This window comes from Pseudomonas japonica, from assembly GCF_013522925.1.
Classification (GTDB): Bacteria; Pseudomonadota; Gammaproteobacteria; order Pseudomonadales; family Pseudomonadaceae; genus Aquipseudomonas; species Aquipseudomonas japonica_A.
This window is the reverse complement of record NZ_JAAMQU010000006.1, coordinates 171,593-281,584: the sequence shown is the minus strand read 5'-3', so window position 1 is coordinate 281,584 and position 109,992 is coordinate 171,593. Positions and strand designations below refer to the sequence as shown.

The window sequence follows — 109,992 nt, the reverse complement described above, 5'->3', positions numbered from 1 at the left end:
TGGCGGTACCTGCCGGGCAGGGTGCAGAGGCCAATGTCAGCAAGCTGGCGCCTCACGCCCGGGTTCAGTGGCATGACGCCAGCCGCGGTGGCTTTGGCAAGGTCGATGCCGCGCTGATCGACTTCCTCAAGGCAACCGAAGCCCACACCGGCTTGCCGCTCGAGCCCCTTTATACCGCCAAGGCGCTGCTGGCCCTGCAGGCCTATGTACTCGCGGGCGGCGTAGCACCCGGCACCCGACTGGTCTTCGTGCACACCGGGGGCCTTCAGGGCCGCCGCGGTTTCCCTTCGCTCTGATCTGAATCCTGTTGGCTGGTAAACCCGCTCGCGCGGAGCCGATTCGTTCGTTTGGTCCCACAATATGGGATGAGCATTTACATATTGAGATAATTCTCGGAACGGCGTTATAGTCAGGCCCTCTAACCGCTCACACAACAACAACAGGTGAGGCGATGCAGGCACGACTGATCGGGCTGGACTGGGGCACTTCTTCATTGCGGGCCTACCGCCTTGGCGATAACGGCCAGGTACTGGAAACGCGCGAACTGGCGCTGGGGATCATGCAGGTAGCGGAGCAGCGCTTCGACCAGGCGCTGGATGAAGCCTGTGGCGACTGGCGGGCCGATGAGCCTGGCCTGCCGCTGATTGCCTGCGGCATGATCGGCAGCGCCCAAGGCTGGCGTGAAGCGCCTTATTGCCCCGCCCCGGCCGGGGCCGCTGAGGTTGCGCGAAGCCTGCTCAGTTTGCCACTCGATGATGGCCACACCTTGCATATCATTCCGGGCGTGCTGCAGAACGGCCGCCTGCCCAACGTGATGCGCGGCGAGGAAACCCAGGTGTTCGGCCTGCTCGATAGCCTTGATGCGCAAGCTTGGACCCAACCCTTGCTGATCGGCCTGCCCGGCACCCACAGCAAATGGGTGCGAAGCGAGGAAGGCTGTATTCGCCACTTCGACACCTTCATGACCGGCGAGATTTATGCCGCCGTGTGCGCGCACACCATCCTTGGCCGCACCCAGCAACGCCCGGAGAGCTTCCGTGCCGAGGCGTTCGACCGTGGCGTGGCGGTGGCCTTGAGCGGCGACGGTGCGCTGGGCCCTCTGGCAACGTTGTTCAGCGCCCGTACCCTAAGCCTTACCGGCGCCTTGGCGCCGACTGACCAACCCGACTACGTCTCTGGCCTGATGATCGGCCATGAAATCGCCAGCCTGACCGCCACCTTCGCCTCCGGCCAGGGCGTGCCTCGCATCGTACTGATAGGCAATGGCCAGCTGTGCCAGCGCTATGAGCGCGCGTTGAGCGCCGCTGGCCTCGCTAACGTGCACACCGCCGCCCAAGCCACCGAGCGTGGCTTGTGGTTGTTGGCCGTGGCGGCTGGCCTGGTTCACCCCTGACCTTAAGGAGCTTTCCATGTTGCTCAAAGATGCCATGGCCGCCAGCGGCCTGATTGCGATCCTGCGGGGCGTGCGCCCTGAAGAGGTGCTGGAGATTGGCCAGCAACTCTATGCCAGCGGCTTGCGGGTGATCGAGGTGCCGCTCAACTCCCCCGAGCCTCTGCGCAGCATTCGCACGCTGCGCGATGGCCTGCCGGCCGATTGCCTGATCGGCGCTGGCACGGTGCTTACCGAGCGTAACGTGCTCGAAGTACAGGACGCCGGCGGCGAGCTGATCGTGATGCCTCACAGCGATGTCAAGGTGCTGCGCGCCGCCAAGGCCGCCGGGCTGCAACTGGCGCCCGGCGTGGTCACGCCCACCGAGGCGTTTGCCGCGCTGGAGGAGGGCGCCGATGCGCTCAAGCTGTTCCCCGCCGAAGCCATCACGCCTGCGGTTGTGAAAGCGCTGCTGGCGGTGCTGCCCAAGGGCACGCCGCTGGTGCCGGTCGGCGGCATCACGCCTACCAACATGGGGCCGTTCCTGGACGCCGGGGTTGCCGGCTTCGGGCTGGGCTCGGGGCTGTTCAAGCCTGGCCTGAGCGCGGCGCAAGTGCGCAGCCGGGCCGATGCCTACATGCAGGGCTGGCAGCAGGCCCGCTGAGCCGGGCCGTATTCAACTTCCATCGACAAAAGAGACAAGCGATGAAAATTACCCGTTTGAGTACCTTTATCGTTCCGCCGCGCTGGTGCTTCCTGAAGATCGAAACCGATGAAGGCATTTGTGGCTGGGGCGAGCCGGTCGTCGAAGGCCGTGCTCATACCGTTGCCGCGGCCGTAGAGGAGCTGGCCGACTACCTGATCGGCAAGGACCCACGCAACATCGAAGACCACTGGCAGGTGCTGTACCGCGGCGGCTTCTATCGCGGTGGCGCGATTCACATGAGCGCCCTGGCCGGGATCGACCAGGCCTTGTGGGACATCAAGGGCAAGGCCCTTGGCGTGTCGGTCAGTGACCTGCTGGGTGGCCAAGTGCGCGAGCGCATTCGCGTGTATTCGTGGATCGGCGGCGATCGCCCGGCCGAAACCGCCAAGGCCGCGAAAGAAGCGGTGGAGCGGGGCTTTACCGCGGTGAAGATGAACGGCACCGAAGAAATGCAGTTCGTGGACAGTTTCGACAAGGTGGACCGCTGCCTGGCCAGCGTGGCCGCGGTGCGTGACGCGGTAGGGCCGAACGTGGGTATCGGCGTGGACTTCCACGGCCGGGTGCACAAGCCCATGGCCAAGGTACTGATGAAAGAGTTGGACCCGTACAAACTGATGTTTATCGAAGAGCCCGTGCTGAGCGAAAACTACGAAGCGCTCAAGGAGCTGGCACCGCTCACCAGCACGCCGATTGCCCTGGGCGAGCGGCTGTTCTCGCGCTGGGACTTCAAGCGTGTGCTCAGCGAGGGCTACGTGGACATCATCCAGCCGGACGCCTCCCACGCCGGCGGCATCACTGAAACCCGCAAGATCGCCGCCATGGCCGAAGCCTATGACGTGGCGCTGGCGCTGCATTGCCCCTTGGGCCCGATCGCGCTGGCGGCGTGCCTGCAACTGGATGCGGCCTGCTACAACGCCTTTATCCAGGAGCAAAGCCTGGGTATCCATTACAACGAAAGCAACGACTTGCTCGACTACATCCGCCAGCCGGAGGTATTCGATTACGACAACGGCTACGTGAAAATCCCGAACGGCCCGGGCCTGGGGATCGAGATCAACGAAGAGTACGTGCGTGAGCGCGCCGCCATCGGCCACCGCTGGCGCAACCCGATCTGGCGACACGCAGACGGCAGCTTCGCCGAGTGGTAACAGGCACGGCGCCCAGCGCGCCGTGACCGATCAGGGACATAAAGACAAGAGACCCGACCCATGCAAACCCACACCGCAACCCCGGCCGCGGCGCGCACGGCGCTGGCTACGCCAAGCCGTAAACGGTTTTTCATCATGGTGCTGCTGTTCATCACCGTGGTGATCAATTACCTGGACCGTTCCAACCTGTCCATCGCTGCCCCCGCCCTGACCACCGAGCTGGGGCTGGACCCGGCCCACGTAGGGCTGGTGTTCTCGGCGTTCGGCTGGACCTACGCCGCCATGCAAATCCCCGGCGGCTGGCTGGTCGACCGGGTGCCGCCGCGTATCCTCTACAGCGTGGCGTTGGTGCTGTGGTCGGTGGCCACGGTGGCGCTGGGGTTCGTGGGCAGCTTTGTGGCGCTGTTCGTGCTGCGCATGGCCGTGGGTGCGCTGGAAGCACCGGCGTACCCGATCAACAGCCGGGTGGTCACCACCTGGTTCCCGGAGCGCGAGCGAGCGACCGCCATCGGCTTCTATACCTCGGGGCAATTCGTGGGGCTGGCGTTTCTTACCCCGGTGCTGGCCTGGCTGCAACAGGCCTATGGCTGGCACATGGTGTTCGTGATCACCGGGCTGGTGGGCGTGGTGTGGGCCGCGGTGTGGTATGCGCTATACCGCGAGCCGCGCGCATTCCGTGGCGCCAATGAGGCCGAGATCGCGTTGATCCAGGAAGGCGGTGGGCTGGTAGACATCGCGCACAAGCCCAAAGCCAAAGGCATTGACCTTAACGACCTTAAAATCGTGCTCACCCAGCGCAAGCTGTGGGGCATCTACATCGGGCAGTTCTGCCTCAATTCCACGCTGTGGTTCTTCCTCACCTGGTTCCCTACTTACCTGGTGAAGTACCGTGGGATGGACTTTATCAAGTCGGGGCTGCTGGCATCCTTGCCGTTCCTGGCCGCCTTCGTAGGCGTACTGTGTTCCGGCCTGTTTTCTGACTGGCTGATCCGCCGCGGTGCCAGTGTGGGCCTGGCGCGCAAGCTGCCGATCATCGGTGGGCTGCTGATTTCCACCAGCATCATCGGTGCCAACTGGTTCGATTCCACGCCGTTGGTAATTGGTTGTCTGGCCCTGGCGTTCTTCGGCAACGGATTAGCCTCCATCACCTGGTCGTTGGTGTCCACGCTGGCGCCGGCGCGGCTGCTCGGGCTTACCGGCGGCACGTTCAACTTCATCGGCAACCTGTCCGCCATCGTCACCCCGATTGTCATCGGCTTCCTCGCCACGGGTGACTCCTTCGCCCCGGCCATCACCTATGTTGCCGGTACCGCGCTGGTCGGTGCGCTGTGCTATGTGGTGTTGGTGGGCAAGGTAGAGCGGATCGAGATCGCCGACAGGTGACGGCGAAAGACGAGGGCCGGATAATGCTCGCCGTTTTTCTGATAACCAGGGTGACTGACGATGCCAACTGACACGCCGAGCGCCGCCCCCGCAGGTACTCAAACACTGTTGCGCGGCCTGGCGGTGATACAGGCGGTGGCCGCCGGTGCCCGGGACCTCAAGGGCATTGCTGCGCATTTGGGCACCACCCGTAGCACCACTCACCGGCTGGTGAGCGCGCTGGTGGAAGAGCGTTACTTGCGGCTTACGGCCAACAACGGCTACCGGTTGGGGCCGCGGTTGATCGAGCTGGGCTTCCAGGCCCGGGACGAATTGCCCCTTGCGGTGCTGGCGGCGCCGTTGCTGGACGAGCTGTCCGCCAGCACCGGCGACACCGTGCACCTGGCCGTTCGCGATGGCGATCAAGTGCTGTACCTGCACAAGAACCCCGGGCGCAATGGCCCCGAAATGCGTTCCCGGGTGGGCCAGCGCATGCCGTTGACCCGCACCGGCATCGGCAAGGCGCTGTTGCTGGACAGCCTTGAAACCGAATGGCGGCGCTTGTTCGATAACCAGCCCCCGGCAGCCGCTGTTTGGGCTGACCGCGAAGAACCTGGTTGGGAAGCCTTCCAGGCGCGGATGCTGGCTTACGTCGATGGCCAGTATGCCTTCGACCTGGAAGACAACGAGCCCTCGATCCGCTGCGTGGCGGCGCCGGTGCGTGATGCCAGCCGGCAGATCGTAGCGGCGATCAGCGTGGCCAGTACGGTGCCTTACATGTCGCTGGAGCGCATGACGCTGCTCGCGCCCACGGTACAAGCCACGGCATTGGCCCTGAGCCGAGAGCTTGGCGGCTGAACCAAGCGGCGTGGCCGGCAGTCACACCAGCAAAATGCCCGAAAAGAAGGCCCCTCATGGAACGACGCTGGCTGCTTTTTCTTGTGCTGTGCGGGGTGGCCTCAGGCGCCCGGGCAGAAGACCCATTACGGTTGCAGCAGCTGGAGCGCTGCGGTGACCTGCTCGATACCCGGCGCCAGGTGTTTTGCCTCAAGGTCAGCGGCCTTGCCAGCGGGCCGATACAGGCCAGGCTGGGCGGCGTAGCGAAACCCACTGAGCGTGACGGCGACCGCTTGCGCATCACCTTCGAAACCGGCAAAGACACCAGCGGCCCGCTGCGCCTCGAGCAGGATGGGCGTAGCAGCAACGGCGTGTGGCTGAGCATGGCCGGCAATCACGTGGTGGCGGCCAAGCTCAACGAGATGGCAACCAATGCCGAGGGGCTGAGTACTTACCTCAACCTGGTCAGCGTGATCATCGAGGAGCGCTACGACGGCCTCGATCAGGTTCGGCAGCTGTCGCAAAAGTATGGCGCAACGATCGTGGGCGCCATTCCCGCACTTAATACCTGGCAGCTACGCCTTCCGGTGAAAAACCTCACGGAACGCGATGCGTTGATCCTCCGGCTCGGCCATGAGGTCAGCGTGGACGGGGTGGTGATCGAGGAGTCTTCGGCCGAGGAAGCAGAGCGGGAAGTGCCCGTGAGCAAGGAATCCCCTGACGAATGGGCCGCCAACCGCTTTGCCGACGCGGTGAACTACTACCGTCGCCGGGTGGCTGCGCGGGGTGCGCCTGTAGAAGCGGCGCCGGTGCGTATTGGAGTGATCGAACGCAATGTGGACTTCGACTCGCCGGGCTTTGCCGAATACCTCGGCCCGTGCGAACTGCCACGTACTTGCCTTTATGCCCGCGATGCGCAAAGCCCCCAGGCCCATGGCTCGACCGTGGCGGGGGTGTTGCTCGCCCATTGGCAGAAAGGTGGCAATACAGGTTTCCTCCGCGGGCTGGAGGGCGTGAGCAAAGGCTTCGAGGTGATTGTGGAGCGCGATTCGGATGCCGGCATCACTGCCAATGTCGCCGCGTCTGTGAACCTGGTGGAAGACGGTGCACGCATCCTCAACTGGAGCTGGGGGCTCCACCGGATCGGTACGCAGAAGGTGCAGGGTGGCGACATCGACACGCAGGTTCGCTCAGGCGTGGCGATGGCGGGTTACGAGGAGCTGCTCGAAGAGTTCTTCCGCTGGCTGAAAGCCAAACACCCGGATGTGGTGGTCATCAACTCGGCAGGCAACGGCGCGTCCTTCGCAGGCCAGGATGAATACCGGCTGCCGTCGTCCTTCGTGACCGACCAATTGCTGGTAGTGGGCGGGCATGAGCGTAGCGGGCAGCCAGACCTGCCAGTGAACAGCCCCGACTACGCGGTGCGCCGGGCGTCGTCCAACCTGGATCTGCGCGTGGACATCTCCGCCGCCGCCTGTACCCATGGCGTAGACCCGGGTGCGGACGGGGAGGGTAGCGTGCACTGTGGCACTTCCTTCGCCACGCCGATGGTGACAGGCATTACGGCGGCCATGCTCTCGATCAACCCGCGGCTCACCCCGGCGCAACTGCGCATCCTGCTTCGGCGCAGCTCGCTGCCAATCGGCGGGGATGATGATTTCGAGCCCGCGGACGGTGAAGACCTGACCGCGCCGATCATTCCCTCGGAGCGCAACTTCGACCTCAACCACCCCGACATCGGCCGTTCAGCGCGGCTGGACATGCAAAAAGCGCTGGACCTGACGGTGCAGAGCCTGGATCGGCGAAGGTAGCCCAATGTTCCCGGATTCCGCCCGGTCCCGGATCTTTTGCCTGTGGGACCGGGTGAAACCCGGGAAACAATGCATTTACATATTCGGGTAGGTAGGCCCGCCCGACCCTTCAGGTGCCACCCAGGTGATGTTCTGGGCGGGGTCCTTGATGTCGCAGGTTTTGCAGTGCACGCAGTTCTGCGCGTTGATCTGGAAGCGTTTTTCGCCGTCTTCCTTGGTGATCACCTCGTATACCCCTGCCGGGCAATAACGCTGGGCCGGCTCATCGTACAGCGGCAGGTTTTTCGCGATCGGAATGCTCGGGTCCTGAAGCTTGAGGTGGCACGGCTGCTCCTCCTCGTGGTTGGTGCCCGAGAGGAACACCGAACTCAGCTTGTCGAAGCTCAGCTTGCCATCCGGCTTGGGGTATTCGATCCGCGCAGAGTCCGCCGCCAGCTTGAGGGTGGCGTAGTCCGGCGTCTTGTCCCGCAGGGTGAAGGGGATCTTGCCGCCGAAGAGGTTCTGGTCGATGAAGTTGAACGCACCGCCCTTGACCGCGCCCCACTTGTGGATCGCCGCGCCGAAGTTGCGGCTGCGGAACAGCTCGTCGTACACCCAGCTGGCCTTGAAGCTTTCAGGGTAGGCCGAAAGCACATCGCCGCCTTCGCTGTCGGCCAGCAGACGCTCGACCGCCGCATCGGCCGCGAGCATGCCGGACTTCATCGCCGTGTGGCTGCCTTTGATCTTGGCGAAGTTCAACGTGCCCAGGTCGCAGCCGACCAACGCGCCGCCAGGGAAGACCATCTTGGGCAACGAGTTGAAACCGCCCTTGGCGATAGCGCGGGCACCATAGGACACGCGCTTGCCACCTTCCAGGTACTGCTTGACCACAGGGTGGTGCTTGTACCGCTGGAACTCATCGAACGGCGACAGGAAGGGGTTGCTGTAGGAGAGGTCGACGATCAGCCCCACCACCACCTGGTTGTTCTCCAGGTGATAAAGGAAGGAGCCGCCCGGGTTGGCGTCGTCCAATGGCCAGCCGGCCGTGTGCACCACCAGGCCCTGTTCATGGCGAGCAGGGTCGATGTCCCAGATTTCCTTCAGGCCGATGGCGTAGTGCTGAGGGTCGACGTCCGCGTCCAGGTTGAAGCGCTTGATCAGCTGCTTGCCGATGTGGCCACGGCAGCCCTCGGCGAACAGCGTGTACTTGCCACGCAGCTCCATGCCGGGGGTGTACATGCCGTCCTTGGGGTGGCCCTCACGGTCCACGCCCATGTCACCGGTGAGAATGCCGCGCACCACACCTTGCTCGTCGATCAGCGCTTCCTGGGCGGCGAAGCCTGGATACACCTCTACGCCGAGGTTTTCGGCCTGCTGGGCGAGCCAGCGGCACAGGTTGCCCAGAGAGATGATGTAGTTGCCTTCGTTGTGCATCGTTTTAGGCACGAAGGCATCGGGGATTTTCCGCGCGCGTTGAGCATCATTCAGCAGATAGATGTCGTCCCGCTTGACCGGAGTGTTGAGCGGTGCGCCCAGCTCCTGCCAGTTGGGGAACAGCTCGTTGAGTGCGCGAGGCTCGAACACCGCGCCGGAGAGAATGTGAGCGCCTACCTCGGAGCCTTTCTCGACCACGCAGACGCTGACCTCCTTACCGGCTTCGGCGGCCTTCTGCTTGATACGGCAGGCAGCGGACAGGCCCGCGGGGCCAGCCCCGACGATGACCACGTCGAATTCCATGTATTCGCGTTCCACAGGTTCTCTCCTAACACAGGCGGGTACGGTTTTTCTAATAAGGGCGGTTGGCACGCAGGCCACGCCTGTAGCGGTGATGCTGTTGCGCCGGCGCGGGGCGGTTCGGGCCCTTCTTCGCGGACGGCGCATTATATCTACACCATGCGACCGGTCCAAATCAAACGTTTGTTTGAATTCCCGACAGGCCAGTAAACTCGCTGCATGCAGCAGCGTGACCGGCCGGTTCCGCGTATTGACCGGGTATTCCTATACGGTCAAGATACGGGCGGTTTCAGGCCGGCTGTCGCTTGTGACAGCTGGTTTCGCGCCGTGTGGCGGCTTCCGGGCCCAAGGCTTCGGGGCGGGCGAACACGGCCTCGCAACCTGCTACGCTGCTGGTCGATACGCGCTCAGCGCCGTCGCCGCACGCGGGTTTGCGCGCCGTGCCATGAGCGATCGCAAGGCCCGCCCTGCGACATTTTATTCACCGGAGAGTAACGAGGAATCCATGAAGGTTCTTGTAGCTGTCAAACGAGTGGTCGATTACAACGTCAAGGTTCGCGTCAAGGCGGACAACTCCGGGGTCGATCTTGCCAACGTCAAGATGTCGATGAACCCCTTCTGCGAGATCGCCGTGGAAGAAGCGGTTCGCCTGAAGGAAAAAGGCGTGGCTACCGAGGTGGTCGTGGTCACGGTCGGGCCTGCCACTGCCCAGGAACAACTGCGCACCGCGCTGGCATTGGGCGCCGACCGCGCCGTGCTGGTAGACACCGCCGAGGAGCTGGGCTCCCTGGCGATCGCCAAGGCCCTCAAGGCGGTGGTCGACAAGGAACAGCCACAGCTGGTGATCCTCGGCAAGCAGGCCATCGACAGCGACAACAACCAGACCGGCCAGATGCTGGCTGCGCTCACTGGTTACGCTCAGGGTACCTTCGCCTCCAAGGTCGAACTGGCCGGTGACAAGCTGAACGTTACCCGCGAAATCGACGGCGGCTTGCAAACGGTTGCGCTGAACCTGCCCGCTATCGTCACCACCGACCTGCGCCTGAACGAACCGCGCTATGCGTCGCTGCCCAACATCATGAAGGCCAAGAAGAAGCCTCTGGAAACCTTCACGCCTGAAGCGCTCGGTGTTTCCACTGCTTCCACCAACAAGACCGTGAAGGTCGAGGCGCCTGCCACGCGCAGCGCCGGTGTGAAGGTCAAGTCGGTCGCCGAACTGGTCGAAAAACTGAAGAACGAGGCGAAGGTAATCTGATGGCTATCCTGGTTATCGCTGAACACGAAAACGGCGCACTGGCTGGCGCTACCCTGAACACCGTCGCCGCGGCTCAGAAGATCGGCGGTGATGTACACGTGCTGGTTGCCGGGCAGGGCGTGAGCGCCGTGGCCGAAGCCGCCGCGAAAGTGGCTGGCGTGGCCAAGGTGCTGGTCGCCGACAATGCCGCCTATGCGCATCAGTTGCCCGAGAACGTGGCCCCGCTGATCGTGGGCCTGGCATCGGGCTACAGCCACGTGCTGGCCCCGGCCACCACCAACGGCAAGAACTTCCTGCCGCGCGTGGCCGCCCAGCTGGACGTGGACCAGATCTCCGAGATCATCTCGGTTGAAAGCGCCGACACCTTCAAGCGCCCGATCTACGCCGGCAACGCCATTGCCACCGTGCAATCGAGCGCGGCGGTGAAGGTGATCACCGTGCGTACCACCGGCTTCGACCCGGTCGCCGCCGAGGGTGGTTCGGCAGCTGTGGAAGCGGTCAGCGACGTGAAAGACGCAGGCCTGTCCGCCTTCGTTGGGGAAGAGTTGGCCAAGTCGGATCGTCCTGAGCTCACCGCCGCCAAGATCGTGGTGTCCGGTGGCCGTGGCATGCAGAACGGTGACAACTTCAAGCACCTGTACGCCCTGGCCGACAAACTCGGCGCGGCCGTGGGCGCTTCGCGCGCTGCGGTGGACGCAGGCTTCGTGCCCAACGACATGCAAGTGGGTCAAACCGGCAAGATCGTCGCGCCGCAGCTGTACATCGCCGTCGGTATCTCCGGCGCGATCCAGCACCTGGCGGGCATGAAGGACTCCAAGGTGATCGTCGCGATCAACAAGGACGAAGAAGCCCCGATCTTCCAGGTCGCCGATTATGGCCTGGTAGGTGACCTGTTCGAGATCATCCCGGAATTCGAAAAGCTGGTGTGATCGCTGCGAGTCGCAGCAAAGGAACCCGGGCAATCGCCCGGGTTTTTTTATATGCTCCGCCCTCCAGAACAGACAAAGCCTGAACCCATCATGCGAATTGCGTCGTATTGGCTGGCCTGCGTGGCTGCGTTCCCATCCCTGTGCCTGGCCGCCGGAAGCTGCGAGCGGCTGGTGGCCACTGCCAGCCCCGACGCTCCGCCCTATGCCTGGCGCGACCCGGCGGACCCACGCAAGCTGATCGGTGCGAGCGTGGACGTGCTGGCCAGCGTTGCCGCGCAGCTGGGCGTGAAAATCGACGTGCTGTACGCAGGCCGCCGCTCACAGGCTCTGGAAGAAGTGCGCAGCGGCCGTATGGATATCCTCGCTGATGCCGTGCTGACCGAGGCCGACCTCGAGCATCTGGACTACGTTCATCCCGCATTGGCCTTCAACGATTATCTGGTGTGGAGCCGCCAGGGCTCGACCATCACTTATTCGACGCTTGCGGACCTGCCCGGCCACCGCGGGGTGATGTCCGCCAAGGCTCGGCCAACACCTGCGTTCGCTGCGTTCGCGGCTGAGCACCTCGCGCTGCAGCCTGCCGAAAACCTTACCCATACCCTTGAGTCGCTGGCGCAAGGCAAGGCGGACTATGCCATCGCCCCCCGTTATGCCGGCGCGGCGGCGGTCGCTGCGCTCGGGCTGGACGGGCGCGTCCTGGCCAGCGAGGTGGCTGTGGACCGTCCGGGAATTTACCTGGCCATTGCTCAGGACTCTGCCTGCAACGATGGCTGGCTGCGCGGACAGCTGGCGAAAAAGATGACAGAATTGGCCGCCTCCGGCGGGATCCAGCCGATCCTGCAACGTAACGCCGAGCGCTGGAAGCAACAGCAGCAGGCGATGTCCGGGGCGGTCAAACCATAGGAAACGCTGTGTGAACAAACGATTGATGATCGCCGGAGCGCTGCTGGCGCTCGCCGGCTGCGCCACCGACCCTGTACCCGATGAACAGCTGCGCCTCACCGAGCAAGCGATCGAACAGGCCCGCGCCGTGGGTGCAGCGGATAACACCACGCCGCTCGCCGATGCGCTGAGCAAGGCAGCCCAAGCCAGGGCGGATCTGGCTGACCATAACAACAAGGCGGCGCGCATGGCCCTGGAACAAGCCGAGCTCGACGCTCGCCTGGCGGAAGCCAACGAGCTCACCCGCAAGAGCCGCGAGCAATTGGCCCAGATGAACGCCCGCATCCAGCGCCTGCACAAGCAGCTGGGAGATGTGCAATGAGCCGCGTTCGTCATGCATGGCGCCCGGTGATCGGCGCCTGGCTGGCGTTGGGCCTTGCCGGTTGCGCCAACCACGCCGCTGATGAAGCGGTGTCCCAGGCGTCGGCGCGCTTCCAGGGCGTGCGGGACAATACCGAGGTGCTGCGCCACGCGCCCAAGGACGTTATTCGCGCGGGAGAATCCCTGGCCCGGGCCGAACGGTTGTCCGGTTACTGGGGCGCCGGCGATGATGTGCGCCACTATGCCTACCTCAGCATGCGCTACACGGATATCGCCCTGGCTCACAGCGAAGCCGCCGCCAACCTCGATCAACTGCAACGTCAGGGCCTGGAGCGTGAGCGCCTGCAGCTTGCCTTGCGCGAGTCCAAGTTGCTCAGCGTGCAGCGCCAAGGCCAGTGGCTGGAAGATCAACTGCTGGCATTGACCACCACAGATGCGGATCGCGGCCTGGTGCTTACTCTGGGCGATGTGCTGTTCGATACCGGCGAGGCCGACCTCAAGCCTTCAGCCAATCGCACCCTGCTCAAGCTCGTGCAGTTCCTGCAAATGAACCCTCGCCGGACCATCCGCATCGAGGGCTATACGGACAGCACCGGCGCCGCGGAAGACAACCTCAAGTTGTCGAAGGATCGGGCGCAGGCAGTGGCGGACATGCTGGTGGACCTTGGCGTGGAGGAGCGACGCATCGACGTGCAAGGGTACGGCGACCAGTACCCCGTCGAAGCCAATGCCACCGAGCGGGGCAGGGCGCTCAACCGCCGCGTGGAGATCGTGATCTCGGACCGGGCCGGCGCGCTGGGCGAGAAACGTCAGTAAGCTGCCCCAACGCCAGCGCCTCTCGTACTGAGGGGCCGCTGGCGTTATCCTTTGGCTCTCTAGCGCAACTGTCCCCGTACAGTTCGCAACTGTTCCTATACACGGTGGAAAGCCAGCGCCGATGACGAACCTGTTGCTGTATCAGCGTATTGCCCAACAGTTGGCCGAAGACATCCGCAAGGGTGTGTATCAACCCGGCGAGCGTGTGCCTTCGGTCCGCAAGATGAGCGCCCAGCTCAATGTCAGCCACGCCACAGTCTTGCAGGCTTACGCCAACCTCGAGGATCAAGGGCTGATCCGCGCCCGTCCTCAATCGGGCTATTACGTGCACCAGACGCCGGCGCTCACGGCGCCCACCCCGGACATTGCCCGGGTGGAACGGCCAGGGTTGGTTACCCGCAGCAGTATCATTCAACAGGTGCTGGATGAGTCCAGGCGCGACGGTGTGTTCGCCCTTGGTGCCGCTGTGCCCCATGTTGAATACCTGCCCGTGCGGGCGCTGCACCAGCAGATCGCCAAGGTCACCCGCTTCCAGAGCCCGCGGGCGTTCAGCTACATGTTCAGCCCTGGCTACGAACCCTTGCGCCGGCAGATCGCCATTCGCATGCGCGATGCTGGCGTGGTGGTCGACCCTTCCGAACTGGTGATTACCCATGGCTGCGTGGATGCCTTGCAAATGGCCTTGCGCACGCTCACGCGCCCGGGGGACCTGATTGCCGCAGAATCACCGACCTATTACGGCCTGCTGCAGCTGGCCGACCTGCTGGGCTTGAAAGTGATAGAGATCCCCAGCGACCCCACCGCCGGGATCAGCCTGGAGGCTTTGCAGCTGGCGGCGAATCAGTGGTCGATCAAGGCGCTGATGATGACCTCCCGGCTGAGCAACCCCTTGGGCGGCGTGGTGCCGGAAGAGCGGCAGAAACAGCTGCTGCGCCTGGCCGCCGAATTCAACATCCAGATCATCGAAGATGATATTCACGGCGAGCTGATGTTTGATCAGGGGCGACACAAGGCCTTGAAGGCCTATGATCGCCACGGCCATGTGATCTACTGTTCAAGCTTTTCCAAAACGCTTTCTCCAGGTGTTCGTATTGGCTGGATGATCGCCGGCAAGCACCAGGCCGAGATCCAGCGGTTACAGACCTTCAGCACGCACTCAGCGTGCAGCGTCACCCAGATGGCCATCGCCAGTTATCTGGAGAACGGCGGTTACGATCGGCATTTGCGCCACATCAGGCAGGAGTACCGCAAGAACCTCACCGCGTATCAGCTTGCGGTTCAGCAGCATTTTCCCGTAGGCACTCAAATGACGCGGCCAATCGGGGGCTTCATTCTGTGGGTGAGCCTGCCGGGGCGAGTGAATACGCAGGAATTGCACGTTCGTGCCCTGGATCAAGGGATCAGCATCGCGCCTGGGCTGATCTTCAGCAACACGGAACAATTCAATCACTGTATCCGCCTGAACTGCGGCATCCCCTGGGATCGTGAGGCGGAGCGGGCGCTCATGACCCTTGGCGTGCTGGCCACGCAATTGTGTGAAGAGACAGGGAACAGCGCATGGTACTGAGCGGTCGGAACTGCAAGCGGTTCGCCTCTTGCCATCGCAGCTGGCGAGGGTGAGCATAGGGGGTGTCCGACCGTGGTGGCCAGCCTGAAATGAACTGTCTCAAGCCTCTGCTCTGCCTGCTGACTGTGTTAGCCACGCCGCTGATCGCGGCGCCTGTTGGAGCGGCCGCTCCCGAGCAATTCACGTTGGGCGCGCCAGCCCCGGTGTCGTCCTCACTACCCGCCACGCCCGCTGCCAAAGCGAAGCCCTCGAAACAGGCGCTCGCCAAGTCGCAAGGCAAGGCCACGTCCAAGCCGGTAGCAGCGGCAAAGGGCAAGGCATCGAAGGCAGTGGCCAGTAAATCCAAGGCTCGCAAATCGGCGGATGTGATCGCCTCGGATATCCCGGCGGCCAAGCTGGACCTCAGCTTGCCGAAGGACATGGTCAACCAGCTCCAGCCGCCAGGCCAGGCCGAGGCGGCCAAGCCAGTGGCCGCCGCGCCCAGCGCCGACGGCAAGCCCTTGCTGCCCTCGCTGTTCACTTCGAAGGACGGGGCAGAGCCGTTCCAGCTGAACGGGCGCCTGCTTACTAATGAAATGGACCTGCAACTACGTAATGAAAGCCGCCGAGAGGTCGACGGCGCCGCGCTGGATTTCAAGTTCAAGCAGTAGCGCTACGGCCCCGGCCTTTGTGCGACACGTCGAACAGAGGTTTCAAACACCTGTTTGGGCGGTTACTATCGCGGGGCGCCATCCCATTATTCTCGTCCTGGAGTAGCTCCGTCATGCTATGCCGCGCAGGTTGCGGTGCGTGCTGTATCGCACCGTCCATTTCTTCCCCGATTCCGGGTATGCCCAACGGCAAACCTGCGGGTGAGCGCTGCGTGCAACTTGGGCCGGACAACCTGTGCCAGATTTTCGGCCGCCCGGAGCGGCCGGCGGTGTGCAGTGCTTTCCAGGCTGACGTAGCCTTTTGCGGTACGGACAATCTGGATGCGGTGCGGATACTCACTTGGCTGGAAGGGGCTACCGGGAGTGAAAGGGCGCAGACCTGCATCTCGTGAATAAAAAGGAAAACCTATGAGAGCGATGTATCGAGTGGCCGCGTTTTGCGTGCTGCCGTGGATTTCGGCGCAAGCCATTGCCGAGGATTGGCAGGTTGTAAAGGACGAGGGCGGCATTACCGTGTCCCTCAGCAGTGTCCCTGGGTCCGATTACAAAGCCTATAAAGGGGTAGCGACGATTCATGCGCCCCTGGCACGGGTGCGTGCGTTGCAGGAAGACGTAGCGGGCGCCTGCGCCTGGATTCACGAGTGCAAGGCTCAGAAGCTGCTCAAGCACGAGGGAGCCCAAAGCTGGACCTACACGCAGTTCAATACGCCGTGGCCGGTAACGCCACGCGACTCGGTGTTGCAGGTGACTACCAGCGAGGGTGCCGATGGCAGCTTAACTCGGACGCTGAAGGGCGTCCCTACCTACCTGCCGGAGGAAAAGGGCTTTGTGCGTGTTGCCCAGGTAGAGGGTTTCTGGAAGATGGAGCCCAAGGGGGCGGACACGATTGTCACTTACCAGGTACATACCGAACCGGGCGGTAGCGTCCCGTCCATGATTGCGAACAAGTTCGTGGTCGATGCTCCCTTCAATACACTCAAAGGTTTGAAAGCCAAAGCCGAGCAGCCTTGAGCGGAAGGCTCGAGCGGTAGAAGTACCAGGCCCTTCAAGGTGAAGGGCCTGGTCCGGTTCAGGCTTTGTGGATAGCGTTGGTGGCTATCCAGTGGTTCTGGCTGTAGCGCAACGTGCCCAGCGCTGTGATCACCTTTTCACGTACCTGCGCGTACCCATCGGCACCATCGCTGAAAGCGTGGGTGGAGCGAACGATACGGACCGTGACAGGCTCATCGCCCGTGGCGTCGTAGGGTCCGCACCAACCGAGGCTGCTCGACGCCGCAAACGAGATGCTGGTCCAGGCAAGTTCACCGTTGCGGCGCACCTCCATGACATTGGCCCTTACCTGTACGCCGCCCTTATTGACCCGGGCCCACAGGCCTTCAAGCCACGTTTCGGGCAGCAACAGCGGGGCCAGTGCTTCGGTCAGTTGCGTTGCCCTGATCTCCGGTACTTCCAGCCCCAGCAGCCCAGCCAAGGTAAAGGTGCCTTCCTGAGCAATCTCTGAGGCCTTGCTGGAAGTCGCTACCCACTGTAGGTGGCCCAGGGTCGCCAGGCGAGCCTTGTCCCAGCGCTCCGGGTCCGTGAACGGCTCGGCCGTTTTTCCGGCCTGCAACTGGGCGAGGAGGGCGCTGTCCAGGGCGTCGCTTATCAGCAGTGCATCCGCGTCTGAAGGCGCGAAGACAAGCGAAGTGGCGTTTCGATAAATGTCATATGGGGCGGGATCCATGCAGCCTCCTGGCAAATGCGCGACAGCCGATCAGGCGAGGTCAAGACTCTCGAAGAAGTTCTCGGAGGCCACGCCAAGCTTTTTACGAATGGTGGCTTCTACGCTTGTGTAGAAGTCGTAGTTGAGCGTCCACTCGTTAGCCACATGGGTGAGGTCCACGTGCTCGGCTTTCCAGCTCCAGAACCAGAAGCCACCGCTGGATTTTTTGCGGGTGAAGATCATGGCATGGTCATACATGACTACTTCATCATCGCTCTGCAGACACGGCAGGATGTCGAACGCGCCATTGGAGCTTTGGCTGGACGATTTTTCGAGCTTGAGGTTGGCTGCCTCGTTGCTCTTCAATGCATCTACCGCCAGCTGGGTGATCTCAAGAATCGAGGCCGCATTGGCCCCAGCCGCTGCCTGGATCAGCTGCAAGGCAACCTGTTCCATGGTGAGGTCGGTTTTTGAATGCTTGTACTCGCTGAGCTGATTGTTGCTACCGATCCAGCCCGCATGCTTGAGTACCTCAGTGTACTTGGCGTACCACTGCAAGCGCTGCGAAAGTTGGTCGTAGGCGGCATCGGCCGCGCTCTGCGCGATCTGAGTGCAGTACTTGACGGCTTCCCTGTATTTTGGCTCGAGGGCGGAAGTGAAGGCGATGAGCTTGTTGCCCTGGAGGCCGGCGCCGGGGCCGGTTTCGCTAGGCTGCAGTACGGGTGGTGTGTCCAGCGAAATGTCGTCCCCCAAAGGTGCGAGGGCTGGCATCGAGAGGGCGTTCAGATAACTGATACTTTGGTCGGGATTCATTTCAGCGTCCTTTCAGGATTTGGGCCGTGCTCAAGGCACGGCCCAATCATGACGCTGTGTATACGCCGAGCGCAGACGGAGCAATTTCCTCGCTATCCATCAGTGCCCGCCCCTGGATGGCGGGCAGGCAAACTTACTTGCGATCTTCCAGCTTTTGCAGGTCCCGCTTCGGTTCGCCAGTATACAACTGACGTGGGCGACCGATCTTGTAGGGGCTGGAGAGCATTTCCTTCCAGTGCGAAATCCAGCCGACTGTCCGCGCCAGTGCGAAGATCACAGTGAACATGCTGGTTGGAATGCCAATCGCCTTCAAGATAATACCCGAGTAGAAGTCTACGTTCGGGTAGAGATTGCGCTCCTTGAAATAAGGGTCGTTGCGCGCAATTTCATCCAGGCGCATGGCAAGTTCCAGTTGCGGGTCGTTCTTGATGCCAAGTTCGGCCAACACTTCGTCGCAGGTCTGTTTCATTACCTTGGCGCGAGGATCGAAGTTCTTGTACACCCGGTGGCCGAAGCCCATGAGTTTGAACGGGTCGTTCTTGTCCTTGGCCTTGGCAATGTACTTGTCGATGTTCGACACGTCGCCGATTTCATCGAGCATGGCCAGTACGGCTTCGTTCGCGCCGCCGTGGGCAGGGCCCCAGAGTGCGGCAATACCGGCGGCGATACAGGCAAACGGGTTGGCGCCCGAAGAGCCTGCCAGGCGCACCGTGGAGGTGGACGCATTCTGCTCATGGTCGGCGTGGAGGATGAAGATCCGGTCCATTGCGCGGGCCAGCACCGGGCTGATCGGCTTGATCTCGCACGGGGTGTTGAACATCATGTGCAGGAAGTTTTCGGCGTACGACAGGTCATTGCGCGGGTACATCATGGGCTGGCCCATGGAGTACTTGTACACCATCGCTGCCAGGGTGGGCATTTTCGCGATCAGGCGAACGGCCGAGATTTCCCGGTGCTGCGGGTTCTTGATGTCCAGGGAGTCGTGGTAGAACGCCGACAGGGCGCCTACTACGCCGCACATGATGGCCATGGGGTGGGCATCACGGCGGAAGCCGTTGAAGAACGTCTTCAACTGCTCGTGCACCATGGTGTGATTTTTCACGGTGCTGACGAACTTTGCCTTCTGCTCGGCGTTTGGCAGTTCGCCATTAAGCAGCAGGTAGCAAGTTTCGAGGTAGTCGGAGTTTTCGGCGAGTTGTTCGATAGGGTAGCCGCGGTGGAGCAATACACCCTGGTCGCCATCGATGTAGGTGATCTTCGATTCGCACGACGCGGTGGACATGAAGCCCGGGTCGAAGGTGAAGCGACCGGTAGTGGTCAGGGTCCGCACGTCAATTACTTCGGGACCAACGGTGCCGGTTAAAATCGGCAGCTCGACGGGGGCTGCGCCCTCGATGATCAACTGCGCTTTTTTGTCAGCCATGTGGCCTCCTATTAATGCTTCAAATCATCAGACAGACCCCCCACGCAGGGCCCGCACCACTATAGTGTGATAAATCCTAAAGTCAATTTGCCAAAAGCCTGCCGTACAGGCCTTCGAGCGGTATCGATTCCGCCGTTTTCCATCGCCGTTTACGCCTTTTCGAGAGGCGTCGCAACACGGTTTGCGGAACAGTCCTTTACGTTGTCATTAGTATCCTAACTGTCTATACTCGGCGTCCGACCGTCAGGGGCTTTCCGGCCCGCTCCGCTGTCGTGTCACTCCCCGGGTGGTGGGTACCTGACCAGTACACTTCCCTACAACTTTGCCCTGCTTGCTGGGGGCTCTTCAGTGTGAAAAAAGCCGTGAATAGCCAACGACCTGTAAACCTAGACCTAAGGACCATCAAACTTCCCGTCACTGCTTACACGTCCATTCTCCATCGCGTTTCCGGTGTCATCCTGTTTCTTGGCATTGCCATCGCGCTCTACGCGCTGGGCAAGTCGCTGGGTTCCGAGGAAGGCTTTGGCGAGGTGAAGGCGTATCTGACCAGTCCGCTGGCCAAGCTTGTGATGTGGGGCCTGCTCTCCGCTCTGCTTTATCATCTGGTGGCCGGTGTTCGCCACCTGATCATGGACACTGGCGTGGGTGAGACGCTCGAGGGCGGCAAGCTCGGCTCCAAGATCGTCATCGTCGTTTCTGTAGTGCTGATCGTTCTGGCGGGAGTCTGGATATGGTAACCAACGTCACTAACCTGTCCCGTTCGGGCCTTTACGACTGGATGGCGCAGCGGGTTTCGGCCGTCGTTCTCGCGGTGTACTTCATTTTCCTGATCGGCTACCTGGTGGCACACCCCGGGCTGAACTACGCCCAGTGGCATGCCCTGTTCTCCAATAACTGGATGCGCATCTTCAGCTTGCTGTCCCTCGTTGCCCTCAGCGCTCACGCCTGGGTCGGCATGTGGACCATCTCCACCGACTACCTCACGCCGATGGCGCTGGGCAAGTCGGCGACTGTCGTGCGGTTCCTGTTCCAGGCGGTGTGTGGCGTAGCAATGTTCGCCTACTTCGTCTGGGGTGTGCAGATTCTCTGGGGTATTTGATTCATGTCCAACATCCGTACGCTCAACTACGACGCCATCATCATCGGTGGCGGCGGCGCCGGCATGCGCGCCGCGCTGCAACTGGCTCAAGGCGGCCACAAGACCGCCGTGGTCACCAAGGTCTTCCCGACCCGCTCGCACACCGTATCGGCCCAGGGTGGCATCACCTGCGCAATCGCTTCGGCGGATCCGAACGATGACTGGCGCTGGCACATGTACGACACCGTAAAGGGGTCGGACTACATCGGTGACCAGGACGCGATCGAATACATGTGCCAGGAGGGCCCGGCTGCGGTCTTCGAGCTGGACCACATGGGCTTGCCGTTCTCCCGTACCGAAACCGGCCGCATCTACCAGCGCCCGTTCGGTGGCCAGTCCAAGGACTTCGGCAAGGGTGGCCAGGCTGCGCGTACCTGCGCTGCGTCCGACCGTACCGGTCACGCCCTCCTGCACACGCTTTATCAGGGCAACCTGAAAGCCGGTACCACCTTCCTCAACGAGTGGTACGCGGTCGACCTGGTCAAGAACCAGGACGGCGCCTTCGTCGGCGTCATTGCCATCTGCATCGAAACCGGCGAAACCGTCTACATCCGAGCCAAGGCCACCGTACTGGCTACGGGCGGGGCAGGGCGTATCTACGCTTCCACCACCAATGCCCTGATCAACACCGGTGACGGCGTGGGCATGGCCCTGCGGGCCGGCGTGCCGGTGCAGGACATCGAAATGTGGCAGTTCCACCCCACCGGCATCGCCGGCGCCGGTGTACTCGTCACTGAAGGTTGCCGCGGTGAAGGCGGTTACCTGATCAACAAGCACGGCGAGCGTTTCATGGAGCGCTATGCGCCCAACGCCAAGGACCTCGCCGGCCGCGACGTGGTCGCCCGTTCGATGGTCAAGGAAATCATCGCCGGCAACGGCTGTGGCCCGAACGGCGACCACGTGATGCTCAAGCTGGACCACCTGGGCGAGGAAGTGCTGCACAGCCGCCTGCCAGGCATCTGCGAGCTGTCGAAAACCTTCGCCCACGTCGACCCTGTGGTCGCGCCGGTGCCGGTTGTTCCAACCTGCCACTACATGATGGGCGGCGTTGCCACCAACATTCATGGCCAGGCGATGACGCAGGACGCCAGCGGTCAGGATGTGATCATTCCAGGCCTGTTCGCGGTCGGTGAAGTCGCGTGCGTATCGGTTCACGGTGCCAACCGCCTGGGCGGCAACTCGCTGCTCGACCTGGTGGTATTCGGTCGCGCCGCTGGCCTGCACCTCGAGAAAGCGCTCAGCGACGGTATCGAATACCGTGACGCGAGCGCCACCGATGTGGACGTTGCCCTGGCTCGCCTGAGCGGCCTGAACGAACGCACCACCGGTGAAGACGTGGCAACCCTGCGTCGCGAGCTGCAGAACTGCATGCAGAACTACTTCGGCGTATTCCGCACCGGCGAATACATGCAGAAGGGTATCGCTCAGCTGGCGACCCTGCGTGAACGAATTGCCAATGTGAAGATCAACGACAAGAGCCAGGGGTTCAACACCGCCCGCATCGAGGCGCTGGAACTGCAAAACCTGCTGGAAGTCGCCGAGGCCACCGCGATCGCGGCCGAGGAGCGCAAGGAATCGCGTGGTGCCCATGCCCGCGAAGACTACGAAGACCGTGACGACGAAAACTGGCTGTGCCACACCCTTTACTACCCGGGTGAAAAGCGCGTCGCCAAGCGTGCCGTGAACTTCGCGCCGAAAACCGTGCCGGCTTTCGAACCTAAAGTCCGGACCTACTAAGGGTGATGACCGCTATGTTGCAAGTCAGTGTTTATCGTTACAACCCGGACCAGGACGCCGCACCGAAGATGGTCGACTTCCAGGTCGATACCGGCGGCAAGGACCTGATGGTTCTGGACGTACTCGCGCTCATCAAGGAACAGGACGAGGGCTTCTCGTACCGTCGTTCCTGCCGCGAGGGTGTTTGCGGCTCCGACGGCATGAACATCAACGGCAAGAACGGCCTGGCGTGCATCACGCCGCTGTCTGCCGTGGTGAAGGGCAACAAGCTGGTATTGCGCCCGCTGCCTGGGCTGCCGGTCATTCGTGACCTGGTCGTCGATATGAGCATCTTCTACAAGCAGTACGAAAAAGTTAAGCCGTACCTGCAGAATGACACCCCGGCACCGGCCATCGAGCGGCTTCAGTCGCCCGAAGACCGCGAGAAGCTGGACGGCCTGTACGAGTGCATTCTGTGCGCTTGCTGCTCCACGTCCTGCCCGTCGTTCTGGTGGAACCCGGACAAGTTCCTGGGCCCGGCCGCGCTGCTTCAGGCTTACCGATTCCTCGCGGACAGCCGCGATACGCGCACCGAAGAGCGTCTGGCCGCAATGGACGATCCCTTCAGCGTGTTCCGCTGCCGCGGCATCATGAACTGCGTGAACGTGTGCCCGAAGGGTCTGAACCCTACGAAAGCCATCGGTCACGTGCGTAACATGTTGCTGCAAAGCGGCATCTGATCTACCCGCAGCACAGAAACACGCCGTGGTCGGGCCCGCCAGCTCGGCTACGGCGACAACTTGAGCAGACGCCTCACGGCTGACGCTTTTATTTGACGAAATGAGACCAGCAGGGGCATCCGGGCTGGTACCCGGACTATCTGCGTAACCCTTGGTGGCTGTGTTCGAGTCGCTGCACCGGACTTGTTCAGGCACACCGTGGTTCGCGCCGGTGGTGGCCCCTAACCGAGGGTGACCAAGCATGCAAGAAAGCGTGATGCAGCGCATGTGGGAAAGCGCCCACCTTTCAGGTGGTAACGCTGCCTATGTGGAAGAGCTCTACGAGCTTTACCTGCACGACCCTAACGCTGTGCCAGAAGAGTGGCGCACCTACTTCCAGAAGTTGCCCGCCGAAGGCAGCACCGCCCCCGACGTTTCGCACTCGACCGTTCGTGATCATTTCGTGCTGCTGGCGAAAAATCAGCGCCGCGCTCAACCGGTTTCCGCCGGGAGCGTAAGCACTGAGCACGAGAAGAAGCAGGTTGAAGTGCTGCGCATGATTCATGCGTACCGGATGCAGGGCCACCAGGCGGCCCAGCTGGACCCGCTGGGCTTGTGGCAACGGCCCGCTCCGGCAGACCTGTCGATCAATCATTACGGCTTGACCAATGCCGATCTTGACACGACCTTCCGTACCGGCGACCTGTTCATCGGCAAGGAAGAAGCGAGCCTACGCGAGATCCAGGAAGCGTTACAGCTGACATATTGCCGCACCATCGGCGCCGAGTTCACCCATATCGTCGATTCCGAGCAGCGCGCCTGGTTCCAGCAGCGCCTCGAAAGCGTGCGCGGGCGTCCGGTATACTCCCCGGAAGTGCAGAGCCATGTGCTGGAGCGCGTCACTGCTGCCGAGGGCCTTGAGAAGTACCTGGGCACCAAGTACCCGGGCACCAAGCGTTTCGGTCTGGAAGGGGGCGAGAGCCTGATCCCCATGCTCGACGAGATCATCCAGCGCTCCGGTTCCTACGGTGCGAAGGAAATCGTTATCGGCATGGCGCACCGTGGCCGCCTGAACGTACTGGTGAACACCTTCGGCAAGAACCCGCGCGATCTGTTCGACGAGTTCGAAGGCAAGAAGAAGGTCGAGCTGGGCTCTGGCGACGTCAAGTATCACCAGGGTTTCTCCTCCAACGTGATGACTTCCGGTGGTGAAGTTCACCTGGCGCTGGCGTTCAACCCGTCTCACCTGGAAATCGTTTCGCCGGTGGTAGAGGGTTCGGTCCGCGCTCGTCAGGATCGCCGCAACGATAGCGCCGGTGACAAGGTTGTACCCGTGTCCATCCACGGCGACGCCGCGTTCGCCGGGCAGGGCGTTGTACTCGAAACCTTCCAGATGTCGCAGACCCGCGGGTTCAAGACCGGCGGCACCGTGCACATCGTGATCAACAACCAGGTTGGCTTCACCATCAGCAACGCACGTGACGCTCGTTCGACCGAGTACTGCACCGACGTTGCCAAGATGATCCAGGCGCCGATCCTGCACGTGAACGGCGATGATCCGGAAGCCGTCCTGTTCGTGACCCAGCTCGCCATCGACTATCGCATGCAGTACAAGCGCGACGTGGTGATCGACCTGGTGTGCTACCGCCGTCGCGGCCACAACGAGGCGGACGAACCGAGCGGCACCCAGCCGCTGATGTATCAGCAGATCGCCAAGCAGCGCACTACCCGTGAGCTGTATGCCGAGCGCCTGGTGCAGGGCAACGCCATCACCGCAGATATCGCCCAGTCGCAGGTAGACGAATACCGCAGCGCACTGGACAACGGCCTGCACGTGGTGAAAAGCCTGGTCAAAGAGCCGAACAAGGAGTTGTTCGTGGACTGGCGGCCTTACCTGGGCCACGCCTGGACCGCGCGCCACGACACCCGCTTCGACCTCAAGACCCTGCAAGAACTGTCCGCCAAGCTGCTGGAAGTGCCGGAAGGTTTCGTGGTTCAGCGCCAGGTAGCGAAGATCTACGAAGATCGCCAGAAGATGCAGGCCGGTGGCTTGCCGATCAACTGGGGCTACGCCGAAACCATGGCCTACGCCACCTTGCTGTTCGAAGGCCACCCGGTTCGCATGACTGGCCAGGACATCGGCCGCGGGACGTTCTCGCACCGTCATGCCGTGCTCCACAACCAGAAGGACGCCGGGACCTATGTGCCGATGCGTCATCTGTTCGGCGGCCAGCCAAGCTTCGAGCTCTATGACTCCTTCCTGTCCGAGGAAGCGGTGCTGGCGTTCGAGTATGGCTATGCAACCACCTCGCCAAATTCGCTGGTGATCTGGGAAGCGCAGTTCGGTGACTTCGCCAACGGTGCCCAGGTGGTGATCGACCAGTTCATCACCAGTGGCGAGCACAAATGGGGCCGCCTGTGCGGGCTGACCATGTTGCTGCCGCACGGCTACGAAGGGCAGGGGCCGGAGCACTCGTCGGCGCGCCTGGAGCGTTACCTGCAACTGTGCGCCGAGCACAATATCCAGGTATGCGTACCCACCACGCCTGCGCAGATCTACCATTTGCTGCGCCGCCAGGTGATCCGCCCGCTGCGCAAGCCGCTGGTGGTACTCACGCCCAAGTCGCTGCTACGTCACAAGCTGGCGGTCTCGACCCTCGAAGACCTGGCCGAAGGCTCGTTCCAGACTGTCATCCCGGAGATCGACAACCTCGATCCGGCCAAGGTGACTCGCCTGGTGCTGTGCAGCGGCAAGGTGTACTACGACCTGCTCGAAAAACGCCGTGCCGACGGCCGCGAAGACACCGTCATCCTGCGCCTGGAGCAGCTGTATCCGTTCCCGGACAACGATCTGGCCGAGATCCTCGCGCCGTACACCAACCTGCAGACCGTAGTGTGGTGCCAGGAAGAGCCGATGAACCAGGGTGCCTGGTACAGCAGCCAGCATCACATGCGCCGTGTGATCGGTAACCATAACAGGTCGCTGACGGTGGAATACGCCGGCCGCGAGGCTTCGGCCGCACCTGCCGTCGGTTACGCTTCGATGCACGCCGAGCAGCAGGAAAAACTGCTCCATGACGCTTTCACTGTCAACGCCAACGCGCACTGAACCGAATTAAGGAACTACTGATAATGGCTATCGAGATCAAAGCCCCCACTTTCCCGGAATCGGTTGCCGACGGTACCGTTGCCACCTGGCACAAAAAGCCGGGCGAAGCCGTCAAGCGTGACGAACTGATCGTCGACATCGAAACCGACAAGGTCGTGCTGGAAGTTCTCGCCACCGCTGATGGCGTATTGGGCGCTATCGTCAAGAACGAAGGCGACACCGTGCTCTCCGACGAGCTGCTGGGCTCGATCGAAGCTGGCGGTGCTGCCGCTGCTCCTGCTGCCGCGCCTGCCGGTGCCTCGGCTGCCGCTACCGTGGCTGCCGCTGCCGCTGAACCTGCCAGCGCCGACGAGGACGCCATGGGCGGCCCGGCCGCTCGCAAGCTGGCCGAAGAGAACGGCATTGCGCTGAACAGCATCAAGGGCACCGGTAAAGACGGTCGCATCACCAAGGAAGACGTGGTAGCCGCGGTCGAAGCGAAGAAAAACGCTCCGGCTCAGGCACCTGCCGCCAAGCCTGCCGCTGCCGCCGCTCCGGTTACCGCTGCGGGCGATCGCGTCGAGAAGCGCGTGCCGATGACCCGCCTGCGTGCCAAGGTCGCCGAGCGTCTGGTCGAAGCACAGTCCAACATGGCCATGCTGACCACCTTCAACGAAGTGGACATGACCGAAGTCATGGCACTGCGCTCGAAGTACAAGGACCTGTTCGAGAAGTCCCACAATGGCGTACGCCTGGGCTTCATGTCCTTCTTCGTGAAGGCTGCCACCGAGGCGCTGAAGCGTTTCCCGGCGGTGAACGCGTCCATCGACGGTTCCGACATCGTTTACCACGGCTACGCTGACGTAGGCGTGGCTGTGTCCAGCGATCGCGGCCTGGTGGTACCTGTACTGCGTAATGCCGAGCAGATGAGCCTGGCGGAAATCGAGAACGGCATCGCCACCTTCGGCAAGAAGGCACGCGACGGCAAGTTGTCCATTGAAGAGATGACCGGTGGTACCTTCACCATCACCAACGGCGGCACCTTCGGTTCGATGATGTCCACCCCGATCGTGAACCCGCCGCAGGCGGCGATCCTGGGTATGCACAACATCATCCAGCGCCCGATGGCCATCAATGGCCAGGTAGTGATCCGCCCGATGATGTATCTGGCACTGTCGTACGATCACCGCTTGATCGATGGCAAGGAAGCGGTAACCTTCCTGGTCACCATCAAGAACCTGCTGGAAGATCCGGCTCGTCTTCTGCTCGACATCTAATCGCAGCCTCGGCTGCGGCTTCGAGCTGCAAGCTGCAAGCGGCAAGTTGGATAGTAGTGGTGCAACCGGCGTGGTCGTGCGGTCTACCTGCTTTGACTTGTGGCTTTTAGCTTGTAGCTTGTGGTTCAAGGCTTGTGGCTCTAAGGAATTCTTATGACTCAGAAATTCGACGTGGTAGTGATCGGTGCCGGCCCTGGTGGCTATGTAGCCGCTATCAAAGCCGCCCAGCTCGGCCTCAAGACTGCCTGTATCGAGAAGTACCAGGACAAGGAAGGCAAGACCGCACTGGGCGGTACCTGCCTGAACGTAGGTTGCATTCCCTCCAAGGCGCTGCTGGACAGCTCCTGGAAATTCCATGAAGCCGAAGACGGCTTCAAGGCACACGGCATCAACCATGCTGGCGTGACCATGGACGTTCCAGCGATGGTGGGCCGCAAGTCCCAGATCGTGAAGAACCTCACCTCCGGCGTCGCTACCCTGTTCAAGGCCAACGGCGTGACCCTGCTCGAAGGCCACGGCAAGCTGCTGGCCGGCAAGAAGGTCGAAGTCACCGGCAAGGACGGCAATGTCGAAGTGGTCGAGGCTGACAATGTCATCCTGGCTTCGGGCTCCCGCCCGATCGATATTCCACCGGCCCCGGTCGACCAGAACGTCATCGTGGACTCCACCGGCGCCCTGGAATTCCAGACCGTGCCCAAGCGCCTTGGCGTGATCGGCGCTGGCGTGATCGGCCTGGAGCTGGGTTCGGTGTGGTCGCGCCTGGGCGCGGAAGTCACCGTGCTCGAAGCCCTGGAGAAGTTCCTGCCGGCCGCTGACGAAGCAGTCGCCAAGGAAGCCTACAAAACCCTGACCAAGCAGGGCCTGAACATTCGCCTGGGCGCTCGGGTTACCGGCTCCAAGGTGAACGGCGACGAAGTGGAAGTCACTTTCACCGACGCCAACGGCGAACAGAAAATCGTCTTCGACAAGCTGATCGTCGCGGTTGGCCGTCGCCCGGTGACCACCGACCTGCTGGCCACCGACAGCGGCGTTGACATCGACGAGCGTGGCTTCATCTTCGTCGACGACTACTGCGCCACCAGCGTGCCGGGCGTGTACGCCATCGGCGACGTGGTGCGCGGCCTGATGCTGGCCCACAAGGCTTCCGAAGAGGGCATCATGGTTGTCGAGCGCATCAAGGGCCACAAGGCCACAATGAGCTACGACCTGATCCCGTCGGTCATCTACACTCACCCGGAAATCGCGTGGGTAGGCAAGACCGAGCAAACCCTGAAGGCCGAAGGCGTTGAAGTGAACGTCGGGACCTTCCCGTTCGCCGCCAGCGGCCGTGCCATGGCAGCCAACGACACCGGCGGCTTCGTCAAGGTGATCGCGGATGCGAAAACCGACCGCGTACTGGGCGTCCACGTGATCGGCCCAAGCGCCGCCGAGCTTGTTCAGCAAGGCGCGATCGGCATGGAATTCGGTACCAGCGCAGAAGACCTCGGCATGATGGTGTTCTCGCACCCGACCTTGTCCGAGGCGCTGCACGAAGCCGCGCTGGCCGTGAATGGCGGTGCCATTCACATTGCCAACCGCAAGAAGCGTTAACAACAAGAAACCACGGCGTGCCGCCCGTCGTTGGCCCTGAACAGGGCTTGCCGCGGAACGCATGCCGGACTCGATCCCGCTGTCGTGGCCTGGAACGGACGCAATTCCCGTCCGCTTCCACGGCCTGGCCGCGGATAGCAGTCACAGGTGGCGCGGCACTCCCCGGAGCGCAGCGCCGAGAGCGCAGTACCTAACGAAGACGGTAATAAGCATGAACCTTCACGAGTATCAGGGTAAGCAGCTGTTCGCTGAGTACGGCCTGCCGGTATCCAAGGGCTTCGCGGTAGACACGCCGGAAGCAGCAGCCGAGGCGTGCGACAAGATTGGCGGCACCGAATGGGTCGTCAAGGCACAGGTCCACGCAGGTGGCCGCGGCAAGGCTGGCGGCGTAAAGCTGGTCAAGAGCCGCGAGGACGCCAAGGCGTTCGCCGCGCAGTGGTTGGGCAAGCGCCTGGTCACCTATCAAACTGATGCCAATGGCCAGCCAGTCACCAAGATCCTGGTCGAGTCGTGCACCGACATTGCCAAGGAACTGTACCTGGGCGCCGTCGTCGACCGTTCCAGCCGTCGCATCGTGTTCATGGCGTCCACCGAAGGTGGCGTGGACATCGAGAAGATCGCTCACGACACCCCGGAAAAAATCCTCAAGGCCACCATCGACCCACTGGTCGGCGCTCAGCCGTTCCAGGGCCGTGACCTGGCCTTCCAGCTGGGCCTGGAAGGCAAGCAGGTTTCCCAGTTCGCCAAGATCTTCACCGGCCTGGCCAAGCTGTTCCAGGACCACGACCTGGCGCTGCTGGAAGTGAACCCGCTGGTAATCAAGGCCGACGGCGACCTGCACTGCCTGGACGCGAAGATCAACATCGACGCGAACGCCATGTACCGTCAGCCCAAGCTGAAAGAGTTCCATGACCCGTCGCAGGACGACCCGCGTGAAGCCCACGCTGCCAAGTTCGAACTGAACTACGTTGCCCTTGAAGGCAACATCGGCTGCATGGTCAACGGTGCCGGCCTGGCCATGGGTACCATGGACATCGTCAACCTGCACGGCGGCAAGCCAGCCAACTTCCTCGACGTGGGCGGTGGCGCTACCAAGGAACGCGTGACCGAAGCGTTCAAGATCATCCTGTCCGACACCAACGTGGCCGCCGTTCTGGTGAACATCTTCGGCGGTATCGTTCGTTGCGACATGATTGCCGAAGGCATCATCGGCGCAGTGAAGGAAGTTGGCGTGAAGGTCCCTGTGGTTGTTCGCCTCGAAGGCAACAACGCTGAACTGGGTGCCAAGGTTCTCGCAGAAAGTGGTTTGAACATCATCGCGGCTACCAGCCTGACCGACGCTGCTCAACAAGTCGTCAAAGCCGCGGAGGGCAAGTAATGAGCGTCCTGATCAATAAAGACACCAAAGTCATCTGCCAGGGCTTCACCGGCTCTCAGGGTACTTTCCACTCCGAACAAGCCATCGCCTACGGCACCAAGATGGTTGGCGGCGTGACCCCCGGCAAGGGCGGCACTACCCACCTGAACCTGCCCGTGTTCAACACGGTCAAGGAAGCGGTAGAAGCCACCGGCGCCGAAGCCTCGGTCATCTACGTACCGGCTCCGTTCTGCAAGGACTCGATCCTTGAAGCGGCCTTCGGCGGTATCAAGCTGATCGTCTGCATCACCGAAGGTATTCCTACCCTCGACATGCTGGACGCCAAGGTCAAGTGCGACGAATTGGGCGTACGCCTGATCGGCCCTAACTGCCCAGGCGTGATCACCCCCGGCGAATGCAAGATCGGCATCATGCCCGGTCACATTCACCTGCCAGGCAAGGTCGGTATCGTTTCGCGCTCCGGCACCCTGACTTACGAAGCTGTGAAGCAGACCACCGACGCCGGCTTCGGCCAGTCCACTTGCGTGGGCATCGGCGGCGACCCGATCCCGGGTTCGACCTTCATCGACATTCTGAAGCTGTTCCAGGAAGACCCGAAGACCGAAGCGATCGTGATGATCGGCGAGATCGGCGGTTCGGCTGAAGAAGAAGCCGCTGCCTACATCAAGGCAAACGTCACCAAACCAGTGGTGTCCTACATCGCTGGCGTGACCGCGCCACCCGGCAAGCGCATGGGCCACGCGGGCGCAATCATCTCTGGCGGTAAAGGCACGGCTGACGAGAAATTCGCTGCCCTGCAAGACGCTGGCGTGAAGACCGTTCGTTCCCTGGCGGACATCGGCAAGGCCCTGGCCGAGCTGACTGGCTGGGCTGTGAAGTAATTCACCCCCGCAACCGCTGCAAGCAGAGGCCACCTTCGGGTGGCCTTTGTTTTTTGGGGCCCGGCAATCGTATAAACTGGCCGCCACCTCGCCGGCCCGCTGGGCCGACGTACGAAGCAAGCGAAAAAAAGAGAATAGCCATGGGCGCACAGTGGAAAGCTAAACATAGAGAGGCAGCGGCCAACGCCAAGGGGCGGATTTTCGGCAAGCTGGCCAAGGAACTTCAAATTGCCGCGCGCTCCGGTGCCGACCCGGACATGAACCCCCGCCTGCGCCTGGCGGTGGAACAGGCCAAGAAAGCCTCCATGCCGCGGGACACCCTGGAGCGTGCAATCAACAAAGGTGCTGGCCTGAGCGGCGATGCGGTGCAGTACACCCTTGTGAAATATGAAGGCTTCGCGCCGCACCGGGTACCGGTAATCGTGGAGTGCCTGACCGACAACGTGAACCGTACCGTAGCGGAGATTCGCGTGCTGTTCCGCAAGGGCCAGCTCGGTGCCGAGGGCTCGGTGTCGTGGGATTTCAATCATTGCGGCATGATCGAAGCAGCGCCCGCCACTGCCGACGCCGACCCTGAGCTGGCTGCGATCGAAGCCGGGGCGCAGGATTTCGAGCCGGCCGAGGAGGGCGCTACGCTGTTCCTGACCGAAACCACCGACGTGGATGCGGTGCAGAAAGCCCTGCCCGAGCATGGCTTTACCGTGCTGTCAGCCAAGATCGGCTATGTGGCCAAAAACCCGGTCGCCCTCACCGACGACGCCGAGCTGGCAGAAGTGGAAGCTTTCCTCGATGCCATCGACGGGCATGACGACGTACAGAACGTGTACGTTGGGTTAGGCGGCTGAGACGGCTCCCCGCCCGGTGCAAACCTTGTGGGACCGGGGGAACCCCGGGAATTCACAGGCATAGCGTGGCAACCCGCTACAACGTCGCTTCCACGTCCCGGAAGCACGGCCGGGCGCCGGGGTCGGGTTGCTGGCAGGTATCGCTCAGGGCTTTCCAGCCTGGCGGTGCCGCCCTGCAGCGGCCCGCCACTTCCTCCAGCAAAATCCCGAATGCCCGTACCTCGATAGCCTCCAGCTTGCTCGCTAGCGCCTTGTCTTCAGGGCGATAGCGGCTGGCGGCGCCGAAGTCGCCAAGCAGCGCATGGCCGTCGTCGCGGTACAACACGTTGTGGCCATAGAGGTCGCCGTGCATCACGCCGCGCTCATGCAGATGCCGGGTGGCGCTGGCAAGCCCGCTGAGCATTCGATGGGCGGCCGCCGTTTCGAACGACAGCGTAGGCGCATAGACATCCCGGGTACAGCTCTCGAAACTCGGCGGCCCGGCAAGGATTCGATAGGCCGGGTCGATCAATTCCATGACCATCCCCGGCAGACCCTCGGGGTGGCCCTCTAGCTGGCCGCGCTGAGGCACCAGGCTCGGGTGGCTGCCCGCGTGCAGGCAGGCTGCTATTTCATCCTCCGGGGCGCCATCGCTGGTACGGTGCGCCTTGAAGCACTTGACGGCGACAGCCTCGCCGGTGGGCAGGTTCGCCTGATATACCGTGCCAGAAGCGCCTTCGCCGAGTTTGCGGCCCACGCTCAAGGCCTGCCACTGCAGTGCTTCTACAGGGGGCGATGGGCGGGCCGGGCATAGCGGGTTGCCTGCGTAGGCCAACCAGGCGAGGCGAGGCAGGTCAAGCAGCCAGGGCGGCAATCGCTCCAACCCGTTGCAGGCAATGCGCAGCAGTTCCAGCTCAGCGTTTTGAGCCAGGCTCTCGGGCAGGGCACGCAAGCGATTACCGGCGAGCATCAATTTGCGCAGGCGCGGGAAACCATCGAACGTATCAGGAAGATGGTCGATACGGTTATCCGTAAGGATCAGCCAGCGCAAGGCAGGTGGCAGCGATTGCGCCGGCACCTGGCTTATCTGGCACGCCTTGAAGCCGATCATTTGCAGCGCCGGGCATTCGCCCAATACGTCGGGCAGGGTTTCAAAGGGGTTGTTGGAGCAGAAGATCACCTTGAGGCGCTTCAGCCGCCCCAGTTCCGCCGGAAGCGTCGTCAGCCGGTTGCCGCTCAGGTTGAGCACCTCAAGGGTGTCGGCCAGATCGAAAACTTCGTCAGGGACTTCCTTCAAACCCAAGTTAAGGTCCAGCCGGGTTGCACCCGCCAGTTGCCCGTCTCGCAACCGCTCCAGCGTATTCATGCGGGTGCCTGCGAACGGCCGAGCTGGCCAAGGCGGCTCTGGCTGCGCATCAGGTCAATGGCCGAGGCCTCCAAGGCCTCAGTCAAGGGGAACTGGCTGGTGACGGTCAACTGCTTGTCGCGGTCGTACAGCACGTCGACCAGGTTGATAAAGCGCTGCTGCACTGCGATGGAACACTCCGCCAGGCAGGGTAGGTCGATCAGTACCCAATCATCGTACCGCTCGCACAGCTCCAGATAATCCATGACCGCCGTTGGCGCCTCGCAGAGGTCGGTAAAGGTGAAGGCGACCCTGCGCCCTTCGCTGAGCCGGGCACGTAACTGACGGTTACCCACCTGAAGCGTAAGGGCCGCCGGGGTGTTCTCCAGCCCCAAGCCGCGCAGCTGCGCGGCGTCTGGTTTGAGCAGATAGGCGCCGGTAACGAACCGCTGCTGGTTGCCAGACCCTGGCTGGCTGCGATAGTCCTGCTCGCCGCCCACTTCAAGCACCTCCATCTCGGCCGCGATCAGCCGGATCACCGGCAGGAAGCGCTCATGGTAGAGGGGATTGGGGAGCAGGCCTTCGGGTGCGTAGTTGGAAGTAACCACCAGCAACACACCGCGAGCGAACAGCGCCGCGAACAACCGGCGGATAAGCATCGCGTCGCCAATATCGTGCACATGGAATTCATCGAAACACAGTACGCGGCAACCGCTGAGCAGGTCATCGAGGGTGCGCTCCAGTGCGTCCTCATTGCCTTTGTGACGGAACATGCCCGCATGAAGGTCGTTGAAAAACCCATGAAAATGCAGCCGGCGTTTGCCGAGCACCTCGACGGCCTCATGAAAGCCGTCCAGCAGCCAGCTCTTTCCTCGGCCTACCTTGCCATAAAGGTAAAGGCTGCGCGGCCCGCTGAATCGCGCCTGGGGGTCGGCCAGCACGCTGGCCCTCGCCGCAAGGCGTTCGATTACCCGCAGCTGGCTTTCGCCCAGTGTGTAACCCTGGCGCTCGGCGCGGGCCTGGAAGAATGCTTTGATTGCCAGCGCCGGCGCGGAATTGTCTACGGGCGGGGTGGCAGGGGCGGAGCCAAAAGAGAACCAGGAACGTTTCGAAGGCAAGGGCAAGTCTCGTCGCAACCTGAGCGGCCCTCGATTATATACGCAGCACTGTCTAGATGCCTTCGCCGACGGCACGCTCCAATACCGCCCGAGAGGGCAGGCCTACCGCGCTGACCATGGCGTAGTTATAGGAAGGGTCGGACCAGTAATCGGCCTGCAATTCGCCGTCGCGCCGGCTGCCCCGCGGCAGCATGTGATAACCAGGGCCAGGCGGCCGGACGTAGAAACTCGCGCGCTGCCCGGTAGCGTTTTCATACACCACCATGGCGGCTGGGCCCTGATCGGTGTTCAGCAGGCGAGCACTCCGGGGCTCGAACCCTGCAGCGGACAGGTCCGGAAGGCGTTGCGCCTGGCTGAAATAGCGGTCCAGCCACGCCTGAACCCCGGTGCCGCCCTCGGCTGTGTAGTCGGCCGGCAGGATGCCCTGCACCGCGAACATACGGTACGCCTGCAAGGCATCCGTCATCGGCGCGGCGGCAACGCGAACTTCCATCGGCCCGCGCGCTTGCCAGCCACCTACCGCGCCAGCGCCCACCGCTACCACCAGCACGGCGGCTTGAGCCATGCGCCGTGCACGCTGGCCACGCACACGGCGCGCTACTGTTACTGGGTCCAGCGCCGGGTTGGCTGCGGCGTGCAAACTGCCGCTCCAGGCTGCGCGCAGTTGCTGCGCGTCCCGCTGCCATGCGCTCACAAGGGCTTGGGTTTCAGGATGTTCAGCCAACCAGGCTTCGAGCCGTTGGCGGTCTGCCGCGTTCATTTGGTGATCGACGTAGGCATTGAGGTCATTTTCGGAAGGGGGCAGGGTCATCATTTGTAGATTCGCACGGCAGGTCGGGTGATTTCGCCTTCGGTGAGCTGATGCAAGGCTTTTCGTGCCCGGGAAAGGCGGGACATTACAGTGCCGATGGGCAAGCCCAGCACATCAGCGGCCTGTTGGTAACTCAGGCCCTCCACAGTGATGGCGAACAGCAGGGCGCGCTGTTCCGGCTTGAGGCGTTCGAAGGCGCCGAGCCCCGCTTGCGCCATCACCGTACGCTCGGCCGATGGCAGCGCGTCGTCACGGCCTCCGAACAATTGCAGCATGCGGGCATAGCGCTGGGCGCTACGGTGCCCGTCGATGAACCGTCGGTAGAGAATCGAAAACAGCCAGGCGCGCAGATCCCCTTCGGCACGTTTGCCCTTCCAGCGGCTCAGTGCCCGCTCCAACGTGGCCTGAACGAGATCGTCGGCGTTATGGCTGTCGCGGGTGAGGGACAGGGCAAAGCGCCTTAGCCTGGGGAGCAACTCACGCAGTTCGTCGTTCAGGTCGGTCATGGGCGCAGGCCGGTAGGGGGGCGAATCAGCAAGACGACCCCGCAGTGGATTTATTCCGCGCCGTTCAGCGCAGGCGAGGGACCAATCCCGCTACTACCTTGAGCAGGTCCTGAGCGAGCCGTGCCGAGCGGGCCCCAGACCACTCCGCCCGAGGCTCAGGTGCATCCAGGTGATCCTTGAATGGCATTTCGAGGGTCATCGCCAGGCAGTCGAAACGCTGCCCCACAGCGTTGCACGCCAGCCGCATATTCGCCTGCCCGGGCGCGTCACGGGTGTAGCCGTGCACCTGCTGGAAGTCCGGCGTCTGCTGGCAAAGCGCGTCGCGGAAGGCCGTCTCGAGCGCGGCGAGCCGTGGTGTGTAGCCAGGGTTCCCTTCACAGGCGGCGGTGAATACGTGAGGGATTTCTTCGTCGCCGTGGGCGTCGATGAACAGGTCTACACCGTGCAGGGCCATGTGTTCCCGTACGAAATGGACTTCCGGTGTTTCCGCCGGTGTCGAGTCCTGCCAGGCCCTGTTAAGGTCCTTGCCGGCCGCGTTCGTGCGCAAATGGCCATGGAAGGCGCCATCCGGATTCATGTTCAGTACCAGGTACAGCTCGGCCTGCTGCAACAGTGCCTGCATCCACTGCTGATGCTGTTCAAGCGCTTCGATCACGCCTTCCATGAACCATTCGGCCATGTGCTCGCCAGGGTGTTGTTGGGCGATCAGCCATACCTTGCGCTTGCCTGCGGTACCGTCACCCGCCCGGAACAAGGGAATGTCCCGCCCTTCGAGGCTTTTGCCACAGGCGATTTCCTGAACCCCTGGAAGGTTGCGGGCCCGCTCGATCAAGGCGAAGTGACGTGCTTCCCGGTAGGGCTCGAAGTAGGCGAAGGAAATGCCGGTGGCCTCGGCGGTCACGTTGAAGCGAAGTGCCTGACCATCGTATTCGGTTGGCACGCGGAACCACTGGACACCGTCGTACGATGCTGCGGCGTTGTACCCCTGCCAGGCGCTGGGATAGGACGACTGGCCAGCGTTGGTAATGACGAAGCCGTGGCGGCGCCCGACCTCCAGGCCTTCTGCTCGAAAGTGAAACCATTGGAAGTGAGCACTGCAGCTGTCGGGCAGGATTGCAAGGCGGATGTTGGAAGGGTCGCTGCCATCCAGTAGCTGGATATTTCCGGTGTCGAAGTCTGCGCTGATGTCGACGAGGGGGGCGTTAACGTGCATGAGCGATTTCGCTAGAGAACAAAAACGAAAGTGTACACCCGTGCGCCGATTATGCCCCACCCCGGGTGCCGATCAGCCTCCGGCTTCGTCGGCTTTGCCCTGCTCATGGCCGGACGTGGGCTCCAGGCTGTGAACAACCATGGCGCGGGCCAGGTCGACCAGATGGACAACAGTGAGGGCAAGGTGCCGCGCCTGGCCTGTGTGCTGGTCGGCGCTCTCATAGGCGACCGCAGCGGCGCAGTGCAGCAGAGCATCGGCGTGGGCCAGGGCGTGAGGGGAATCCAGCGTGGCGCTGGGGCGAAACGGCCCGGTGAAAGTGGCATGCATCAGAGAGCTCCTTGCTCGAACGCAGTAACGATTGACAATGCGTGCAGTATAAATTACCCGCTGTATTAGGATTGCTCTTAATCCATTACGCGATATGTATGGCCCGCGCCTCACCACCCGGTAAGGTACGCGCCATGGAAACCTGGATAAAAATCGTCAAACTCAAGATGCGCGAGCGCAGGCTCACCCAAGAGCAGCTTGCCGAACGTATCGGTTGCTCCCAGGGCGCGGTCAACCATTGGCTCAGTGGCCGGCGCCGCCCAGACCTGGACACCATGAACCGTGTCCTCAAGGAGCTCGGCGAGGAGAACCTGGAAGTGGTGCAGATGCTGCGGGTCAACGAACAGCGCGGCCTTTATGATTCCGCAAACGGGGTAGCGGTCCCCCAATGGGCCATCAGCCAACCCGCTTTCCGTTACCCGGTACTGGAATGGGCGGCTGCCGGCGACGCCAAACCTTCGATTGCGTGCTATAGCACTGGCAAAAGCCATGTGAGCGATTACCACGCCAGCGGTCCGGCGTTCTGGCTACGGGTAGAGGGTGAAAGCATGAGCGCGGCCTATGGGCGCAGCGTTCCCTCAGGCTCGCTCATTCTGGTGGATCCTCTGGCCCCGGCCTCGCCGGGCAGCCTGGTGATCGTGAGCGCACCGCTGCAGCAGCAGGCTGTGTTTCGCGAGTTGCAGGAAGAGGGCGGAAGGCGTTACCTCAGGGCCCTGAACCCTGCCTGGCCGGTGCTGGCCTGGGAGAGCGACTGGCACGTCAAGGGTGTGGTAGTGCGGGCCATGCTTGCCTTGGAAGAGGGGTAGATGCAGAAAGGGGAGCCGAAGCTCCCCTCAAAGGTATGTTGCATATGCTCTTGTTATGATTGTCAGGCCGCCTGTTGTTGTTTTTGGTAGCTGCCTGTGCGTGTTTCAGAGCCCCCATCCGGGGCCAAGAGCAAACGTATTTTTTTGAGCGCTGATCCATCCTCACCTGAGGGTCCAACCGTACACCTGCTGCCTCGGGGCAGTTTTATTGTTGTGTGTCCAGTTGCGGGCAATGCCCTGGAAAACGCACCTTCCTCAAAAAAATCTGTTGGCTTCGTCTCTGCCGCGGTTGTTCTTGTTATGCCAGAGCCGTTCGTATTGTTGTTATGGGTGACGCTTGGTTTTCTTGTTGTTCTTGTACCGATTCAGATAGCAGGCGGCGTGCCAACTATTAAAATTACTTGTTAATCAATAACTTGTGAAAAATATAGCGTTGAGATGGCTGGGTTTCCAGCCATGGGTGTTTCCTGCTTACCCGCTTCGGTGGGAAACCGAAGCACCAGGTAACACTTTATTCACACAGCCACCACGTCCGGTGCCAGAGCTTCGCGCTCACGCTTCACGATGCCGGCGCACAGCTCGATCAGTTGCTCGCGCATCCACCGATTGGCCGGGTCCTGATCGGTGCTTTCGTGCCAGTAGAGGTGCGTCTCCACGGTATTCACGTCGGCTACCGGTAGCGTGCTGCAAGGCAAGTCGTGTCGCCTGGCAAAGCGCTCTGGCACGGTCATGACCATGTCCGTCTGCTGCAGTACCTGCGACGCCATCATGTAATGCTGGGAGCGAAGCGCAACCTTGCGCTGCCGGCCCAGCTTGCCCAGGGCCAGGTCCACTTCCCCCAGGCCGTTTCGGCGGCTGGAGATATGAATATGCGCCTGCGCCAGGTAGCTCTCGAGCGTCAGCGGTTTTCCTTCCAGGGGGTGGCCCTTGCGCATGGCGCACACATAACGGTCTTCCATGAGCTTCACATGGCGTACCTGTGGGTCGGTGTTCAGCGGAGCATCCACGGCAAAATCAAGCCGGCCGGCGGCTAGCTCCTTGGTGGTTTCGCGGCGCTTGCACAGGAAGCTTTCGATCACAAGCCCAGGGGCCTGACGTCGAAGGCGGCGCAACAGCGAAGGGAGCACGATGGCCTCGATAAGGTCTGTCATGCTGATCCGGAACACCTTGCTGGCCTGGGCAGGGTTGAACAGGCGGCTTTCCTGTACCGACACCCGCAACAAGGCCAGGGCGTTGCGAACCGGCCCGACAATGTTCTGAGCCATGGGCGTGGGCACCATGCCTTGGGCAGTGCGCACGAACAGGGGGTCGTTGAACGTTTCCCGCAGGCGGGCGAGGGCATTGGAAACGGCGGGCTGAGTGATGCCTACAATCTGGCCAGCGCGGGTAAGGTTCGCTTCCGTGTAGATCGCATCGAAGACAACGAAGAGGTTGAGGTCTACCTTGCTGAGGTTCATTGGCGGCGTACTCGTTCTTATTGTGGAAGCGGGGCGTATAGCGCTTATGAATGTTTATACACGAGGATAATAGCCTCGCCAAATAGCGTAGCGGTCTTCTAGCATCACCTCATCGGGCCCGCTGGGGCCTTCCTGGAGCACCGGACTTCTATGGATTTCGCCTATTCACCGCGGGTCGAAGCATTGCGTGCCCGCATCATCGCCTTCATGGATGCCGAGGTATTCCCGGCTGAGGCGCGCTTCGCCGAAGAACTGGCACAAGGCGATCGCTGGCGACCTACCGCAATCATGGAAACCCTCAAGCAGCGAGCTCGCGAAGCGGGGCTGTGGAACCTCTTTCTGCCGGAATCCGAGCTGGGCGCCGGGCTTACCAACCTGGAATACGCGCCGCTGGCCGAACTCATGGGGCGTTCACCCCTTGGCTCCGAGCCATTCAATTGCTCCGCCCCGGACACTGGCAACATGGAGGTGCTGGTGCGCTACGGCACCGAGGCGCAAAAGCAGCGCTGGCTGGCGCCCCTGCTCAGCGGCGAGATCCGTTCGGCGTTCGCGATGACCGAGCCGGACGTGGCCTCTTCGGACGCCACGAACATGCGTGCCACCGCAGTGCAGGATGGCAACCAGTGGGTAATCAATGGTCGCAAATGGTGGACCTCCGGTGCCTGCGATCCGCGCTGCCAGGTGATGATTTTCATGGGGCTGACCGACCCGCAAGCCCCGCGTCACCGGCAGCATTCGATGGTGCTGGTACCCAAGGATACCCCGGGCGTGAAGGTGCTGCGCCCACTGACGGTGTTTGGTTACGACGACGCACCGCATGGGCACGCCGAGGTTCTGTTCGAAGACGTGCGGGTGCCTCTGGAGAACGTGCTGCTGGGGCCCGGGCGGGGTTTCGAGATCGCTCAGGGCCGCCTCGGCCCGGGCAGGATTCACCACTGCATGCGCTCGCTGGGAATGGCCGAACGCGCCTTGGAGCTGGCTTGCCGCAGGGCGCTGGAACGTGAGGCCTTCGGGAAGCCGCTGGCGGCATTGGGTGGCAACGGCGACCTGATCGCCGACTCGAGGATGGAAATCGACATGGCCCGGCTGCTTACGCTACGGGCGGCGTACATGATGGACACGGTGGGTAACAAGGTAGCGCGCAGCGAGATCGCGCAGATCAAGGTGGTCGCGCCGAACGTTGCGTTGAAAGTAATCGATCGCGCCATTCAGCTTTACGGCGGCGCGGGGGTGAGTGGCGATACCCCGCTTGCCTATATGTATGCGATGCAGCGCACGCTGCGCCTGGCCGATGGCCCTGACGAAGTGCACCGTGCTGCCGTCGCCAAATATGAGCTGGAACGTCACCGCCCGGCGGGTTGAAGCCACACCTCAACGCGGCGATTGCGGCTGCGGCCGGCTTCATATGCATTGCTGGCGACAGGAAGCGCGGCACCCAGCCCTAGCACCTGGCGGGGTGCGATGCCACGCTTGGCGAGCTCGCGTCGAATGGTCATGGCCCGCAGGCGCGACAACAGCAGCGCCCGCTCCGGCTCGCTCTTGGTATCCCCGAACCCTATCAGCACCAGGCGTTGTCGCTCTTCAGGGCGAGATGCCAGGAAGGTCGCCAGCCGATCGATATCGGCCATGGCCTTGCTGTCCAGGGCGGCGCTGGCACCGGCGAACCTGAACGTCACCGTAAGCCGTTGGCCTTCTCGCGCCACCGCCAGCAGTGGCTCTGGCATGCCGGCAGTAGGTTGTACCCGCACGGCATGAACCTGTTGCGCCACGAACCCCTCCCGTGCCACGACCTGCTGCCCGGCATCGCTCTGAGCGAAGCGCACCAGCGCACCGGCCCAGGGGTTGAGCGTGTCGGCCGCCTTGTACAGGTACAGCCTTCGTGAGAGCAGGTAATCCTCTGTCGCAACGGTTTCGGTAGTTGGCAGCAATGCTCGCGTACCGACGTCGGCGATGGCCAAGGCACGTGCCTTGCGGATATAGGGCAAGCCGATGAAGCCGATGGCCTGAGGGTCGTCGCTAACGGCCTGGCTCAACCTGTCGCTGGCTTCGAAGCGGGCGGCGGTTGCCGACAGCGTGAGCCCGCGTGGCGCCAGCACCAGATCACGGAACGTCTCCCAGGTACCCGAACGCTCATTGCGCGCCAGCAGGTGGATGGGGCCCAGTGGCACGCCCAGTTGCTCCCATTGCGTTACCCGGCCGGCAAAGACTTCTGCGAGCTGGTTGGCTTCCAGGCTGCGCAAGGGGTTGCCGGGATGCACGATGACTGCCACGCCATCAACGCCGATGACCTGTTCGGCACCGCTGGAAACTGCGTCCACCGGCCCGTACAGGGCAGCCTGTTCGCTGGGGTGGATCGCTCGGGAAGCAGCAGCCAGGTCAGCCGTGCCCGCGTGCAGCGCAGCAAAGCCAGTGGTCGTACCATGGGCGTCGATTTCCACCTCCAGGGCCGGCCCCGAAGCGGGACGAGCCAGCACGCTCCATTCGTTGGTAGCCTGAGGTACAACCTCAACCTGCATGTTCTGGCTCGAGAACAGGCCCTCGACCAAGGCCGGGCCCAATGCAGCGCCGATCGTGTTCGAGCCCTGAATGCGCAATACAGGCAAGGGGTCGGCGCAGGCAGACGTGATGATGGCGAACACGCCGACGCAGGCAAACAAGCGACGGCGGGACGTGGATCGGAACATGGCGGGCCCTTGGCGGGTGGGGCCCGCAGATTAAGACAAGGGCGTTACCGTAAGGTGACAGCGGTCAGGCCAGCTCGAGCCAGATCGGCGCATGGTCGGACGGCTTTTCCATTGCGCGGAGTTCATGGTCGATACCCGCGGCTTTAACCCTCGGCAGTAGCCCGGCGGCGGCCATGATCAGGTCGATCCGCAGGCCGCGTTTGGGCGTGTCTTCAAAACCGCGGCTGCGGTAGTCGAACCAGCTGAATACGTCGTTCACCTCGGGATGAAGATGGCGCCACGTATCGACCAGGCCCCATTGCTTGAGGCGCCCCAGCCATTCACGTTCCTCCGGCAGGAAACTGCATTTTCCGGTGCGCAGCCAGCGTTTCATGTTTTCCGGACCAATGCCTATATCGCTGTCCTCGGGGGAAATGTTCATATCCCCCATTACCACCACCGGCTCCCCATGGGGGTCATAGCGTTCCAGCAGGCTTTGCAGGTCGGCGTAAAACCGCGCTTTGGCCGGGAATTTGGTGGGATGGTCGCGGCTTTCGCCCTGGGGGAAATAGCCGTTCATGATGGTCACCACCTGGCCGGTGTGATCCTCGTAGCGGCCGCGGATAAACCGGCGTTGTGCGTCTTCCTCATCGCCTTCAAACCCTTTGTCCAGGCTGATCGGGGGTTTGAGCGAGAGCAGGGCGACGCCGTAATGGCCCTTCTGCCCATGAAAATGCACGTGGTAACCCAATGCCTGAACCGCTTGGAGTGGAAACTGATCGTCTGCCACCTTGGTCTCTTGGAGCCCGATGACGTCAGGACGGTGCCTGGCAATCAGGGCCTCCAGCTGATGGGGCCGCGCGCGAAGGCCATTGATATTGAATGAAACGATTTTCATGACGCGACCACCTTGCCGGAAAAACACAAATGCTAACGGAGCAGCTGCGCGCAGGCCAGTCGAAGGCATTCGCGGCGGGCGGAAGGCGCAACCGTGGTAGGATCCCACCCCATGATGTATCCAGGACGAACATGTGGCGCGCTGTTACTGGCCTGCCTCGCAACGAATGCCGAAGCCCAGGGCCGCCTTCAGGTAGAGCTGAGCCCGCCTGACACGGCGCTTCGGGCCAACATAGAAGCCTACATTGGCAGCGTGGCCGATCACGACGAGCAGGGCCTGCACCAGCTCAGCCGAACGGCGCAAGTGCAGGCGCGCGAAGCGGCCGAGGCGCTGGGTTTCTACCATGCACAGGTGGAGGCCGAGGTGACCGGCGGCGATCAGCCCACTTTGCATGTGCGGGTTCAACCCGGGCAGCCGGTGCGTTTGCGCAACGTGGATGTGCGCATCGAAGGGCCCGCCGCGGCAATGCGAGAATTCGCGGTGCCGCGCAGCACTGCGCTGGCCCCAGGCGCACCGCTGAACCATGGCCATTACGATGACGCCAAGCGGCTGATCCTCAATCAGGCCTCTCGCTTCGGCTTTTTCAAGGGGCACTTCGAACAACAGCAACTGCGCATCGACCCGGTTGCCGGCGTGGCGGATATCGAGCTTCATTACCAGAGCGGCCCGCGTTACCGCTTTGGCGACGTAAGCTACCATGGCGACTCGATCATCGACTCGCGCCTGCTGCAACGCATGGTGCCGTTCCAGCCCGGCGACCCGTATAACGCAGACCTGGTAGCCCAGTTGAACAGGGACTTGCAAACCAGCGGCTACTTCCAGGGTGTAATCGTCGATGCGTCACCCCAGGGCGCCGATGGCCAGACCATTCCAGTGAAGGTAACGCTCGAAGCGCGAGAGCCCCGCACCCTGGTTCTTGGCGGGGGTTATTCCACCGATGTGGGGCCACGCTTGAAAGCCAACTGGACCCGCCATTGGGTCAATCCTCAGGGCCATTCCTATGGCGCGGAGGCAGAGCTTTCCGCCCCACGGCAGAACATAGGCCTGTGGTACGACGTTCCGCTTGCATCCCCGCTCACCGACAAGCTGCGCTACGCCGCCGGTTACCAGTATGAAGAGATCGCCGACACTGACAGCTTGAGCAAGCTGCTCACGGTAGGCCCTGAATGGCATAGCAAATTGCCCAGTGGCTGGCAGCGTGTGATCTCTCTGAAATGGCAGCGCGAAGAATACCGCCTGGGCGACGATGCAGGGCTGAGTAACCTGGTAATGCCCGGTATCAGCTACAGCTACCTGCACAGCGACAGCAAGGTAGACCCGAGCAACGGCTACCGGGTTGTATTCGATGCACAGGTTGCCAAGGAGGGGCTGCTGTCCGATGCCAACCTGCTGCACGGCAACGTACAGCTACGCGGGCTGACTACTGTCTTCGACAAGCACCGCTTCCTGGGCCGTATCCAGCTTGGGGGCAGCGCCACTAACGGTTACAAGTCGATTCCGCCGTCACTACGGTTCTTCGCCGGTGGCGACCAGACCGTGCGGGGCTACGACTATCAAAGCCTGTCCCCGGAAAACAGCGACGGTGACAAGATCGGCGGCCGCTATATGGTCGCCGGCACTGCGGAATACCAGTACAGCGTGGCACCCAAATGGCGAGTCGCAACGTTTATCGATCAGGGTAACGCGTTCAACAGCCTGGACCTGCCCAGCTTGAAAACCGGTGTAGGCGTGGGGCTGCGCTGGGTGTCGCCCGTGGGCCCCATCCGGGTAGATATCGCCCGTGGGCTGGATGAAGGGGGAGGGTTTCGATTGCACTTTTCCATGGGGCCTGAACTATGACCCGGCGCTGGCGTTGGCTAGTGATTACCGGTGGGGCCTTGCTGGCGCTACTTGCAATGGTCGCGGTGGTGATGTGGGCCCTGCTTGGCACAGAACGCGGAAGCCGCTGGTTGCTGGCCCATGTGCCGGGCGCAAGCGTTGAAGGCTTTGAAGGCCGCCTGGCGAACCACTGGCAAGCGCGTAAGCTGACATGGGCCGGCGCCGATGGTATGCGCGTGACGGTGCAAGCGCCACGGCTGAGCTGGTCGCCAGGTTGCCTGTTCAAGCTCACCCTCTGCCTGGATCAGGTACAGGCCGAGCGGGTGAGCATTACACCTCCGGCTGCAACGCCACCCGCCAGGGATACCGGCCCACTTCAGTTGCCGGACCTGAATCTGCCGCTCGCCCTCCAGCTCGGCCAGCTCGACATCGGCGAAGTGGCCTACGCAGATTCAACGGTAATCACCGGTGTGCACCTGGCCGCAGCCTGGAATAAAGACGGGCTGCAGATCGGTAGCCTTCAACTCACGAAAGGTGAGCTCCGCCTCGGCGTGGAAGGTACGGTACGCCCCGCCGGGCAGTGGCCAATGGACGCCCGGGTACACCTGGCATTGCCTGCAGTGGATGATCGCCCCTGGGAGATCGCGGCCACCCTTGAAGGCGAACTGGCGAACCGCCTCGCCTTTACCGGGCGCAGCTCAGGCTATCTGGACGCTAACCTGGAGGGCACGCTGCACGCGTTGGCGGACAATGTGCCCGCCACCCTCAGGATCACGGCCGACCATTTCGTGGCCCAGCAGTCCTTGCCTCGTACGCTGGCCATCGAAGGCTTGCAGCTGCGCGCCGACGGCGATCTGGAGCAGGGCTATGCCATTGAGGGCGGCGGCCGATTCCCAGCGGAACAAGGCCCGATTGACCTGCGCCTGCGCGGCAAGGTAAACGCACAGGGCGCATGGGTAGACGACCTCAGCCTGCGCGCAGATGACACTCACCGGGTAAGCGTGATCGGTAACCTCGCTTGGGGCGGTGATCTTACAGGTGAAGCCAGCCTGGACTGGCAAGATTTTCCCTGGACCCGGCTGTATCCACAGGATGCCCCACCCCCCGTGGCCGCCACCGCCTTGAAGGGCATGGTGCGTTATGGGAATGGCCATTTCATGGGTAACCTGGCGGGGGATTTTCAAGGGCCGGCCGGGCCATTCAGCGTCACTACGCCATTCAGTGGGGACGGCCAGCAACTAGTGTTGCCACAACTGCACGTGACTGCAGGCAAAGGGCAATTGGACGGGCAGTTGGCACTGGGTTTCGTAGAGGGGGTGAGCTGGGTGGCGGACCTGAACCTCTCCAACCTGGACCCGGCCTATTGGGTCGCTGCGCTGCCGGGCAAGCTGGGCGGCGCGATCACCAGCAAGGGGCGTTTTCAGGCCGGCGCGCTTGAGCTCGCGGCCAAGCTTGGGATTACCGGGCAACTGCGTGGCCAGCCCGCCAGCCTGGTAGGCCGGGTGGAGGGCAGCGGCGCCGGCTGGCAATTGGCGGATCTTGATTTCGGCCTCGGCGGCAACCACCTCAAAGGCGCCGGAAGCAGCAATGGGCGCCTCGACGGCAAGCTCACGCTCGACGCCCCGCGCCTGGACCAACTGTGGCCGGGCCTGGCGGGTGCGGTCAAAGGTAGCCTGAACCTGGCCGGCACGCCTGCCAACCCCCAGGGCCAGCTGGACCTGGACGGGCGGCGGGTTGCCTGGGAAAGCAACCGCATGGCCACCCTGACGTTGCGCGGGCGGCTCGATGCCCGGCAGCGCGGTACGTTGTCGCTCGACAGCACGGGGCTCGCCGCTGGCGATACCGAGCTGGGAACCCTGGCGGTTACCGCTAATGGCGATGCCGAGCAGCACGCCCTGACCGCGCGCCTGGACGGCCCGGCAGTGGTCCTGGCTATTGCCGCCGACGGCCGCTGGTATGAAGGCGCCTGGAAAGGCCGGTTGGCCAAGGGCACCGTGCAAAGCCATGGGCAAGCCTGGGCATTGCAAGCGCCAGCGCCGTTGCAGCGCCTGGCCGATGGTACGGTTGACCTGGGCGCCCACTGCTGGCGTTCGGGGCAGGCCAGCTTGTGTGCCGACAACCAGCGGCTGGCGCCCGATCCTCGTATCCGGGTGCGACTGCGGGACTTCCCGATGGCAAGCCTCAAGCCCTGGCTCCCGGAAACGTTGGAGTGGCAGGCAACCGCCAGCGCGGATGTGCAACTGGACCTGGGTGGCACTGGCCCGAAAGGCAGGGTTGGCTTCGATGCGAGCGGTGGCACCTTGCGCGTGCGGCAGGGTGAGCAATGGTTGAGTTTCCCCTACGGCACCTTGCGCCTGGCCAGTATCGTCGCGCCGGGTGATGTGAATACAGAGCTGACGTTCGATGGGCGCAAGCTTGGCCAACTGAATCTACAGGCCCGCCTCGATCCGTTCGGCCCCGCGAAAGCCCTGGCAGGGCAGTTCCGTTTCGATGGCCTGGACCTTTCTGCCTTGGGCCCGCTAGTGGAATCGGCAGACAAGGTAGCAGGGCGCTTGCAGGGTAACGGCACGCTCGGCGGCACCTTGCTGCAACCGCGCGTGGACGGCGCGTTCAGCCTCCGCGATGGCGCGGTTTCCGGGCCAGGTTTACCGCTGAGTGTGGAGGCACTGACGTTGCAGGCGCGGATGAACGGCAATCACATGCAGCTTGATGGCCAGTGGCGCAGTGGCGCGCAAGGGCAGGGTAGCCTCGACGGGGAGCTGGATTGGAGTGGCGCCTTGAAATTGGCCATCGCCGTGCGGGCAAGCCGTCTGCCCATTACGGTACTGCCTTACGCCGAGGTAGAAGCAGGGGCAGACCTTCGGCTGGCTTTGATAGACCAGAAGCTGGCGCTGAGTGGCAAGGTGAGTGTACCAAAAGGCGCGATCACGGTTCGCCAGTTGCCGCCGTCCACGGTGAAAGTATCGGACGACGCCATGGTGGTGGGACGGGACGTGCCCGCGCGGGCCCAGGCTGGGATCGCCATGGATGTGGACGTAGACGTTGGCCAGGAAAAGCTCACCTTCAATGGTTTTGGATTGCAGTCTGACATCGTGGGGCGCCTGCACATTGGTGATAACCTGGACACCCGCGGCTCCCTTGAGCTGCGCAACGGCCGCTATCGTGCTTATGGTCAGCGGCTCACGCTGCGGCGCGCCCGGCTGTTCTTCACCGGGCCTGTGGACCAGCCCTACCTGGACGTAGAAGCGATCCGCCAGACCGATGACGTTACCGCCGGCATCCGCCTGAGCGGAAGCGTGCAGCAGCCGACGACCGAAGTGTTTGCCGAACCTGCAATGAGCCAGGAGCAGGCCCTTTCCTGGCTGATTCTGGGCCGGCCGTTGAGCACCAATGGTGAAGACAACAACGTACTCGCGCAGGCAGCGCTGGGCCTGGGCTTGATGGGGAGTGCATCCACGGCGGGCCAACTCGCCAATAGCCTGGGCATCCAGGACTTCCAGCTGGACACCGAAGGTAGTGGTGACACCACCAGCGTGGTCGCCAGCGGGAACCTGACCGACCGGTTGACCCTGCGCTACGGTGTCGGGGTATTCGAGCCGGCCAGCACGGTTGCGTTGCGCTACGCCTTGACGCGACAGCTGTATCTGGAAGTTGCCAGTGGTGTGGCCAGCTCCCTCGATCTTTTTTACAAGAAGGATTTCTAAGCGGGAGAAAGGTCAGGTTCGACGTCTCGCCGTGCTCGTTGAGGCAAGATCAACTGGGTGTACTCCTCGATCAGCCGTTGCACGGCTTCGGGGGGGTGGCACGCCTTGAAGGTGAGGCTGATCTGCACCTCGTCCGGGCTGCGCTGGGCGGGGTCCTTGCGCACGCCCCCCAAGGTTACGTAGAACCGCTCGGAATGAAGTTCGCCGTTTTCCAGGGCATGGGTGACGCCTTCCACCTCGGTGGCGGCGATCTTGACCGAGAGGTCGACCTTCATGGTGTCTAGCGCAAGCCCTTGAGGCGCGACCAGGGTGATGAGGGGGACTTGCATGCGGTGCTGATCATCGAGGGCCACTTCCACCATCTTGGCTTTCATGGGGGTGCCCAGGTCGTCCGCGTTGTAATCGAAAAACTGGTCGAAGAGCTTGATGTACTGTTGGGCGATCAGAGAGTTTGCGCTGCAGGCGGCTTCGTGAAGGCCGCGGGTGATGTCCCGCAGGTCGCTGGGGACCATGGGTTCCTTTCGGGAAAACAATCCCACTGGGCAGTCTCCTGGGTAGTGTGCAGCGCTGGCGATACCAGCGCTGCATCTGAACGGCTATGTGAACGCGGTGTTCTCAGGGCTGGGCGCCCGAGGCGCCAGGGCCTTTGCCGGCATTGGGACTTGTAGGCGCTGCAAGCACATTTGCCTCCAGCCCTTTCGGGTCGGCAACCAGGGTGTCGGAGGCGAGGCGAACCGGCTTCGCCGCCGCCTCGGTCAACACGTCGATAACGCGCATCAGGGCCTCAGGCGGGTCGAGGCGAGCGACCTTGGTGTTGAAGGCGTACCGGGCACGGGTATCGGTTTTTCGGATTTGCGTCTTGTTGTGACTCATCTGGCCCTTGACCGCCAGCTTGAACGGCCCCCAGCCCAGCGAGGCGGCCATTTCGCCACTTGCGCTGCTCTGTCTGGTGTCCTCCGCTGCCTGGGTGATGGTCAGTTCAAACTCGACCGTGCCTTCGGTGATTGCGATGTTGGGGTGAGTGACCGCTGCCAGCAGCGGGATCTGCACGGATTTAGCCACCGTACCCTTGTAAGTACCGTTTTCGTCGGTGATCGTTTCGTCATAGTCGAATTTCACCCCAACGGCTTTGCCATCCTGGATGCACACCCCCAGGAGGAAGTCCGCGTAGGATTTGCTCGCCGAGGTTTGTGCCTGGATCATCGCCTGGATCGGACCGGCAATCATCCGGTCCAGCGGCAGTGCGTTGATCACCGAGCCAATCAATTCGTTGTCTATCGTAGCCATGTGAGGAACTCCATTCCTTGGGTATAAGCGCGACGATTACCGCGCGGCGTACTGTGCGTTCATCCGGCGGCACGGCGAACCGGGAAACCACGAACAGGGAAAACCCTTATTGATCAGCTACGCCTGGGCCGTGGCTTGAGTGCGGCGAATGTTGCCGATCTGCCGCAGGCTCAGCCCATAACGATTGGCCAGTTCGGCGCGAGAAAACCCTCGGGTAGTCTCTTCCAGGATCTGGCGATCGCGCAGTTGCCGTTCGAAATGATCAGGTTTGGGAATTTCCAGCGATGTACCGGCGAAGCGAGCGGTCAGCGCCTTCAGCGCAGCGGCCGGCAATAGCTGCGCCAGCGCCGAGCGCTCTGGGTTCTTGGGGATGTAGCGTGGTCGCCCTCCGTAGAGTCGGGTCAGGCGGTAGGCTTGCTCAACGCCAACGCATTCGATCAGCACGCGCAAGGAGAGTGGAAGGCGGGTGGTATCAACGTGGGTCAGATCAACAGCGTCCATAATGAAATCCTTTCAGTGGGAATCCGTTTTTGCCCTGTGGCGAGGGCCATTGTGCGGAGTTCCACAGCCCCCCTGCAGGGTCAGCGAATAGCCTGTAGTCGGCCGAAAAAGCTGCCCGGCTGTGGGGAAAAAGCTCATCCCGAAGTAGGATGGTTCGCGCTTGATTGGGTCAAAATTTCAGCACGGCTCGGTGACTATCAGGCTTACGAATCTCAAGGTCGCGGGGTCCGTTGGTTTCCCGCTGGCGGGTTCGCTGGCACCGCGCCAGTCGACAGTCAGGCAGATGGCGTTCAGCGGTGTGCCGTTCATTTCCCCAGCGATGCGTGGGCTGATGTTTCGGCGTAGACGCGTGCGAGTGGTTCCGAGGCGGTCGATGCGGTCCGGTTCTGCGAGGGTTTGTTGTACGAGGACCGGTATGTCGCGCATCGGGAGGGTGAACCGCGGCTGCGCGCCGGTGGGCTTGAAATGCCCGGCAGCGCGGCTGTTTTGCCACAGCAGCTGCCATTGGCTACTACCGGCATGGTCGGCGAGCGCAGCGCTGTAGCGGCGTAAGTCTGCGTCGGTGAGGGTACCAAGAGTAATGGCGCCGGCGGGGCCGGCGAGAGTGGCGGTAAGCGCCAACGCAACAAGTGGCTTGCGCATCAGACAGGTCCTTCCATGAGGTGAGCAGGCAAGCCTGCACGCCCCATGAAAGTTTTTTAAGCAGGAACAGCTTGGGTGGGTGTTCAGCGTGGCTGCATGTAGCCCGGGCCGCCGCCTCCACCAGGGCCGCCGTGGCCACCGCCACCACCGCCACCGCCATGGCCGCCGGGAGGCATGAACAACCAGCAACCGCTCAGGCTGGCAGTCAACAGAACTGGAATCAGCCAGGTGATTCGACGCAACATCGGGTACTCCTCATGGTTTAAAGCACCGCACCGCTTCAGCGGGCGCGGTAATATGACGGCGACACCAGGCAAATATTGCCGCGCGATCGTCTCCACTTGGTAAGCAAACCGATACACGAATGAGCCTCATATGACACAACTGCAACGTTTGAAATACTCCTTGCTGCTTTCAGTCCTCATTGTTGCCATCATGCTGGGCTTGTCCTGGTTGCAGGCCCAGGGGCGTCTCGATGAAAAAACCTTCCAATACCTGGCCATCGGGGTCGCCGTGGTCGCGGTAATCGTCAATGGTGTGATGCGGCGCAAAGTTCGTCGCTGAGCGTTTCAGTTCCTTGAGCGAGGCGTGCAAATGTCTTCAAACTCCGCTGATACGGTATCCCGGGAAACTATTACCTACCCCGAACTGGTAGCGTTGCTGCAGCAGGTTTTCCGGGCCCACGGCGCATCGCCATCGGTGGCCGCGGTGCTGGCTGCCAATTGTGCGGCGGCGCAGCGGGACGGGGCCGAGAGTCACGGCGTGTTTCGAATGGCCGGATACCTCTCCACTATCGCGAGCGGTTGGGTTAACCCGGCCGCCGAGCCACAGGTTGAAGACGTGGCGGCTGGGTATGTGGCGGTGGATGCGGGCAATGGCTTTGCCCAACCCGCTTTGGCGGCAGCGCGGCCCCTGTTGATCGCCAAGGCCCGGCACGCCGGCATCGCCGTATTGGCAATACGCAACTCTCACCACTTTGCAGCGTTATGGCCGGATGTAGAACCTTTTGCCGAAGAAGGGCTGATCGCGCTGAGCGTGGTCAACAGTATGACCTGCGTAGTGCCCCATGGGGGCAAGCGGCCGGTGTTCGGGACCAACCCCATCGCGTTCGCAGCGCCTTGCGCGGGCCGGGGCCCCCTGGTATTTGACATGGCCACCAGCGCGCTCGCCCATGGCGATGTGCAGATCGCGGCGCGCGAGGGCCATACGCTCCCTGAGGGCGCTGGCGTGGATGCACAGGGCGCGGCAACCACCGATCCACGGGCGGTGCTCGACGGCGGTGCCTTGCTGCCCTTTGGTGGCCATAAGGGCTCGGCGTTATCAATGATGGTCGAACTGCTGGCCGCAGGCCTCACCGGCGGCAACTTCTCGTTCGAGTTCGACTGGTCCCGCCACCCTGGCGCGCAGACGCCCTGGACCGGCCAATTGCTTATCGTGATCGACCCCGCCAAGTCGGAGGGCGGCCAATTCGCCGAACGTGCTCGGGTGCTGGTTGAACGCATGAGCGAAGCGGGCGTCAGCAGGCTGGCCGGGGAGCGGCGCTACCAGAACCGCAAGCGTTCTCTGGAGGAGGGCATTCCCCTGGCCCCGGAACGCCTGGCGGCGCTGCGAGGCTGGGCAGCAGGGGCGTGATCAGTCGCGTCGGTTGACGAGCAGGGCGGTCAGCAAGCCGACCGTTGCGGCGATACCCAACGCTTTGTAAGGGTGTTGTTTGACGTACTGCTCGGTACCTTCTATCGCGGGCGCGGCCCGCTCGCCCAGTTGGCGGGCCAAAACGGTCGCGCGCTGTATCGCCTGCTCCAGTTGGCGCTTGGCCACGCGCCGGCGGCCATATACCGAGCGAGCGCCCAGCAGGCTCTCGGATTCTTCGACCAGCGCCGCCAGTTCACTGAAGGCCTGGTCCATGATTTGCTCATCCATCAATGGGTTGGAAGGTTTACGGGCCATGGCGGGTTCCTCTTTGCGGCTGTGGTCCATGGGATTGCCGCGAGCCCCGAAAAGTTGCAGGGCGGTGTAAACTACGGCGCTTCGAGCAATCACTGGAGGTAGGGTGCATGAGTCTGAATCTTGCCAACAAGTCGTTCGACGAGCGTTTGGCTATCGAAACCGAAAAAGCCCGGCATTTCGAGAACTGGAAGGCCAACCTTGGGCGCGCCAAGGCTGACGCCGCCCGGCTTATCGCCGAAAAGCCCCGGCGCAAGGGAAAATGGGCAGAATGGGTGCGGGCGGAACTGGAGCAAATGGCGCCTCAGGATTACGCCAATCTGGTGCGCGCCGAAGTGAACAAACTGATGGCGGCGGCCCGCTGAAGCTTTACCTTCGGTTAACCGGCGGCCCCAGTGTCATCGGGTTCAGCCGGCCGCTTTCACTGAACCGCACCGCTCGGCTCAGCCCGGGTGTGTCCAACTTGCCGTCCAGGCGATAGGGTACGCCCTCGGTGGGGTTCAGGTCAGCCAGGCCCAGTGCCTGGCGCAGCACCGAAAACGCCGACACACTCACCGGGACCGTCACCACCGCCTCGCTGTACCCGCCAAGGGTGCCTTGCGCTGGGCTCACGCCACTGGCCAGGGGCTGGCCGTTCACTTCCAGCGTCAGCGCAATCCCTGAATACTCCACCGGGTCGCGGTTGGGGTTCTGCAGCCTCAGCCGCACCTGCGCGCGCCATTCAAGCCCCGCACCGGCTGCGGGCTCCAGGCCGGCAACTTGAACGATCAGCGGGTCGTGTGGGCTAAAGAGTGCACACGCACCCAGGCTCAGGCACAGTGCAAAGGGGGTGACGCGGCGTAGCAAGGCAAGCATGGCAAACTCCGTTGGGCCTGGTATTGCGACAGCTTCGCCTCAGGGACGTTCGTAGCCATGGCGCAACGGCCCGGGGCAAACCGAGGAGGCAAAATGCGAGTGTTCCTGATTACCCTAGGCCTGCTGGCGCTGAGCGGCGCGGCCGAGGCCGCATCGGCCACCGCGCCGGCGCAAGTGCGGCCTGGGGTCAATGCCAATCCGCTGAACAGCCCCATCAGGCGCATCAATCCCAATAGCCGCCAAGGTACCGTCCCCTCCAATCCGGCGCAGCGTGGCTTGCCAGAGGGCTACCCCGGCGGCCGGCCGCCAACGCTGGAAAACGGAGGTATTGGTAACGGCCAGCGCTTTCCGCGGCCAGCACCTGCGCCGCGCGAGCCTGCGGACGGGCGTTAGGGCGCCGCAGGGGCCGGTTGCAGAACCCGGATCGGCTGGCCACCGTGCCAGGCCAGGATGTTCTCGATCATGGAGGTAAAGAACGCGCGGTAGTTGTTTTCGGTCACGTAGCCGATATGCGGTGTCGCCAATACGTTGGGCAGGCTACGCAGCGGGTGGTCGACGGCAAGCGGCTCCTGATCGAATACGTCGAGCGCTGCCCCGCCGAGACGCCCACTTTCCAGGGCCGACAGCAGGGCCTGCTCGTCCACGATCGGCCCACGGGAGGTGTTCACCAGCAGGGCGCCGCGCTTCATGCTGTTGAGCGCCTGCGCGTCTACCAAGTGGCGGGTACGCTCACTGAGCACCAGGTGCACGCTCAAGAAATCGGCCTGCTCGAACAATTCCTGCTTGCTCACCCGCCGCGCGCCTACTGCCTCGGCTCGTGCGTCGGTCAGGTGCTCGCTCCAGGCGATTACCTGCATCCCGAACGCCTGGGCGTAGCCGGCTACGGTGCCGCCTATGTTCCCGAGGCCCAGCAGGCCAAGGGTTTTGCCCGCCAGGTCGCCCCCCAGGCCTACCTGCCAGCCGCCATTGCGCAAGGAAGTCGCTTCAGCCAAGAGGTTGCGGTTGAGCGCCATCAGCAAGGCCCAGGTAAGTTCGGGCGCGGCCTGGCGGTAGCTGTCGCCGCCACATACCGTCACCCCTTGCGCCGTGGCCGCCGCCAGGTCAATGGCCGCGTTGCGCATGCCGCCGGTCACGATGAGCCTCAGCGCGGGCAGGCGGGCCAGCAGTTGGGCAGTGAAGGCCGTGCGCTCGCGCATCACACAGATCACCGTGTAAGGCGCCAGCCGCTCGGCCATGGTGTCGGTATCAGCCGGGTAGTCGTGAAGGAACTCGACCTGGCCCACGGCGGCAAGCGCGGCCCAATCCACAACGCCCTGGGCTACCCGTTGCCAGTCATCCAGTACGGCAATTCGCAATTCGCTCATCGGTCACTCCTGTTTTACAGGTTGCGCCAGCCAGGCCAGCACCGCCTTGTGAAAGCGTTCGGGTTGCTCCATCTGGGGGGCATGCCCCAGGCCGGGAAATTCCACCAGCGCAGCCCCGGGTATCATCTGACTTACCTGCTTGCCCAGCACATCGTAGTGCCCCAGCCGGGCCTTTACCTCGGGCGATGCCACATCGCTTCCGATAGCCGTAGTGTCGGCAGTGCCGATCAGGAGCAACGTCGGCACCTTGAGATTGGCGAACTCGTAAAACACCGGCTGGGTGAAAATCATGTCGTAGATCAGCGCCGAGTTCCACGCAACCACGTTATGGCCCGGGCCTTGGTTGAGGCCGGCAAGCATGGTTACCCAGCGTTCATAGGAAGGGTCCCAGCGGCCCCCGTAGTAGGTCTTGCGTTCGTATTCGCGAATGCCATCGGCGGTGAGCTTTGTTTCGCGGGCGAACCATTCGTCCACGGTGCGATAAGGCACTCCCAGGGCCTTCCAGTCTTCGAGCCCGATGGGGTTGACCAGCATCAGCCGCTCGGTTTCATCAGGGTAGAGCAGCGCGTAGCGCGTCGCGAGCATGCCGCCAGTGGAGTGCCCCATCACGATGGCCTCCTTGATGCCCAGTTCGCCCAGCAGGGCGTGGGTGTTGCTCGCCAGCTGCTGGAAGCTGAACTGGTAGTGCTCTGGCTTGCTGGAAGTGCAAAAGCCGACCTGGTCAGGCGCGATCACTCGGTAGCCGGTATTGGCCAGGGCTTTGATGGTGGCATCCCAGGTGGCGGCGCAAAAGTTTTTGCCGTGCAGCAGCACCACGGTGTGACCGTTCGCCTTGCCAGCGGCGGCCACATCCATGTATCCCATCTCCAGGGATTTGCCCTGGGACTCGAAGCGGTAATGCTGCAACGTGTAGGGGTAGTCGAAGCCTTGGAGCTGCGGCCCGTAGACCGGCTGCGGCTCGGCGGCGTGAACGGCGGTGGCACAGAGCCCCGCGAGAGCATAGGCGAGAAAGCGCAGGCGCATTGCGGTGTTCCTTGAACGAGGGATACAGGGCCAGACCGGAAAACCCGCGCCGGGTTCAGCGCTGACTTTCCCCGCGCGGGACTCTACCATGGGGGGCAGGCAGCCCAGGCAAACGGTCATGACCAAGGACAGTATCTCCATCGAGCTGGTACGCGAAGCGCTGCGAGCAGTTTCGCCTGGCAGTGCGGCGCAAGCGCTCGCGCAGGCTGGCATCTGCGGTTCGTGGCTTGCCGACCCCACCGCGCGGGTACCGGCCACGGCGTATGGGCAGCTGTGGCGTGCACTGGCGCAGGCGCTGGATGACGAATTCTTCGGCATGGCGCCGCGGCCGCTACCTGCCGGCAGCCTGGCTTTCATCTGGCGTAGCGGCAAAGGGCAACCGACAGTAGGCGAAGGTATACGCCTGGCGCTGGAATTTTTGCGCCTGATGCTGGGCGGCCCCAGCGGCAAGCTGGAGCGCCAGCACAGTGTGGCCATGATCACCTTTCACGTGCCGGACGAACCCGCGCGGCCTTTCACCTGTTTTACCTTCTGGATGATCGTACACGGGCTCACCTGCTGGCTCGCTGGCCGCCGGGTGCCGGTGCTGGCGGCCGAGCTGCGTGGCGCCGCGCCAGACTACTGCGACGATTATCGACGCTTCTTCGGAAATACACTGCGCTTCGGCCAGGCCCATAGCCGGCTGATCTTCTCTGCTGATTGCCTGGACCTGCCGGTACGCCGTACTGAAGCGGACCTTGAAACCTTCTGCACCGAACTGCCGGGCAACCTGCTGGTTCGGTACCGGGACCCAGGCGGGCTGGCGCGGCGTGTGCGTGATGGCTTGCGGGCCATGCCGCCTGTGGCCTGGCCTGAGGCCGCCGCGCTGGCCTCCGCATACGGCATGTCGGTAGCCACATTGCGCCGACGGTTGGCGGCGGAAGGGCAAAGCGTGCAGCAGGTGAAAGCCAGCCTGCGCAAGGAGCAGGCTATCGCCTGGCTGGCGGAAGAGGGCGTGAGCATGGCCCAGATCGCCGAGCGCCTGGGCTTCGCCGACGAAAGCTCTTTCTACCGTGCGTTTCGTCAATGGTTCGGCTCCAACCCCGGGCACTATCGCAGCCTTGTAGGCGGCACTGGCGAAAACGCTCAGCGTAATTGAGTGGCCGCGCCATTGTCCCGCGTTCGACGAAGGCCGAGCATTCAAGGCCTCAGTGAGCATGAGGAACCCCCATGGATACCCATAACAAGAACTTCGTTGTAAGCGGGGCCGCTTCCGGGCTGGGCGCCGCCACCGCGCGCGCATTGGTGGAGGCAGGTGCCGGGGTGCTGCTGGTAGACCTCAACGCACAGGGCGTGGAAGCCACCGCCAAGGCGCTGGGCATGCCGTTTGTGGTCGCCGACATTACCGACGGCGCCCAGGCACAGGCTGCAGTGGACGCCGGTGTGCAAACGCTGGGTGCCCTGCATGGTTTGGTGAACTGCGCCGGCATCGTGCTAGGCGAGCGCATTCTCGGGCGGGAGGGGCCTCATGCCCTGGATGCCTTCGCCAAGGTGATCCAGGTGAACCTGATCGGCAGTTTCAACCTGCTGCGGCTGGTGGCTGCCGCCATGGCCAACAATACGCCGGACGCCGCCGGGGGCAGGGGCGTAATCATCAATACCGCGTCGGTCGCGGCCTACGATGGCCAGATCGGCCAGGCGGCCTATGCGGCTTCGAAGGGCGCTATTGCCAGCCTGACCTTACCTGCGGCAAGGGAGCTGGCGCGGCAAGGCATCCGGGTAATGACCATCGCGCCAGGGCTGTTCGAAACGCCCATGATGGCGGGCATGACCGACGACGTGCGCGCGTCGCTGGCCGCAGCGGTGCCGTTCCCGCCCAGGCTGGGGAAGCCCGAGGAATATGCAGCGCTGGTACTGCACATCATTGCCAACGACATGCTCAACGGTGAAGTCATCCGCCTGGATGGCGCCCTGCGCATGGCTGCGCGCTAACAGGAGAACGTCATGAACGATCCAGTGGTTATCGTGAGTATCGCCCGCACCCCCATGGGTGGGCTTCAAGGTGTGCTGAGCGGCCTGAGCGCTACGCGGCTGGGCAGCGCGGCGGTTGGCGCGGCGGTAGAACGCGCAAGGCTGCCGGCTGATAGCGTGGATGAGGTGCTGATGGGCTGCGTGTTGCCTGCCGGCCTTGGCCAGGCACCGGCGCGACAGGCCGCACTAGGCGCCGGGTTGAGCAAGGGCACGCCGTGCACCACGCTGAACAAGATGTGTGGTTCGGGCATGCAGGCGGTGATCCTCGCCCATGATGGGCTGCTGGCCGGCAGCTCGAACGTTGTAGTGGCCGGCGGCATGGAAAGCATGTCCAACGCCCCTTACTTGCTGGACAAGGCGCGTGGCGGCTATCGCATGGGCCACGGCAGGGTAATTGACCACATGTTCCTGGATGGCCTGGAAGATGCCTATGCGCCTGGCCGGCTGATGGGTACATTTGCCGAGGAATGCGCTGCCAGCGAAGGCATTGGTCGCCAGGCACAGGACGATTACGCTTTGGCCTCGCTGGAGCGGGCCAGGCGCGCCATGGGCGACGGCAGTTTCGCCGAGGAGATCGTGCCAGTGATGGCACCGGCGGGGCGCGAGTTGCGTGAAGTGAGCGAAGACGAGCAGCCGCCCAAGGCGCGCCCGGAAAAAATCCCGACGCTCAAGCCAGCCTTCAGCGAAGGTGGCACGGTGACCGCCGCCAACGCCAGCTCCATCTCCGACGGTGCTGCCGCACTCGTCCTGATGCGCCAGAGCGAAGCCCGGGCCCGAGGGCTGCAACCCTTGGCGATTATTCACGGCCACGCGGCGTTCGCTGACGAGCCCGGGCTGTTTCCGCTGGCGCCGGTCGGCGCCATTCAGCGTTTGATGAAACGTACCGGCTGGTCGCTGGCCGACGTGGACCTGTTTGAAATCAACGAAGCCTTCGCTGTGGTCGCCCTTGCCTGTATGCAGCGGCTGGAGTTGCCCCACGACCGGGTCAACGTCAATGGAGGCGCTTGTGCGCTCGGCCATCCCATCGGTGCCTCCGGTGCGCGTATCCTCGTTACGCTGATTGGCGCCTTGCGCCGTCGTGGCTTGAAGCGAGGCGTCGCCGCCATCTGCATTGGCGGTGGGGAAGCTACCGCGGTCGCTGTCCAATGCCTGGCCTGATCCCTCAACAAGGAGCTCGTAATGCCTGATTTTGAAACCGTTATGCTCACCCGCCATGACCGGGTGGCCCTGCTGACCCTTAACCGTCCGCAGGCACTGAATGCATTGAACGCCCAAGTGGTGGCCGAGTTGAACCAGGCCATGGATGAGCTGGAACGTGACCCCGGGATCGGTTGCGTGGTGATCACAGGCTCGGAAAAAGCCTTCGCTGCCGGCGCCGACATCAAGGAAATGGCCGGCCTGAGCTACCCGGGCATCTACATGGATGACCTGTTCCGCGAGGCCGACCGCTTCGCCGCGCGGCGCAAGCCGATCATTGCTGCGGTGGCGGGTTACGCCCTGGGTGGCGGCTGCGAGCTGGCGATGATGTGCGACTTCATCCTGGCGGCGGACAACGCTCGCTTCGGCCAACCGGAAATCAACCTTGGCGTGCTACCGGGCATGGGCGGTACGCAGCGCCTCACCCGGGCCATTGGCAAGGCCAAGGCCATGGAGTTATGCCTTACCGGGCGGCTGATGGATGCCGAGGAGGCCGAGCGCTCCGGGCTGGTAGCGCGCATTGTGCCTAAAGCCGAGCTGGTCAGCGAAGCGCTGGCGGTGGCGGCGGTGATCGCGGAAAAATCGTTGCCCATGACCATGATGGTCAAGGAGAGCGTAGAGCGGGCTTTTGAAGTGAGCCTGGCCGAGGGGGTGCGCTTCGAGCGCCGGGTGTTCCACGCCGCCTTTGCCACCCAGGATCAGAAGGAGGGCATGGCGGCGTTCGTGGATAAGCGCAAGCCGGACTTCCGTCACGGCTGAAGCTCAGTCGGTGCGCAGGCGCAGCGTTTCACTCAAGCAATAGCCGTAGCCGCGCAGGGTTTGCAGTGCGTACGGCGCACCCAGCTCGCTCAGTTTGCGGCGAAGGTTGCAGATGTGCCGCTCTATCAATGGACCGCGGGTTTGCCCGGCATCTTCCCACAGGTGCGCTTCGATGGCCTGACGGCTGATGGGTTCGGCCTGTTGGGCCAACAAGGCCAACAGCCGCTGTTCGGTTACCGTCACGCTCTGCTGCTGGTGCCCTCGGCCCAGTAGCAGGCGATTGCTCGACAACCATAGCCCGGGGCCCGGTTCAGCGGCGGGTATAGGGTAATGCCGGCTCAGCGCCTGCATGCGCGCCTCGAGCTCTTCTGCGCTTAGCGGGCGAGGCAAGCACAGGTCGGCCCCGGCCTGAAGCACCTGTGCCCGTGTGCTGGAGTCGCTTTGCCCCAACAGCACCAGAAGCCGGGCCCGCCCCCGGCGCCCTACCGCCTTGTGCAGCAGGTCCGGGCGTGCGCTGAGCAGGTCCAGCACGATATAGCGGTAGCGGCCATGCAGGTGCCGATCCGCATGCTCCGGCGCCGTACTGACGATGTCGCCCGCATGATCGGCCAGTACTTGCATCAGGGCCTGGTCGGGTTGCTCGGTAATGTAAAGAAGGTTCATGTGGCAACTAGTGCGTTGGTGGGGCGGCAATCGAGCACCAGCCTGGCGCCGCCAAGGGGGCTGTCGGTGACTTCAAGGCCAAAGCCATGCAGGTTCACGACCGCGCCTACGATCGAAAGCCCGAGACCGAAGCCTCCCTGGGCGGAGTCATCGCTTCGGTAAAACCTCTGGAAAATGGCTTGCCTTTCTTCTTCAGGGATTCCCGGGCCGGAATCGTCCACGCTGATCCGGGTCATCCCCTGGTGCACCTCTGCCTGCAGCAGTACCTTGCCGCCCGCCGGGGTGAACTTGATGGAATTGCTCAGCAGGTTGCCGATGGCCTCGAACAGCAGGGCCCGATCGCCCGTAATGGCCGGCACGCTTTCAGGAATGCCCAGTGCAAGGGTGAGTTCGCCTTCCTCGGCCAGGGGCAGGTAAAAGTCATGCAGCTCGCGCAACAGCTCCAGTGGGTCGAGTTCCACAAAGCCCGAGCGGCGGCGATGGTCTTCGATTTCCGAGATACGTAGCAGGCCACGGAAGCGCGCCATGAGCGTGTCGGTGTCGGCAATGGCCTGGTCCAGCTGCTGCCCTTGGCTGGAGCTGTCCTCGGTTTGCTGCTTGATGCGATACAGCTGGGCACGCAAGCGGGTGAGGGGGGTTCGCAGGTCGTGGGCAATGTTGTCGCACACGCCCTTGACTTCGAACATCAACTTTTCGATGCGGTCCAGCATGGCGTTGACGATGGCGGCCAGCATGTCCAATTCGTCCCGGCGGTTGGACAGTGGCAGCCGGCGGGCCAGGTCACCGGCCATGATGGCTTCGGCGCTCGCCTGGATCTTGCGGATGCGCCGTAGCGGCCTACGGCGCAGCAGGTGCCAGCCAGCGGCGCCCGGCAATATGGTCAAGGACACGCCCCACAGCAGCGCGCGCAGAATGATATGGGTCACGGCGAACACCGAGCCGTTATCCCGCACCAGAACCAGCCAGCGCCCGTCGCGGGTGGGCATGGCCACCGCTGCGCAACTGTCTTGCGGCAGTTTGGGGTCGTTGGAGTCGATGCAGTCGTCCAGCTCGTAGATGTCCCCGTCCAGCGCCAAGCCGCGGGGAATGCGCCGCAGCTCGCCGGCGATGGGATAGAGCTCATCGTCGAACAGGCCGTAGGCGTCGAATGCGCGGTCGTCGAACGCCTGGCTGGCGGCCAGTGCGTCCTCGAGGTCACGCCCACCGAAGCGGGCGAACAGGTGCTGGCGCTGCATCAGGGACTGGCGCGCCAGGCTGTTGAGGTAGTCCGACACTTCGAAATACAACACGCCGAGCAGGATGCTGCTCCAGGCCACGAAAAGGAAACTGTACAACGCCAGCAGCCGGCTGCTGGAGGAGCGCCAACCCTTAGAGGGGTTCGGCAATGACATAGCCAGACCCTCGCACGGTCTTGATCAGCGGGGGTGTGCCGGCCGGGTCGATCTTCTTGCGCAGGCGGCCGATGTGGACGTCGATCAGGTTGGTGCCTGGGTCGAAGTGGTAGCCCCATACTTCTTCGAAGATCATCATGCGGGTAAGCACCTGGCCGGCGTTGCGCATCAGGAATTCAAGCAGCTTGAACTCGGTGGGCAGCAAGTTCAATTGCTGGCCACTACGGCGCGCTTCACGGGTGATCAGGTCCAGCTCCAGGTCCGCGACCTTCAGGGTGTTGTCCTGGGCGGCGCCGGTCTGCTTGCGGCGCAGCAGCACTTCCACCCGCGCGGCCATTTCATCCGATGCGAAAGGTTTGGTGAGGTAGTCGTCGCCCCCGGCGCGCAAGCCGCGCACACGTTCATCCACGTCGGAGAGAGCGCTGATCATCAATACCGGCGTGGACACGCCGATGGTGCGCAACGTGGTCACGATGGCCAGGCCGTCGAGCTCCGGAAGCATGCGGTCCAGGGTGATCACGTCATACACACCGCTCACGGCCTTCACCAGGCCCTCGCGGCCATTGTCGACCCAATCCACCTCCAGGCCGTGGTTGCTCAGCTCCGCCACGATTTCCCGGGCGGTAACGGCATCGTCTTCGATGGTCAATACACGTGTCATGGAGGTACCTGCTGGTTCTGAAGCGGACCGTGGCATTGTGCCAAGTTTGGGGTCAGGGCTATTTGAAGATTATTTCATGTTTGGCCCATCCGGATGATCAGACAGTAACGGCTCCGGTACAAAGCGGATACCAAGCTGTGCTAAAGCCTGTGCCAGGCGCGCCGATGCAGGGTAGGCCAATAAACCGTCCACAGGGGTCCCCATGACCAGCTTGTCCGCTATTGCCTCGAACATTCATATCCAGACCACCAGCACCACCAAGGCCGCCAGCAGCCCCGCCGCCGCGACTGAAACCGAAGACACCACCACCGCAACCGTAGCGAGCACCGCCACTGCGGTCGCCAGCACCAACAGCGCCCAAGGCGCGGGTGGGCCGCCTGCCGGTGGTGGTGGTAGCGCGTCGAGCAGCAGCGATAGCGACAGCGACAGCGATTCGGATACCGTCACTGACCTGAAAAAACAGGTTGCGGCGCTGCAAAAGGAATTGGCCAAGGAGCAGCAAGCGCTGCAGAAAGCCCAGAGCGGCAGTGGTACCGAAGAACAGAAAGCCGCCGCTGTTGCCTCGGCTCAATCGCAGGTGGCAGCCACCAGCAGCGAACTGCAGACTGTCAACGCCGAGCTGTTGCAGGCACTGGTCGACGAAGGTAGCAGCACCAGCGGGACCAGCATCAGCACCACGGCCTGAGGGCCGACGCCCCCTCCTTGTAGGAAGCGGCGGGGCCAGCCACCCGGCGAAGCTCGCGAACGGCCACCGCTTGGCATTGGATGGGGCCGTTCGCAGGCTCCGCCTACTCCCGCATGGCCGATGGCCGGGTGCGCTCAATCCGCCAATTGGCGGTGTTTCTCGGCCTTGTACTGCATGGCCACGGCAGGCGCCTTGGCGCTGCGGCCCGTTTCCACCCAGGTGCGCAAGCGGCTGGCGTCGGCGAAGTGGGTATATTTGCCGAATGCATCGAGGATCACCATGGCGACCGGGCGGCCGCCCATGCTGGTAACCAGCACCAGGCAATGGCCCGCCTTGTCGGTAAAGCCGGTCTTGGTAATCTCGATGTCCCAGTTCTTCTGGTTCAGCAGATGATCGGTGTTATGGAAGCCCAGCGTGTAGTTGGGCTTTTTGAACGCAACGGTCTTTTCCTTGGTGGTACTGAGTTCCGACAGCATCGGGTAACGCCGCGCCGCGACCAATAATTTGCTCAGGTCGCGCGCCGTGGATACGTTCTGTTCCGACAGCCCCGTAGGTTCTACATAACGCGTATGGCTCATGCCCAAGGCCCGGGCCTTGGCGTTCATGGCGGCGATAAAGGCGTTGTATCCACCGGGATAGTGGTGCGCGAGGCTTGCGGCCGCGCGGTTTTCGGAGGACATCAGCGCAATCAGCAACATGTCGTGCCGGTTCAGCGTACTGCCCAGCTTCACACGGGAGAATACGCCTTTCATTTCCTTGGTCTGGCTGATATCGACGGTGATTTCTTCATCCATCGATTGCTTGGCATCCAGCACCACCATGGCGGTCATCAGTTTGGTCACCGACGCAATGGGCACAACCTGGTCCGGTTTGTTCTCGTAGATCACCTGATTGGTTTGAAGATCCACCAGCAAGGCGCTATGGGATGCCAGGTGCAGCTGTGCCGGGTCTCGCTTGAATGCGCTATCGGCTGCCGTAGCGTTCGAGGTAAAGCAAGCGCCTGCGAGCACGAAACAAAGGCTCAGTATCGAAAGAGGGGTTTTCACGGAGATTGCTCGCAAGAAGAGTAGAAGTGTGGCGTCCGTGCCATCGAAACTGGCGACATTGTAAATTTATGGCCAAGTGCCTGTCGATTGCCCGAACAGGTAAATGTTTCTTCATTCGCGCGAGCAGGCAGCGACTGAAGGAAGGCGAGAATCTGGATGTGCTAAAGGTCAGGCGGCAAGGCCGCACAGTTCTTCGCGAAAACGGTCGGCATGGTTTCGGGAAAGAAGGGGCGGGCTGACGATCTCGCCGTCAACCACGACATACCAGCAGACCAGCAGCCCTAGATCGCGCAGGTGTTCAGGAACTGCGCTGCCAACGACACTCATCACGCGACAGGAAAACATGTTGGGAACCTCGCGGACTCAATGCGCTCAATGTAGGCCTGAGCGAGCCGGCGACAGAAGCCGCCCTCGATAGTGGCTATTTTGCATCATCCACCCATCGAGGGCGAGTGTTTTACCAGCGGGGCGGGCCGTAGTAGGCACGCGGCGCATAGTAGCCAGGCGGTGGCGGTGGCGGTGCTACGTACACCGGCGCCGGTTGGTAGTACACCGGTGGAGGTGGCGCTTGCACATACACGGGCTGGGGCGCGACATACACCGGCTGCTCCACAACAACGGGGGCAGGGCGAGCGACAACCGCGCCAACGACCGCGGCGCCGAGTACCGCGCCAAGCACACCTGGGCCAACACCGCCGCCACCGTGCGCGGCCGCCGGGCCGGCGAGGCTCAGTGCACCAACCAGAAGGGCGATTTTGGGTAGATGACGAATCATGATGGTTCCTCGTAATACGACGTGGCGCCTGGAGCCCGCCTTCGGGTCCTGGGACTGCCGTACACACTATGACAGTGAAACAGTTAAAACCCGCGACCGAAAACGGTAAATTTTATGTAAGGTCATCGTATCGATTTCCTTACTCATCAAACACCTGTCGGATCTTCCATGGCTATTTTTCCGAACAAGCAAACCCAGTTGTGCATGTCCCTGGCGGCGCGCCCCGGTAACTTCGGCACGCGCTTCCACAACTTCCTTTATCGAGCGCTGGATCTCGATTACTTCTATAAAGCTTTCACGACCACCGACTTGCCAGCAGCAATCAGTGGCATACGCGCACTCGGCATTCGTGGCTGCGCGGTGTCCATGCCGTTCAAGGAAGCCTCCATCCCACTGGTGGATGAGCTGGATGCCTCGGCTGCGGCAATCGCCTCTATCAATACTATCGTCAACAACGCCGGTTACTTGAAGGCCTACAACACGGACTACCTGGCCATTCGTCAACTGATCGAGCGCCATGCATTGTCGACCGACATGCGCCTGGCCGTGCGTGGCAGCGGTGGCATGGCCAAGGCTGTGGCCAGCGCCTTCAAGGACGCCGGTTTTGCCCGGGGCACGCTGATTGCGCGCAACACCGAGGCCGGCCCGGCCTTGGCCGATCGCTGTGGTTATGCCTGGGCGGTGGACGAAGTGGGCCTGCAGGCGGACCTGCTGGTGAACGTTACGCCGATCGGCATGGCCGGCGGGCCTGAAGCCAACGGCCTGGCCTTCAGCGAGCAGGCTATCGAGCGTGCGTCCGTGGTGGTCGATGTGGTAGCCATCCCCCCACGTACCCCGCTGGTTCTTGCCGCCGAAGCGGCCGGCAAGCCTGTCATCACCGGCGAAGACGTGGTGGCCCTGCAGGCGCTGGAACAGTTTGTGCTGTATACCGGCATTCGCCCCAGCGATCAGCAGGTGGCCGAAGCGGTGGCATTCGCCACGGCCGGCTAGTCAGTCCAGGCCCAGCTTTGCCAGGCGCTCTTCCAGCGCCGCGATCCGGGCTTCCAGCGCGCTGATCCGGTCGGTTGCGGCCGGCACGGCGGTTGCCGGCTCTGCCCCGTAGTGCTCCAGCGCGTCGGTGGCTTGCGCCCAGCCATGGGTGTAACGCAGCTCGCGCTGGCCCACCTGACGGGGCAGCTGTCGAGCCAAGCCACGGGCCGCCAGGCGTTCGAGCTGATGACGAACCTGCTCTGTGTCATCGAAGGCATGCAGCCGGCTGCTGCGGGTAAGCAGGTCGCCGATGGTTTGCGCGCCACGCAGGAACAGCAAGCTCAGCAAGGCCACCTGTGCCGGGACCAGTTCGAGCGCCTTGTCCAGGCGGTGCTCATAGCGGTCGGCGCGGTTACCCATCACCAGACGGGTAAAGCCCATGCCTTCGAGCACCCGCAGGCGCTGGCCCACCTCGCCCGCAGAAAGCTGCAGGATCGGATCCCGGCTGGTTTTCTGGTTGCACGCCAACACCAGTGCGTTGAGCGTCAAGGGGTAGGTTTCCGGATTGCTGGCCTGTTTCTCGACCAGGCAACCGAGAATGCGAATGTCGATAGCGGTCAACTCAGGCCGTTGCGGCTCGAGGTCGTCAGTCATCGCGGGGCACCTGCACAAAAAGGGGCCCCTAGAGTACGGCTTCGTTGGCTATTGCTGGAAGAGGTCATGTCGCGCCCTTTCGGCTACGGCAAGAATCCCCGGGTGGTTAACACGCCGCTCCACTGAAATCGCATAAAAGGCTTCGGCTACCGCCTCGGTTTCGCCCAGCATCACTACTCCCCCTGAGCGGAGGAGGTCGTCGGCGATCACCCGGGGGGCGACGAATATGCCAGTGCCCGCTGTGCCGAAGGCTTGCATCAGCGCGCTGTCGTCGAATTCCCCGACGATTCTGGGGTTTATACGGCATTCCTCCAGCCATCTCAGTAACCGCCCGCGCACCACGCTCTGCGGCCCCGGGATGAGTAGCGGCTGGCTATCGAGGCAACCTGGGAATTCTCCGGTGCACGCCTGCGCCAGGGACTGAGTGGCGAAAAAGCCGATGCCGCATTCCCCCAGCTTGATGGTGCGGGTTTTGATGTCCAGCTGGGCGGGGACGGGGCTGTCGGATATCACCAGATCCAGGCGCTGGATGGCGAGGTCTGCCAGCAGCCGTTCCAGTTTGTCCTCCCGGCAAGCGATACGTAACGGCGGGTTGTCGAGCGACATGGTCGGGGCCAGCAATCGGTAGACGATGGATTTGGGAACCACATCGGCCACGCCTACCCTGAACATGCGCGGCTGTTGCCCTGGCTGTGAACGGATCATCGCTTCAAGGGCGACGCCGGCTTCGAACATGGGCTCTGCATAGGCCAGAACCCGGCGGCCGTCTTCGGTCAACTCCAAGTGGCGGCCCACCTTCTGAAACAGTTGCAGGCCCAGGTTGCTTTCAAGCAGAGACAGCTGGCCGCTGATCGTCGGCGCCGTCAGGTTCAGCTGTTCGCAGGCGCGGGTAATGCTGCCCGTACGCGCCACGATCCAGAAGTAGTGAAGCTGGCGGTAATTGAGCATGAGGCTACGCTTCGAATAAACCGAACTGTTGACATGAGAAATACGAATTTTCCGGAAGTATAAGCGCATCTACACTTGCCGTCATTCGTGAGTACCTGGAGCATGTCATGGAATACCTGATGGACCTTCTTGTCAGCCCGGCCGCCTGGGCCGCGCTGGCCACCCTGATCGTGATGGAAGTGGTGCTGGGCATCGACAACCTCATTTTCATTTCCATCCTGACCAACAAACTGCCCGCTGAGCACCAGACCAAGGCGCGGCGGCTGGGTATCGGCATGGCGTTGATCCTGCGCCTGGGTTTGCTGAGCACCGTTGCGTTCATCGTCACGCTCACCACGCCGGTATTCGAGGTGGCAGGGCATGGGTTTTCCTGGAAGGACATCATCCTGATCGCCGGTGGCCTCTTCCTGCTCTGGAAAGCCACCAGTGAGATCCACCACAGCGTGGATCCGGACGCTCAGGCCGATGCCAAGGTAAGCGCCAAGGTCGGTATTGGCCTGGCCTCGGCCATTGGCCAGATCCTGATGCTCGATCTGGTGTTCTCCATCGACAGTATCATCACCGCTGTCGGCATGACCGAGCACCTGCCCATCATGGTGATCGCTGTCGTGGTCGCGGTGCTGGTGATGCTGCTGGCGGCCGAGCCCCTGGCACGGTTCATCAATGCCAACCCTACCGTAGTGATGCTGGCGCTGGGCTTCTTGATCATGATCGGCATGACCCTGATCGCCGAAGGCTTCGGTGCCCATGTGCCCAAGGGCTACGTGTATACCGCCATGGCGTTCTCAGCGGCGATCGAATGCCTCAACCTCTGGGCTCGGCGGGCGAAGCGCAAGCACACCCCGTCTGCCTGATGCACTGCGCCCCGGTCAACGGGGCGTTTTGTCAGTGGGCGCTGGCGAGGCGGTGAGTGTGCCCGGCTCGGGGACGGGGGCCGGGCTTGGGCGCTTCGCGCAATGAGTGGTGGTGGCGCCGGGTGATCCGCAGCACTCCCCACAGCATTGCCGCGGCGACCAGTAGCCAGGCCATGATCATCATGAGTATCGCCACTGTCAGGCTCATCAGCGTACCTCCTTCAGGCATAACAAACGCAGGCGTGTGTTACTCAGAGCAGTCTAGTGGCCACTATGTTTCCTGGCATGTGACGAGTGGTGCGCCGGGCCTATCCTGTGGGCGCTTACCCACCTATGATTGCCCGTTGGCCGGAAGCGTGTTCCGGTAGGCTCAGGGGGCATGATGCTGTCAGAAATATTAAACCGTTTGTATCGGCATACCGTGCTGGGAATCGGAGTCGTCGCTTTGCTGGCAGGCTGCGCAGACCACCCCGCGCCGCGAATCGGTAGCCTCCCCGACCGGGTCGAGCTGACCGCGGTGCCGTTCTACCGAGGCGATGACGATCAGGGAGCGCCTACGGCCCTGGCCGCGCTGCTACGCGACCGTGGGGTGAACGTCACTCCAGGGCTGGTGGCGCCTTATCTGAAACTGCCCGCAAGCGCCCCGGTGCTCGACCGAAGCCTGGAGGAGGCCGCGCGGCAGTACGGCCTGGTTGTTTACCCGGTCGATGGCCAGTTCCCGGCATTGCTGACGCAGGTTGCGGCGGGTAACCCGGTATTGTTGCGGTACCGCACCGGTACACTTTGGGGCAGTGATCAATATGCGTTGCTGGTAGGGTACGACCGTTTCCGCAGCCATGTGCTGCTGCGCTCAGGTAATCAGCGCCGGCAGTTGATGTCGTTCTCGGACTTTGTGTCAGCGTGGCAGGCTGGAGGAAATTGGGCGGTGTTGGCGCAGGCGCCGGGGCGGTTGCCGGCAGAGGTCGATCCGGCGCGCTGGCGCGAGGCGGCGGCCCGCCTGGGTGCCGCCGGCCAGGAGCAGGCCGCTGCCAAGGCGCTGAGCGCCCTGGGCGGCCGGTAGGCTTAAACGCCCAGCTTGTCGCGCAGGCTGTAATACCAGGCGCCGATGGCGGACAACGGCACTCGCAGTGCCTGGCCGCCCGGGAAGGGGTAGTGCGGTAGCGCGGCGAAGGCATCGAACCGCTCTGCCTGGCCGCGCAATGCCTCTGCCAGCACCTTGCCCGCCAGGTGCGTGTAGGTCACGCCATGGCCACTGCAGCCTTGGGAGTAGTAGATGCTGTCCCCGATGCGACCCACCTGCGGCAGGCGCGACAGGGTGAGCAGGAAGTTACCGGTCCACGCGTAGTCGATCTTCACGTTCTTGAGCTGCGGGAACGCCTTGAGCATCTTGGGCCGGATGATGGCTTCGATGTTCGCCGGGTCCCGGGCGCCATACACCACGCCGCCGCCGAAGATCAGACGCTTGTCCGCTGTCAGCCGGTAGTAGTCCAGCAGGTAATTGCAGTCTTCTACGCAGTAATCCTGAGGCAACAGGCTGCGTGCGAGCTCGTCGCTCAGGGGCTCGGTGGCCACTACCTGCGTGCCGCACGGCATCGACTTCGCGCTCAGCTCCGGAATCAGGTTGCCCAGGTAGGCATTGCCCGCCACGATCACGAACTTGGCTTTTACCTGGCCCTGGGGAGTATGCACCACGGGGTTGGGGCCGCGGTCGATTCGGGTAGCCGGGGTTTGTTCGAAGATGCGCCCACCCAGGGATTCCACTGCAGCCGCTTCACCCAGCGCCAGGTTCAGGGGGTGGATGTGGCCACCGCTCATGTCCAGCATGCCGCCGATGTACTGGTCGCAAGCGACTACTTCGCGAATGCGGCGTTGGTCCATCAACTCCAGCTGCGTATGGCCGTAACGTTCCCAGAGGCGCTTCTGCGCTTCGAGATGCCCCATTTGTTTGCTGGTAATGGCCGCGAATACACCGCCGTCTTTCAAGTCGCAGTCAATGTTGTAACGGGCCACGCGTTCACGGATGATTCGCCCACCCTCGAACGCCATCGCGCCCAGCAACTCGGCCTGGCGCTTGTCGACAGTGCGCTCGATCACGTCGATGTCGCGGCTATAGCTGTTAACGATCTGGCCGCCATTACGGCCCGACGCGCCGAAGCCAACCCGGGCGGCTTCTACCATTACCACACTGAAGCCTTGCTCCAGCAGGTGAAGCGCACTGGACAGGCCGGTATAGCCGGCGCCGACTACGCACACGTCGGCTTCGATGGTTTCCTGCAGGGCAGGGCGCGCCGGAACGGGGTTGGCCGACGCGGCATAGTAAGAGGGCGGGTAAGCGGTGTTCGCCATTTCAGCAACCTTTTGTTTAATATTCTTGACGACGGCGGCATCCTACCCCAATTTCTTTATCACCGCCAGCCAGCCACGCGGAGAACCAGACCGGCTGTGATCCCGATGTTTTTTTCCAGTTTTCAGCAGCTTACGGGGAAAATCGATTGACAGCGGGCGACGCCGGCGTAGAATGCGCACCCACAGCAGGCACATAGCTCAGTTGGTTAGAGCACCACCTTGACATGGTGGGGGTCGTTGGTTCGAGTCCAATTGTGCCTACCAGCTTCGCCGAAAGGCACAAAAAGGGCGATCCGAAAGGGTCGCCCTTTTTTGTTTTGCCCGCTGCCCGGGCGCTGTAGATAGGCCGTACGTGACGGCCTCCCACGCTCACAACTCGTTAAGCTGCCGATACTCTTCCCAGCCCATGCCCAGGGCCTCGGCTACTTCCCGGTGCACTTCCTCGCGCATCGCCGCGAGGGCTTCGGGGCTGTCGGCGATCAACTCCAGCACGTACTCCCACGGCTCTAGCCCAAGGTCGCCGGCGGCATCTTCCATGGCCCATAGCACCTGTTGCTGTTGCTCCCGGCTGTCCAGTTCACGGATTTCTTCGGCAAGCTCCGGATGGGCAGCCAGATAGCGGTCGCAGGCCAATTGCTGGCGGGCTTCTTTCGGGATCATTGAGCGTCTCGGCAAACAGGTATTCGGAGCGACATGATGCCACATCCCGCCACTTCCCGGGTTTGGGCCGGGTAGAGCGCCGCCCGCTCGCTGGCAGCAATGCTAGAATGCGCGCCTTGAATTTCAGGAGGCGTTGGCGTGCGTAAATTGATGGGTGTGGCGTTGGTGCTGTCGTTGGCCGGGTGCGGCAGCGCGGTGGAAGAAGCGCACAAGGCGGTCGCGGCCCAGCTGGAAAACCCGGCCTCGGCAAAATTCACCAATGTGCGCACCACCCCTCAGGGCAATGTGTGTGGCCAGGTAAAAGGCAAGGACGCCAGCGGTAACTACAGCGGCTTCCAGAGTTACGCGGCAATCAGGACCGAACAGGGCTACCAGGCGATAATCGACCGAGACGGTAGCAACGTAGTAGTGCGGGCAGCCTGTGGCGAGCCGGTAACTCAGGCCCAGGCGCCCGCGCCGGCGACGGTAGATTCCACCACTGGGTGGGACGTACGCATTGCCGACAATAACCCCGGCGCCCTCAGCGACATGACCTCGCGGCTGGTGGAGCATGGGTTCATGGCCAATGTGGTGAACCAGAACGGCAAGCCACGGATATTCCTCGGCCCCTTCACCAGCCGTGAAGAAGCCGAAGCCACCCGGGATAAACTGATGGCCGGCCAGGGCATCGAATCCCAGGTGGAGCCGCACCCCGCGCCGTGATCAACCGCAGGCCTTGAGGTCTACCGGGCCCACGAACTCATTGCCGTGGCCCATCACGCACGCTACCCGCTGGTTGCGCTGGCGTTCCCAAAGCTGTACCGGGTAAGTCTTGTTCCAGGCCTGGTACAGCTTCACGTCCTGGCTGGACAGCTTCAAGTGGTAGCGCTTGCTCATGTAGAAATACGTACGGGCGATCATGCCGCGGATGGTGGGCCGTGGCATCACCTTTCGGGCCTTGAAATCGACCTGAGTGAGGCAGCTGCCGTACTGGCCGCTTTTCTCCGGTAGCCAGCCGAAACTGAAGTTGTTGCGGTCACCGTTCACCTCGCCAATGCTCGGCACCAGGTTGTGCAAGTCTGCCTCCGCCTGCTGGTATTGCTTGTCGTGGCGAGTGCAGTTCTTGCGCCCGCCATTCTGCCAGCAACGCAGCTGATGGCCGATCTGCCAGGCCGGCACGATGTGCTCCCACTCGATACGCGAAGCGCGTGTGAGGTTCTTCCGAGGCACATAACCGCAGCCTTTAAGGTCCACCTTGTTGCCGGTGTACTTGCACCCGCAGTAAAACTCCGTCGACTGGGGCGCATATAGCTTCCAGCCCACTTTCTTGGCCTCCGAAAAGGTACGCGGCGCTTCTGCCTGCACCGGAAGCGCCAGCAGCAGGCAAACGCCTGCCAACCCCGCCAACAGCCGACGTTCAATCATCGCTCTGCACCACCCAGAACAGTTGAATGCCACCATCGTCACGCCAGGCAAGCGTCACGTTGTCGTTCTCGGAAATTTCATCCAGCAAGCGCTGCCAGTCCTGCGGGCTTTCTGTCGGTTGCCGAAATAACAGCGCGGAGCGGGACCGTTGGGCAGGTGGAGCGTTAATGATTTTTTGAACACGGAGTGCCAGTTGTTCGTAAGCGGTCACCGGCGCAGGGGACGAGGTGGAGGAGGCCACTGGTGTTTCCTTTTGTTGCTGTATGCGCATACAGTAGTGGGATGCATTCCTTTTCGCAAGCCGCTGCGCTTGTTTGCCTACAGGTCTGGTCGAACCTGGCTGGTTTTTTCTCCACTAAAAGCTCCCTTTTTCTGATTTGACAGCTAGCGAAACGCCTTCCATAGTTGTTGCGCAAACGTTTGCCTCGTGCAACGGGCCCAAATAAATCTAAAAAGGATGCCCCATGAACACGCTGCCGCTTCTCCGTGGTCTTTCCATTTCCGTGCTCGCTGCTTGCCTCGCCGCTTCGCCTCTTCAGGCGGCGGAAAAGCCCAAAGTGGCCCTTGTAATGAAATCCCTCGCCAACGAGTTCTTCCTTACCATGGAGAACGGCGCCAAGGATTATCAGAAGGAACATGCTGCCGACTTCGACTTGATCTCCAATGGCATCAAGGACGAATCCGATACCGCTGCGCAAATCCGTATCGTCGAGCAGATGATCAATGCCCATGTGGATGCTTTGGTGATCGCCCCTGCTGATTCCAAGGCGCTGGTTTCAGTGCTGAAAAAAGCCAGCGACGCCGGCGTGAAGGTGGTGAACATCGACAACCAGCTGGACCCTGATGTGCTCAAGAGCAAACAGCTGGAAGTGCCTTTTGTAGGGCCGGACAACCGTGCTGGCGCGCGCAAGGTGGGCGAATACCTGGCTACCAAGCTTCAGTCGGGTGACCAGGTAGGGATCATCGAAGGTGTACCCACCACCACCAACGCCCAGATGCGTAGTGCGGGGTTCAAGGACGCGATGAGCGCCGCCGGGATGAAAGTGGTGTCGGTGCAGTCGGGTAACTGGGAGATCGACAAGGGCAACGCCGTCGCCACGGCCATGCTCAACGAATACCCCGACATCAAGGCGCTGCTCGCCGGGAACGACAGTATGGCGCTGGGTGCGGTGTCGGCGGTGCGTGCCGCTGGCAAGGCGGGCAAGGTGCAGGTAGTCGGGTACGACAACATCAAGGCCATCGCGCCGATGCTCAAGGATGGCCGTGTATTGGCCACTGCCGACCAGTACGCGGCGCGCCAGGCGGTGTTTGGCATTGAAGAAGCATTGCGCCGGGTGAAGGGTGAAAAAAGCGAGGCCGGCGGCAATGTACAAACCCCGGTTGACCTGGTTACCCAGGCCGCGCAATGAACGCGGCCGCACCTGTATTGCAACTGGCGGGGGTAGGGAAAACCTACACCCAGCCGGTACTCGCCGGCGTGGACCTGCAGCTGAACGCGGGCGAAGTACTGGCGCTCACCGGTGAGAACGGCGCGGGCAAGAGCACCTTGTCCCGCATTATCGCCGGGCTGGAAACGCCCACCACCGGGAGCATGCGCTTTCTCGGCCAGGCGTGGCAGCCGGGTTCCCGCCGCGAAGCCGAGCGCCAAGGCGTGCGCATGGTACTGCAGGAGCTGAACCTGCTGCCCACCCTTACCATCGCCGAGAACCTCTTCCTCGAGCGGCTGCCACGCCGCTTCGGCTGGGTAGACCGCCCGCGTCTGCGGGCACAGGCCGTGGAAGCCATGGCCAGGGTAGGGCTGGAGGGGCTGGACCCCGATACACCCGTCGCCGCGTTGGGTATCGGCCACCAACAGATGGTGGAAATCGCCCGCAACCTTATCGGTGACTGCCGCCTGCTGATCCTGGACGAGCCCACGGCCATGCTCACCGGGCGCGAAGTAGAACTGTTGTTTGCCCAGATCCAGCGGTTGCGTGCGGCCGGCGTGGCGTTGGTGTACATCTCTCACCGGCTGGAAGAAATCGCCCGTATCGCCCAGCGCGTGGCGGTATTGCGGGATGGTCGGCTGGTGTCGGTCACCCCTGCCGGCGAGGTCAGCGAGCCGCAGTTGGTGAACCTGATGGTCGGTCGCGAGCTGGGAGAGCGTATCGACCTGGGCGAGCGGCGGATAGGCGCGCCTCTGTTTCAGGTGCGTGGCCTTACCCGAGGGCGCAAGGTGCGTGATGTGAGCTTCGAGGTGCGCGAAGGTGAAATCCTGGGTATCTCGGGGCTGATCGGCGCGGGCCGTACCGAGTTGCTGCGGTTGATCTTCGCGGCAGACCCGGCAGACAGCGGGCGGGTTTGCCTGGGGTTGCCCCCGGTGCCGCTGAAGCTGAACTCCCCCGTGGATGCCGTTCGCCAAGGCATTGCCCTGATCAGCGAGGACCGCAAGGGCGAAGGCTTGCTGCTGCAGCAGCCCATCAGTGCCAACCTGGCCTTGGGTAACATGCCCCAGGTGGCCTCGCTGGGGTGGATGAGCAGCACGCGTGAAGACGCGCTTGCGCGACGGCAGATAGACGCCATGCGCATCCGAAGCGCCGGGCCGGAACAGCCGGTTGGCGAGTTGTCGGGCGGCAACCAGCAGAAGGTGGTGATCGGCCGCTGGCTGGAGCGGAACTGCGAGGTATTGCTGTTCGACGAGCCTACCCGAGGTATCGACGTGGGCGCCAAATTTGATATCTACCGGTTGCTGGGCGACCTCACGCGCCAAGGCAAGGCGCTGGTGGTGGTGTCCAGCGACCTTCGCGAATTGATGCTGCTCTGCGACCGCATCGGCGTGATGTGCGAGGGCGCCATGAACGGCATCTTCGACCGGGACGAATGGTCCCAGGACCAACTCCTCGCTGCGGCGCTGGGTAGCAATCGTCATCATCAGGCCCGCTCCGGGCTCGAGGAACACTCATGAAAACCACCGTTGCACCTCCACCGAGGGCTGGCGGCGTTCGCTTGGCTCCGGCAGCGTTACGTACTTACCTTGGCTTGGGCGGGGCGTTACTGGCGCTGATCGCACTGTTCTCCTTCCTCAGCAGCCATTTCCTTTCCTACAGCACCTTCAGCATGCTGGCCAACCAGATCCCGGACCTGATGGTACTGGCCGTAGGCATGACCTACGTGCTGATCATCGGCGGTATCGACCTCTCGGTCGGTTCCGTGCTCGCGCTGGCTGCCTCCGCCGTGAGCGTGGCCATGCTCGGCTGGGGCTGGGGCCCACTGCCCTCTGCAGCGTTAGGCCTGGCGTGCGCCACCTTGGCCGGTACGGTCACGGGCAGCGTGACGGTAGCCTGGCGCATCCCGTCGTTCATCGTATCGCTCGGTGTGCTGGAAATGGCCAGGGGCGCGGCGTACCAGCTCACAGATTCGCGCACGGCCTATATCGGCGATGCCTATAGCGCGTTGTCCGAGCCGCTGCTGTGGGGTATTTCGCCGTCCTTCCTGATCGCCTTGGCGGTGGTTGTCGGCGCTCAACTGGTACTGAGCCGGAGCGTATTCGGCCGCTACCTGGTAGGCATTGGTACCAACGAAGAGGCCGTACGCCTGGTAGGCGTGGACCCTCGGCCCTACAAGGTGCTGGTGTTTTCGTTCATGGGGCTGTTGGCCGGCCTGGCCGCCTTGTTCCAGGTGTCGCGCCTGGAAGCTGCCGACCCCAATGCGGGGGCGGGCCTGGAACTGCAAGTGATCGCCGCCGTGGTGATCGGCGGCACCAGCCTCATGGGTGGCCGGGGATCGGTGGTCAGCACGCTGTTTGGCGTATTGATCATCTCGGTACTCGCCGCCGGGCTGGCGCAGATCGGCGCCAGCGAACCGACCAAACGCTTGATTACCGGTGCGGTGATTGTGCTGGCGGTGATACTGGATACCTACCGAAGCCGTCGCGCCCGGCGGCAGGGCTGACATGGCGACCATCAAGGACGTCGCCGCGCTGGCGGGCATCTCCTACACCACGGTGTCTCATGTGGTGAACAATACCCGACCGGTGAGCGACGCAGTACGCGCCAAGGTAGAGGCTGCCATTGCCGAACTGGCTTATGTTCCCAGCGGTGTGGCGCGCTCGCTGAAAGCCCGCGCCACCGCCACCATCGGTCTGGTGTTGCCCAACAACATCAACCCCTACTTCGCGGAGCTCGCCAGGGGCATCGAAGATGCCTGCGAGCGCAACGGCTACTGCGTGATCCTCTGCAATTCCGATGACGATCCGCGCAAGCAGCGCAGTTACCTTCGTGTGCTGCAGGAAAAGCGCGTGGATGGCCTGTTGCTCGCCGCCGTAGACAGTGGAGTTGCCTGTGATGACTGGAGCGGCCTGACCACGCCAATGGTGGTAGTGGACCGCGAAATGCCCGGGGTGGATGCCGACCTGGTGTGCATTGATCACGCTGAGGGTGCCTACCTGGCCACCCGGCACCTGTTACAACTTGGCCATCGGCGCATCGCCTGTGTGAATGGGCCGGCCGGTACCACGGTGGCCCGCTTGCGCCAGGCCGGCTTCGACCGTGCGATGGAAGAGGCGGGCGTAGCGGTTCCCGCACATTGGCGGCTGGCCGGTGATTTCAGTGCCGACGGCGGCTACCGTGCAGGGGTAGCGCTGTTTGGCGAGCGCCCACCGAGTGCGGTATTTGCCGCCAACGACATGTTGGGGATGGGCCTGCTGCGCGCGGCGGCCGAGCGCAAGCTGGCCGTGCCGAGGGAACTGTCAGTGATCGGTTTTGACGATATACAGATGTGTCGGTACGTGTACCCGGCGCTCACGACTGTAGGCCAGTCCATACTGGCACTGGGTGAGCTGGCCGCCGAATGCCTGCTGGCGCGAATACAGAAAAGGGAATCCTCGGCCCCGCGGCGGCATGTAGTCGCCCCGACCATCGTTCCAAGAGAATCCACAGCGCCGCCGCAGGCCAGAATGGCGGCGCAGGTTTGTAACCAGGAAGAAGCGAACATATGAATGCCGAAGAACAGGTTCGAGCACCGGGCCGAGTTGTGGTGGTGGGCAGCCTGAACATGGACCTTGTGGTGCGGGCACCCTACCTGCCGCAACCGGGCCAGACCCTGACCGGTACCCGCTTCGTCACCGCGCCCGGCGGCAAAGGTGCCAACCAGGCGGTGGCGGCGGCGCGCCTTGGGGCGCAGGTGAGCATGATCGGCTGCGTGGGCGACGATCCGAACGGGCGGGCACTGCGCCAGGCATTGTTGGATGACGCTATCGACTGCGAAGGCGTGCGTATTCTTCCGGACGTGCCCACAGGTGTCGCACTGATCACTGTCGAAGAAGCCGGCCAAAACACCATCGTGATCGTGGCTGGGGCCAATGGAGAGCTTGCCACCGAGCACGTGGATGCGATGGAGCACGCGCTGCTTGGGGCGCAAGTGGTGGTGTGCCAGCTCGAGGTGCCAGAGGCGGTGGTAGGTCACACCTTGGCGCGCGCGCGTGCGCTCGGGAAAACAGTGGTGCTCAATCCGGCGCCTGCCTCTGGGCCGTTGCCTGCGCAATGGTTGCCTTGGGTCGATTACCTGGTGCCCAACGAAAGCGAAGCACAGCTGCTTTCAGGCATTCCGGTGGCGGGCCGGGACGGCGCCGAGGCCGCTGCACAGGCGTTGCTTCAGCGGGGCGCCGGCAAGGTGCTGCTCACATTGGGCGAGGCCGGCGCCTTGCTCGCCGGGCCTGAAGGGGTGCAGCATTTTCCCGCTTATCAAGTGAGCGCGGTGGATGCGACGGCGGCGGGGGATACCTTCATCGGCGCCTTCGCCGCCGCGCTGGCACAGGGCTGCGCGGAGGTCGAGGCGATTCGTTTCGCGCAGCAGGCTGCGGCGTTGTCGGTCACCCGCGAAGGTGCCCAGCCGTCTATTCCAGACCGCCAGCAAGTGCTGGCCTGGCCTTGGTGACCCCATGCTTGATCTGATCATTGATACCGACCCAGGCGTGGACGACGTTGTGGCGCTACTCCTGGCCATGGCGCGCCCGGAGGTCATCAACCTGATGGCGATCACCACCGTGGCGGGCAACGTTCCCCTCGCCAAGACCACCCGCAATGCCTGCCTGGCACGCGAATGGGCCAGGCGTGGCGATGTGCCGGTGTACGCCGGAGCGGATCGGCCGCTGCAACGCATGCCGCTGTATGCGCAAGACGTACACGGCAACGAAGGCTTGCCGGACTTTGCCATTCACTCACCCGCAGAAGGCCCGGCAAGCGAGCATGCGGTGGAGTATCTCGTACGCACCCTGGCCAGCGCCGCGCCTGCAAGTATCACGCTCGCCTTGCTGGGCCCGCAGACCAACCTGGCGCTGGCGCTGCGCAAGGCGCCGGGTATCGTTCAGGGGATCAAGCAGGTAGTGATCATGGGCGGGGCCTGGTTCAACCCGGGGAACGTCACGCCAGTAGCCGAATTCAACCTGTTCGCCGATCCCCATGCCGCCGCTGAGGTGCTGGCCAGTGGTTTACCTCTGGTGTACCTGCCATTGGACGTGACTCACAAAGTGCTCACCGGCCACGCCCGGCTCGACTGGCTTCAGGGCCTGGGAACCCGTGCCAGCGAACGCGTAGCTGCGATCATGGCGCCGTATATTCGGGTGGACATGGAACGCTATGGCTTGCCGGGCGGCCCTGTGCACGATGCCAACGTGATCGCCTGGCTGCTGGAGCCTACGATTTATCAAACCATGCCTGCCATTGCTTGCGTGGACTGTAGCGAAGGCGATGATCTTGGCCGCAGCCACCTGCTGGAAAACGCAGCACAGGGCAGTGCGCCGGTCACGTGGGTGACAGATGCGAACAGCGAGGGCTTTTTCGAGCTGCTTGGCAAGGCGCTCGCCCGGTTGCCCTGATTACACTGCCTGCATGGGTTCCAATGGGGACCAGCGAGGCTCTTGAGCAAAGCGCTCGAATACTTGGTCGACAAAGGCGCGGGCCGCTTCGGTGCCCAGCTCGCGCACCAGCAGGTCGACGCTGATGATTGCCAGTTCTTCAGGATTTGTAGGGCTGTAGGAGCACTGGCCTTCGGCCCATCTGGCCTTGATATCGGTGACGAGGGTCAGGTTCATGGCAGGTCCGCCGTGAGGTTGAAGCGCCAAGTTAATCACTTTGCGCCACGCCACGCACGGATTCTTGGGTATAAGCCCACCGCCATGGCACACTCTGCGGGAATAAACCCGGCGTTGCAGATCATGTTTATAGACCTTACCCAGCCCGGAGAGCCTCGCCTGGCTTCCGTTCGCCAACTGATCGCCCAAGGCAACGACCGTGCCCATTGCCAGTTGCGGGTGAGCGATGCCGGCCTGGCCTGGCTGTCCACTGACGCAATTGGCGGGCAGTCGTTGGCCGGGGTGCGCTTTCGCCTGGAAACCTGGGCCGCCGGGTCTGGCTGCGTGGGGGCGGCTGCGGCAAGCGACGAGGCGTGGGTGGCAAAGATCCATGCGGTATTGCTGGGTAATTGGCCGCATCCGCGCTCGGATTATCTCGATATCTACTGAAGCCCATCAGGCGTTCGCCAGTCGGCCAGGTAATATCCTGTCACTTTTTCTCCGCCGCTCCTGCTCGCCACACGGGCAAACTCCCACGCAACCTCCGGCGCCACGCATGGTCGCAGGTGGGCAACGCTTGAATAACGAGGAGGTTTCATGGGTTTGGGTAGAACCGGGCTGGCAATTGCGGCCCTGGCATTGGCGAGCGGATGCTCCACATCAACACCGCAGGCGCCGGCAAGCACCGCAGCCCCGGCAGTTGAAGCAGGGCGGTGCAGTTCCGAGGCCGCGCAGTTTGCTGTAGGGCAACAGGCTTCACAGGCATTGCTCGAGCAGGCAAAGGTGCGCTCGGGCTCACTGATGGCGCGCATCCTTGGCCCCCATGATCCAGTGACCATGGATTACCGATCGGAGCGGCTTAACCTCAACGCCGACGACAGTGGCAAGATCGTACGGGCAAATTGCGGTTAGGGAAGGGGGAGGTGGCACCTGAATAGAAAAGGCCCGCCAGGTCGACCGCATCGTGCGGTTCCCCTGGCGGGCCTCTTCGGCATTGCAAGCGGCGGAGTCTTACTCGCCACGAACCTGCGCGGCCTGCATCCCTTTCTGGCCTTTCTCAGCCACGAAAGAAACGGTCTGGCCTTCTTTCAGGCTTTTGAAACCGTCGGATTCGATCGCTTTGAAGTGAACGAACAGATCATCACCGCCGCCTTGCGGAGTAATGAAGCCGAAGCCCTTCTCATCGTTGAACCACTTGACGGTGCCGGTTTGGCGATTGGACATGGGGTGTATCTCCAGGAAACATAAGTATCTAGTACGAGTACCGTTCAACCGAACAGTACAGGGCCATCATAGACACAATCGCGGCTTTGGTAACCCCGTCAGGGCTAAAAAAGCTGAGATTTAGCGAAAACACTGCATTTCAAGCCTGTGGCGACAGCGATTTGGCGCCGAACGGTCGTCCCGATCACGATTTTGCCTTGCATACCGCCACTTCTTTTTGCAGCCGATCACGTAGCGTCACAGTGGGCGGTGGCGCCTTGCTCATCAGTTGCTGGATCTCTTCGGTCGAAAACTTCTTGTCGATTACCTCTGCACCACAGGCGCAGTGGGCCGTGGCTTTTTCAGTGCTTACGCTTTGCGTGGCGGTGGCGACGCAGTCGCTCATGTATTGCTCGCGGGCGCCGGCGGGCCACTGGGCCTGGGCGGTGAGAGGCGCCAATAGCGCAAAGGGCAGTGCAGCGGAAAGTAACGTGGACACACGCATGTGAAGGCTCCTGAGGGTGGAGTAGAAAAACCGTGCAGCATTGCCTGTTTGAAACGAGCGTTACGCTCAAGTTCAGCGCCACGGCTTTTGAAGGCAAAGAAACCCGCAAGCGCCTGCTGATCTGTGTGCTAGGATGGCGGCCCGCTCAATCAAGCGGTTTTTTTGTTTATTTCCAGTCACTCCGGTTCGGTCCCTGGTTGGCCACTGGCTCCTGCCACTGTGAGGCAGGCATACCGCCGAATCGTGTACTGGCTCATCCCAACCCACGTGACCTTTGGTAGGGGTCACCACTAGGAGAGGAGGCGCCATGCCCACCATTACTCTTCCTGACGGCAGTCAGCGTTCGTTCGACCACCCTGTTTCGGTCGCCGAAGTCGCCGCCTCGATCGGCGCCGGCCTGGCCAAGGCCACCGTCGCCGGCAAGGTCAACGGCACCCTGGTCGATGCCAGCGACCTGATCGACAACGACGCCAGCCTTCAGATCATTACCCCCAAGGACGAGGAGGGGCTGGAAATCATCCGTCACTCCTGCGCGCACCTGGTTGGTCACGCAGTGAAACAACTGTACCCAACGGCCAGAATGGTGATCGGGCCGGTCATCGAAGAAGGCTTCTACTACGACATCGCCTACGAGCGCCCCTTCACGCCCGATGACATGGCTGCCATCGAAGCGCGCATGCGTGAGCTCATCGACACCGAGTACGACGTCATCAAGAAGATGACCCCGCGCGCCGAAGTGATCGAAGTGTTCAAGGCCCGTGGCGAGGACTACAAGCTGCGCCTGGTCGAGGACATGCCCAACGAAACCGCGATGGGCCTGTACTACCACGAAGAGTATGTGGACATGTGCCGCGGCCCACACGTGCCGAACACCCGCTTCCTCAAGTCGTTCAAGCTGACCAAGCTGTCTGGCGCCTACTGGCGCGGCGATGCCAAGAACGAACAGCTGCAGCGCGTGTATGGCACCGCCTGGGCGGACAAGAAGCAACTGGCCGCCTACATACAGCGCATCGAAGAAGCCGAAAAGCGTGACCATCGCCGCATCGGCAAGCAACTCGACCTCTTCCACCTCCAGGAAGAAGCGCCAGGCATGGTGTTCTGGCACCCCAATGGCTGGTCGATCTACCAGGTGCTGGAGCAGTACATGCGCCAGGTTCAGCGCGAGAGCGGCTATGTGGAAGTGAAAACGCCACAGGTGGTGGATCGTATCCTCTGGGAGCGATCGGGCCATTGGTCCAACTACGCCGAGAACATGTTCACCACGTCGTCGGAAAACCGCGACTACGCGGTAAAGCCGATGAACTGCCCGTGCCATGTGCAGATATTCAACCAGGGCTTGAAGTCCTACCGCGACCTGCCGCTGCGCATGGCCGAGTTTGGCTCGTGCCACCGCAACGAAGCGTCCGGCGCCCTGCACGGCATCATGCGCGTGCGTGGCTTCACCCAGGACGACGCACATATTTTCTGCACTGAAGATCAAGTGAAGAAGGAATCGGCCGATTTCATCAACTTGACCCTGCAGGTTTACAAGGACTTCGGCTTCACCGACGTGACCATGAAGCTCTCTACCCGCCCCGCCAAGCGCGTGGGTTCGGAAGAATTCTGGGACCGTGCCGAGAAAGCCCTGGCCGATGCGCTGGACGATTCGGGCCTGGAGTGGTCCTATCTGCCGGGCGAAGGTGCGTTCTACGGGCCGAAGATCGAATTCACGCTCAAGGATTGCCTGGGCCGTAGCTGGCAGTGTGGCACCTTGCAGTACGACCCGAACCTTCCGGAGCGGCTGGATGCGAGCTACATTGCCGAAGACAACGGCCGCAAGCGCCCGGTGATGTTGCATCGCGCGATCCTTGGCTCGTTCGAGCGCTTTATCGGCATGCTGATCGAACACTATGCCGGCGCCTTCCCGGCGTGGCTCGCGCCTACCCAGGCGGTGATCATGAATATCACCGACAACCAGGCCGATTTCGCCCGCGAAGTAGAGGGAATTCTCAATGGCAGCGGCTTCCGTGCCAAGTCTGACTTGAGAAACGAGAAAATTGGCTTTAAAATCCGCGAGCATACTCTGCTCAAGGTCCCGTTCATGCTCGTCATCGGCGACCGTGAGGTAGAGACGCAAACTGTCGCCGTGCGCACCCGTGAAGGCGCTGACCTTGGCTCGATGCCGGTCGCGGACTTCCAGAAGCACCTTGCGCAGGCGGTTTCCCGGCGTGGTCGCCAAGATTTGGAGTAATCATTATTAAGCGTGAAATGAGACAGGATAAACGAACCGCACCGAAGGCCCCGATCAACGAGAATATCTCGGCCCGCGAGGTTCGGTTAATCGGTGCTGACGGTGAGCAGGTTGGCATCGTCTCTATTGATGAAGCGCTTCGTATCGCTGAAGAAGCGAAGCTGGACCTGGTGGAAATCTCCGCTGATGCACTGCCGCCCGTGTGCCGCGTGATGGACTACGGCAAGCACATCTTCGAAAAGAAGAAGCAGCAGAATGCCGCGAAGAAGAACCAGAAGCAGATCCAGATCAAAGAAATCAAGTTTCGTCCAGGGACGGAAGAAGGGGATTACCAGGTAAAACTGCGCAACCTGGTACGTTTCCTGAGTGATGGGGACAAGGCCAAGATCTCTCTGAGATTCCGTGGTCGTGAGATGGCCCACCAGGAGCTGGGCATGGAGTTGTTGAAGCGGGTTGAAGCTGACCTCGCCGAATACGGCGCCGTTGAACAGCAGCCTAAGATGGAAGGACGCCAGCTGTTGATGGTCATCGCCCCCAAACGCAAGAAGTAACCTCCAGGGCACGGCAGGCCTTGTGGTTATGTTTATTCACTGAATGCGGAGTATCCGAACATGCCAAAAATGAAAACCAAAAGTGGCGCCGCGAAGCGTTTTCTGAAAACCGCTTCCGGCTTCAAGCACAAGCACGCTTTCAAGAGCCACATCCTGACCAAGATGTCCACCAAGCGTAAGCGTCAACTGCGTGGTAGCAGCCTGCTGCACCCGTCTGACGTCGCAAAAGTGGAGCGCATGCTGCGCGTTCGTTGATTCCGTTTCGGTCAAAGATAGAGGATATAGCTCATGGCTCGTGTTAAGCGTGGCGTCATTGCCCGTAAGCGTCACAAGAAAATTCTGAAACTTGCAAAAGGCTACTACGGTGCGCGTTCGCGCGTATTCCGCGTTGCCAAGCAAGCCGTCATCAAGGCTGGCCAGTACGCCTACCGAGATCGTCGTCAGAAGAAACGCCAGTTCCGCGCTCTGTGGATCGCCCGTATCAACGCTGGTGCTCGTACTAACGGCCTGTCTTACAGCCGTTTGATCGCTGGCTTGAAAAAGGCTGCCATCGAGATCGACCGTAAGGTACTGGCTGATCTGGCAGTGAACGAGAAAGCGGCGTTTGCTGCGATTGTCGAGAAAGCTAAAGCCTCGCTGGCTTGAGTACCCCCGACAATCACCGTTGTCTGCCTCGGTAGGCAACGGTGTTGAACGTCTTTGAATAGGGGAAGGGCCTGCGCTCTTCCCCTATTTCGTATCTGGAGCCTTTAAATGGAAAACCTGGATGCGCTGGTCACCCAAGCTTTGGAGGCCGTGCACAACGCTGAAGACATCAACGCCCTTGAGCAGATCCGGGTTCAATACCTGGGCAAGAAGGGCGAACTCACCCAGGTGATGAAAACCCTGGGCAACCTGCCAGCCGAGGAACGGCCCAAGGTCGGCGCGCTGATCAACGAAGCCAAGGAGCGCGTCACCGGCGAGCTCAATGCCCGCATGGCGGCTTTCGAAGAGGCTGCGTTGAACGCCCAGTTGGCGGCAGAGCAGATTGACGTCACCCTTCCGGGGCGTGGCCAGGCCAGTGGCGGCCTGCACCCGATCACCCGCACCCTGGAGCGCATCGAGCAGTTTTTCACCCATATCGGCTATGGCATCGCCGAAGGGCCCGAGGTTGAGGACGACTACCACAACTTCGAAGCGCTCAACATTCCGGGCCATCACCCGGCGCGTGCAATGCACGACACTTTCTATTTCAATGCGAACATGCTGCTGCGCACCCACACCTCGCCGGTGCAAGTGCGGACCATGGAGTCCAGCCAGCCGCCGATTCGCATTGTGTGCCCGGGCCGCGTTTACCGCTGCGACTCGGACCTTACCCATTCCCCCATGTTCCACCAGGTGGAAGGGCTGCTGATCGACCGCGACATCAACTTCGCGGACCTGAAAGGTACCATCGAAGAATTTCTCCGCGTGTTCTTCGAGAAGGAGCTGGCGGTGCGTTTCCGTCCGTCCTTCTTCCCGTTCACCGAGCCGTCGGCCGAAGTGGACATCCAGTGCGTGATCTGCAGCGGCGGCGGCTGTCGCGTGTGCAAGCAGACCGGCTGGCTGGAAGTGATGGGGTGCGGCATGGTTCATCCGAACGTGCTTCGGATGTCCGGCATCGATCCCGAAGAGTTCTCCGGCTTCGCCTTCGGCATGGGTGCCGAGCGCTTGGCCATGCTGCGGTACGGTGTGAATGACCTGCGCCTGTTCTTCGACAATGACTTGCGATTCCTTGCGCAATTTCGCTAGCCATAACGACATTTTCAGGAGAGCAGCATGAAATTCAGTGAACAATGGCTGCGTGGCTGGGTGAGCCCGCAGGTATCCCGCGACGACCTGGTGGCCCGCCTGTCCATGGCCGGCCTGGAAGTCGACAGCGTGACCCCGGTGGCAGGCGCCTTCGGCGGCGTGGTGGTGGGCGAAGTGCTGAGCACCGAGCAACACCCGGACGCCGACAAGCTGCGTGTGTGCCAGGTGAGCAACGGCAGTGAAACCTTCCAGGTAGTGTGCGGCGCGCCAAACGTGCGCCCCGGCCTGAAAATCCCGTTCGCCATGATCGGTGCTCAGCTGCCCGGCGACTTCAAGATCAAGAAGGCCAAGCTGCGTGGCGTTGAATCCAACGGCATGCTGTGTTCCCAGGCCGAGCTGCAGGTAGGCGAGGGCAATGACGGCCTGTTCGAACTCCCCGCCGACGCCCCTGTTGGCCAGGACATCCGTGAGTACCTGGCGCTCGAGGACGTGATCATCGAGCTGGGCCTTACTCCAAACCGCGGCGACTGCCTGTCGTTGGCCGGCCTGGCCCGTGAAGTGGGTGCGCTCTATGCCGCGCCGGTCAGCCGCCCGGAAGTCAAGGCCGTGCCGCCTGCGATCGACGACGTGCGCGCCGTGGACGTGCTGGCGCCTGCCGCCTGCCCACGTTACCTGGGCCGGGTAATCCGCAACGTCGACCTCAGCCGCCCGACCCCGCTGTGGATGGTCGAGCGCCTGCGCCGCGCCGACGTGCGCAGCATCGATGCCGTGGTAGACATCACCAACTATGTGATGATCGAGCTGGGCCAGCCCATGCACGCGTTCGACCTGAACGAAATCAATGGCGGCATCCGTGTTCGCATGGCTGAAGAAGGTGAGAAGCTCGTGTTGCTGGACGGCCAGGAAGTGGCCCTGCGCAGCGATACGCTGGTGATCGCCGACCATCAACGCGCACTGGCAATTGCCGGTGTAATGGGTGGTGAGCACAGCGGTGTGAACACAGCGACTACCCGGGACCTGTTCCTGGAAAGCGCCTTCTTCGAGCCGATCTCCGTTGCGGGCAAGGCCCGTTCCTACGGCCTGCATACGGATGCTTCGCACCGCTACGAGCGTGGCGTGGACTTCAACCTCGCCCGCGAGGCCATGGAGCGCGCAACTGCGCTGGTGCTTGAAATCACCGGCGGCGAAGCGGGGCCGGTAGTAGACGTGAGTAGCGAGGCGCACCTACCCAGGTTTGCCCCCATCACCCTGCGTGCCGAGCGTGTAGAGCAGATGCTGGGCCTGGACATGGGCGCGAGCACTATCGAAGGCTTGCTGAAAGGCCTGGACCTGGGCGTGATTGCCGATGGGGCAGGGCAGTGGACAGTCACCGTGCCGAGCCACCGCTTTGACCTTAGCCTGGAAGTGGACCTGATCGAAGAACTGGGCCGGCTGTACGGTTACAACCGCCTGCCAGTGCGCTACCCGCAAGCTCGCCTGGCACCCCAGCTGCGCACCGAAGCCAAGGCTGAATTGCCCGCGCTGCGCCGCCTGCTGGTTGCCCGCGGCTATCAGGAAGCGATCACTTACAGCTTCATCGATCCGAAGCAGTTCGAGCTGTTCAGCCCAGGCGTGAAGCCGCTCACGCTGGCCAACCCGATCTCGTCGGACATGGCCGCGATGCGTGTTTCCTTGTGGCCCGGCCTGATTCAAGCGCTGCAGCACAACCTCAACCGCCAGCAAACCCGGGTGCGCCTGTTCGAAAGCGGCCTGCGTTTCGTTGGCCAACTGGGCGAGCTCAAGCAAGAGCCCATGCTGGCCGGCGTTGCCTGCGGCACCCGCCTGCCTGAAGGCTGGGCACAGGGCGATGCCAAGGTCGATTTCTTCGACATCAAGGCAGATGTCGAGGCTGTATTGGGCCATGCCGGCGCGCTGGCTGCGTTCACTTTCGTGCCTGGCAGCCACCCGGCACTGCATCCCGGCCAAACCGCTCGCATCGAGCGCAACGGTCAGGAAGTAGGCTATTTGGGCGCGTTGCACCCAGAGCTGCAAAAGAAACTGGGCCTCGACCGCACGGTCTATGTGTTCGAGCTGGTGCTGGAGGAAGTGGTCGAAGGCCGCCTGCCCAAGTTCAAAGAGCTGTCACGCTTCCCGGAAGTGCGTCGTGATATCGCCCTCGTGGTCGATCAAGGCGTAGCCAGCGAGGCGATCATGACGGTAATTCGTGAGCAGGCAGGGGAATGGCTGACTGACCTGAGGCTGTTTGACGTCTACCAGGGTAAAGGCATTGATCCGCATAGAAAAAGCCTTGCCGTTGGCTTGACCTGGCAGCATCCATCGCGCACTCTTACCGACGATGAGGTGAATTCGACCACTTCGCAAATCCTCACCTCGCTCGAACAAAGGTTGAACGCCACGTTAAGGAAGTGACGTATGGGGGCTCTGACGAAAGCTGAGATGGCAGAACGTCTTTATGAGGAGCTGGGCCTGAACAAGCGCGAAGCCAAGGAATTGGTTGAGCTCTTTTTCGAGGAAATCCGGCATGCGCTCGAAGACAACGAACAGGTCAAGTTATCGGGTTTCGGTAATTTCGACCTCCGAGACAAGCGCCAGCGGCCGGGCCGCAACCCGAAAACGGGTGAGGAAATCCCGATCACCGCGCGCCGCGTCGTCACCTTTCGTCCAGGGCAGAAACTGAAGGCCCGAGTGGAAGCCTATGCTGGAACCAAGTCATAACGACGAGCTCCCGCCCATTCCCGGCAAGCGCTACTTCACCATCGGTGAAGTCAGCGACTTGTGTGCGGTAAAGCCCCACGTCCTTCGGTACTGGGAACAGGAATTCCCGCAGCTCAACCCCGTGAAGCGCCGCGGCAACCGCCGGTATTATCAGCGACAGGACGTGCTGATGATCCGGCAGATCCGCGCGCTGCTGTACGACCAAGGTTTCACCATCGGCGGCGCACGTTTGCGCCTCTCCGGCGACGAGGCCAAGGACGACACCACCCAGTACAAGCAACTCATCCGCCAGATGATCAGCGAACTGGAAGATGTGCTTCACGTACTCAAGAAGTGAGCGAAAATAGTTAGAGAAAAAGCTTCCATAATTCAAAAGGTTAAGGTATCTTTCTCTCCGTTCTCGCTGCTAACGAGAGCAGGTTTAAACGCCTAGTCGGGGCGTAGCGCAGCCCGGTAGCGCACTTGCATGGGGTGCAAGGGGTCGAGTGTTCGAATCACTCCGTCCCGACCATTATTCCTGAGTAAAATCAGACACTTAAGCCGATCATCTAGATCGGCTTTTTTGTGCCTGCGCAAAACTGGCGCAAAACTACTTCGCGATCTCGCTGATATCGAGGTCCGCTTCGACCTCCGACCATACAACGTCGGCATGATCCTTCTGGTAGTTGCGCGTCATGTTTTCAGTAGCGTGTCCTGCGATCTTCTGGCCGTCTTTCCCCGCTCGTTTGTAGAGGTGGAGGGAGAGGGCGCGGATCTCATGGAACCCTGGCATCTCCTCTTCCTTCCAGTCGGCATAACAGCCGCTTGCATCCCTGGCGTCCTTGAAGGCCCGCGTCAGGAATCGCTCATCGACCTTCGTCCAATGATCTTTCCCTTCACGTTTTTTCTTTCGCTCGGGCCGTCTGTGCACCAAATATGGTGAAAGTACCTCGTCACGGCAGCGTGCCAGGATCGCGGTCAGCTGAGGTGTAACTTTGACCTTGAGCCAGCCGGCATCGCTGGCTTTCTCTGTCTTGCTCTGCACGACGTAAAGGTATCCGTCCCGGATATCCTCAAACTTCATGTTCAGGATGTCACCGCGTCGCTGTGCGGTAACCAATGCAAGATCAATCGCGTTCTGAAGCCACAATGGTGACTTCTCCCGGATGGCTTTCAGCCCTTCTACGGTATGCCGCTTGCGCTGTTTCTTCTCGATTTTGGCGATTGTGTTCGCAGCAGGGTTGTCTGGGCACAGCCCTTCGGCGGCAGCGTGCGTGAAGACGTCCGAAAGAATGGCCCGCGCCTGGTTGGAGGACCGTGGGGTGAGAGGCTTCAGGAACTCTGCCACCATACGGATCGTGATCTGATCGATAGGTATCGACCCCATCGCCTCTCGGATCTGTTTAAACCGTACCGAATAGAGGTCCAGCGTTGCCTTAGCCAGTTCGCGGGGTGGCAAGACCTCACGTTCATACGTCGCTAGGTACTCACCCAAGGTCACCGACTTTTCATCGAGCACTGTGGCAACGAGATCGGCGCCCCGAAGAAATGCGATGTTGAGTTGGGACGCTGCATCAATAGCGCGTCCGCGCTCCTCGCCGAACTGGAACCACTTACCATCGGTGGGCCTGCGGTACCGGTAGGTACCTCGGCGGGCATCGAAATACAGATTTGGGGGCAAGCCCTTGTTCGCCTTGTTCCGTGGTCGGGGGACCATCAAGCGGCTCCTTTCATCACCATATCTACCAAGCTACTTCCAGTTATCCGCTGGTAGGCGAGCCAATCCACATACCAGATATTGCCGATCCGCTCACCAGGCAACTTTCGGTCGCGTAGGTAATTGCGGATAGCTTGCGAGCATAGCGGGGTTCCGTTTTCCCCCCACTTACGCCGCTGGAATTCGCTGATCTTGATCAGCTCTTTTTTCATGATCGCTCCAAGTCGCCTGGGGCGGCGGTCGGGTTAGTCGGAACTGCTCGAGCTGGAGCTGCAATCGCTGCTTGAACTCGAGCTGGAGCTGTCGTAGCTCGAAGAGCTGCAGCTATCGTGGGAAGAGGAATGGCCACCACCATGCCAGGAGCTTGAGCTGCCTACAGAGCAGTCATGCCGAGGAGAGGAATAGCTGTCGATCTGATTTATAGGGCTGAGCGGACTGAGGGGGTTCAGCGGGCTCAGCGGATCAGACGTGGACGAGCTACTGCTTGAAAGCGGCATAGCGGACCCGCGCATAGGTGTCTTCTTCTCGGACTTCTTGGCGCGCCGGAACAGCAGGTCAAAGAGTTTGGACATGGCAATACCTCACCCGCCATCGCCGGCAGGCTCATCAATAGGGAAGGGGTTAGGCTGGCGAGAGCTCAGCCGGGATGTTGATCATGTCGCCCAAGTGCACGAGCACTAGCGCGCGACAGAATGCGATAAGGACGGTAGGTCCACCTGCCAAGCGTTGCAGCCTAGCGTCGAGATAAGGTCGGTAGGCGAAAGCTCGCCACTCGGCGTGTCCTCGGTGCAGCCCGAAGACTTTGCAATGCTGGTCAATGAGCGCCCCGCCGATTGCCCAGTTGACCGATGGGTTGTAGCGCGAGCGGTCCAAGTCGTTCCGGTAGGGGCGCCAAGGCAGGCCATAGCAAGGAGGTTCCAGGCGGACCGGCACACCTACGGCCTTGGCCACGGCCCAGTCGAGCGCGCCGCCGATAAGGTCGCCTGTTCTGACCTGTGTAGTCATGAGTCCAACCCCGGCGCTCCTTGCTTTTGCTCACCGCAAGCGCATTTGTACATGCCGCGCAGGCTGATAGAACCACGGTTACCGCTGATCCGAGTGATTCGGACGTTGTGCTGGAATAACCATTTATGCCGTGGGCCCTGGGTACATTTCCTCATGGCGCCGCTCTCTTGAACTCAACCACCCATACCCATGGGTTTGCATTCGACGACTCAGCCCCGTTGATTGAAACCCACAATTCGCGCAGGCATCGATTGGATCAATCCAATTGCCAGGGCCAGGTTCACTTTTGAAAGGATGGAAATAGTAGTTTCCATCGCCATGGTGGATGCGGTGGATACCCTCGGCGATGTAGCGGTTTTCAGATGCCGTTTCGCCTTCGCCGTCCTGCAGTCGTTCGACGCGTACGTCAGTGACCTCAAGCAAAATACGGCTCGCGGCGCGAGGCATGTGGATGCTAGGTTTCCGAGCAGAACGAGGCTCGCCGCCGCCATCATCATCCCCGGCCCATTCGGCGGGGCCGTCCGCTGCGTAGATCACATGCCCGGAGTAGTACCCGCGCCCGAATGGCAAGTCGCGGATCGGCTGCGCGGGCCGGTCCGGTACCCAGTCGACCACGTTCCCCATTTCGTCGAAGTTATGGCTGATTACTCCCCAGGTCTCACGTACCCATAGCCGGTCGCCTGGCTGGCCATAGGGGCAGAGGTCGGCATTGCCCGAGAGCGTCAAGAAAGCAGGCTGAAAGCCAGCAGCCAAACAATCCAGGGCTGCTGTCTTCTTTACTTCCCGCCGCGTTACCGTCTTACGTCCCTCCAGAATGGCGCGCACCATCGGCGCCGAAAACAGGATCGGCCGTTCCTTAACTGCATTCATAGAGTTCTCCTAGCCGCTAGCTGTATAGTTGACCTGTGTGATAATTTTATTAAAACTTTTATTAGATGAAGGAATTTCAGCAATGGATACAGGAGTTATTGCTGCAATAGTGGGCGCAGTCTCAGGTATAGCTGGAACCGCGGCCGGTTCACTGGTAGCGGGGTATTTCAGCCACTCGAATGCGAAAATCCAATTAGAGCAAGCAAAACTGAGTATTGCCGCTACGAGTTCGCTTGCGATGCTAAACCAACTTGCTGAGCGAGTTGCTCCATTTTTTCTTGCTGTGGAAGAAATGAACAGATTGGTTCTTCAGGGGGGGTATGGGCCGGATCATGTCAAAGCCGTTGCCCAGAAAGTTAATAACGAGCGTGCGTTATTGCAATCACACTTGCCACAAGATCTATCCAAAATTGCTTCTGATCTTGGGAAAAGCTTCGATACGCTCGCCTCAGTCCGAGGTGATGATATCGATGAAGCTGTTTCAATCGTAAAAGCAAGGCGTGAAATGTTCTTTCAAGAATATTATGCTTATCGAGAAAGGCTAATCTACTTGGCTCAACCTAAAGCCGACTAACTTGTAAGCTCTCGCTATTGTTCTGCTCAGTCACCGCAAAAGCAGTCAATAGCTTCGTCAGCTTCAGCAAAAAGGTCGTATTGGATTTCGGAGTAGTCGATCATCTGTTGGTAGCTCGGGCGGTCCTTGCGGAACCGGGCTCCATCACCGGCGAACATCCCGGCCGACCGGGTGGCTGCTTCCTGGCGTGCCCACCATTCGCCTCGGCCACGGTCTGACGCGATGATCGAATAGACCTGGTTGAGAGGCTTGAGAAAGCAAAGGTCGCAGTTGCCCTCAAGTGTTCGGCCATTCACGGTGGGCAAGCGCAGATCGAAAGTCTGGGCCAGCCAGAATGCGCTCGCGTCATGTACTGACACACCAGCATCTGCCAGGGGCAGCACCATGGTGGCGTGCTTGCTCTCGCTAGTGCTGCCGCGATTGCGGATCTTGGTAACGCGCCTGGGCTCGTCGCCGCGAATGCCTGTCATCATGTCGACCGGCTCATCTTCAGTTGAGAGCCCGAGATGACGCAGGTATTTGTGAATCACCCGAATCTTCAGCTCGACAGTGCAGAACCTAGTCACAGGGTTAGGCAGGTACTTGCGCTTACGGATCACTGCCTCGAAGGGTTCACCCTCTCGGCTGGCGGTGTCGAAGTCCACCACAGCAAAGCCCAGCTCATCTTCGCGGTACTCCAGCCAGGTGATCGGCACGTCCCAATGGCTGGCGCATTCCCGAACGAACTCGAGGGTGGCCGGGTATTCCTTGCCAGTGTTGGCAAACAGCACGAGCAGGTCGCCACGGTCGTAGTTCGCATCCAGCACCTGGCGGAGCATGTACGCGCTGGTGCGCCCTCCTGAAAAGCTCAGGACGGTCTTGCCGCGCAGGACATAGGGGTTCATGGGTACTCCAGGCAGCCGCCCGCCTGCCGAGGCGTGGTGGCAATGAATTGTGGAATGGGATATAGGTGGCAGCTTCGCGGAAATTAGCTATTGGAGGCGTGCATTGACCAAGGACCAGAGGCTGGCTATTGCTGAACTGCTGACCATTGTTGGGGGGGGTGGCACCGGCATTTGTGTGCTGCCTTTTGCATACCCGCTTGTGGTCTGGATAGCGTCGCGAGGAGAGGCCTTCACGTTATCCTCTATGTTCTCGTGGCTTCTGCTTCCTTACGCATTTTTTTGGTGGGCAATCCTGACAGTGGTTATTTGCTGCTACCGGCTTAGGCGATCAGTGCTCAACAAAATAACTGGCTAATCAACGCCTGCCTGCCTGCCGTGGCGTGGTGGCGAATTTATAAAAAATAGTGTTTGATACGGTTTTTTTGAGCTACGAAAGGAAGAGTCAAGCATGGCACTAAACTGGAATTGTCCCTACTGTAAACAATACGCCTCTATCACAAACAATTTGATGAGCGAAAAACTCCATATGTTTGATATGGGGAATAAGCATGGGCCTCAGTACTTGGCTACCGGCGTGATAGTTTGCCCTAATGGTGCATGCAGAGAATCCACTATTCGTGCCTTCTTGTATGAGGCTGTGCTAGACCGAGGTCAATACCAACCAGGTGAGATTCAACAGGAATGGGATCTGCGACCTCAGAGCTCTGCGATTGTATTTCCTGACTACGTTCCTGGTCCTATACGTGAGGACTATGAAGAAGCTTGCGCAATTAAAACGTTGAGCCCCAAAGCTTCAGCCACTTTATCAAGAAGATGCCTTCAGGGGATGATCAGAGACTACTGGGGGATTATAAGAGGTCGCCTTGTAGAGGAGGTCAGAGCGCTTGAGGAAAAGGTTGATCCAGAAACCTGGCAGGCTATTGACGCAATTCGCACCATTGGAAACATTGGCGCGCATATGGAAAAAGATATTAATGAAATAGTTGAGGTTGATCCTGATGAAGCGCAATTGCTAATAGGTCTTATCGAAATGCTTATCAAGGATTGGTACGTTGCGAGGTACAAGCGGCAACAGCATCTCAAAAAAATAGTTGAAGCTGCAAAATATAAAAAATAGCTGAGCGCCACCTTTGGTGGCGCCAACTAATAAATTTTAATTAGCAACAAAGCCGCCAATTCGCAGTTTGGCTTTATCTTTAACCAGATCTTGTAAAAATTTCTTAAACTCCTGGGCTATCTCCTCGCGCTGAACTTCCTCCCCGACCCACCGCAGCTTGAGCACCGGCTGGCTACCGCTGGTAAGCACTGCAATGCGGAAGGCGAAGATGCGCTCCATGAGCCCTTCGTACGGCACCGCGCTGAACACCAGGTTGGTAGGCAGCGTTTCTTTGCTGGACGCCTCGATCTGGTCCATGGCGCTGCGGCTCGATTTTGTTTCACCGACCGCGTGATCGCTTTCCGAGATAGCCTTGATCGTAATGTTGCGCACCGCGGCAATGACCTTAGCGCTGTTCATCTCGTTCCCGTCAACATCAAATGCCCTGATGTTGGTGTTCCAGTCTTCGATCCAGTCGCTGAGGTCGCGCTGGCTCATGGCGTGCCCGTTGATTTCTTCCACCGCCTTGAAACCGGCGGTGGGCTGGAGCTTGAGCACCGCTGTGTCATCAGCATGGCCCGGGTCGGTTTCGTTTCCAAGGTTGAAGAACACCTTGCACGACATCCCACGCTGGTCCACGAACCCTTGGGCAAGTGCGTGGCCCCGGTCGACCACATAGCCGCCGAAGTCGGCTAGCGAATCGGTCGAGTAGGTACCGCGGAAGCGCGAGCGGCCATCAGCGTAGCGTTCAAGGTCCACGATCTTGGTGCCTTCCGGAATCAGCACCGTGGGGCTCACGGTTGGCAGTGGCTTGCCGGCGGCGGCCAGGGCATTATCGTTGATGAGCTGGATCGCTTCTTTGCTGAGAGACATGCTTCAGTTCCTTGATCAGGTGCGGGGGGTGATAGGCTTGTTCGCGGGTGAACAGCTGGTCGTGCTTTTCCGGGAACAGGGAGAGCTTGCCGCCGGTGCCGACGTGCATCGGGGTATCGAGGCTGGTGTTTTCGCTGCGGTCGCCGCGCTTCGTGGGGACCTTGTAGGCGAGCTTGTGCTTGATCTTCACCTGGTGCGTCTCGCCGATTTGGCTCAGGTCCAGGGTGATGGTGATCTTCCCGACCTTGCCGTGGTCGACGACACCCGCCGCTACTTCGGAGAGTGCATGGCCGATCTGACTGGCGAAGGCGCCTCCATTGAGTTCTTCGAAAAACTCGGCAGCGTTGGTTGGGGTTGGCATGGCTGGGCTTCCTCTGCTTTGAGGCCGCTAGGCGGCAAGCTGATTTGCAACGGGCGCCGGCGTAGCCGGGCACTCTGCTTTGGCTTCAATTCAATGTCCTTGTCGTTCCAGCCAGCGAGCCACCAGGCCCAGTTTGGCGAGAGATAGGGATAGGGGCAGGCGCTCTTGGCTACGCTGGCTTCGCGCTCATCGCGTCCCACTGATAGGCACTAATGTGTTGATGCTGGCGGCGGCTCATTCGCTGCCACGCGTAGGCAAGCCAATGCCTTCCGAGCGGGCGATGGTTTGAAGTGAGGTGCGGTTAATACCGACCTGAGCAGCCATCTGGTTTTGGCTCGCTCCCTGTTCCACCAGGCGCCGAATAACAGGTGCCATGGTTCGGTGACGCTCGGCCTGCTTGTCTGCCTTGTACGTTTCGAACTCGATGCCGTTGCGTTTGGCGATCTTGTTGACGGTGCGGGTGCTGAGGCGAGCGGCTTTTGCGGCGGCTATAACGCCCAGGTGGCGATGCGCGCGGAGGATGGCAACAACCTCGGGCGCATCCGTCACGCTTGGCTGCGGGCCGGGCGTGGCATGGTTGATGGTCAGGATCTGCCCGCCGGAGCTGAAGAATGCTGCCTTCGCTTGCTCAATGGCCGCTTGACGCTGGGCGTAGGTATGGGTAGACGCCCGCCACGGGCCCTACCTGAGTCGGCCAAAACTACAGCCTGTGGGGCACCCCATATGACATTGTTGCCAGGTGCACTAATTTTGGTACACTTGTGCTGTTGCACGGGTTCATCAAGAAAAGCCAGAAAACGCCAGCATCGGACCTCGACACCGCCCGGCGGCGTAAAGCCACGTTACAGGGATAGGGTAATGGACAAACATATCGGTTCTGACTTCGATGATTTTCTTTCTGAACAGGGCATGCTTGAGGAGGTTTCTGCGGCTGCACTCAAGCGAGTCATCGCTTGGCAACTGGAAGAATTGATGAAAGCGCAGAAACTGTCCAAGACAGCGCTTGCCGAACGAATGCATACCAGCCGGACCGCAGTCGATCGAGCTCTCGACCAGAACGACCCTGGCATGACCCTGGCAACCCTTGCGAGCGCCGCCCGTGCGCTAGGCCAGAGGGTGGAGGTTCGTTTGATCCCGGACGGGGCGCCTGCGCTTTAGGTCAAGCGGCGTCATTGCACGGCGCCGCAGTGGTGCCTGGTTCAAAAAAGTGGTTAACGGTGATGCAGCGAATACGCGGTATTACTCGGCAGCAGCGTCACTCAGCCCGATGGGCTGACTGCCGCCGCGGCTTTTGCACCTTAGTGAATTCCCGTAACTGGCCCACGCCGCAAACCCCCCGCCGCAACCAGCGAAAAACAAATCCGCCCGCCGCCCAGCTCATTGTTTTCAGCAACGAGGTTACCCCCGTGCGCTTTCATGATCGTTCTGCAGATTGCCAGCCCCATACCAAGCCCTGTGCCCTTGGTAGTGAAAAACGCCTCGAATATCCGATCACGGTTCTCCTCGGCAATGCCTGGGCCATTGTCGTCCACGCGAACGCACACACGCGCGTCTTCATGCTTGGCTTCAATACGGACGATTCGATCACCTGAATTCAGCGACACTGCTTCCACTGCGTTGTTTATCAGGTTGTAGAACACCTGCTGGATTTGCACCAGGTCGGCATTGACGAGCAAATTCGGCGCGAGTTCGGCTTGAATGGTCACATTCTGCCGCTCGATATCGGCAGCTGTAAGGCGAAGCACTTCACGAAGGAGATCTTCAAGCTTGAACGCCTCGAGCTGAGGAGGTGCTTGTTTGGCCAATTGGCGGAGTGCCTTGACGATATTGGTTGCCCTGGCGCCGTCAGCCCGAATGTCTTCAAGGCCCAGCACTGCTTCTTCGATATCAGGATTATCCCGGGTCAGCCACATCAAGCTTGCGTCCGCATTGGACACGATGCCGAGCAGTGGCTGGCTGATCTCATGGGAAATGGATGCAGAGAGTTCGCCCATGACGGTGAGGTGCGCGCTGCGGGCCAGCTCCTCCCGTGATTGGCGAAGCTCGCTTTCGACCTGGGCTTTGAGGTGCGCTTCTTCCACAAGCTTCTCGTACAAGCGGGCGGTATCCAGCGATACCGCGGCCTGAGTAGCCACGATATCCAGAACTGAGAGCCGCTGCTCGTTGAAGATCCCCGGTGACAGGCTGTTCTCAAGGTACACCAGCCCAAGCACCGAGCCCTGTCGAAGCAGGGGGAGGCATAGAACAGAGCGGGTGTGCCGCAGAACGTAGTCGTCCCGGTACGCTTCGGGGCAGTCGACATGAACATCGTCCAATACCAGCGCTTTTCTTGTCCGGAAGGTCGCATTAAGAATTGAAGCCGGGACTTCAACCTCTGCAAGGTTGTCCAGGTCCACCACAACCTCGCCCTGAGCGACCCGGCCCGCAGCGGCGATGTTGAGTTTCCCTGACTGTACGACGTACAGCACGCCAAGGTCAGCACCGGCCTGCACCATCAGGTGGTTGACCAAGGTCACAACCAGCCTGTCCAACAGCACTTCTTCCGATAAGGCTTTGGCCGTTTGAATGCTTACGGCAAGGTCCAGGCCGGGCTCTGCAAACGGGCGATGCTCGACTATCGGTTCGCTCGCCAGGAAGGAAAACTTCTTCTCCAACCAGTCCGCCTTGCCGTCGCCGCCCCACATCCGATACCAGTCCCGCGCCACCCGCATATGCAGCGTAATGCCCGATATCAGCCCGTTCTTGCCCGTAGCTGTGCCAAGCATCTCGTGCGCCAGCGCGTATTCATTGACGAAGCCGGCGGCTGCCGAAGCAATGGCGGATTCGTCAAAGCAACGGATAGCATGCATGTCATCGTCCTGCAGCATGGCGATCATGCCTTCGATGAACATCAGCTTGCTTTTGAAGGTGGCGGGATTGACGGCGGCCCACCCGGCGAAGCGCTCGCGGCGAGCCCGCGACAGCATAAGCTTTTGCTCCAGGCTGCCGGGGGCATCCGGGTGGGTCTCGGCGAGGCTTGAATAGAGGTAGTAATCCGCCAGGTTGATATGCCCTGGCACTGCCCAGACCAAGCGCTCAGCCTCTTTGAACGCTGCGATAGCGCTATCGAAATCGTGATAAAAATACGCCGTCATCCCGGCGTACAAATGAATGTAGAAGGCCGTGGTACTTGAAAATCCGCTGTCAGGCGTCGCGATGGAGCCTTCCTTGTGCAGCTTTGCTGGCGGGAGGGCACCGCGGCCGTGGCGCATATCGCTGACAAATTTTTTCTGCGCTTGAAGCACATGTTCCACGTCCGCGTATTGGTACTGCCCGACCAGTGCCAACCCCCGCGATATCTCCTCTTCGACCTTGACCAGGCGCTCGCCCATTGCCAGCAGATCGGAGGACACGTGGTAGCAGGCATAGCAAACCATGCTGATGTTTTCACCTGCTTGACCCGCCGAGATCGCTTGCCTGGCTTTTTGCACTGCAGCCTTGATTGGAAGGGTCCACGACGAAAGCCGGTCCATCGCCACCAGCGTCGCCGCCCGGGTGTGATCATCCCCATGCGCCTCGTCCAAAGCCTCGGCGGCCTCGGCGAATTCAAGGCCGCGCGCGTAGGCCCCAAAACGGTCCGCGATCATCACGCCGAACCAGGCAAGCCCTTGGGCCGACGCTGGAGCAGAACCGTGCCGCAGGGTGAGCTCTACAATCTTGGCCAGGTGAGTGAACCGAAGGCCGCCCTCGATGAACAGCGTACAGAACAGCGCGCTCAGCAGGTCGAGTGAGGCAATGAAGATAGGGTCGGCACACTTCGGGATGGCCCCAAGGCTTGCCACGGGCCGGTCGCCAATCAGTTGGATGATTTCTTCGTAGGACTGGTCGATGGCGCTTTTGTCCGGGTTTCGCTCCAGGTTGATGTCGAGCAGACGCAGGCCTGAAAGGGCTGCCGAGATGGCGCTCTCGTAGTCGGACTGCAGCGTTTTCAACGTCGCCTTCAGACGGAAAGCGATGGCCATGTCAAAGGGAGGGCGCGCATGGCGCAGGCAATCATCGATCAGCGACGCCGAAGATTGAAGATGGCCCAGCTGGAGTTCGCACTCGGCATACAGGCGGTGCGCCTCGAAGCAGGCAGCATACTGGGCAGCCCACCCTGGATCGCCCAGCAGGCCTTTGGCGGTGCTGAGATAACCGGCCGCCTGGTTCAGCGCGGCGGCGTCCTTGGCCCGTTCAGCTGCCGAGATCAGCAGCCGGATGAAAGGAACCTGGTAGCGAGGCGGCACTGTTTCAAGTGACGTTCGCTGGATCTGGTTGGCGATCTCGAAGGCGCGATCGGTGGGTTTGTCGCCCCATACATCGAGCATGGCGGCCGCAATCAACCCATGCTGAGCGGCCTGCAACTCGCCCGCGACCAGATTGTAGGCGGCTTCAAGAAGCCTGTCGTGGGGGAAGGTGTAGCTGCCGTCATCATGGATAAGCAACCCCGCCGTGAGGAGCGGTTCGAGCAACCCTTGTGCTTCCGAGGGGGCAATGCCCGCGATCTGAAGGAGTAACGCGTCATCGCATCGGGTGCCGACACAGCTGGCCAGCCGGAGAATCTTGCGCTGCTCAGGGGGCAGCCGATCGAGCCGCTCGATCATCAGGTCGACGACGTTATCGGCGTAGTTGTGTTTGCGCACTTGCTGGGCGGACCAGGTCCACCTCCCGGTATCGGGATCTACCTTGATGATCTGATCGTCGACCATGGCGCGAACGATCTGATGCACGAAGTAGGGGTTGCCCGCGGTTTTAGCGGCAACGATTTTCGCAAGGTGGTCCAGATCATCCACCGGCAGGCACAACGAGCTCGCCATCAACTGAGCGACAGAGTCAGTTGCCAGAGGCTCCAGGAACACTTCGGACGTTGGCGCGATGTTGCGCTGCGCTGCCCGGTCCAGGAACTGGCCGCTGTTTCGCAGCGCCTCAACTTCATTGTCCCGGTACGCGACGATGAGCAGAACGTTGCCAGGCGGCTCACTGAGGAAAGCGGTCAGCAGCAGCAGGGTGGATTCATCAGCCCATTGAATATCGTCCAGGAATAGCAGAAGTGGCTCTGCTTCACGTGGGAAAGCCGCGATGGCTTTAAGCAACGTGCGAGTGGCCCGGCCCTGTGCCTGCCGGGCCGGGAGTTCGGTCAGGAGAGGTTGCCTGCCGATAATCCCTTCGAGCTCCGGAACCAGCTCAGTGAGAAGACGGCCGTTGCCATCCAGGTTTCGAATCAGCGAATCGCGGATTCGACGCAGGTCGGCTTCGTCCCGGCCCAGCGCACGCGTAGCCAATGATTGGAACACCTGAGCAAAGGGGCCATAGGGAACTTGCCGCTGAAGCAGGTCGCTCTTCCCACTGGCCCACCAATGCCCCGGCTGACCTTGGAATACTTCGCTGATCAGTGCCGATTTGCCCGCGCCTGGCGCGCCGCTGACGAGCAGCAATTCGGAGACACCCGTGGTAGCAACGCGCCGCAGCGCCCCCTTGAGGCGTTGGCTCTCATACTCGCGTCCAAACAGGCGTTGGGCCGTGGACATCCCGGGTTTGAAATCGGTACGCCCGAGGGCGAAGTCGGTCACCGCCGCGCTCATATTCCACTGGGTGAGGCAATGAGAAAGGTCTGCGGCCAGCGCATCCGCGCTTTGATAGCGGGACCGAGGATCCTTGGCCAGAAGCTTGAGAATGATCTGGCCAACCACGTCCGGAGCGCGGGTTTTGTCCACTGCCGGCAGGGAGGGCGAGATCGCAATGTGGGCATGCATCCAATGTGCAGGGTCTTTCGCATCAAACGGCAGATGGCCCACCACCGCGCGATAGAGCACCACCCCCAGGGCATATAGATCGCTTCGCTCGTCCGTTACCCTGTCAGCGGGCCTGATCTGTTCTGGAGCCACGTAGGGCCATTGCTCCGGAGTCGGCATCAGGTTGCTGGCGCTGGTCAACGCCGTTCCCTGGAAGCCTCTCAATCGAATCCGGTTACCGTCTCCCACAATGATATGAACCGGGCGCAGGTTTCCATGAACAACGCCGCTAGCATGTGCATTTGACAAAGCCCGGGCTGTTTTCTGCCCGATCGATAGCAACTGGCCCACGGTGAACTCGGTCGAATCCAGAAGCTCACCGAGATCAGGATCCTCCGCCTTTGGATAGAGCAGGGTCAGGCCATCGCTGGTTCGGATCAGCGCTTCAGGAACCTGTGCCCACGACTCATCCAGAGCCAGATGGAATTGCCGTTCCAGCTGATGACACGCGCAGGGTGATTGCACTGACACCCGGACAGCTTCCCAACTACGCCGGATAGCCGGATCACGTACTTCGCAATACGAAATATCCCCCTCCCTGCGGACCAGCGTCATCGTGCATCTCGACAACCACGCTTCGTCAAACTGTACGGGCAAGGTGAAGGGGTTCGAGCTTTCAGGGTGGCTTGCCATCTGGGCGTCCAGTGTCATGCGAAGGGGAAATTGCCCAGATTATACAGAGCGCTCAGGGCAGAAAACCTTAATCAACGCGTGGCTGAAATTGGTCCATCTTTGGCAGGATCAAGCCTCATAAACCTTACTCGGCCGGTTGACGATACCTCCGGGGGCAGGTCGCGGCGAAGCAAACCTATCCCTTGGGATAATTGTCTGAAGCGAAAGATTTAGTTTATGCTCAGGCGTTGGTTTGGAAGGTGTCAGTGCCCGCGCGTTAGACCCGGTAGGGGATCGGCCTTATCAAGAAAGAAGAATAAATTAACAGACCCCGCTATTTTCCATGGCGGTGGCACGTCAACTCACACGGCATCTATCGCTGAATGAACACTACATTGATGAACATAGCCGTGGTCGATGACGATCATTCTGTTCGTAAAAGTCTTACTAATTTGCTGAAGGCTGCCGGTTACAGCGCGATGAGTTTTCCCTCGGGCGAGGAAATCCTCGCTTTCCCTGATATGGGGGAGCTCTCGTGCGTACTTATGGATCTACGGATGGGAGGCATGCAGGGCACGGAAGTGCAAAGGTTGCTGGCCCAGCGGGCACCAGGCCTGCCGGTGATCTGCATGTCGGCGTTCTGGGATGACGTTTCCCTTGCAGAAGCCACCGCTCAAGGTGCTTACCAGTGCCTGCGAAAACCCTTCACCGCCGAGGAATTGCTGTCGTCGATCCGCGAGGCGATGCCTGGCGTTTCCGCCAGTGCTGCGACTGGGGCAGCGTAAACGGTTGAGATACACTGGCGGCTCACTCTTCCAACGCGCTGCCGCCATGCCCCCGCTCAAATACCTGCAAGCCTATCCCGCCGACCTGCAAGCCAGAGTACGCCAGATGATCGAGCAGCAGCGCCTGGGCGATTATTTGCAGCAGCGCTATCCGGAGCGGCACGCTATACAAAGCGACAAGGCGCTGTACGGGTATGTACTGGACATCAAGCAGGAGCATCTGCGCAATGCGCCCAGCCCCGACAAAGTGCTGTTCGATAACCGGCTCGACCTCACCCACCGCGCGCTCGGGTTGAACACGGCGATCTCCCGTATGCAGGACGGCAAGCTCAAGGCCAAGAAAGAAATCCGTATCGCTTCATTGTTCAAGGAGGCCGCACCGCAGTTCCTTAAAATGATCGTGGTACATGAATTGGCGCACCTGAAAGAATCCGACCACAACAAGGCGTTCTACAAGCTCTGCGACTATATGCAGCCGGGTTACCACCAGCTGGAATTCGACCTGCGGGTCTATCTTACCTGGCGTGACCTCGCCACCTGACCGGAAGTTGTCCATGGATGTCAGCAAAACCCGCACCAGTTTCTACCGGCGCCTGTACGTGGCTTACTTGATCGACAGCGGCTTGGCCAGCAGCATCCCCGCCTTGACCGAGGTCACCGGCATGCCAAGGCGCACCGCCCAGGACACCGTGGCAGCGCTGGCGGAGCTGGATATCGTGTGTGAGTTCGAACAGGCCGAGGGGGAGCGTAACCATATAGGCCACTACCGGATCCGGGATTGGGGCGCGATCGACCGAGGGTGGGTCGATCGCAATCTCGCCCGGATTAAAGCCGTGCTGCAGTATCCCTGAAGTTGCGTCGGATTTACCGGCAAGGAATGCCGGGCCAGAATGTGCCCGGCTGCCTCATCTACCTCTTATTCCCCGTCAGGCGTGATCGACCCCGCTAGCCACCCCCAACAGGCCTACTTCCGCCGCAGGCGCAAACATCATATCGTCGTTGCGCAGGTCCAGGCTCCAGTCGCCGGTAAGGGCGATTTCGAACCGGTGGCCCTGGGCGTCAGGTTCCACATCCTTGAGGTAGGTGCGGTCCAGCTCCGCGTTATAAACCTTCTTCAATGTCGTGCCGGTACCGTCACCGAACCCCGTGTAACCCAGCGCCGACACATCGATCTTGTCGTTGTAGTCGGCGAACCGGACTATCAGGTCCACAAAGCTCTGGCTGTCGGTGCGGTAGCTGTCGGTGGCCGCCGTGTAGCGGAACACGTCGGCGTCATTGGTAGTGCGGGAAAAAATTGAAGTATTAGGGTCGTCGCCGCCACTGAGCTGGTCGGCCCCGGCCCCGCCGATAATCACATCGGAGCCTCCACCGCCATCAATACGGTCGTTACCAGCCAGGCCATAGATGACTTCCGAGATTGCCGTTCCCGTGATCACGTCGCGGCTTGCGGTACCTTCGACAGAAGGGGCCGTGAATACCAGGTTGGTGCTGTTCAATTGCCCCACCAAGTCGCCATCGAACGCCAGTTCGAAGCGCTGCCCAGTGGCATCGGCATCAAAGCTTTTCAGGTAGGTGCGGGTGCCGTCAGCGTTGGCCTGGATGGCCAGCGTGCCATTGTGGCCGTCGCCAATGCCGGTGAAGCCCAGCGAAATCAGCTCTACGCGGTCCTGTGAGGCGTCGAAGTCCAGAATCCGATCACTGCCGGTTTCGCTGGCGGTACGGTAGCTGTCGCTGACCTGGGTGAAGCGGAAAATGTCCGCGCCATTGCCACCCAGCAGCACATCACGGCCACCGCCGCCTTGCAGTACATCATCACCGCCCAGGCCGCGGATGATTTCCGCCGTGTCGTTGCCCAGCAGGTTATTGGCGTCGCCGGAGCCGTCCACATGGTATTGGCCGTCCTGGCTGCCGAAAGTCGTGTCCAGGCTGCCGTCCGCGTTCAAGCGGGTGATCACCTCGCCGGCAATAAGGATTTTGCCATCGGGCTGAACGACCACCGAGTGGGCATAGCTCGAAGCGCCCTGGGGCACTTCGATCGTGAGCTTGCCGTCGTCGCTGAAGGAGGTATCGAACGAACCGTCCGCGTTGAGGCGCAGCACGTTGAAAGCGCTGCTGTCGGCACTTTCGCCGGCCACGATGACCTTGCCATCAGCTTGCACCGTTATCGAAGAACGATAGTCCAGCCCCAGCGCAGGGTCGAAGTACACCACCCCGTCGTCGCCGAACCGGGTATCAACGTTGCCATCCGCTGTGAGCCGCTGAACGGCATACGTTGGGTCGCCAGGGCTGCCGGCCCCGGGCCCCTCGTCACCGCCCACATACAGCCAGCTACCCAGTACTACGCTGCCGTCGGGCTGCACAGAGGTGGCGATATTGCCGTTGGAATAGTTCCCGGTCGGGTTGAGGACAAGCGCGCCGTTATCACCGAAATCCTCGGGCGGAGCACCGGTGCTGTCCAGTTTGAACACTATCGCTTGCGAGGTGCCGCGAAGGCTGGCATACACCGAGCCATCCGCAGTGGCGTAAATAGCCATACCGTCATAACCGAAGGGCACGTCCAGGCTAGCGTTGCCGCCATTGGCGAAGCTGGTATCCAAGGTGCCGTCCACATTGAAGCGTTCCACCTTCAAACCGGTCAGGCTCGACTGCGCCGACAGCACCTTGCCGTCGGATTGCACCGCCATCACATAGTAGGCGTCATCTTCCGGATCAAGGCTGGCGGGTACGAGGGCAATCCCATCCTGGCTGAAGCTCTTGTCCAGGCTGCCGTCTGTGTTGAGACGCACCGCCGTGAAGCTGCCGCGTGTGCCATAGCTTTCATCGCCCGGGGAGCCCGGGTAGCCAATAGCGGTCTGGAAGCTTTCGCCCCCTACAATGATCTTGCCGTCGGGCTGAAGGATCATGCTCCAGTTTGAATCGGCACCTGTGGAAGGGTCAACCTGCACGGTACCCGGGCCGGTTCGCACGGTGTAATGGATGGTGGCCTTGCTGTCGGTTGAAGCCATGGCATTGTCCTTTAGACATGGAGCTCGAAGGGGCGGGCGAGGGGTACGGCACTAACCCTCTGGATCCGACCTTGGCAGGGCGCATAAATGCGAACAGAACCGAGCCGACCTTTCCCTAACCCCTCAAGCGATCTACCAAGGCCCTGCGGGCCTGCTCTTCCGTGCGCTCGAAGTGCAGCGGCGTCACCGCAATCCCGCCCCGCGCAATCACCGCGGTTTCACTGTCCTGGGCATCGGGCGTGTCATCGCGCTTGATGTTCAGCCAGTAATACGCCTGTTCACGCAAATCGGTACGCCCCGTTACCTCCAACCCCCGCATACGCCCGCGGCCCTGGCGGGTCACTTGCAAGGGGCCGGCCTGGTCGGCGGGTACGTCGGGGAAGTTCACGTTGAGGCAAGCGCCGGGCGCCCAGCCGGCGGCCCATAGCTGACGGATAACGCCGGGGGCGAGTTGGCGCGCGGTATCCCAGCGCACGGCGTCGCGGCGAGTGAAGGCTTGGCTCAGGGCAATGGCCGGAAGCTCCAACAACAGCGCTGCCATGGCCGCGCCTACCGTGCCGGAAAACACCGTTTCGCGCCCAAGGTTCGCGCCTTTGTTTATGCCGCTGAGCACCAGCTGTGGTGGGGCGGGCATCAGTTGGCAAACGGCCATGGCCACGCAATCCCCCGGCGTGCCAGAAACAGAGAAACGCCGCTCTCCGCGATGGGTCACCCGCAGCGGCTGATGCAGGCTGAGCGCATGGGAGACGCCACTCTGGTCGTGGTCCGGCGCCACTACCCAAACCTCGACGCCCAACTCGGCGGCCACCGCTTCGAGCGCGGCCAACCCCGGCGCGTCGATGCCGTCATCGTTAGTGAGCAGCACACGTTCAAGGCGTGGTTCAGTCATCGGTATCAGGCTCCTGAGGGGAATGGGCGAAGTTCCAGCGCGGGGCGGTCTTGGCCAGGCGGTGGCGCATGTCGTCGATGTTGGCGGCCAGCTCCCGGGTCATTGCCCGGTAGCCGTCCAGTGCGGGGTAGGGCAGTTCTTCTGCGGGTTGACCGGCAGGGCGTTCTGCCCCTCGCAGCAGCTGCTCGGTGTGGCCGTCACGGAGGGCGCGCGCCATGCCGACCAGTTGCCGGCGAATGAAGCGGTGCTCGGCCTCAAGCGACGAGCGCAACGCCGCCATGGCTGCGGCATCCTCTGCAGGCGGGCGGGTATCGGCCAGGATCTCGAGGAAGGAAATGCACAGGCGCAGGTTACGCTGCAGCGCGTCGAGCTCGGTTTGCGAGATCTGTACTTCCTTGGAAACGGACGCCATCAGGCCGCGCAGTTGCACCAGGGAGGCACTGAGGTTGCGCATGCGCTTGAGGTGCGCATCGCTGGTAACGGCTTCGCCGGCAACGATGCGGCCATGCACCGCGGCGCACTCGCGAAGGTTGCTTGCCAGGTTGTAGCGCCACGAATACACGGCGTACAGCGGCAGCGCGAAGGAAAACGCCAGCGCCAGCACGTTGCCGATCAGGATGTCGACGGTGCGCCATAGACCATCGGACATGGGATTGTCGCCATGGCCGGCGACGATGAAGATCGTGATCGCGGACAGCAGCGCGGTGTAACCCCCTTTGCCAATGGCGTGATATGCGAAGAACCCGCAGGCCGAGGACATCAGCACGTAGGTGAGCAATGACCAGCCCAGGTAGCTTTGCTGGGCAACGATGGCCAGGCCAATGGCGGCGCCGATCAAGGTGCCATACGCCCGCTCGGTGGCCTTGCGGCGAATGTTGCCGTGGTGCTGCAGCCCGCCGATCACGATCAGCATGGTGACCGAGGCCCATTCACCGTGAGGCAAATGGATACCGGTAGTCAGCAGGATGGTCGCCACCAGCCCGATTGCCACCCGCACGGCATGGATCAAGCGGGCGTGACGAAAACGGCGGTAAGGGTCGAGCAAGGGGCGTAGCAGTCGGCGAAGGAACAAAGGCAGCGAGGCGGTCATCAATGGGCTTCAGGGTCGAGGGTTGGGTGAAGGAGGGCGCGCATGCAGGATAGAGCAGGCGCAGCGGCCGGGTGACGCAGGAAAGGGTAGTAGCTGGGGGGAGGGCGGGCAAGGGCAATGCGCGCCGGGCTATCATGCGCGGTTGGTTATAAGAAAGTCCTTCGGTTTGATGCGCATGGGGAGAAATGTTATCTTTGCGACGCAGAAAAGCGACATAACTTTCGGGCGACAAGGAGTTGCATTGTAATGAAACAAAGTGTTTTCAAGGTAATCAGACTTGTACTGTCTGGTGCTCTTGTCGGCGTGGTGACCACTAATATGGTCGGTGGGCACGTTGAAGGCCTCACGGAAGTTGTTGGCGGCGTGATTGGTGCCGGCAGCGCTGTAGCGCTCATGAAGCTTTCACTGCTGGCATAGCTGTGGCGCTTTTTGAACTCATTCCCAGCGCAACTGTAGAGAACACAACATTTACAGGCGCTGTTATCTGTGTGCTCATTCGCATCATTCTGCAATGGTGCCATGGATTGAAAATCAATACCTCGCTTTGCGTGACGGCTTTCTTCAACGGAACATCGGTCGTGCCCTTTGGATTGATAGCCGGATGTATCTTTTATCCAGATTGGATTCAGGTTGTCATGGAGTCTAAATTATCCATGGCAATCGCTGGCGGCGTGGGTATGTTTTTTGTGCTGGGCGAAGTTTTCCGCCCTTCCGATTTACGAAAAAAGGCGCAGGAAACTGGCCAGCCTCATCCTCACGGCAAACTACGCACGTAATCACTCATTGGGTTCTTTAGCCAAGCCTGAAGTTCGGCCTCGGCCTGTTCCAGCGCATTGGGGTTGAGCAACTTGCGCAGCAGCGCAATGTTCACGGCGCGGGCCCGGAGGTTGAAGGCGGCGGCCCGCTCGCCGGATTCCCCTGGCTGGTAGATCCCAAGTTTTTCATACAGCTGCTGCAGCCGGTTCTGCACGGTGCGCAGTGAAAGGTTGCGGCGGCTGGCGATGGCCCGGTCTGTGAGGCCCAGGGCGATGTCCTGCAATACCTCGTATTCGTTGTCGGTAAGGCCGTTACGCAGGTCCTGGGTTTTCTGCTGCACACCGCGCACTTCCCTGTCGATCACGCACTGCTGTTCGATGAACAG

General features: G+C 61.7%; 118 protein-coding genes, 2 tRNA genes and 1 pseudogene (2 of these 121 only partly in view). 70 read left to right on the top strand and 51 right to left on the bottom strand.

The features are described from left to right. The 7 genes from G7016_RS12300 to G7016_RS12270 all read left to right on the top strand — a co-directional run. Nucleotides 1-296: the 3' portion of a 1-aminocyclopropane-1-carboxylate deaminase/D-cysteine desulfhydrase gene (locus tag G7016_RS12300; RefSeq protein WP_181114482.1), read on the top strand. 598 nt of this gene lie to the left of the window's left edge; 296 of the gene's 894 nt are visible here — the last part of the coding sequence; its start codon lies beyond the left edge, outside the window; it ends in the stop codon at nt 294-296. Nucleotides 297-451: 155 nt separating this feature from the next. Continuing rightward, a complete protein-coding gene (locus tag G7016_RS12295; protein ID WP_181114479.1) occupies nt 452-1,393 on the top strand; it encodes a 2-dehydro-3-deoxygalactonokinase in 942 nt (313 codons plus the stop codon). A gap of 19 nt (nt 1,394-1,412) precedes the next feature. After that, nucleotides 1,413-2,033 carry a 2-dehydro-3-deoxy-6-phosphogalactonate aldolase gene (locus G7016_RS12290; RefSeq protein WP_181114591.1) on the top strand — a complete coding sequence of 207 codons (621 nt, stop codon included), beginning with the start codon at nt 1,413-1,415 and terminating at the stop codon, nt 2,031-2,033. Between the two features lie 41 nt (nt 2,034-2,074). Further along, nucleotides 2,075-3,223 carry a galactonate dehydratase gene (gene dgoD / locus G7016_RS12285; RefSeq protein ID WP_181114476.1) on the top strand — a complete coding sequence of 383 codons (1,149 nt, stop codon included), beginning with the start codon at nt 2,075-2,077 and terminating at the stop codon, nt 3,221-3,223. A 60-nt stretch (nt 3,224-3,283) separates the two neighbouring features. Then, complete coding sequence (locus G7016_RS12280) at nt 3,284-4,606, top strand: MFS transporter (protein ID WP_181114474.1); 1,323 nt, start codon at nt 3,284-3,286, stop codon at nt 4,604-4,606. Nucleotides 4,607-4,666: 60 nt separating this feature from the next. After that, complete coding sequence (locus G7016_RS12275; protein ID WP_181114471.1) at nt 4,667-5,443, top strand: IclR family transcriptional regulator; 777 nt, start codon at nt 4,667-4,669, stop codon at nt 5,441-5,443. A 56-nt stretch (nt 5,444-5,499) separates the two neighbouring features. Beyond that, nucleotides 5,500-7,233 (top strand): S8/S53 family peptidase, encoded by a 1,734-nt coding sequence (locus G7016_RS12270; RefSeq protein WP_181114469.1) that lies wholly within the window; start codon nt 5,500-5,502, stop codon nt 7,231-7,233. 75 nt (nt 7,234-7,308) lie between these two features. On the opposite strand, the gene G7016_RS12265 is transcribed toward G7016_RS12270, so the two are convergent. After that, the gene (locus G7016_RS12265; protein ID WP_181114468.1) at nt 7,309-8,964 is read right to left on the bottom strand and encodes an electron transfer flavoprotein-ubiquinone oxidoreductase; all 1,656 of its coding nucleotides are present in this window, start codon (nt 8,962-8,964) and stop codon (nt 7,309-7,311) included. A gap of 487 nt (nt 8,965-9,451) precedes the next feature. Between G7016_RS12265 and G7016_RS12260 the strand changes: the two genes are divergently transcribed. The 9 genes from G7016_RS12260 (at nt 9,452) to G7016_RS12220 (ending at nt 16,437) form a co-directional block, all read left to right on the top strand. Beyond that, nucleotides 9,452-10,201 (top strand): electron transfer flavoprotein subunit beta/FixA family protein, encoded by a 750-nt coding sequence (locus tag G7016_RS12260; RefSeq protein ID WP_181114467.1) that lies wholly within the window; start codon nt 9,452-9,454, stop codon nt 10,199-10,201. After that, nucleotides 10,201-11,130 (top strand): electron transfer flavoprotein subunit alpha/FixB family protein, encoded by a 930-nt coding sequence (locus G7016_RS12255; protein WP_181114466.1) that lies wholly within the window; start codon nt 10,201-10,203, stop codon nt 11,128-11,130. Before G7016_RS12260 ends, G7016_RS12255 begins: the two co-directional genes overlap by 1 nt. A gap of 90 nt (nt 11,131-11,220) precedes the next feature. Further along, nucleotides 11,221-12,033, top strand: a complete 813-nt coding sequence (locus tag G7016_RS12250) for a substrate-binding periplasmic protein (RefSeq protein ID WP_181114464.1) — start codon at nt 11,221-11,223, stop codon at nt 12,031-12,033. Between the two features lie 25 nt (nt 12,034-12,058). Then, nucleotides 12,059-12,394, top strand: coding sequence for a DUF4398 domain-containing protein (locus tag G7016_RS12245; RefSeq protein WP_181114589.1), 336 nt, complete (start codon nt 12,059-12,061; stop codon nt 12,392-12,394). Then, on the top strand, nt 12,391-13,209 hold the full coding sequence (locus G7016_RS12240) for an OmpA family protein (protein ID WP_181114462.1): 819 nt from the start codon (nt 12,391-12,393) through the stop codon (nt 13,207-13,209). The genes G7016_RS12245 and G7016_RS12240 overlap by 4 nt, the downstream gene beginning before the upstream one ends. A 121-nt stretch (nt 13,210-13,330) precedes the next feature. Further along, nucleotides 13,331-14,776, top strand: a complete 1,446-nt coding sequence (locus G7016_RS12235) for an aminotransferase-like domain-containing protein (protein WP_181114460.1) — start codon at nt 13,331-13,333, stop codon at nt 14,774-14,776. An 89-nt stretch (nt 14,777-14,865) separates the two neighbouring features. Continuing rightward, nucleotides 14,866-15,426, top strand: a complete 561-nt coding sequence (locus G7016_RS12230) for a hypothetical protein (RefSeq protein WP_181114458.1) — start codon at nt 14,866-14,868, stop codon at nt 15,424-15,426. Between the two features lie 113 nt (nt 15,427-15,539). Next, nucleotides 15,540-15,818 carry a YkgJ family cysteine cluster protein gene (locus tag G7016_RS12225; RefSeq protein ID WP_181114456.1) on the top strand — a complete coding sequence of 93 codons (279 nt, stop codon included), beginning with the start codon at nt 15,540-15,542 and terminating at the stop codon, nt 15,816-15,818. Between the two features lie 16 nt (nt 15,819-15,834). After that, nucleotides 15,835-16,437, top strand: a complete 603-nt coding sequence (locus G7016_RS12220; RefSeq protein WP_181114454.1) for an START domain-containing protein — start codon at nt 15,835-15,837, stop codon at nt 16,435-16,437. 58 nt (nt 16,438-16,495) lie between these two features. Here G7016_RS12220 and G7016_RS12215 read toward each other — a convergent pair whose 3' ends face one another. From G7016_RS12215 to gltA, 3 genes are all read right to left on the bottom strand, one after another. Beyond that, nucleotides 16,496-17,149: a hypothetical protein gene (locus G7016_RS12215; protein ID WP_181114452.1), complete on the bottom strand. Its 654-nt coding sequence runs from the start codon at nt 17,147-17,149 to the stop codon at nt 16,496-16,498. A 30-nt stretch (nt 17,150-17,179) separates the two neighbouring features. After that, nucleotides 17,180-17,941 carry a hypothetical protein gene (locus G7016_RS12210; RefSeq protein ID WP_181114450.1) on the bottom strand — a complete coding sequence of 254 codons (762 nt, stop codon included), beginning with the start codon at nt 17,939-17,941 and terminating at the stop codon, nt 17,180-17,182. Between the two features lie 133 nt (nt 17,942-18,074). Then, nucleotides 18,075-19,364 (bottom strand): citrate synthase, encoded by a 1,290-nt coding sequence (gene gltA / locus G7016_RS12205; protein WP_181114448.1) that lies wholly within the window; start codon nt 19,362-19,364, stop codon nt 18,075-18,077. Between the two features lie 350 nt (nt 19,365-19,714). On the opposite strand from gltA, the gene sdhC reads away from it, so the two are divergent. From sdhC to G7016_RS12155, 10 genes are all read left to right on the top strand, one after another. After that, nucleotides 19,715-20,101: a succinate dehydrogenase, cytochrome b556 subunit gene (gene sdhC / locus G7016_RS12200; protein WP_181114446.1), complete on the top strand. Its 387-nt coding sequence runs from the start codon at nt 19,715-19,717 to the stop codon at nt 20,099-20,101. After that, a complete protein-coding gene (sdhD, locus tag G7016_RS12195; RefSeq protein WP_181114444.1) occupies nt 20,095-20,463 on the top strand; it encodes a succinate dehydrogenase, hydrophobic membrane anchor protein in 369 nt (122 codons plus the stop codon). Before sdhC ends, sdhD begins: the two co-directional genes overlap by 7 nt. Before the next feature lie 3 nt (nt 20,464-20,466). Beyond that, nucleotides 20,467-22,239 (top strand): succinate dehydrogenase flavoprotein subunit, encoded by a 1,773-nt coding sequence (sdhA, locus tag G7016_RS12190; protein ID WP_181114442.1) that lies wholly within the window; start codon nt 20,467-20,469, stop codon nt 22,237-22,239. A 14-nt stretch (nt 22,240-22,253) separates the two neighbouring features. Then, a complete protein-coding gene (locus G7016_RS12185) occupies nt 22,254-22,958 on the top strand; it encodes a succinate dehydrogenase iron-sulfur subunit (RefSeq protein ID WP_181114440.1) in 705 nt (234 codons plus the stop codon). A 241-nt stretch (nt 22,959-23,199) separates the two neighbouring features. Beyond that, nucleotides 23,200-26,046 carry a 2-oxoglutarate dehydrogenase E1 component gene (locus G7016_RS12180; protein WP_181114437.1) on the top strand — a complete coding sequence of 949 codons (2,847 nt, stop codon included), beginning with the start codon at nt 23,200-23,202 and terminating at the stop codon, nt 26,044-26,046. Between the two features lie 23 nt (nt 26,047-26,069). Next, complete coding sequence (odhB, locus tag G7016_RS12175) at nt 26,070-27,302, top strand: 2-oxoglutarate dehydrogenase complex dihydrolipoyllysine-residue succinyltransferase (RefSeq protein WP_181114435.1); 1,233 nt, start codon at nt 26,070-26,072, stop codon at nt 27,300-27,302. Nucleotides 27,303-27,455: 153 nt separating this feature from the next. Further along, nucleotides 27,456-28,892, top strand: a complete 1,437-nt coding sequence (lpdA, locus tag G7016_RS12170) for a dihydrolipoyl dehydrogenase (RefSeq protein WP_181114433.1) — start codon at nt 27,456-27,458, stop codon at nt 28,890-28,892. 211 nt (nt 28,893-29,103) lie between these two features. Beyond that, entirely contained in the window at nt 29,104-30,270 is a 1,167-nt protein-coding gene (gene sucC / locus G7016_RS12165) for an ADP-forming succinate--CoA ligase subunit beta (RefSeq protein ID WP_181114431.1), read from the top strand. Next, the gene (gene sucD, locus G7016_RS12160) at nt 30,270-31,151 is read left to right on the top strand and encodes a succinate--CoA ligase subunit alpha (protein WP_181114429.1); all 882 of its coding nucleotides are present in this window, start codon (nt 30,270-30,272) and stop codon (nt 31,149-31,151) included. The genes sucC and sucD overlap by 1 nt, the downstream gene beginning before the upstream one ends. Before the next feature lie 140 nt (nt 31,152-31,291). Next, entirely contained in the window at nt 31,292-31,996 is a 705-nt protein-coding gene (locus G7016_RS12155) for a YebC/PmpR family DNA-binding transcriptional regulator (protein ID WP_181114427.1), read from the top strand. Between the two features lie 76 nt (nt 31,997-32,072). On the opposite strand, the gene G7016_RS12150 is transcribed toward G7016_RS12155, so the two are convergent. The 6 genes from G7016_RS12150 to G7016_RS12125 form a co-directional block, all read right to left on the bottom strand. Further along, the gene (locus tag G7016_RS12150) at nt 32,073-33,341 is read right to left on the bottom strand and encodes a leucine-rich repeat-containing protein kinase family protein (RefSeq protein ID WP_181114425.1); all 1,269 of its coding nucleotides are present in this window, start codon (nt 33,339-33,341) and stop codon (nt 32,073-32,075) included. After that, nucleotides 33,338-34,438: a cell division protein ZapE gene (gene zapE, locus G7016_RS12145; protein WP_375139691.1), complete on the bottom strand. Its 1,101-nt coding sequence runs from the start codon at nt 34,436-34,438 to the stop codon at nt 33,338-33,340. Before zapE ends, G7016_RS12150 begins: the two co-directional genes overlap by 4 nt. Before the next feature lie 52 nt (nt 34,439-34,490). Next, the gene (locus G7016_RS12140; protein ID WP_181114421.1) at nt 34,491-35,252 is read right to left on the bottom strand and encodes an anti-sigma factor family protein; all 762 of its coding nucleotides are present in this window, start codon (nt 35,250-35,252) and stop codon (nt 34,491-34,493) included. Continuing rightward, a complete protein-coding gene (locus G7016_RS12135; RefSeq protein WP_181114419.1) occupies nt 35,249-35,755 on the bottom strand; it encodes a sigma-70 family RNA polymerase sigma factor in 507 nt (168 codons plus the stop codon). The genes G7016_RS12140 and G7016_RS12135 overlap by 4 nt, the downstream gene beginning before the upstream one ends. Nucleotides 35,756-35,819: 64 nt before the next feature. After that, nucleotides 35,820-36,968, bottom strand: a complete 1,149-nt coding sequence (locus tag G7016_RS12130; protein WP_181114417.1) for a M14 family metallopeptidase — start codon at nt 36,966-36,968, stop codon at nt 35,820-35,822. A gap of 72 nt (nt 36,969-37,040) precedes the next feature. Further along, nucleotides 37,041-37,295 (bottom strand): DUF6124 family protein, encoded by a 255-nt coding sequence (locus G7016_RS12125; RefSeq protein WP_181114415.1) that lies wholly within the window; start codon nt 37,293-37,295, stop codon nt 37,041-37,043. A 134-nt stretch (nt 37,296-37,429) separates the two neighbouring features. On the opposite strand from G7016_RS12125, the gene G7016_RS12120 reads away from it, so the two are divergent. Beyond that, complete coding sequence (locus tag G7016_RS12120) at nt 37,430-38,101, top strand: LexA family protein (RefSeq protein WP_181114414.1); 672 nt, start codon at nt 37,430-37,432, stop codon at nt 38,099-38,101. Between the two features lie 515 nt (nt 38,102-38,616). Here the strand turns inward: G7016_RS12120 and G7016_RS12115 are convergent. Then, nucleotides 38,617-39,558 carry a LysR family transcriptional regulator gene (locus G7016_RS12115; protein ID WP_181114413.1) on the bottom strand — a complete coding sequence of 314 codons (942 nt, stop codon included), beginning with the start codon at nt 39,556-39,558 and terminating at the stop codon, nt 38,617-38,619. 150 nt (nt 39,559-39,708) lie between these two features. On the opposite strand from G7016_RS12115, the gene G7016_RS12110 reads away from it, so the two are divergent. Next, a complete protein-coding gene (locus G7016_RS12110; protein WP_181114412.1) occupies nt 39,709-40,920 on the top strand; it encodes an acyl-CoA dehydrogenase family protein in 1,212 nt (403 codons plus the stop codon). Here G7016_RS12110 and G7016_RS12105 read toward each other — a convergent pair. After that, nucleotides 40,902-42,242: a substrate-binding domain-containing protein gene (locus tag G7016_RS12105; RefSeq protein WP_181114411.1), complete on the bottom strand. Its 1,341-nt coding sequence runs from the start codon at nt 42,240-42,242 to the stop codon at nt 40,902-40,904. The genes G7016_RS12110 and G7016_RS12105 overlap by 19 nt on opposite strands. A 64-nt stretch (nt 42,243-42,306) precedes the next feature. After that, complete coding sequence (xthA, locus tag G7016_RS12100) at nt 42,307-43,119, bottom strand: exodeoxyribonuclease III (protein ID WP_181114410.1); 813 nt, start codon at nt 43,117-43,119, stop codon at nt 42,307-42,309. A gap of 111 nt (nt 43,120-43,230) precedes the next feature. Here xthA and G7016_RS12095 point away from each other — a divergent pair, with 111 nt between their 5' ends. Continuing rightward, nucleotides 43,231-44,958, top strand: a complete 1,728-nt coding sequence (locus G7016_RS12095) for an autotransporter assembly complex protein TamA (protein WP_181114409.1) — start codon at nt 43,231-43,233, stop codon at nt 44,956-44,958. Further along, the gene (locus G7016_RS12090; protein WP_181114408.1) at nt 44,955-48,641 is read left to right on the top strand and encodes a translocation/assembly module TamB domain-containing protein; all 3,687 of its coding nucleotides are present in this window, start codon (nt 44,955-44,957) and stop codon (nt 48,639-48,641) included. The genes G7016_RS12095 and G7016_RS12090 overlap by 4 nt, the downstream gene beginning before the upstream one ends. Here the strand turns inward: G7016_RS12090 and G7016_RS12085 are convergent. The 5 genes from G7016_RS12085 to G7016_RS12065 form a co-directional block, all read right to left on the bottom strand. Next, entirely contained in the window at nt 48,638-49,153 is a 516-nt protein-coding gene (locus G7016_RS12085) for a DUF2589 domain-containing protein (protein WP_181114407.1), read from the bottom strand. The genes G7016_RS12090 and G7016_RS12085 overlap by 4 nt on opposite strands. Nucleotides 49,154-49,256: 103 nt before the next feature. Further along, entirely contained in the window at nt 49,257-49,928 is a 672-nt protein-coding gene (locus tag G7016_RS12080) for a DUF2589 domain-containing protein (RefSeq protein ID WP_181114405.1), read from the bottom strand. A 117-nt stretch (nt 49,929-50,045) separates the two neighbouring features. After that, nucleotides 50,046-50,429 carry a Mor transcription activator family protein gene (locus G7016_RS12075; protein ID WP_181114401.1) on the bottom strand — a complete coding sequence of 128 codons (384 nt, stop codon included), beginning with the start codon at nt 50,427-50,429 and terminating at the stop codon, nt 50,046-50,048. Nucleotides 50,430-50,606: 177 nt separating this feature from the next. Further along, a complete protein-coding gene (locus G7016_RS12070) occupies nt 50,607-51,071 on the bottom strand; it encodes a hypothetical protein (RefSeq protein WP_181114399.1) in 465 nt (154 codons plus the stop codon). An 83-nt stretch (nt 51,072-51,154) separates the two neighbouring features. After that, a complete protein-coding gene (locus G7016_RS12065) occupies nt 51,155-51,316 on the bottom strand; it encodes a hypothetical protein (RefSeq protein WP_181114605.1) in 162 nt (53 codons plus the stop codon). Nucleotides 51,317-51,446: 130 nt separating this feature from the next. On the opposite strand from G7016_RS12065, the gene G7016_RS12060 reads away from it, so the two are divergent. Both G7016_RS12060 and G7016_RS12055 read left to right on the top strand, forming a co-directional pair. Next, a complete protein-coding gene (locus G7016_RS12060) occupies nt 51,447-51,635 on the top strand; it encodes a hypothetical protein (protein ID WP_181114397.1) in 189 nt (62 codons plus the stop codon). Between the two features lie 30 nt (nt 51,636-51,665). Beyond that, entirely contained in the window at nt 51,666-52,703 is a 1,038-nt protein-coding gene (locus G7016_RS12055; protein WP_181114395.1) for an Ldh family oxidoreductase, read from the top strand. Here G7016_RS12055 and G7016_RS12050 read toward each other — a convergent pair whose 3' ends face one another. After that, nucleotides 52,704-53,018 (bottom strand): DUF883 family protein, encoded by a 315-nt coding sequence (locus G7016_RS12050; RefSeq protein WP_181114393.1) that lies wholly within the window; start codon nt 53,016-53,018, stop codon nt 52,704-52,706. It abuts the gene before it with no gap. A gap of 107 nt (nt 53,019-53,125) precedes the next feature. Here G7016_RS12050 and G7016_RS12045 point away from each other — a divergent pair, with 107 nt between their 5' ends. Further along, nucleotides 53,126-53,380: a hypothetical protein gene (locus G7016_RS12045; RefSeq protein WP_181114391.1), complete on the top strand. Its 255-nt coding sequence runs from the start codon at nt 53,126-53,128 to the stop codon at nt 53,378-53,380. A gap of 4 nt (nt 53,381-53,384) precedes the next feature. Here G7016_RS12045 and G7016_RS12040 read toward each other — a convergent pair whose 3' ends face one another. Continuing rightward, the gene (locus G7016_RS12040; RefSeq protein WP_181114389.1) at nt 53,385-53,870 is read right to left on the bottom strand and encodes an LEA type 2 family protein; all 486 of its coding nucleotides are present in this window, start codon (nt 53,868-53,870) and stop codon (nt 53,385-53,387) included. Nucleotides 53,871-53,963: 93 nt separating this feature from the next. Between G7016_RS12040 and G7016_RS12035 the strand changes: the two genes are divergently transcribed. Next, nucleotides 53,964-54,263, top strand: coding sequence for a hypothetical protein (locus G7016_RS12035; protein WP_258195157.1), 300 nt, complete (start codon nt 53,964-53,966; stop codon nt 54,261-54,263). Here the strand turns inward: G7016_RS12035 and G7016_RS12030 are convergent. Both G7016_RS12030 and G7016_RS12025 read right to left on the bottom strand, forming a co-directional pair. Continuing rightward, complete coding sequence (locus tag G7016_RS12030) at nt 54,260-55,234, bottom strand: D-2-hydroxyacid dehydrogenase family protein (protein ID WP_181114388.1); 975 nt, start codon at nt 55,232-55,234, stop codon at nt 54,260-54,262. The two genes, G7016_RS12035 and G7016_RS12030, sit on opposite strands and share 4 nt — an antisense overlap. 3 nt (nt 55,235-55,237) lie before the next feature. Beyond that, the gene (locus G7016_RS12025) at nt 55,238-56,257 is read right to left on the bottom strand and encodes an alpha/beta fold hydrolase (protein ID WP_181114386.1); all 1,020 of its coding nucleotides are present in this window, start codon (nt 56,255-56,257) and stop codon (nt 55,238-55,240) included. Nucleotides 56,258-56,375: 118 nt separating this feature from the next. Between G7016_RS12025 and G7016_RS12020 the strand changes: the two genes are divergently transcribed. From G7016_RS12020 to G7016_RS12005, 4 genes are all read left to right on the top strand, one after another. Continuing rightward, the gene (locus G7016_RS12020) at nt 56,376-57,395 is read left to right on the top strand and encodes an AraC family transcriptional regulator (protein ID WP_258195156.1); all 1,020 of its coding nucleotides are present in this window, start codon (nt 56,376-56,378) and stop codon (nt 57,393-57,395) included. 71 nt (nt 57,396-57,466) lie between these two features. Then, nucleotides 57,467-58,228, top strand: a complete 762-nt coding sequence (locus tag G7016_RS12015; RefSeq protein ID WP_181114382.1) for an SDR family NAD(P)-dependent oxidoreductase — start codon at nt 57,467-57,469, stop codon at nt 58,226-58,228. A 12-nt stretch (nt 58,229-58,240) separates the two neighbouring features. Then, nucleotides 58,241-59,425, top strand: a complete 1,185-nt coding sequence (locus G7016_RS12010; protein WP_181114380.1) for an acetyl-CoA C-acyltransferase — start codon at nt 58,241-58,243, stop codon at nt 59,423-59,425. A 21-nt stretch (nt 59,426-59,446) separates the two neighbouring features. Continuing rightward, nucleotides 59,447-60,223, top strand: a complete 777-nt coding sequence (locus G7016_RS12005; protein WP_181114378.1) for an enoyl-CoA hydratase — start codon at nt 59,447-59,449, stop codon at nt 60,221-60,223. 3 nt (nt 60,224-60,226) lie between these two features. Here G7016_RS12005 and G7016_RS12000 read toward each other — a convergent pair whose 3' ends face one another. The 3 genes from G7016_RS12000 to G7016_RS11990 are packed head-to-tail and all read right to left on the bottom strand — an operon-like array spanning nt 60,227 to nt 62,938. Continuing rightward, on the bottom strand, nt 60,227-60,886 hold the full coding sequence (locus G7016_RS12000; RefSeq protein WP_181114376.1) for a response regulator transcription factor: 660 nt from the start codon (nt 60,884-60,886) through the stop codon (nt 60,227-60,229). Next, nucleotides 60,883-62,277, bottom strand: a complete 1,395-nt coding sequence (locus G7016_RS11995; protein WP_181114374.1) for a sensor histidine kinase — start codon at nt 62,275-62,277, stop codon at nt 60,883-60,885. Before G7016_RS11995 ends, G7016_RS12000 begins: the two co-directional genes overlap by 4 nt. After that, nucleotides 62,255-62,938: a response regulator transcription factor gene (locus G7016_RS11990; protein WP_181114372.1), complete on the bottom strand. Its 684-nt coding sequence runs from the start codon at nt 62,936-62,938 to the stop codon at nt 62,255-62,257. The genes G7016_RS11995 and G7016_RS11990 overlap by 23 nt, the downstream gene beginning before the upstream one ends. A gap of 202 nt (nt 62,939-63,140) precedes the next feature. Here G7016_RS11990 and G7016_RS11985 point away from each other — a divergent pair, with 202 nt between their 5' ends. Beyond that, on the top strand, nt 63,141-63,623 hold the full coding sequence (locus tag G7016_RS11985; protein ID WP_181114370.1) for a hypothetical protein: 483 nt from the start codon (nt 63,141-63,143) through the stop codon (nt 63,621-63,623). Nucleotides 63,624-63,757: 134 nt separating this feature from the next. On the opposite strand, the gene pbpG is transcribed toward G7016_RS11985, so the two are convergent. The 3 genes from pbpG to G7016_RS11970 form a co-directional block, all read right to left on the bottom strand. Next, on the bottom strand, nt 63,758-64,669 hold the full coding sequence (gene pbpG, locus G7016_RS11980; RefSeq protein WP_181114368.1) for a D-alanyl-D-alanine endopeptidase: 912 nt from the start codon (nt 64,667-64,669) through the stop codon (nt 63,758-63,760). Nucleotides 64,670-64,837: 168 nt separating this feature from the next. Next, entirely contained in the window at nt 64,838-65,014 is a 177-nt protein-coding gene (locus G7016_RS11975) for a hypothetical protein (protein ID WP_181114366.1), read from the bottom strand. A 112-nt stretch (nt 65,015-65,126) separates the two neighbouring features. Further along, nucleotides 65,127-65,444 (bottom strand): hypothetical protein, encoded by a 318-nt coding sequence (locus tag G7016_RS11970; protein WP_181114364.1) that lies wholly within the window; start codon nt 65,442-65,444, stop codon nt 65,127-65,129. Between the two features lie 168 nt (nt 65,445-65,612). Between G7016_RS11970 and G7016_RS11965 the strand changes: the two genes are divergently transcribed. Beyond that, a complete protein-coding gene (locus G7016_RS11965) occupies nt 65,613-66,434 on the top strand; it encodes a shikimate 5-dehydrogenase (RefSeq protein WP_181114362.1) in 822 nt (273 codons plus the stop codon). Here G7016_RS11965 and G7016_RS11960 read toward each other — a convergent pair whose 3' ends face one another. Together G7016_RS11960 and nhaR are read right to left on the bottom strand one after the other, a co-directional pair. Then, a complete protein-coding gene (locus G7016_RS11960) occupies nt 66,435-67,067 on the bottom strand; it encodes a YceH family protein (protein WP_181114360.1) in 633 nt (210 codons plus the stop codon). A 48-nt stretch (nt 67,068-67,115) separates the two neighbouring features. Further along, nucleotides 67,116-68,015 (bottom strand): transcriptional activator NhaR, encoded by a 900-nt coding sequence (gene nhaR, locus G7016_RS11955; RefSeq protein ID WP_181114358.1) that lies wholly within the window; start codon nt 68,013-68,015, stop codon nt 67,116-67,118. Nucleotides 68,016-68,122: 107 nt separating this feature from the next. Here nhaR and G7016_RS11950 point away from each other — a divergent pair, with 107 nt between their 5' ends. Further along, nucleotides 68,123-68,869, top strand: a complete 747-nt coding sequence (locus tag G7016_RS11950) for a TerC family protein (RefSeq protein WP_181114356.1) — start codon at nt 68,123-68,125, stop codon at nt 68,867-68,869. 31 nt (nt 68,870-68,900) lie between these two features. Here G7016_RS11950 and G7016_RS11945 read toward each other — a convergent pair whose 3' ends face one another. Beyond that, entirely contained in the window at nt 68,901-69,077 is a 177-nt protein-coding gene (locus tag G7016_RS11945) for a hypothetical protein (RefSeq protein ID WP_181114354.1), read from the bottom strand. A 171-nt stretch (nt 69,078-69,248) separates the two neighbouring features. Here G7016_RS11945 and G7016_RS11940 point away from each other — a divergent pair, with 171 nt between their 5' ends. Further along, nucleotides 69,249-69,929 carry a peptidase C39 family protein gene (locus G7016_RS11940; RefSeq protein WP_258195155.1) on the top strand — a complete coding sequence of 227 codons (681 nt, stop codon included), beginning with the start codon at nt 69,249-69,251 and terminating at the stop codon, nt 69,927-69,929. A 2-nt stretch (nt 69,930-69,931) separates the two neighbouring features. Here G7016_RS11940 and G7016_RS11935 read toward each other — a convergent pair whose 3' ends face one another. Further along, nucleotides 69,932-71,215 carry an NAD(P)/FAD-dependent oxidoreductase gene (locus tag G7016_RS11935; RefSeq protein WP_181114352.1) on the bottom strand — a complete coding sequence of 428 codons (1,284 nt, stop codon included), beginning with the start codon at nt 71,213-71,215 and terminating at the stop codon, nt 69,932-69,934. A 187-nt stretch (nt 71,216-71,402) separates the two neighbouring features. Between G7016_RS11935 and G7016_RS11930 the strand changes: the two genes are divergently transcribed. Continuing rightward, nucleotides 71,403-71,479 (top strand) — tRNA-Val (locus tag G7016_RS11930). A 105-nt stretch (nt 71,480-71,584) separates the two neighbouring features. Here G7016_RS11930 and G7016_RS11925 read toward each other — a convergent pair. Next, the gene (locus tag G7016_RS11925) at nt 71,585-71,875 is read right to left on the bottom strand and encodes a DUF6388 family protein (RefSeq protein WP_181114350.1); all 291 of its coding nucleotides are present in this window, start codon (nt 71,873-71,875) and stop codon (nt 71,585-71,587) included. A 138-nt stretch (nt 71,876-72,013) separates the two neighbouring features. Between G7016_RS11925 and G7016_RS11920 the strand changes: the two genes are divergently transcribed. After that, nucleotides 72,014-72,577, top strand: coding sequence for an SPOR domain-containing protein (locus G7016_RS11920; RefSeq protein WP_181114347.1), 564 nt, complete (start codon nt 72,014-72,016; stop codon nt 72,575-72,577). On the opposite strand, the gene G7016_RS11915 is transcribed toward G7016_RS11920, so the two are convergent. Together G7016_RS11915 and G7016_RS11910 are read right to left on the bottom strand one after the other, a co-directional pair. Continuing rightward, the gene (locus G7016_RS11915) at nt 72,578-73,279 is read right to left on the bottom strand and encodes an endonuclease (protein WP_181114345.1); all 702 of its coding nucleotides are present in this window, start codon (nt 73,277-73,279) and stop codon (nt 72,578-72,580) included. Then, nucleotides 73,272-73,550 (bottom strand): DUF1654 domain-containing protein, encoded by a 279-nt coding sequence (locus tag G7016_RS11910; protein ID WP_181114343.1) that lies wholly within the window; start codon nt 73,548-73,550, stop codon nt 73,272-73,274. The genes G7016_RS11915 and G7016_RS11910 overlap by 8 nt, the downstream gene beginning before the upstream one ends. 193 nt (nt 73,551-73,743) lie before the next feature. Between G7016_RS11910 and G7016_RS11905 the strand changes: the two genes are divergently transcribed. The 6 genes from G7016_RS11905 to G7016_RS11880 are packed head-to-tail and all read left to right on the top strand — an operon-like array spanning nt 73,744 to nt 80,132. Further along, on the top strand, nt 73,744-74,688 hold the full coding sequence (locus tag G7016_RS11905) for a sugar ABC transporter substrate-binding protein (protein WP_181114340.1): 945 nt from the start codon (nt 73,744-73,746) through the stop codon (nt 74,686-74,688). Further along, nucleotides 74,685-76,223 carry a sugar ABC transporter ATP-binding protein gene (locus G7016_RS11900; RefSeq protein WP_181114338.1) on the top strand — a complete coding sequence of 513 codons (1,539 nt, stop codon included), beginning with the start codon at nt 74,685-74,687 and terminating at the stop codon, nt 76,221-76,223. Before G7016_RS11905 ends, G7016_RS11900 begins: the two co-directional genes overlap by 4 nt. Next, a complete protein-coding gene (locus G7016_RS11895) occupies nt 76,220-77,209 on the top strand; it encodes an ABC transporter permease (protein ID WP_181114336.1) in 990 nt (329 codons plus the stop codon). The genes G7016_RS11900 and G7016_RS11895 overlap by 4 nt, the downstream gene beginning before the upstream one ends. Before the next feature lies 1 nt (nt 77,210). Then, nucleotides 77,211-78,254 (top strand): LacI family DNA-binding transcriptional regulator, encoded by a 1,044-nt coding sequence (locus tag G7016_RS11890; protein ID WP_181114333.1) that lies wholly within the window; start codon nt 77,211-77,213, stop codon nt 78,252-78,254. Then, a complete protein-coding gene (rbsK, locus tag G7016_RS11885) occupies nt 78,251-79,192 on the top strand; it encodes a ribokinase (protein ID WP_181114330.1) in 942 nt (313 codons plus the stop codon). Before G7016_RS11890 ends, rbsK begins: the two co-directional genes overlap by 4 nt. 4 nt (nt 79,193-79,196) lie before the next feature. After that, the gene (locus G7016_RS11880) at nt 79,197-80,132 is read left to right on the top strand and encodes a nucleoside hydrolase (RefSeq protein ID WP_181114327.1); all 936 of its coding nucleotides are present in this window, start codon (nt 79,197-79,199) and stop codon (nt 80,130-80,132) included. On the opposite strand, the gene G7016_RS11875 is transcribed toward G7016_RS11880, so the two are convergent. Continuing rightward, nucleotides 80,133-80,348 (bottom strand): hypothetical protein, encoded by a 216-nt coding sequence (locus G7016_RS11875; protein WP_181114324.1) that lies wholly within the window; start codon nt 80,346-80,348, stop codon nt 80,133-80,135. It abuts the gene before it with no gap. Between the two features lie 123 nt (nt 80,349-80,471). On the opposite strand from G7016_RS11875, the gene G7016_RS11870 reads away from it, so the two are divergent. Further along, nucleotides 80,472-80,777: a hypothetical protein gene (locus tag G7016_RS11870; protein ID WP_181114585.1), complete on the top strand. Its 306-nt coding sequence runs from the start codon at nt 80,472-80,474 to the stop codon at nt 80,775-80,777. Between the two features lie 147 nt (nt 80,778-80,924). Further along, nucleotides 80,925-81,239: an I78 family peptidase inhibitor gene (locus G7016_RS11865; protein ID WP_181114321.1), complete on the top strand. Its 315-nt coding sequence runs from the start codon at nt 80,925-80,927 to the stop codon at nt 81,237-81,239. Nucleotides 81,240-81,338: 99 nt separating this feature from the next. On the opposite strand, the gene G7016_RS11860 is transcribed toward G7016_RS11865, so the two are convergent. Together G7016_RS11860 and G7016_RS11855 are read right to left on the bottom strand one after the other, a co-directional pair. Beyond that, a complete protein-coding gene (locus G7016_RS11860) occupies nt 81,339-81,551 on the bottom strand; it encodes a cold-shock protein (RefSeq protein WP_003234260.1) in 213 nt (70 codons plus the stop codon). Between the two features lie 184 nt (nt 81,552-81,735). Beyond that, on the bottom strand, nt 81,736-82,035 hold the full coding sequence (locus tag G7016_RS11855) for a hypothetical protein (RefSeq protein WP_181114318.1): 300 nt from the start codon (nt 82,033-82,035) through the stop codon (nt 81,736-81,738). Between the two features lie 307 nt (nt 82,036-82,342). Here G7016_RS11855 and thrS point away from each other — a divergent pair, with 307 nt between their 5' ends. The 9 genes from thrS to G7016_RS11810 all read left to right on the top strand — a co-directional run bounded on the left by thrS (nt 82,343) and on the right by G7016_RS11810 (nt 89,812). Beyond that, nucleotides 82,343-84,265 (top strand): threonine--tRNA ligase, encoded by a 1,923-nt coding sequence (thrS, locus tag G7016_RS11850; protein WP_181114316.1) that lies wholly within the window; start codon nt 82,343-82,345, stop codon nt 84,263-84,265. Next, nucleotides 84,265-84,816, top strand: a complete 552-nt coding sequence (infC, locus tag G7016_RS11845) for a translation initiation factor IF-3 (RefSeq protein ID WP_181114583.1) — start codon at nt 84,265-84,267, stop codon at nt 84,814-84,816. The genes thrS and infC overlap by 1 nt, the downstream gene beginning before the upstream one ends. Before the next feature lie 60 nt (nt 84,817-84,876). Beyond that, on the top strand, nt 84,877-85,071 hold the full coding sequence (gene rpmI, locus G7016_RS11840) for a 50S ribosomal protein L35 (protein ID WP_009394045.1): 195 nt from the start codon (nt 84,877-84,879) through the stop codon (nt 85,069-85,071). Between the two features lie 33 nt (nt 85,072-85,104). Next, nucleotides 85,105-85,461, top strand: a complete 357-nt coding sequence (gene rplT / locus G7016_RS11835) for a 50S ribosomal protein L20 (protein ID WP_040262863.1) — start codon at nt 85,105-85,107, stop codon at nt 85,459-85,461. A gap of 108 nt (nt 85,462-85,569) precedes the next feature. Continuing rightward, nucleotides 85,570-86,586, top strand: a complete 1,017-nt coding sequence (pheS, locus tag G7016_RS11830) for a phenylalanine--tRNA ligase subunit alpha (RefSeq protein ID WP_181114314.1) — start codon at nt 85,570-85,572, stop codon at nt 86,584-86,586. Nucleotides 86,587-86,613: 27 nt separating this feature from the next. Next, a complete protein-coding gene (gene pheT, locus G7016_RS11825) occupies nt 86,614-88,995 on the top strand; it encodes a phenylalanine--tRNA ligase subunit beta (RefSeq protein WP_181114312.1) in 2,382 nt (793 codons plus the stop codon). A gap of 3 nt (nt 88,996-88,998) precedes the next feature. Beyond that, on the top strand, nt 88,999-89,301 hold the full coding sequence (gene ihfA / locus G7016_RS11820; protein ID WP_002553164.1) for an integration host factor subunit alpha: 303 nt from the start codon (nt 88,999-89,001) through the stop codon (nt 89,299-89,301). Then, nucleotides 89,282-89,638 carry a MerR family transcriptional regulator gene (locus tag G7016_RS11815; RefSeq protein ID WP_168080663.1) on the top strand — a complete coding sequence of 119 codons (357 nt, stop codon included), beginning with the start codon at nt 89,282-89,284 and terminating at the stop codon, nt 89,636-89,638. The genes ihfA and G7016_RS11815 overlap by 20 nt, the downstream gene beginning before the upstream one ends. A gap of 97 nt (nt 89,639-89,735) precedes the next feature. Next, nucleotides 89,736-89,812, top strand: a tRNA-Pro gene (locus G7016_RS11810). Between the two features lie 78 nt (nt 89,813-89,890). On the opposite strand, the gene G7016_RS11805 is transcribed toward G7016_RS11810, so the two are convergent. The 4 genes from G7016_RS11805 to G7016_RS11790 form a co-directional block, all read right to left on the bottom strand. Next, nucleotides 89,891-90,997 carry a tyrosine-type recombinase/integrase gene (locus tag G7016_RS11805; protein ID WP_181114310.1) on the bottom strand — a complete coding sequence of 369 codons (1,107 nt, stop codon included), beginning with the start codon at nt 90,995-90,997 and terminating at the stop codon, nt 89,891-89,893. Next, nucleotides 90,997-91,209, bottom strand: coding sequence for a hypothetical protein (locus G7016_RS11800; RefSeq protein WP_181114308.1), 213 nt, complete (start codon nt 91,207-91,209; stop codon nt 90,997-90,999). Before G7016_RS11800 ends, G7016_RS11805 begins: the two co-directional genes overlap by 1 nt. A gap of 409 nt (nt 91,210-91,618) precedes the next feature. Then, nucleotides 91,619-92,002, bottom strand: coding sequence for a phage protein NinX family protein (locus G7016_RS11795; RefSeq protein WP_181114306.1), 384 nt, complete (start codon nt 92,000-92,002; stop codon nt 91,619-91,621). A 123-nt stretch (nt 92,003-92,125) separates the two neighbouring features. Then, nucleotides 92,126-92,872: a hypothetical protein gene (locus tag G7016_RS11790; RefSeq protein WP_375139690.1), complete on the bottom strand. Its 747-nt coding sequence runs from the start codon at nt 92,870-92,872 to the stop codon at nt 92,126-92,128. 82 nt (nt 92,873-92,954) lie between these two features. On the opposite strand from G7016_RS11790, the gene G7016_RS11785 reads away from it, so the two are divergent. Beyond that, complete coding sequence (locus G7016_RS11785) at nt 92,955-93,446, top strand: hypothetical protein (protein WP_181114304.1); 492 nt, start codon at nt 92,955-92,957, stop codon at nt 93,444-93,446. A 26-nt stretch (nt 93,447-93,472) separates the two neighbouring features. Here G7016_RS11785 and G7016_RS11780 read toward each other — a convergent pair whose 3' ends face one another. Further along, nucleotides 93,473-94,330, bottom strand: coding sequence for a phosphoadenosine phosphosulfate reductase domain-containing protein (locus G7016_RS11780; protein ID WP_181114302.1), 858 nt, complete (start codon nt 94,328-94,330; stop codon nt 93,473-93,475). Nucleotides 94,331-94,778: 448 nt separating this feature from the next. Between G7016_RS11780 and G7016_RS11775 the strand changes: the two genes are divergently transcribed. Beyond that, nucleotides 94,779-95,447: a DUF4145 domain-containing protein gene (locus G7016_RS11775; protein WP_181114300.1), complete on the top strand. Its 669-nt coding sequence runs from the start codon at nt 94,779-94,781 to the stop codon at nt 95,445-95,447. A 36-nt stretch (nt 95,448-95,483) separates the two neighbouring features. Here the strand turns inward: G7016_RS11775 and G7016_RS11770 are convergent, their stop codons facing one another. The 3 genes from G7016_RS11770 to G7016_RS11760 form a co-directional block, all read right to left on the bottom strand. Next, complete coding sequence (locus tag G7016_RS11770; RefSeq protein ID WP_181114298.1) at nt 95,484-96,299, bottom strand: DUF2303 family protein; 816 nt, start codon at nt 96,297-96,299, stop codon at nt 95,484-95,486. Beyond that, nucleotides 96,259-96,660: a hypothetical protein gene (locus G7016_RS11765; protein ID WP_258195153.1), complete on the bottom strand. Its 402-nt coding sequence runs from the start codon at nt 96,658-96,660 to the stop codon at nt 96,259-96,261. The genes G7016_RS11770 and G7016_RS11765 overlap by 41 nt, the downstream gene beginning before the upstream one ends. Nucleotides 96,661-96,894: 234 nt before the next feature. Next, nucleotides 96,895-97,209, bottom strand: a complete 315-nt coding sequence (locus G7016_RS11760) for a hypothetical protein (RefSeq protein WP_181114296.1) — start codon at nt 97,207-97,209, stop codon at nt 96,895-96,897. Between the two features lie 209 nt (nt 97,210-97,418). On the opposite strand from G7016_RS11760, the pseudogene G7016_RS11755 reads away from it, so the two are divergent. After that, nucleotides 97,419-97,514: pseudogene (locus G7016_RS11755) on the top strand (type II toxin-antitoxin system RelE/ParE family toxin); the annotation flags it as partial. Between the two features lie 4 nt (nt 97,515-97,518). Then, nucleotides 97,519-97,818, top strand: coding sequence for an XRE family transcriptional regulator (locus G7016_RS11750; RefSeq protein ID WP_181114294.1), 300 nt, complete (start codon nt 97,519-97,521; stop codon nt 97,816-97,818). 140 nt (nt 97,819-97,958) lie between these two features. Here G7016_RS11750 and G7016_RS11745 read toward each other — a convergent pair whose 3' ends face one another. Next, nucleotides 97,959-103,025: a trifunctional serine/threonine-protein kinase/ATP-binding protein/sensor histidine kinase gene (locus tag G7016_RS11745; RefSeq protein ID WP_258195152.1), complete on the bottom strand. Its 5,067-nt coding sequence runs from the start codon at nt 103,023-103,025 to the stop codon at nt 97,959-97,961. Between the two features lie 440 nt (nt 103,026-103,465). Here G7016_RS11745 and G7016_RS11740 point away from each other — a divergent pair, with 440 nt between their 5' ends. The 3 genes from G7016_RS11740 to G7016_RS11730 are packed head-to-tail and all read left to right on the top strand — an operon-like array spanning nt 103,466 to nt 104,718. Beyond that, complete coding sequence (locus G7016_RS11740) at nt 103,466-103,867, top strand: response regulator transcription factor (protein WP_258195150.1); 402 nt, start codon at nt 103,466-103,468, stop codon at nt 103,865-103,867. A 46-nt stretch (nt 103,868-103,913) separates the two neighbouring features. Then, nucleotides 103,914-104,408: a YgjP-like metallopeptidase domain-containing protein gene (locus G7016_RS11735; RefSeq protein WP_181114290.1), complete on the top strand. Its 495-nt coding sequence runs from the start codon at nt 103,914-103,916 to the stop codon at nt 104,406-104,408. Between the two features lie 13 nt (nt 104,409-104,421). Further along, entirely contained in the window at nt 104,422-104,718 is a 297-nt protein-coding gene (locus tag G7016_RS11730; protein ID WP_181114288.1) for a winged helix-turn-helix domain-containing protein, read from the top strand. A gap of 75 nt (nt 104,719-104,793) precedes the next feature. Here G7016_RS11730 and G7016_RS11725 read toward each other — a convergent pair whose 3' ends face one another. The 3 genes from G7016_RS11725 to G7016_RS11715 all read right to left on the bottom strand — a co-directional run bounded on the left by G7016_RS11725 (nt 104,794) and on the right by G7016_RS11715 (nt 108,851). Continuing rightward, complete coding sequence (locus G7016_RS11725; RefSeq protein ID WP_181114286.1) at nt 104,794-106,872, bottom strand: M10 family metallopeptidase C-terminal domain-containing protein; 2,079 nt, start codon at nt 106,870-106,872, stop codon at nt 104,794-104,796. A 115-nt stretch (nt 106,873-106,987) separates the two neighbouring features. Then, entirely contained in the window at nt 106,988-107,761 is a 774-nt protein-coding gene (gene surE, locus G7016_RS11720) for a 5'/3'-nucleotidase SurE (RefSeq protein ID WP_181114284.1), read from the bottom strand. Further along, nucleotides 107,754-108,851 (bottom strand): FUSC family protein, encoded by a 1,098-nt coding sequence (locus G7016_RS11715; RefSeq protein WP_181114282.1) that lies wholly within the window; start codon nt 108,849-108,851, stop codon nt 107,754-107,756. The genes surE and G7016_RS11715 overlap by 8 nt, the downstream gene beginning before the upstream one ends. A 246-nt stretch (nt 108,852-109,097) precedes the next feature. Here G7016_RS11715 and G7016_RS11710 point away from each other — a divergent pair, with 246 nt between their 5' ends. Together G7016_RS11710 and G7016_RS11705 are read left to right on the top strand one after the other, a co-directional pair. Further along, nucleotides 109,098-109,268, top strand: coding sequence for a hypothetical protein (locus G7016_RS11710; protein ID WP_181114280.1), 171 nt, complete (start codon nt 109,098-109,100; stop codon nt 109,266-109,268). A gap of 2 nt (nt 109,269-109,270) precedes the next feature. Beyond that, nucleotides 109,271-109,627 carry a hypothetical protein gene (locus G7016_RS11705; RefSeq protein ID WP_181114279.1) on the top strand — a complete coding sequence of 119 codons (357 nt, stop codon included), beginning with the start codon at nt 109,271-109,273 and terminating at the stop codon, nt 109,625-109,627. On the opposite strand, the gene G7016_RS11700 is transcribed toward G7016_RS11705, so the two are convergent. Continuing rightward, on the bottom strand, nt 109,606-109,992 hold the 3' portion of the coding sequence (locus G7016_RS11700) for a response regulator transcription factor (protein WP_181114278.1). Its footprint extends 363 nt past the window's final position; the window shows 387 of its 750 coding nt (coding positions 364-750); its start codon lies off the right edge, out of view; the stop codon is at nt 109,606-109,608. The two genes, G7016_RS11705 and G7016_RS11700, sit on opposite strands and share 22 nt — an antisense overlap.

Coding starts and splice junctions, on each gene's coding strand:
- nhaR (WP_181114358.1), bottom strand. CDS start 68,015: ATGCTCAATTACCGCCAGCTTCACTACTTCTGGATCGTGGCGCGTACG.
- lpdA (WP_181114433.1), top strand. CDS start 27,456: ATGACTCAGAAATTCGACGTGGTAGTGATCGGTGCCGGCCCTGGTGGC.
- G7016_RS11950 (WP_181114356.1), top strand. CDS start 68,123: ATGGAATACCTGATGGACCTTCTTGTCAGCCCGGCCGCCTGGGCCGCG.
- G7016_RS12115 (WP_181114413.1), bottom strand. CDS start 39,558: ATGAACCTCAGCAAGGTAGACCTCAACCTCTTCGTTGTCTTCGATGCG.
- ihfA (WP_002553164.1), top strand. CDS start 88,999: ATGGGGGCTCTGACGAAAGCTGAGATGGCAGAACGTCTTTATGAGGAG.
- G7016_RS11735 (WP_181114290.1), top strand. CDS start 103,914: ATGCCCCCGCTCAAATACCTGCAAGCCTATCCCGCCGACCTGCAAGCC.
- rbsK (WP_181114330.1), top strand. CDS start 78,251: ATGAATGCCGAAGAACAGGTTCGAGCACCGGGCCGAGTTGTGGTGGTG.
- sucD (WP_181114429.1), top strand. CDS start 30,270: ATGAGCGTCCTGATCAATAAAGACACCAAAGTCATCTGCCAGGGCTTC.
- G7016_RS12060 (WP_181114397.1), top strand. CDS start 51,447: ATGACACAACTGCAACGTTTGAAATACTCCTTGCTGCTTTCAGTCCTC.
- G7016_RS11855 (WP_181114318.1), bottom strand. CDS start 82,035: ATGCGTGTGTCCACGTTACTTTCCGCTGCACTGCCCTTTGCGCTATTG.
- G7016_RS11800 (WP_181114308.1), bottom strand. CDS start 91,209: ATGAAAAAAGAGCTGATCAAGATCAGCGAATTCCAGCGGCGTAAGTGG.
- G7016_RS11990 (WP_181114372.1), bottom strand. CDS start 62,938: ATGACACGTGTATTGACCATCGAAGACGATGCCGTTACCGCCCGGGAA.
- G7016_RS11805 (WP_181114310.1), bottom strand. CDS start 90,997: ATGGTCCCCCGACCACGGAACAAGGCGAACAAGGGCTTGCCCCCAAAT.
- G7016_RS12105 (WP_181114411.1), bottom strand. CDS start 42,242: ATGTTCCGATCCACGTCCCGCCGTCGCTTGTTTGCCTGCGTCGGCGTG.
- G7016_RS12095 (WP_181114409.1), top strand. CDS start 43,231: ATGATGTATCCAGGACGAACATGTGGCGCGCTGTTACTGGCCTGCCTC.
- G7016_RS12090 (WP_181114408.1), top strand. CDS start 44,955: ATGACCCGGCGCTGGCGTTGGCTAGTGATTACCGGTGGGGCCTTGCTG.
- G7016_RS12010 (WP_181114380.1), top strand. CDS start 58,241: ATGAACGATCCAGTGGTTATCGTGAGTATCGCCCGCACCCCCATGGGT.
- G7016_RS12070 (WP_181114399.1), bottom strand. CDS start 51,071: ATGCGCAAGCCACTTGTTGCGTTGGCGCTTACCGCCACTCTCGCCGGC.
- G7016_RS12275 (WP_181114471.1), top strand. CDS start 4,667: ATGCCAACTGACACGCCGAGCGCCGCCCCCGCAGGTACTCAAACACTG.
- G7016_RS12295 (WP_181114479.1), top strand. CDS start 452: ATGCAGGCACGACTGATCGGGCTGGACTGGGGCACTTCTTCATTGCGG.
- G7016_RS12020 (WP_258195156.1), top strand. CDS start 56,376: ATGACCAAGGACAGTATCTCCATCGAGCTGGTACGCGAAGCGCTGCGA.
- G7016_RS12055 (WP_181114395.1), top strand. CDS start 51,666: ATGTCTTCAAACTCCGCTGATACGGTATCCCGGGAAACTATTACCTAC.
- gltA (WP_181114448.1), bottom strand. CDS start 19,364: ATGGCTGACAAAAAAGCGCAGTTGATCATCGAGGGCGCAGCCCCCGTC.
- G7016_RS11995 (WP_181114374.1), bottom strand. CDS start 62,277: ATGTCATTGCCGAACCCCTCTAAGGGTTGGCGCTCCTCCAGCAGCCGG.
- G7016_RS12130 (WP_181114417.1), bottom strand. CDS start 36,968: ATGCACGTTAACGCCCCCCTCGTCGACATCAGCGCAGACTTCGACACC.
- xthA (WP_181114410.1), bottom strand. CDS start 43,119: ATGAAAATCGTTTCATTCAATATCAATGGCCTTCGCGCGCGGCCCCAT.
- G7016_RS11900 (WP_181114338.1), top strand. CDS start 74,685: ATGAACGCGGCCGCACCTGTATTGCAACTGGCGGGGGTAGGGAAAACC.
- pheS (WP_181114314.1), top strand. CDS start 85,570: ATGGAAAACCTGGATGCGCTGGTCACCCAAGCTTTGGAGGCCGTGCAC.
- G7016_RS11940 (WP_258195155.1), top strand. CDS start 69,249: ATGATGCTGTCAGAAATATTAAACCGTTTGTATCGGCATACCGTGCTG.
- G7016_RS12135 (WP_181114419.1), bottom strand. CDS start 35,755: ATGACCGACCTGAACGACGAACTGCGTGAGTTGCTCCCCAGGCTAAGG.
- G7016_RS11895 (WP_181114336.1), top strand. CDS start 76,220: ATGAAAACCACCGTTGCACCTCCACCGAGGGCTGGCGGCGTTCGCTTG.
- G7016_RS11730 (WP_181114288.1), top strand. CDS start 104,422: ATGGATGTCAGCAAAACCCGCACCAGTTTCTACCGGCGCCTGTACGTG.
- G7016_RS11875 (WP_181114324.1), bottom strand. CDS start 80,348: ATGAACCTGACCCTCGTCACCGATATCAAGGCCAGATGGGCCGAAGGC.
- G7016_RS11965 (WP_181114362.1), top strand. CDS start 65,613: ATGGCTATTTTTCCGAACAAGCAAACCCAGTTGTGCATGTCCCTGGCG.
- dgoD (WP_181114476.1), top strand. CDS start 2,075: ATGAAAATTACCCGTTTGAGTACCTTTATCGTTCCGCCGCGCTGGTGC.
- G7016_RS11740 (WP_258195150.1), top strand. CDS start 103,466: ATGAACACTACATTGATGAACATAGCCGTGGTCGATGACGATCATTCT.
- G7016_RS12225 (WP_181114456.1), top strand. CDS start 15,540: ATGCTATGCCGCGCAGGTTGCGGTGCGTGCTGTATCGCACCGTCCATT.
- G7016_RS11750 (WP_181114294.1), top strand. CDS start 97,519: ATGGACAAACATATCGGTTCTGACTTCGATGATTTTCTTTCTGAACAG.
- G7016_RS11935 (WP_181114352.1), bottom strand. CDS start 71,215: ATGGCGAACACCGCTTACCCGCCCTCTTACTATGCCGCGTCGGCCAAC.
- rplT (WP_040262863.1), top strand. CDS start 85,105: ATGGCTCGTGTTAAGCGTGGCGTCATTGCCCGTAAGCGTCACAAGAAA.
- G7016_RS12210 (WP_181114450.1), bottom strand. CDS start 17,941: ATGAATCCCGACCAAAGTATCAGTTATCTGAACGCCCTCTCGATGCCA.
- G7016_RS12150 (WP_181114425.1), bottom strand. CDS start 33,341: ATGAATACGCTGGAGCGGTTGCGAGACGGGCAACTGGCGGGTGCAACC.
- G7016_RS12000 (WP_181114376.1), bottom strand. CDS start 60,886: ATGAACCTTCTTTACATTACCGAGCAACCCGACCAGGCCCTGATGCAA.
- pheT (WP_181114312.1), top strand. CDS start 86,614: ATGAAATTCAGTGAACAATGGCTGCGTGGCTGGGTGAGCCCGCAGGTA.
- G7016_RS11865 (WP_181114321.1), top strand. CDS start 80,925: ATGGGTTTGGGTAGAACCGGGCTGGCAATTGCGGCCCTGGCATTGGCG.
- G7016_RS11790 (WP_375139690.1), bottom strand. CDS start 92,872: ATGAATGCAGTTAAGGAACGGCCGATCCTGTTTTCGGCGCCGATGGTG.
- G7016_RS12230 (WP_181114458.1), top strand. CDS start 14,866: ATGAACTGTCTCAAGCCTCTGCTCTGCCTGCTGACTGTGTTAGCCACG.
- G7016_RS12180 (WP_181114437.1), top strand. CDS start 23,200: ATGCAAGAAAGCGTGATGCAGCGCATGTGGGAAAGCGCCCACCTTTCA.
- G7016_RS12220 (WP_181114454.1), top strand. CDS start 15,835: ATGAGAGCGATGTATCGAGTGGCCGCGTTTTGCGTGCTGCCGTGGATT.
- G7016_RS11945 (WP_181114354.1), bottom strand. CDS start 69,077: ATGAGCCTGACAGTGGCGATACTCATGATGATCATGGCCTGGCTACTG.
- G7016_RS11770 (WP_181114298.1), bottom strand. CDS start 96,299: ATGTCTCTCAGCAAAGAAGCGATCCAGCTCATCAACGATAATGCCCTG.
- G7016_RS12280 (WP_181114474.1), top strand. CDS start 3,284: ATGCAAACCCACACCGCAACCCCGGCCGCGGCGCGCACGGCGCTGGCT.
- surE (WP_181114284.1), bottom strand. CDS start 107,761: ATGACTGAACCACGCCTTGAACGTGTGCTGCTCACTAACGATGACGGC.
- G7016_RS12050 (WP_181114393.1), bottom strand. CDS start 53,018: ATGGCCCGTAAACCTTCCAACCCATTGATGGATGAGCAAATCATGGAC.
- G7016_RS12075 (WP_181114401.1), bottom strand. CDS start 50,429: ATGGACGCTGTTGATCTGACCCACGTTGATACCACCCGCCTTCCACTC.
- G7016_RS11795 (WP_181114306.1), bottom strand. CDS start 92,002: ATGACTACACAGGTCAGAACAGGCGACCTTATCGGCGGCGCGCTCGAC.
- G7016_RS12015 (WP_181114382.1), top strand. CDS start 57,467: ATGGATACCCATAACAAGAACTTCGTTGTAAGCGGGGCCGCTTCCGGG.
- thrS (WP_181114316.1), top strand. CDS start 82,343: ATGCCCACCATTACTCTTCCTGACGGCAGTCAGCGTTCGTTCGACCAC.
- G7016_RS11780 (WP_181114302.1), bottom strand. CDS start 94,330: ATGAACCCCTATGTCCTGCGCGGCAAGACCGTCCTGAGCTTTTCAGGA.
- G7016_RS11925 (WP_181114350.1), bottom strand. CDS start 71,875: ATGATCCCGAAAGAAGCCCGCCAGCAATTGGCCTGCGACCGCTATCTG.
- G7016_RS11725 (WP_181114286.1), bottom strand. CDS start 106,872: ATGGCTTCAACCGACAGCAAGGCCACCATCCATTACACCGTGCGAACC.
- G7016_RS12025 (WP_181114386.1), bottom strand. CDS start 56,257: ATGCGCCTGCGCTTTCTCGCCTATGCTCTCGCGGGGCTCTGTGCCACC.
- G7016_RS12040 (WP_181114389.1), bottom strand. CDS start 53,870: ATGCTTGCCTTGCTACGCCGCGTCACCCCCTTTGCACTGTGCCTGAGC.
- G7016_RS12110 (WP_181114412.1), top strand. CDS start 39,709: ATGGATTTCGCCTATTCACCGCGGGTCGAAGCATTGCGTGCCCGCATC.
- G7016_RS12235 (WP_181114460.1), top strand. CDS start 13,331: ATGACGAACCTGTTGCTGTATCAGCGTATTGCCCAACAGTTGGCCGAA.
- G7016_RS11745 (WP_258195152.1), bottom strand. CDS start 103,025: ATGACGCTGGTCCGCAGGGAGGGGGATATTTCGTATTGCGAAGTACGT.
- G7016_RS12065 (WP_181114605.1), bottom strand. CDS start 51,316: ATGTTGCGTCGAATCACCTGGCTGATTCCAGTTCTGTTGACTGCCAGC.
- G7016_RS11910 (WP_181114343.1), bottom strand. CDS start 73,550: ATGCGCATACAGCAACAAAAGGAAACACCAGTGGCCTCCTCCACCTCG.
- G7016_RS12260 (WP_181114467.1), top strand. CDS start 9,452: ATGAAGGTTCTTGTAGCTGTCAAACGAGTGGTCGATTACAACGTCAAG.
- rpmI (WP_009394045.1), top strand. CDS start 84,877: ATGCCAAAAATGAAAACCAAAAGTGGCGCCGCGAAGCGTTTTCTGAAA.
- G7016_RS12245 (WP_181114589.1), top strand. CDS start 12,059: ATGATCGCCGGAGCGCTGCTGGCGCTCGCCGGCTGCGCCACCGACCCT.
- G7016_RS12255 (WP_181114466.1), top strand. CDS start 10,201: ATGGCTATCCTGGTTATCGCTGAACACGAAAACGGCGCACTGGCTGGC.
- G7016_RS11870 (WP_181114585.1), top strand. CDS start 80,472: ATGTTTATAGACCTTACCCAGCCCGGAGAGCCTCGCCTGGCTTCCGTT.
- G7016_RS11880 (WP_181114327.1), top strand. CDS start 79,197: ATGCTTGATCTGATCATTGATACCGACCCAGGCGTGGACGACGTTGTG.
- G7016_RS11785 (WP_181114304.1), top strand. CDS start 92,955: ATGGATACAGGAGTTATTGCTGCAATAGTGGGCGCAGTCTCAGGTATA.
- G7016_RS11815 (WP_168080663.1), top strand. CDS start 89,282: ATGCTGGAACCAAGTCATAACGACGAGCTCCCGCCCATTCCCGGCAAG.
- G7016_RS12240 (WP_181114462.1), top strand. CDS start 12,391: ATGAGCCGCGTTCGTCATGCATGGCGCCCGGTGATCGGCGCCTGGCTG.
- G7016_RS11905 (WP_181114340.1), top strand. CDS start 73,744: ATGAACACGCTGCCGCTTCTCCGTGGTCTTTCCATTTCCGTGCTCGCT.
- G7016_RS12140 (WP_181114421.1), bottom strand. CDS start 35,252: ATGATGACCCTGCCCCCTTCCGAAAATGACCTCAATGCCTACGTCGAT.
- G7016_RS11710 (WP_181114280.1), top strand. CDS start 109,098: ATGAAACAAAGTGTTTTCAAGGTAATCAGACTTGTACTGTCTGGTGCT.
- G7016_RS12080 (WP_181114405.1), bottom strand. CDS start 49,928: ATGGCTACGATAGACAACGAATTGATTGGCTCGGTGATCAACGCACTG.
- G7016_RS12270 (WP_181114469.1), top strand. CDS start 5,500: ATGGAACGACGCTGGCTGCTTTTTCTTGTGCTGTGCGGGGTGGCCTCA.
- G7016_RS12045 (WP_181114391.1), top strand. CDS start 53,126: ATGAGTCTGAATCTTGCCAACAAGTCGTTCGACGAGCGTTTGGCTATC.
- G7016_RS12030 (WP_181114388.1), bottom strand. CDS start 55,234: ATGAGCGAATTGCGAATTGCCGTACTGGATGACTGGCAACGGGTAGCC.
- odhB (WP_181114435.1), top strand. CDS start 26,070: ATGGCTATCGAGATCAAAGCCCCCACTTTCCCGGAATCGGTTGCCGAC.
- G7016_RS11775 (WP_181114300.1), top strand. CDS start 94,779: ATGGCACTAAACTGGAATTGTCCCTACTGTAAACAATACGCCTCTATC.
- G7016_RS11715 (WP_181114282.1), bottom strand. CDS start 108,851: ATGACCGCCTCGCTGCCTTTGTTCCTTCGCCGACTGCTACGCCCCTTG.
- G7016_RS11975 (WP_181114366.1), bottom strand. CDS start 65,014: ATGTTTTCCTGTCGCGTGATGAGTGTCGTTGGCAGCGCAGTTCCTGAA.
- G7016_RS12035 (WP_258195157.1), top strand. CDS start 53,964: ATGCGAGTGTTCCTGATTACCCTAGGCCTGCTGGCGCTGAGCGGCGCG.
- G7016_RS12005 (WP_181114378.1), top strand. CDS start 59,447: ATGCCTGATTTTGAAACCGTTATGCTCACCCGCCATGACCGGGTGGCC.
- G7016_RS12215 (WP_181114452.1), bottom strand. CDS start 17,149: ATGGATCCCGCCCCATATGACATTTATCGAAACGCCACTTCGCTTGTC.
- G7016_RS11765 (WP_258195153.1), bottom strand. CDS start 96,660: ATGCCAACCCCAACCAACGCTGCCGAGTTTTTCGAAGAACTCAATGGA.
- G7016_RS12250 (WP_181114464.1), top strand. CDS start 11,221: ATGCGAATTGCGTCGTATTGGCTGGCCTGCGTGGCTGCGTTCCCATCC.
- G7016_RS12185 (WP_181114440.1), top strand. CDS start 22,254: ATGTTGCAAGTCAGTGTTTATCGTTACAACCCGGACCAGGACGCCGCA.
- G7016_RS11915 (WP_181114345.1), bottom strand. CDS start 73,279: ATGATTGAACGTCGGCTGTTGGCGGGGTTGGCAGGCGTTTGCCTGCTG.
- G7016_RS12125 (WP_181114415.1), bottom strand. CDS start 37,295: ATGCATGCCACTTTCACCGGGCCGTTTCGCCCCAGCGCCACGCTGGAT.
- G7016_RS11970 (WP_181114364.1), bottom strand. CDS start 65,444: ATGATTCGTCATCTACCCAAAATCGCCCTTCTGGTTGGTGCACTGAGC.
- G7016_RS12155 (WP_181114427.1), top strand. CDS start 31,292: ATGGGCGCACAGTGGAAAGCTAAACATAGAGAGGCAGCGGCCAACGCC.
- G7016_RS12120 (WP_181114414.1), top strand. CDS start 37,430: ATGGAAACCTGGATAAAAATCGTCAAACTCAAGATGCGCGAGCGCAGG.
- sucC (WP_181114431.1), top strand. CDS start 29,104: ATGAACCTTCACGAGTATCAGGGTAAGCAGCTGTTCGCTGAGTACGGC.
- sdhD (WP_181114444.1), top strand. CDS start 20,095: ATGGTAACCAACGTCACTAACCTGTCCCGTTCGGGCCTTTACGACTGG.
- G7016_RS11890 (WP_181114333.1), top strand. CDS start 77,211: ATGGCGACCATCAAGGACGTCGCCGCGCTGGCGGGCATCTCCTACACC.
- sdhA (WP_181114442.1), top strand. CDS start 20,467: ATGTCCAACATCCGTACGCTCAACTACGACGCCATCATCATCGGTGGC.
- G7016_RS12085 (WP_181114407.1), bottom strand. CDS start 49,153: ATGGTCCCCAGCGACCTGCGGGACATCACCCGCGGCCTTCACGAAGCC.
- G7016_RS11960 (WP_181114360.1), bottom strand. CDS start 67,067: ATGACTGACGACCTCGAGCCGCAACGGCCTGAGTTGACCGCTATCGAC.
- G7016_RS11860 (WP_003234260.1), bottom strand. CDS start 81,551: ATGTCCAATCGCCAAACCGGCACCGTCAAGTGGTTCAACGATGAGAAG.
- G7016_RS11985 (WP_181114370.1), top strand. CDS start 63,141: ATGACCAGCTTGTCCGCTATTGCCTCGAACATTCATATCCAGACCACC.